The organism is Caldicellulosiruptor hydrothermalis 108 (assembly GCF_000166355.1).
Taxonomy (GTDB): Bacteria; Bacillota; Thermoanaerobacteria; order Caldicellulosiruptorales; family Caldicellulosiruptoraceae; genus Caldicellulosiruptor; species Caldicellulosiruptor hydrothermalis.
Genome location: NC_014652.1, coordinates 1 through 115,343 on the forward strand (window position 1 = coordinate 1; position 115,343 = coordinate 115,343).

General features: G+C 35.5%; 83 protein-coding genes, 2 tRNA genes and 4 pseudogenes (1 of these 89 running past the window's edge). 73 read left to right on the top strand and 16 right to left on the bottom strand.

Features of this window, described 5'->3' with window-relative positions:
- Positions 1-110 precede the first annotated feature (110 nt).
- The 10 genes from dnaA to CALHY_RS00055 all read left to right on the top strand — a co-directional run bounded on the left by dnaA (position 111) and on the right by CALHY_RS00055 (position 13,204).
- Positions 111-1,475: a chromosomal replication initiator protein DnaA gene (dnaA, locus tag CALHY_RS00010; protein WP_013401981.1), complete on the top strand. Its 1,365-nt coding sequence runs from the start codon at positions 111-113 to the stop codon at positions 1,473-1,475.
- A 217-nt stretch (positions 1,476-1,692) separates the two neighbouring features.
- Positions 1,693-2,799 (top strand): DNA polymerase III subunit beta, encoded by a 1,107-nt coding sequence (gene dnaN / locus CALHY_RS00015; protein WP_013401982.1) that lies wholly within the window; start codon positions 1,693-1,695, stop codon positions 2,797-2,799.
- Positions 2,800-2,824: 25 nt separating this feature from the next.
- The gene (gene recF, locus CALHY_RS00020) at positions 2,825-3,886 is read left to right on the top strand and encodes a DNA replication/repair protein RecF (RefSeq protein ID WP_013401983.1); all 1,062 of its coding nucleotides are present in this window, start codon (positions 2,825-2,827) and stop codon (positions 3,884-3,886) included.
- A gap of 26 nt (positions 3,887-3,912) precedes the next feature.
- Positions 3,913-4,197: an extracellular matrix/biofilm biosynthesis regulator RemA family protein gene (locus CALHY_RS00025; protein WP_013401984.1), complete on the top strand. Its 285-nt coding sequence runs from the start codon at positions 3,913-3,915 to the stop codon at positions 4,195-4,197.
- Between the two features lie 36 nt (positions 4,198-4,233).
- Complete coding sequence (gene gyrB / locus CALHY_RS00030; RefSeq protein ID WP_013401985.1) at positions 4,234-6,147, top strand: DNA topoisomerase (ATP-hydrolyzing) subunit B; 1,914 nt, start codon at positions 4,234-4,236, stop codon at positions 6,145-6,147.
- Between the two features lie 17 nt (positions 6,148-6,164).
- Complete coding sequence (locus CALHY_RS13685; protein WP_013401986.1) at positions 6,165-6,341, top strand: hypothetical protein; 177 nt, start codon at positions 6,165-6,167, stop codon at positions 6,339-6,341.
- A complete protein-coding gene (locus CALHY_RS13800) occupies positions 6,338-6,556 on the top strand; it encodes a type II toxin-antitoxin system death-on-curing family toxin (protein ID WP_238524548.1) in 219 nt (72 codons plus the stop codon). Before CALHY_RS13685 ends, CALHY_RS13800 begins: the two co-directional genes overlap by 4 nt.
- A 393-nt stretch (positions 6,557-6,949) precedes the next feature.
- Complete coding sequence (locus tag CALHY_RS00045) at positions 6,950-8,413, top strand: IS200/IS605 family accessory protein TnpB-related protein (protein ID WP_013401987.1); 1,464 nt, start codon at positions 6,950-6,952, stop codon at positions 8,411-8,413.
- A gap of 157 nt (positions 8,414-8,570) precedes the next feature.
- Positions 8,571-11,000: a DNA gyrase subunit A gene (gyrA, locus tag CALHY_RS00050; protein ID WP_013401988.1), complete on the top strand. Its 2,430-nt coding sequence runs from the start codon at positions 8,571-8,573 to the stop codon at positions 10,998-11,000.
- Between the two features lie 293 nt (positions 11,001-11,293).
- On the top strand, positions 11,294-13,204 hold the full coding sequence (locus CALHY_RS00055; protein ID WP_013401989.1) for a beta-propeller domain-containing protein: 1,911 nt from the start codon (positions 11,294-11,296) through the stop codon (positions 13,202-13,204).
- Between the two features lie 135 nt (positions 13,205-13,339).
- On the opposite strand, the gene CALHY_RS00060 is transcribed toward CALHY_RS00055, so the two are convergent.
- Positions 13,340-14,284: an ISNCY family transposase gene (locus CALHY_RS00060; RefSeq protein WP_013401990.1), complete on the bottom strand. Its 945-nt coding sequence runs from the start codon at positions 14,282-14,284 to the stop codon at positions 13,340-13,342.
- Between the two features lie 219 nt (positions 14,285-14,503).
- Here CALHY_RS00060 and CALHY_RS00065 point away from each other — a divergent pair, with 219 nt between their 5' ends.
- The 4 genes from CALHY_RS00065 to CALHY_RS00080 all read left to right on the top strand — a co-directional run bounded on the left by CALHY_RS00065 (position 14,504) and on the right by CALHY_RS00080 (position 16,940).
- Positions 14,504-15,166: a peroxiredoxin gene (locus tag CALHY_RS00065; RefSeq protein ID WP_013401991.1), complete on the top strand. Its 663-nt coding sequence runs from the start codon at positions 14,504-14,506 to the stop codon at positions 15,164-15,166.
- Between the two features lie 241 nt (positions 15,167-15,407).
- Positions 15,408-15,989 (top strand): Uma2 family endonuclease, encoded by a 582-nt coding sequence (locus CALHY_RS00070; RefSeq protein WP_013401992.1) that lies wholly within the window; start codon positions 15,408-15,410, stop codon positions 15,987-15,989.
- A 305-nt stretch (positions 15,990-16,294) separates the two neighbouring features.
- Positions 16,295-16,534: a type II toxin-antitoxin system Phd/YefM family antitoxin gene (locus CALHY_RS00075; RefSeq protein ID WP_013401993.1), complete on the top strand. Its 240-nt coding sequence runs from the start codon at positions 16,295-16,297 to the stop codon at positions 16,532-16,534.
- Positions 16,518-16,940 (top strand): type II toxin-antitoxin system VapC family toxin, encoded by a 423-nt coding sequence (locus CALHY_RS00080; RefSeq protein ID WP_013401994.1) that lies wholly within the window; start codon positions 16,518-16,520, stop codon positions 16,938-16,940. The genes CALHY_RS00075 and CALHY_RS00080 overlap by 17 nt, the downstream gene beginning before the upstream one ends.
- A gap of 70 nt (positions 16,941-17,010) precedes the next feature.
- Here CALHY_RS00080 and CALHY_RS00085 read toward each other — a convergent pair whose 3' ends face one another.
- The 3 genes from CALHY_RS00085 to CALHY_RS00095 form a co-directional block, all read right to left on the bottom strand.
- Positions 17,011-17,598 (bottom strand): class I SAM-dependent methyltransferase, encoded by a 588-nt coding sequence (locus CALHY_RS00085; protein ID WP_013401995.1) that lies wholly within the window; start codon positions 17,596-17,598, stop codon positions 17,011-17,013.
- On the bottom strand, positions 17,582-20,239 hold the full coding sequence (locus CALHY_RS00090) for a DEAD/DEAH box helicase family protein (protein WP_013401996.1): 2,658 nt from the start codon (positions 20,237-20,239) through the stop codon (positions 17,582-17,584). The genes CALHY_RS00085 and CALHY_RS00090 overlap by 17 nt, the downstream gene beginning before the upstream one ends.
- A 114-nt stretch (positions 20,240-20,353) precedes the next feature.
- Positions 20,354-21,829: a WG repeat-containing protein gene (locus tag CALHY_RS00095; RefSeq protein ID WP_013401997.1), complete on the bottom strand. Its 1,476-nt coding sequence runs from the start codon at positions 21,827-21,829 to the stop codon at positions 20,354-20,356.
- A 246-nt stretch (positions 21,830-22,075) separates the two neighbouring features.
- Here CALHY_RS00095 and CALHY_RS00100 point away from each other — a divergent pair.
- From CALHY_RS00100 to CALHY_RS00115, 5 genes and pseudogenes are all read left to right on the top strand, one after another.
- A pseudogene (locus CALHY_RS00100) lies at positions 22,076-22,519 on the top strand (LemA family protein); the annotation flags it as partial.
- Between the two features lie 100 nt (positions 22,520-22,619).
- Positions 22,620-23,031 (top strand): annotated as a pseudogene (gene tnpA / locus CALHY_RS00105) (IS200/IS605 family transposase).
- Positions 23,024-24,274 carry an RNA-guided endonuclease InsQ/TnpB family protein gene (locus tag CALHY_RS00110; protein WP_013401998.1) on the top strand — a complete coding sequence of 417 codons (1,251 nt, stop codon included), beginning with the start codon at positions 23,024-23,026 and terminating at the stop codon, positions 24,272-24,274. The pseudogene tnpA and the gene CALHY_RS00110 overlap by 8 nt, the downstream one beginning before the upstream one ends.
- Before the next feature lie 82 nt (positions 24,275-24,356).
- Positions 24,357-24,503, top strand: coding sequence for a hypothetical protein (locus CALHY_RS13515; RefSeq protein ID WP_174299043.1), 147 nt, complete (start codon positions 24,357-24,359; stop codon positions 24,501-24,503).
- A 151-nt stretch (positions 24,504-24,654) separates the two neighbouring features.
- Positions 24,655-25,230 (top strand): Uma2 family endonuclease, encoded by a 576-nt coding sequence (locus CALHY_RS00115; protein WP_013401999.1) that lies wholly within the window; start codon positions 24,655-24,657, stop codon positions 25,228-25,230.
- A 66-nt stretch (positions 25,231-25,296) separates the two neighbouring features.
- Here the strand turns inward: CALHY_RS00115 and thiT are convergent, their stop codons facing one another.
- Positions 25,297-25,929, bottom strand: a complete 633-nt coding sequence (gene thiT, locus CALHY_RS00120; protein ID WP_013402000.1) for an energy-coupled thiamine transporter ThiT — start codon at positions 25,927-25,929, stop codon at positions 25,297-25,299.
- Positions 25,930-26,083: 154 nt separating this feature from the next.
- On the opposite strand from thiT, the gene CALHY_RS00125 reads away from it, so the two are divergent.
- From CALHY_RS00125 to CALHY_RS00145, 5 genes are all read left to right on the top strand, one after another.
- Positions 26,084-27,364 (top strand): adenylosuccinate synthase, encoded by a 1,281-nt coding sequence (locus tag CALHY_RS00125; RefSeq protein ID WP_013402001.1) that lies wholly within the window; start codon positions 26,084-26,086, stop codon positions 27,362-27,364.
- A gap of 164 nt (positions 27,365-27,528) precedes the next feature.
- A complete protein-coding gene (locus tag CALHY_RS00130) occupies positions 27,529-29,271 on the top strand; it encodes an ABC transporter ATP-binding protein (protein ID WP_013402002.1) in 1,743 nt (580 codons plus the stop codon).
- 29 nt (positions 29,272-29,300) lie between these two features.
- A complete protein-coding gene (locus CALHY_RS00135) occupies positions 29,301-31,097 on the top strand; it encodes an ABC transporter ATP-binding protein (protein WP_013402003.1) in 1,797 nt (598 codons plus the stop codon).
- Positions 31,098-31,188: 91 nt separating this feature from the next.
- Positions 31,189-31,264, top strand: a tRNA-Lys gene (locus tag CALHY_RS00140).
- A 23-nt stretch (positions 31,265-31,287) separates the two neighbouring features.
- Positions 31,288-31,362 (top strand) — tRNA-Glu (locus CALHY_RS00145).
- A gap of 180 nt (positions 31,363-31,542) precedes the next feature.
- Here the strand turns inward: CALHY_RS00145 and CALHY_RS00150 are convergent.
- The gene (locus tag CALHY_RS00150) at positions 31,543-32,118 is read right to left on the bottom strand and encodes a stage II sporulation protein M (protein ID WP_013402004.1); all 576 of its coding nucleotides are present in this window, start codon (positions 32,116-32,118) and stop codon (positions 31,543-31,545) included.
- 173 nt (positions 32,119-32,291) lie between these two features.
- Here CALHY_RS00150 and CALHY_RS00155 point away from each other — a divergent pair, with 173 nt between their 5' ends.
- The 10 genes from CALHY_RS00155 (at position 32,292) to CALHY_RS13265 (ending at position 44,253) form a co-directional block, all read left to right on the top strand.
- Entirely contained in the window at positions 32,292-32,924 is a 633-nt protein-coding gene (locus tag CALHY_RS00155; protein WP_013402005.1) for an MBL fold metallo-hydrolase, read from the top strand.
- A gap of 15 nt (positions 32,925-32,939) precedes the next feature.
- Positions 32,940-35,147 (top strand): O-antigen ligase family protein, encoded by a 2,208-nt coding sequence (locus CALHY_RS00160; RefSeq protein WP_013402006.1) that lies wholly within the window; start codon positions 32,940-32,942, stop codon positions 35,145-35,147.
- Positions 35,148-35,209: 62 nt separating this feature from the next.
- A complete protein-coding gene (locus CALHY_RS00165) occupies positions 35,210-36,286 on the top strand; it encodes a glycosyltransferase family 4 protein (protein ID WP_013402007.1) in 1,077 nt (358 codons plus the stop codon).
- 45 nt (positions 36,287-36,331) lie between these two features.
- Positions 36,332-37,660, top strand: a complete 1,329-nt coding sequence (locus CALHY_RS00170; RefSeq protein ID WP_013402008.1) for a hypothetical protein — start codon at positions 36,332-36,334, stop codon at positions 37,658-37,660.
- 2 nt (positions 37,661-37,662) lie between these two features.
- Entirely contained in the window at positions 37,663-38,700 is a 1,038-nt protein-coding gene (locus tag CALHY_RS00175) for a glycosyltransferase family 4 protein (protein ID WP_013402009.1), read from the top strand.
- An 81-nt stretch (positions 38,701-38,781) separates the two neighbouring features.
- Positions 38,782-39,873, top strand: a complete 1,092-nt coding sequence (locus tag CALHY_RS00180; protein ID WP_013402010.1) for a glycosyltransferase family 4 protein — start codon at positions 38,782-38,784, stop codon at positions 39,871-39,873.
- Positions 39,870-40,994, top strand: a complete 1,125-nt coding sequence (locus CALHY_RS00185; RefSeq protein WP_013402011.1) for a glycosyltransferase — start codon at positions 39,870-39,872, stop codon at positions 40,992-40,994. The genes CALHY_RS00180 and CALHY_RS00185 overlap by 4 nt, the downstream gene beginning before the upstream one ends.
- Entirely contained in the window at positions 40,991-41,764 is a 774-nt protein-coding gene (locus tag CALHY_RS00190; protein WP_013402012.1) for a glycosyltransferase family 2 protein, read from the top strand. Before CALHY_RS00185 ends, CALHY_RS00190 begins: the two co-directional genes overlap by 4 nt.
- 49 nt (positions 41,765-41,813) lie before the next feature.
- Positions 41,814-43,190, top strand: coding sequence for an undecaprenyl-phosphate glucose phosphotransferase (locus CALHY_RS00195; RefSeq protein WP_013402013.1), 1,377 nt, complete (start codon positions 41,814-41,816; stop codon positions 43,188-43,190).
- Between the two features lie 37 nt (positions 43,191-43,227).
- Positions 43,228-44,253, top strand: a complete 1,026-nt coding sequence (locus CALHY_RS13265) for an NUDIX hydrolase (RefSeq protein ID WP_238524617.1) — start codon at positions 43,228-43,230, stop codon at positions 44,251-44,253.
- Positions 44,254-44,284: 31 nt separating this feature from the next.
- Here CALHY_RS13265 and CALHY_RS00205 read toward each other — a convergent pair whose 3' ends face one another.
- Entirely contained in the window at positions 44,285-45,232 is a 948-nt protein-coding gene (locus CALHY_RS00205) for an ISNCY family transposase (protein ID WP_013402015.1), read from the bottom strand.
- 239 nt (positions 45,233-45,471) lie between these two features.
- Here CALHY_RS00205 and CALHY_RS14055 point away from each other — a divergent pair.
- Together CALHY_RS14055 and CALHY_RS00210 are read left to right on the top strand one after the other, a co-directional pair.
- Positions 45,472-45,687: pseudogene (locus tag CALHY_RS14055) on the top strand (sugar transferase); the annotation flags it as partial.
- Between the two features lie 93 nt (positions 45,688-45,780).
- Positions 45,781-46,320 carry a coiled-coil domain-containing protein gene (locus tag CALHY_RS00210; RefSeq protein WP_013402016.1) on the top strand — a complete coding sequence of 180 codons (540 nt, stop codon included), beginning with the start codon at positions 45,781-45,783 and terminating at the stop codon, positions 46,318-46,320.
- Between the two features lie 71 nt (positions 46,321-46,391).
- Here the strand turns inward: CALHY_RS00210 and CALHY_RS00215 are convergent, their stop codons facing one another.
- Together CALHY_RS00215 and CALHY_RS00220 are read right to left on the bottom strand one after the other, a co-directional pair.
- The gene (locus CALHY_RS00215; protein WP_013402017.1) at positions 46,392-46,937 is read right to left on the bottom strand and encodes a macro domain-containing protein; all 546 of its coding nucleotides are present in this window, start codon (positions 46,935-46,937) and stop codon (positions 46,392-46,394) included.
- Positions 46,938-46,957: 20 nt separating this feature from the next.
- Positions 46,958-47,332 (bottom strand): hypothetical protein, encoded by a 375-nt coding sequence (locus CALHY_RS00220; protein WP_013402018.1) that lies wholly within the window; start codon positions 47,330-47,332, stop codon positions 46,958-46,960.
- A 247-nt stretch (positions 47,333-47,579) separates the two neighbouring features.
- Here CALHY_RS00220 and CALHY_RS00225 point away from each other — a divergent pair, with 247 nt between their 5' ends.
- On the top strand, positions 47,580-49,010 hold the full coding sequence (locus CALHY_RS00225; RefSeq protein ID WP_013402019.1) for an ISNCY-like element ISCahy1 family transposase: 1,431 nt from the start codon (positions 47,580-47,582) through the stop codon (positions 49,008-49,010).
- A 297-nt stretch (positions 49,011-49,307) separates the two neighbouring features.
- Here CALHY_RS00225 and CALHY_RS00230 read toward each other — a convergent pair whose 3' ends face one another.
- Positions 49,308-49,601, bottom strand: a complete 294-nt coding sequence (locus CALHY_RS00230; RefSeq protein ID WP_013402020.1) for a hypothetical protein — start codon at positions 49,599-49,601, stop codon at positions 49,308-49,310.
- A gap of 262 nt (positions 49,602-49,863) precedes the next feature.
- Between CALHY_RS00230 and CALHY_RS13810 the strand changes: the two genes are divergently transcribed.
- The 4 genes and pseudogenes from CALHY_RS13810 (at position 49,864) to CALHY_RS00240 (ending at position 57,020) form a co-directional block, all read left to right on the top strand.
- Positions 49,864-50,040, top strand: coding sequence for a hypothetical protein (locus CALHY_RS13810; protein WP_013402021.1), 177 nt, complete (start codon positions 49,864-49,866; stop codon positions 50,038-50,040).
- A pseudogene (locus CALHY_RS13815) lies at positions 49,994-50,200 on the top strand (S-layer homology domain-containing protein); the annotation flags it as partial. The gene CALHY_RS13810 and the pseudogene CALHY_RS13815, both read left to right, overlap by 47 nt.
- Positions 50,201-50,308: 108 nt before the next feature.
- A complete protein-coding gene (locus tag CALHY_RS00235) occupies positions 50,309-55,189 on the top strand; it encodes an S-layer homology domain-containing protein (RefSeq protein ID WP_013402022.1) in 4,881 nt (1,626 codons plus the stop codon).
- A gap of 205 nt (positions 55,190-55,394) precedes the next feature.
- A complete protein-coding gene (locus CALHY_RS00240; protein WP_013402023.1) occupies positions 55,395-57,020 on the top strand; it encodes a CTP synthase in 1,626 nt (541 codons plus the stop codon).
- 49 nt (positions 57,021-57,069) lie between these two features.
- Here the strand turns inward: CALHY_RS00240 and CALHY_RS00245 are convergent, their stop codons facing one another.
- Complete coding sequence (locus CALHY_RS00245) at positions 57,070-57,558, bottom strand: hypothetical protein (protein WP_013402024.1); 489 nt, start codon at positions 57,556-57,558, stop codon at positions 57,070-57,072.
- 193 nt (positions 57,559-57,751) lie between these two features.
- Between CALHY_RS00245 and CALHY_RS00250 the strand changes: the two genes are divergently transcribed.
- From CALHY_RS00250 to CALHY_RS00375, 26 genes are all read left to right on the top strand, one after another.
- On the top strand, positions 57,752-58,444 hold the full coding sequence (locus CALHY_RS00250) for a response regulator (protein ID WP_013402025.1): 693 nt from the start codon (positions 57,752-57,754) through the stop codon (positions 58,442-58,444).
- 23 nt (positions 58,445-58,467) lie between these two features.
- Positions 58,468-60,168 (top strand): ATP-binding protein, encoded by a 1,701-nt coding sequence (locus CALHY_RS00255; RefSeq protein WP_013402026.1) that lies wholly within the window; start codon positions 58,468-58,470, stop codon positions 60,166-60,168.
- 99 nt (positions 60,169-60,267) lie between these two features.
- Positions 60,268-60,756: a hypothetical protein gene (locus tag CALHY_RS00260; protein ID WP_013402027.1), complete on the top strand. Its 489-nt coding sequence runs from the start codon at positions 60,268-60,270 to the stop codon at positions 60,754-60,756.
- Between the two features lie 18 nt (positions 60,757-60,774).
- Positions 60,775-62,073, top strand: a complete 1,299-nt coding sequence (gene yycH / locus CALHY_RS00265) for a two-component system activity regulator YycH (protein WP_013402028.1) — start codon at positions 60,775-60,777, stop codon at positions 62,071-62,073.
- Positions 62,074-62,096: 23 nt separating this feature from the next.
- Positions 62,097-62,825 carry a two-component system regulatory protein YycI gene (locus tag CALHY_RS00270; protein WP_013402029.1) on the top strand — a complete coding sequence of 243 codons (729 nt, stop codon included), beginning with the start codon at positions 62,097-62,099 and terminating at the stop codon, positions 62,823-62,825.
- A 219-nt stretch (positions 62,826-63,044) separates the two neighbouring features.
- A complete protein-coding gene (locus tag CALHY_RS00275; RefSeq protein ID WP_013402030.1) occupies positions 63,045-64,001 on the top strand; it encodes an ABC transporter permease in 957 nt (318 codons plus the stop codon).
- A gap of 48 nt (positions 64,002-64,049) precedes the next feature.
- Complete coding sequence (locus tag CALHY_RS00280) at positions 64,050-64,934, top strand: carbohydrate ABC transporter permease (protein ID WP_013402031.1); 885 nt, start codon at positions 64,050-64,052, stop codon at positions 64,932-64,934.
- 95 nt (positions 64,935-65,029) lie between these two features.
- On the top strand, positions 65,030-66,643 hold the full coding sequence (locus CALHY_RS00285) for an extracellular solute-binding protein (RefSeq protein WP_013402032.1): 1,614 nt from the start codon (positions 65,030-65,032) through the stop codon (positions 66,641-66,643).
- A 165-nt stretch (positions 66,644-66,808) separates the two neighbouring features.
- Entirely contained in the window at positions 66,809-68,635 is a 1,827-nt protein-coding gene (locus CALHY_RS00290) for a sensor histidine kinase (protein ID WP_013402033.1), read from the top strand.
- A gap of 34 nt (positions 68,636-68,669) precedes the next feature.
- Positions 68,670-70,217, top strand: coding sequence for a response regulator transcription factor (locus CALHY_RS00295; RefSeq protein WP_013402034.1), 1,548 nt, complete (start codon positions 68,670-68,672; stop codon positions 70,215-70,217).
- 164 nt (positions 70,218-70,381) lie between these two features.
- Positions 70,382-75,580, top strand: a complete 5,199-nt coding sequence (locus CALHY_RS00300) for a carbohydrate binding domain-containing protein (RefSeq protein ID WP_013402035.1) — start codon at positions 70,382-70,384, stop codon at positions 75,578-75,580.
- Positions 75,581-75,686: 106 nt separating this feature from the next.
- The gene (locus CALHY_RS00305) at positions 75,687-78,920 is read left to right on the top strand and encodes a hypothetical protein (protein ID WP_013402036.1); all 3,234 of its coding nucleotides are present in this window, start codon (positions 75,687-75,689) and stop codon (positions 78,918-78,920) included.
- An 82-nt stretch (positions 78,921-79,002) separates the two neighbouring features.
- Positions 79,003-80,772 carry a sensor histidine kinase gene (locus CALHY_RS00310; protein ID WP_013402037.1) on the top strand — a complete coding sequence of 590 codons (1,770 nt, stop codon included), beginning with the start codon at positions 79,003-79,005 and terminating at the stop codon, positions 80,770-80,772.
- Positions 80,744-81,487: a response regulator transcription factor gene (locus CALHY_RS00315; protein ID WP_013402038.1), complete on the top strand. Its 744-nt coding sequence runs from the start codon at positions 80,744-80,746 to the stop codon at positions 81,485-81,487. Before CALHY_RS00310 ends, CALHY_RS00315 begins: the two co-directional genes overlap by 29 nt.
- Positions 81,488-81,578: 91 nt before the next feature.
- Positions 81,579-82,883, top strand: a complete 1,305-nt coding sequence (locus tag CALHY_RS00320; RefSeq protein ID WP_013402039.1) for an extracellular solute-binding protein — start codon at positions 81,579-81,581, stop codon at positions 82,881-82,883.
- A gap of 90 nt (positions 82,884-82,973) precedes the next feature.
- Complete coding sequence (locus CALHY_RS00325) at positions 82,974-83,861, top strand: carbohydrate ABC transporter permease (RefSeq protein ID WP_238524549.1); 888 nt, start codon at positions 82,974-82,976, stop codon at positions 83,859-83,861.
- A 21-nt stretch (positions 83,862-83,882) separates the two neighbouring features.
- Positions 83,883-84,731: a carbohydrate ABC transporter permease gene (locus CALHY_RS00330; RefSeq protein WP_013402041.1), complete on the top strand. Its 849-nt coding sequence runs from the start codon at positions 83,883-83,885 to the stop codon at positions 84,729-84,731.
- Between the two features lie 212 nt (positions 84,732-84,943).
- Positions 84,944-86,365, top strand: a complete 1,422-nt coding sequence (locus tag CALHY_RS00335; protein ID WP_013402042.1) for an ABC transporter substrate-binding protein — start codon at positions 84,944-84,946, stop codon at positions 86,363-86,365.
- A gap of 120 nt (positions 86,366-86,485) precedes the next feature.
- On the top strand, positions 86,486-87,385 hold the full coding sequence (locus tag CALHY_RS00340) for a carbohydrate ABC transporter permease (protein WP_013402043.1): 900 nt from the start codon (positions 86,486-86,488) through the stop codon (positions 87,383-87,385).
- Between the two features lie 25 nt (positions 87,386-87,410).
- Positions 87,411-88,289 (top strand): carbohydrate ABC transporter permease, encoded by an 879-nt coding sequence (locus CALHY_RS00345; RefSeq protein ID WP_013402044.1) that lies wholly within the window; start codon positions 87,411-87,413, stop codon positions 88,287-88,289.
- A 56-nt stretch (positions 88,290-88,345) separates the two neighbouring features.
- Positions 88,346-90,643: a glycoside hydrolase family 65 protein gene (locus CALHY_RS00350; protein ID WP_013402045.1), complete on the top strand. Its 2,298-nt coding sequence runs from the start codon at positions 88,346-88,348 to the stop codon at positions 90,641-90,643.
- Between the two features lie 8 nt (positions 90,644-90,651).
- Positions 90,652-92,931 (top strand): glycosyl hydrolase family 65 protein, encoded by a 2,280-nt coding sequence (locus CALHY_RS00355; protein ID WP_041723252.1) that lies wholly within the window; start codon positions 90,652-90,654, stop codon positions 92,929-92,931.
- Between the two features lie 4 nt (positions 92,932-92,935).
- Positions 92,936-93,604, top strand: a complete 669-nt coding sequence (gene pgmB, locus CALHY_RS00360) for a beta-phosphoglucomutase (protein WP_013402047.1) — start codon at positions 92,936-92,938, stop codon at positions 93,602-93,604.
- Positions 93,605-93,655: 51 nt separating this feature from the next.
- Positions 93,656-95,650, top strand: a complete 1,995-nt coding sequence (locus CALHY_RS00365; protein ID WP_013402048.1) for an S-layer homology domain-containing protein — start codon at positions 93,656-93,658, stop codon at positions 95,648-95,650.
- Between the two features lie 32 nt (positions 95,651-95,682).
- Positions 95,683-99,768, top strand: coding sequence for a sugar-binding protein (locus CALHY_RS00370; protein WP_013402049.1), 4,086 nt, complete (start codon positions 95,683-95,685; stop codon positions 99,766-99,768).
- A 130-nt stretch (positions 99,769-99,898) separates the two neighbouring features.
- Positions 99,899-100,906, top strand: coding sequence for a cache domain-containing protein (locus tag CALHY_RS00375; protein ID WP_013402050.1), 1,008 nt, complete (start codon positions 99,899-99,901; stop codon positions 100,904-100,906).
- 2 nt (positions 100,907-100,908) lie between these two features.
- Here the strand turns inward: CALHY_RS00375 and CALHY_RS00380 are convergent, their stop codons facing one another.
- Together CALHY_RS00380 and CALHY_RS00385 are read right to left on the bottom strand one after the other, a co-directional pair.
- Positions 100,909-102,642 (bottom strand): sensor histidine kinase, encoded by a 1,734-nt coding sequence (locus tag CALHY_RS00380; RefSeq protein ID WP_013402051.1) that lies wholly within the window; start codon positions 102,640-102,642, stop codon positions 100,909-100,911.
- Entirely contained in the window at positions 102,632-103,921 is a 1,290-nt protein-coding gene (locus CALHY_RS00385) for a response regulator transcription factor (protein ID WP_238524550.1), read from the bottom strand. The genes CALHY_RS00380 and CALHY_RS00385 overlap by 11 nt, the downstream gene beginning before the upstream one ends.
- Before the next feature lie 184 nt (positions 103,922-104,105).
- On the opposite strand from CALHY_RS00385, the gene CALHY_RS00390 reads away from it, so the two are divergent.
- The 5 genes from CALHY_RS00390 (at position 104,106) to CALHY_RS00410 (ending at position 109,207) form a co-directional block, all read left to right on the top strand.
- On the top strand, positions 104,106-105,386 hold the full coding sequence (locus tag CALHY_RS00390; protein WP_013402053.1) for an ABC transporter substrate-binding protein: 1,281 nt from the start codon (positions 104,106-104,108) through the stop codon (positions 105,384-105,386).
- 104 nt (positions 105,387-105,490) lie between these two features.
- Positions 105,491-106,363, top strand: coding sequence for a carbohydrate ABC transporter permease (locus CALHY_RS00395; RefSeq protein WP_013402054.1), 873 nt, complete (start codon positions 105,491-105,493; stop codon positions 106,361-106,363).
- Between the two features lie 20 nt (positions 106,364-106,383).
- Positions 106,384-107,229, top strand: coding sequence for a carbohydrate ABC transporter permease (locus CALHY_RS00400; RefSeq protein WP_013402055.1), 846 nt, complete (start codon positions 106,384-106,386; stop codon positions 107,227-107,229).
- 64 nt (positions 107,230-107,293) lie between these two features.
- Positions 107,294-108,331, top strand: a complete 1,038-nt coding sequence (locus CALHY_RS00405; RefSeq protein WP_013402056.1) for an SIS domain-containing protein — start codon at positions 107,294-107,296, stop codon at positions 108,329-108,331.
- An 87-nt stretch (positions 108,332-108,418) separates the two neighbouring features.
- Positions 108,419-109,207, top strand: coding sequence for a response regulator transcription factor (locus CALHY_RS00410; protein ID WP_013402057.1), 789 nt, complete (start codon positions 108,419-108,421; stop codon positions 109,205-109,207).
- Positions 109,208-109,242: 35 nt separating this feature from the next.
- On the opposite strand, the gene CALHY_RS00415 is transcribed toward CALHY_RS00410, so the two are convergent.
- From CALHY_RS00415 to CALHY_RS00425, 3 genes are all read right to left on the bottom strand, one after another.
- Positions 109,243-111,018 (bottom strand): sensor histidine kinase, encoded by a 1,776-nt coding sequence (locus CALHY_RS00415; protein WP_013402058.1) that lies wholly within the window; start codon positions 111,016-111,018, stop codon positions 109,243-109,245.
- 131 nt (positions 111,019-111,149) lie between these two features.
- Complete coding sequence (locus CALHY_RS00420) at positions 111,150-112,565, bottom strand: phosphoglucomutase/phosphomannomutase family protein (RefSeq protein ID WP_013402059.1); 1,416 nt, start codon at positions 112,563-112,565, stop codon at positions 111,150-111,152.
- 39 nt (positions 112,566-112,604) lie between these two features.
- Positions 112,605-115,004 carry a GH36-type glycosyl hydrolase domain-containing protein gene (locus CALHY_RS00425; RefSeq protein ID WP_013402060.1) on the bottom strand — a complete coding sequence of 800 codons (2,400 nt, stop codon included), beginning with the start codon at positions 115,002-115,004 and terminating at the stop codon, positions 112,605-112,607.
- A 250-nt stretch (positions 115,005-115,254) separates the two neighbouring features.
- On the opposite strand from CALHY_RS00425, the gene CALHY_RS00430 reads away from it, so the two are divergent.
- Positions 115,255-115,343, top strand: the beginning of a protein-coding gene (locus tag CALHY_RS00430; RefSeq protein WP_013402061.1) for a GNAT family N-acetyltransferase. 880 nt of this gene lie beyond the right edge of the window; 89 of the gene's 969 nt are visible here — the first part of the coding sequence; its start codon is at positions 115,255-115,257; the stop codon falls past the right edge of the window.

Sequence of the window (115,343 nt, forward strand, 5' to 3'; positions counted from 1 at the left end):
TAAAACATATTTTCGGTTGTGGAAATTAGTTTTCCACAGTTGTTGATAACATTGTGGATAACACTTAAAAAATGAGAATTTCAAACTACATAAAAAGGGTGGATATTCACATGGTAGAATATGATGTGAACGAAGTGTGGGAAAAGATAAAGGAGGCTGTGAAAAAAGAGATAAATCCAAGTCCGACAGATATATCGTACAATACATGGTTTGAATCGCTTGTACCTCTTTGTTTTGATGACAATGACACTCTAATTTTGAAGGCATTTGCTGATTTTCACAGGGATATAGTGATAAACAGGTACTCTCTTGTCATTTTAAACGCTTTAAGACAGCTATTTTCACCGCATCTCAGCATAAAAGTAATTCTTCCAGAAGAGGTTGAAAAGTACAAAAAGTTTCTAAAACCCAAGCAAGATGAAAAACCAGAGATAGTAACACAACTAAATCCCAAATATACTTTTGAAACGTTTGTTGTGGGGAACAACAACAGGCTTGCACATGCCGCAGCTTTGGCCGTTGCAGAAACACCACCGGGAGAGAGAACCTACAACCCACTTTTTATTTATGGCGGTGTTGGGCTTGGAAAGACGCATCTTATGCACGCAATAGGCCATCATGTGCTAAAGCTTTACCCCGGAACAAAGGTGATGTATGTTACCTCAGAGATATTTACAAACGAGCTTATAGCCGCAATAAGAGATGAAAAGACAGACGAGTTTAGGCTCAAGTACAGAAACGTCGATGTCCTTTTAATTGACGACATTCAGTTTTTAGGCGGAAAGGAAAGAACCCAAGAAGAGTTTTTCCACACATTCAATACACTGTATGAGGCAAACAAGAAGATAATACTTTCATCAGACAGGCCACCAAAAGAGATAAATACGTTAGAAGATAGGCTCCGCTCCCGCTTTGAGTGGGGGCTTATAACAGACATTCAGCCGCCAGACTTTGAGACGCGAATAGCGATCTTGAGCAAAAAATGCCAGCTTGAAGGAACACCTGTGCCACAGCATATTTTAGAGTTTATAGCATCAAAGATTGAGACAAACATAAGAGAGCTTGAAGGTGCACTCAACAAAATTCTTGCATATTCAAAACTCATGGCACCTGACAAAGAGATAACCTTGGAGCTTGCTGAAAAGGCTTTGAAAGAGTTTATCGACACAAACACAAAAAAAGAGCTCACAATAGAGGATATCCAGGCAGAGGTTGCAAGCTATTTTGGCATCCGGCTTGAAGATTTTAAATCCTCAAGAAGGTCAAGAAATGTTGCTTACCCACGCCAGATAGCTATGTATTTAGCAAGGGAACTCACAAACGTGTCGCTTCCTAAAATAGGCGAGGCGTTTGGCGGAAAAGATCATACAACAGTGCTTCATGCCTGTGAAAAAATTAAGGAACTTATCAACACAGATTCAAACACAAGAAATGCTGTGGAAACCATCAAAAAAAGACTTATCCACAGAGAATAATAACATGTGGATAACACTGTGTGAATTTTAATTTTCACATGTGAATTTGGTTAAAAACTTTAAACTTTATCAACAGGAATATATACACCCAAGAGTTCAAATCTCACAAGCTTTTGAACATGTTATTAACTTATCCACAGCTATTATTGTGAGTACTACTAGTAAGTTTGATTGATGGTATGCTTTTAAAACCCCCACAAAAAAAGGAGGGAAAAAGATGAGGTTTGTTGTGGATAAAGAAGTTTTGCAAGATAATATTTCCAAGGTAATACCTGCTGCAGCGTCAACAAAGGTAACGTCAATTTTAGAGTGTGTACTGATTGAAGCTGAAGATAGCATAGTATTTACCACAAACGACATGAAAATGCAGATGCAAACAGAGTTTGAAGCAGAGATTTTAGAAAGAGGAGCTGCACTGGTTAAAGCAAAACTATTTTCTGACATAGTCAAAAAACTACCAAGCGGTGAGGTCGAGGTTATACGGGAAGACAGTGAGGTTAAAATAAGAAGCCAGAAGATAGAGTTCAGGCTTCCTACACTTGACCCGCTCGACTTTCCAAAGATGGACAAAAAGCCCTCTGAGAGCTTTTGCGAGTTTGTTGCAAGCGATTTTGTTGATGGCGTTGACAAGGTGATATTTGCAACGTCAAAGGACGAGACAAGACCAACGTTTACAGGCGTGCTCTTTGAAAAAGAAGAAGATGATTTTGTTAATCTTGTTGGAATGGACGGGCACAGGCTTGCAATATGCAAGATAAAACCAATTGCAGTTGAAGGAAACTTTTCAAAGATTGTGCCTGCAGAGAACTTGGATGACATTACAAAGGTAGTTGACATTGAAGAGGCAGAAAAGGTAAGAGTATCATTTTTTGAGAACCAGGCAACATTTGAGATAGGCTCAACAACCGTGATACTTACACTCATTGCCGGAAAATTTTTCGACTACAAAGGTGCAATCCCGACAGAGTATTCAACCAAAATTTCAATTTCATCTGATGTTTTAGAAAGCACGCTTGAAAGAGCTTCTATCGTGTCAAAAGACGAAAAAACTAACATCCAGGCTGTCATATTTGAGACAAACGGGATGATGTTCACAGTAAAGTCTATGTCTGCCGATGGAAGATATGAAGAGGATGTGCTTTGCTCAGTTGAGGGTAAAGACATCAGAGTTGGCTTTAATGTTAAGTATTTCTTAGATGTTTTGAAAGAGCTGGATGGAGAGATAAACCTGTTTATAACATCGCAGACAAGCCCTTCAATTGTACAAAAGCCAGACGACCCTAACTACATCTACCTTGTTCTTCCTATAAAGATGCCAGAGTAAAGCATTTTTTAGAGGTTGTAAGAGTATGAAGATAAAAAACATTTACATTGAAAATTTCAGAGGTTACAAACAAAGATTTTTTGAGTTCAAAGATAAAATGAATTTAATTGTCGGTAATAATGCCTCAGGAAAGACTTCTCTTCTTGAGGCTCTATATTTTTGTATATGTGGAAAATCTTTTAAAAGCCGAGATGTAGATGCAATAAACTTTGATTCATACTATTTCAAGCTTGAGATGTCAGCTGAGGTTGGCAATATTGAATATAATGTTTTCTGTTATGTAGATAAAGCTTTAGATAAGAGAATAATGATAAATGATAAGAAGATAAATAGACTGTCTGAGCTAATTAGTCTTTTCAAATTTGTTTTTTTTGAGCCAGACACAACAAGACTTATAAAACATCAGCCAAAACTAAGGCGCCGATTTTTGGATATGGAAGTTGCAAAGCTTTACCCTTACATGACGAAGGTGTATTCAGAGTACCAAAGAGCACTTCATTCTAGAAACGCATTTTTGAAAAGTTATGATAAAAAGGATATAATAGATGTGTACGATGTGCAGATAAGCCAGCTTGGATTTTTGATTTTCCAAAAACGACAGGAGGTTATAGATAGATTATCTATTGAAGCGCAGAAGATATTCAGCTATGTGTTTGAAAACAAATCCTTGCTTGAACTTAAATACATGCCATCAATTAACGCTTCAAGCGAGGAAGAGTATTACAAAGAGATGAAAAAGCATCTGGTTAAAGATTTGAGTCTTGGATACACAACAAAAGGGATTCACAGAGATGACTTTGAGATTCTGATAGATGGAAAACCAGCGATTGATTTTGCATCTGAAGGGCAGATAAAACTTGCGGCTGTGTCGGTTGTGCTCTCATCTGCTCTTCTTTATACAGAGCCTGTTCTCATTTTAGACGATGTGTTTTCTGAGTTAGATAAGTTTAAAAGAAGAAATCTTATAAAGTTTTTAAGTCAGTACCAGTCGTTTGTGACATCTGCAGAAGACCTAAGTACCCTTCAAAGTGAGGGAATACTGGAGTTTGACAGTGCAAATGTGATTTTTCTTGAAAGGAGTATATAAAAAATTTTTGGGGATGTGCATTGAAGATGTTTGCTCACATTGGTGAGGATTATGTAATCAACAGCGCAGAACTTCTTGTGATACTGAGCTGGGATTCTTTTGTGCGCTCAAAAGACAATCTCAAAATCCTTGAAAATCTAAAGCTTCACGACAGGATTGTTGTTATAAATGATGATATAAAAAAGTCTATAATAATCCTTGAAGTTGATGGAAGAATGTATGGAATAATATCTCCTGTGTCGCCGGGTACCATCGCAAAAAGGCTTTTGAACTTTAACCACTATTTTGACAACTATTTGGACCAGGATTGATTTTAAAAAATTATTTAGTTGGCAGGTGAGATTAAATTGGATAGGATACAAAACGGTTCTCAGCAATATTCAGCAAGCGAGATACAGGTTTTAGAAGGGCTTGAGGCTGTAAGAAAACGTCCCGGAATGTATATAGGCTCAACCTCCCAGCGAGGTCTTCACCACTTGGTGTATGAGATTGTCGACAATGCAATTGACGAAGCAATGGCAGGGTTTTGTAAAAACATTGAAGTGGTGATTCACAAAGACAACTCTGTTACTGTCATTGACGATGGAAGAGGAATTCCGGTTGATATTCACCCAAAGCTTCAAAAAAGCGGTGTTGAGGTTGTATTTACCGTTCTTCATGCAGGTGGAAAGTTCAACGAGAGAGTATACAAGGTATCTGGTGGTCTTCACGGTGTTGGTGCATCTGTTGTGAATGCTCTTTCGCGCTATTTGGAAGTTGAGGTTTACAGAGACGGCAAGGTATACTATCAAAGGTATGAAAGAGGAAAACCAACCTGTGAGCTAAAAGTTATTGGTACTACCGACAGGACAGGTACAAAAGTTACATTTTTGCCCGACGATGAGATTTTTGAAACAATAGAGTTTGACGGCGATGTGATTTTGCAGCGCCTGCGTGAACTTGCGTTTTTGAACAAAGGGATAAGGATAGTCTTTGTTGATGAGAGGGAAAAGAATGTAAAACCCATTGAGCTAAAATATAATGGTGGTATTGCTGAGTTTGTGAAGTTTTTGAACAGGAACAAGGAAGTTTTGCACCAGGAGCCAATATACATTGAGGGTGAGAAAAACGACATCCTCATTGAGGTTGCAGTGCAGTACACAGAGGATTTTGGTGAGAACATCTATTCATTTGCAAACAACATAGCAACCATAGACGGTGGCACTCACCTTATAGGCTTTAAAACTGCTGTCACAAAAGCTGTAAATGAATATGCAAAAAAATATAACTTCATAAAAGGTGATACACAGCTTCTTGGTGAGGACATAAGAGACGGCATGACAGCCATTGTGTCTGTCAAGATTCACGAGCCGCAGTTTGAAGGTCAGACAAAAACAAAGCTTGGGAATAGCGAGGCGCGCTGGGCTGTTGAGAATTTGGTTTCTGAAAAATTAGCAGCTTTTTTAGAAGAAAATCCTGATGTGTCAAAAAAGATTATAGACAAGGCCATTTTGGCGGCAAAAGCGCGCGAAGAGGCAAAAAAGGCAAGAGAGCTTGTGATAAAGAGAAAGTCTGCCTTAGATAGCTCAAACTTACCTGGCAAGCTTGCAGACTGTTCAGAAAAAGACCCTGCAAAATGCGAGATATTCATAGTTGAGGGCGATTCTGCAGGCGGGTCTGCAAAACAGGGTCGTGACAGGCGGTATCAGGCAATCTTGCCTCTTTGGGGTAAAATGTTAAATGTCGAAAAGGCAAGCCAGGACAAGATTTATTCAAACGACAAGCTTCTTCCTTTGATTCAAGCACTTGGTGTTGGAATTGGAAATGACATAGACTTAAAAAAACTCAGATACCACAAGATAATCATAATGGCCGATGCTGACGTTGACGGGTCTCACATAAGAACGCTTCTTCTTACTTTCTTTTATAGGTATATGCGACCTTTAATAGAAAACGGCCACATTTACATTGCCCAGCCACCGCTTTACAAAATAACAAAAGGGAAGCAGGTAAGATATGCTTATAACGATAAAGAACTTCAAAAGATATTGCAGGAAATGAAAGATGCTCAGGTTCAGCGTTTCAAAGGTCTTGGTGAGATGAATGCACAAGAGCTTTGGGAGACCACTATGGACCCTGCAAGAAGAATACTTCTTAGAGTTGAGCTTGAAGATGCTGTGATGGCAGAGGAGATCTTCACAATTCTGATGGGCGACAAGGTAGAGCCAAGAAGAGAGTTTATAGAGAAGAATGCTAAGTATGTGAGGAATTTGGATATATAAAAAAGAGGTGTTTCAAAGTGGAAGTTGCGAAAAAAATTTATGAAGAAGTTATAAAACTGCCTGAAGAGACTCAGAGAGAAGTTTTGGATTTTATTGAATTTAAAAAAATGAAATGGAAAAAAAATATAGAAGAAATAATTGATAAAGTTATTGAAGAAAATTACGAGATATTAAAGGAGTTAGCTGATAAATGATAATGTTGAGTATTGAGGATGTATTGTTGATTGCTAAAAAATTAATAGAAAGATTTGGAGGTACGTTTGGGATAAGAGACAAAGGTTTGCTTGAAAGCTCATTGAACAATGCATTTCAAACATTTAATGGAGAGGAGCTATATAAAACTGATGTAGAAAAAATTGCAGTTATATCTTACTCAATAATAAGGAATCACCCTCTAAATAGATGGTAATAAAAGATTAGGTATAAGTGTTTTACTAATATTTATGTAAACTCAACAATATTATCTTAGAATATACAAGAGAAGAGGCAGTAGATTTAGCTATAAGAATTGCAGAAGGCAGTATTGATATTGAAGATGTTGTTGAATGGATAAAAAAGCATGAGAAAAAGTGAACACTATAAAGGGAGGTCACAACAGTTGAAAACAACAATGCAAGAAGGTATAATTTTGACCAAGTAATATTGAATGTTGCTAACTGTGCAAAGGTTAAAGAGATATATGCTATCTGTCAAAGAACACTAATAAACTGGGAAAAAGAAGGGTTTATAACACTCTCTCAGGACACCTCTACTATGCATCTTTTTAAAGCAAGGATTTATGGGCAAAGAGGTGCCAAAAAGCATGGTAACAGTTCAAGCCAAGCTAACTTTTGATAGCAGCGAAGATAAGCAAAAGGTATTAGACCTAATGAGAAGATGGTCGTCTTGTATGAGGTATGCATACAACAGACTTTTAGAAGGCTGGGATAGAAATACCCTCAAAAGAGAACTGCAAGGAATTTTTAATCTGAATTCCCGATACGTCGATGATGCATTAATTAAAGCAAAAAGCATTTTAAACTCATGCAAAGAAAAAGGAGAAAATCCTGAAAAGGTCATTTTTGGTGGCAGACAGCTTTTTAAAAAACTCCAAAAGAGGCACATAAATGGAGAAGCGTACAAGGAACTTCAACGAAAGTGGCGGGAGAAGAGGAAAGGTAATCTTTATTCAAGAGGAGACAGGAGCAAGAAGGGGAATCTTAACACAAGGATTGAGACAGATGGGGTTTTTACCATGATCAGAATTAACGTGGGAGAAAGGAAGTACGTATATGCGACGATACAATCTGGATGGAAGACAAAAGGTAAAACGTACACAGACAGGAATCAACTTCTGCAGGCAATAAGCAGCTCAGGAGAGCCTTATTCTGTAGAGTTGAAACTAAAAAATGGTGTAGTATATGCCTATTTTACTGTTGAAGAGGTTTTTCCAAAGCCCGGGATAACGAGAGCAAATGGAGTTATAGGTATAGACACTAACGCATATCCAAGACACATAGCATGGGTAGAAACGGATGAGAGGGGACAGTTTTTAAGTTACGGTAGGATACCGATGCCAAAGCTTGAGAGCGGAAGCTTAAGCAAAAAAGAGTATTACAGGTGGCAGTATGCTCACATGATAGTACAGATGGCAAAAGGAAAGCAAAAAGCCATAGTGATAGAGAACCTTAGCATACAGGACAGGGGCAGAAGAGGAGATTTTTCAGGGAGAAAATCGAGGCGGATAAGGCACTATTTTGGATACAGGTTGCTTTTGGAGAAGGTAAAACTTCTGGCAAAGCGTGAAGGAATAGAGGTTATAGAAGTGGACCCTGCATACACTTCAGTGATAGGGATGTTGAAGTATGCCCCGCAGTATATGGTGAGCAAAGACGTTGGGGCAGCGTATGTGATAGCGAGAAGAGGGCTTGGGTTGAGAGAAAGGATACCGCACAATTATATGCAACTTCTTGGCAGGCTTGATGAAAATGAACTGGATAAGCTGAAGGAATACGTACAGAAGGTAGTTAAGAACACATGCTTAAGGAAAAAGCAACTCAAAGAGATAGAAAGAGTAAAAAAGTTTTTACAAAGCCCTGAGAGTGAACCAGAGAGGGCATCAGAACCTCTGGACGGAACAAGTTCTGATGTCTGCGGTAAAGTCTGCAATCTCTGGCGAGTTCTCAGGGTAGCGGTGGTAACACCACTCTCCCCTGGCAGAGTCCTGAGGGACATGTCTGTCCTGAAGTCATTTTTGGTTTCAGGGCAAGTGGGGAGACCCGGCTAAAAAGGGCGCAAGTTCCTGCTTCTTGGGGCAGGGGCTATGGCTTTCCCAAATACCGCCTGCTGGGGATGGGGAAGCCTTGATTTGGCGGACTACAAATACCCCAGCCGTCAAACTTGTGCTAATGTGCACAGTTTGATTGACCAGGAAAAATTAAAGCATGGAGGAGCTCGATTTTAGGATAATTCCTGTTGAGATACAGGAAGAGATGAAACGAAGCTATATAGACTATGCAATGAGCGTCATTGTATCTCGTGCACTCCCAGATGTGAGAGATGGCTTAAAGCCTGTTCACAGAAGAATACTTTATGCAATGAACGAGATAGGTCTTACACCTGACAAGCCTTACAGAAAATCTGCAACAGTTGTAGGGCATGTTCTTGCCAAATACCATCCGCACGGCGATGCTGCTGTGTACGAAAGCCTTGTTCGAATGGCACAGGACTTTTCCATGCGCCATCCTCTTGTTGATGGGCATGGAAACTTTGGGTCGGTTGATGGTGACCCGCCTGCTGCTATGCGTTACACTGAAGCGCGTATGAGCAAAATTGCTATCGAGATGCTTCGCGACATTGAAAAAGAGACAGTTGATTTCATGCCGAACTTTGACGAATCGGCAAAAGAACCAAAGGTTTTGCCATCAAGGTTTCCTAATCTTTTGGTAAATGGCAGCCAGGGAATTGCGGTTGGTATGGCAACAAACATACCGCCTCACAACCTTGCAGAAGTGATAGACGCAATTGTGTACCTACTTGACAATGAGAATGCAGGCTTAGATGACATAATGAAAATAATCAAAGGTCCTGATTTTCCAACAGGCGGGTATATCATAGGCAAAAAGGGTATAAGGGATGCTTATGCAACCGGAAAAGGAAAGATAATCGTCAGGGCAAAAGCAACAATTGAGCAGACCTCCAAGGGAAGACAGAGAATAGTTGTTACAGAACTTCCTTACATGGTCAATAAGGCAAGGCTTATTGAAAAGATTGCCGAGCTTGTTCACGAGAAAAGGATAGATGGAATTTCTGATATAAGAGATGAGTCTGACAAAGAAGGTCTTAGGATTGTAATTGAAATAAAAAAAGATGCAGATGCAAATGTAGTTTTAAAACAGCTATACAAAAACACTCAGCTTCAGGACAGCTTTGGAATAATCATGCTTGCGCTTGTTGACAACCAGCCAAAGGTTTTGACGCTTATGGATATGCTAAATCTTTACATTGAACATCAAAAAGAGGTAATTGTTAGAAGAACAAAGTATGACCTCAAGAAAGCAGAAGAAAGAGCTCACATTTTAGAAGGGCTTAAAAAAGCTCTTGACCACATAGATGAGATAATCTCAATCATTAGGTCATCAAAGACGGTAAATGAGGCAAAAGAGAGGCTCATTAGCAAATTTCAGTTTACAGAGGTCCAAGCTCAAGCAATTCTTGACATGAGACTTCAGCGCTTAACTGGCCTTGAGCGGCAAAAGATTGAAGAAGAGCTTGCAGAGCTTATCAAGATGATAGAATATTACAAAAACGTGCTTGCAAGTGATGCGATGGTAAAGGAAATTATAAAAAAAGAGATTTTGGAGATAAAAGAAAAGTACAAGGATGAAAGAAGGACAAAAATAGTTCAGGACGAACATGAAGACTTTGAGGAAGAAGAGCTGATTCAAGAGCAGGAAACTGTAATCACACTTACCCATTTTGGGTATATAAAACGGCTTCCTCTTGACACGTACAAGAGCCAGAAACGAGGTGGCAGAGGCATCACAGGAATATCAACAAGAGAAGAGGATTTTGTAGAAGATGTCTTTGTCACAACAACACACCACTACATTCTCTTTTTCACAGACAAAGGAAGGGTATTTCGCTTGAGAGCATATGAAGTGCCAGAAGGTTCGCGCCAGGCAAAAGGCACTGCAATTGTCAACCTCATTCAGATTGGTAAGGACGAAAAGATTACAGCAACCATGGCTGTAAAGGACTTTAAAGAAGGTTATCTTATGATGTGTACTAAAAACGGCACGATAAAGAAGGTGCTTTTGAGCGAGTTTGAAAACACAACAAAAGCAGGTAAAAAAGCAATAACCCTTGCAGATGATGATAGCCTTGTTGATGTAAAACTCACATCTGGAAACGATGAGATTGTGCTTGTATCGAGCAATGGATACTGTGTTGTGTTCAATGAAAACGATGTAAGAAGTATGGGAAGGACTGCACAGGGTGTAAAAGGTATGACGCTGGAAGATGGCGATTTTATTGTTGGAATGGAAAAGGCAAGCGATGGAAAGTATCTTCTTTGCGTCACAGAAAACGGGTTTGGCAAAAGAAGCGAGATTGAAGAGTATAGAAAAACAAAGCGCGGCGCAAAAGGTGTTTTGACATATAAAGTTACAGATAAGACAGGCAGTATTGTTGATATAAAGATGGTAAACGATGATGATGAGATAATGATATGTTCTACGGAAGGGATATTTATAAGGCTTGAGGTCTCTCAAGTTCCAGTTCAGGGAAGAAATACACAGGGTGTGAAACTTATGCGAATTGATAGCGATAATATAAAAGTTTCGTCAATTGCAAGGATAAAGGTAGATGAATAGAAAAATTGAATAATATACAAAGTAAAAAAGCCACAGATAGTTACACAAAAAAGTTATCTGTGGCTTTTTTAAATTCCAATAATATCAACTTATTATCATTTGTATCATCATTTGAGTAGATAGGATATTGTACTAAAAGTAATTTTTTTGTCTATAAAAAAGGCAAAATATTTCAACAAATCTTTTTTAGGTTTCTGATATAATATTTGTAGTTATGTAATTGACTTGTAAGAATAACAATCTGATATTTCATACGTTTTAATATTAAAGAGAATTAAAGGGAAGTGCTGGGGATGTTAAGAAAATATCTTTTAGGAGTGCTGGTGGTTTTATTTATTGTATCCTTCTCTGACATCAATTTTGTCATGTCAGACCAGTCAAAACCAAAAAGTTTTTTGCAAAAGGTTGGGACTTTCAGCAATTTCAAAAAGCTTATTGACGATGCGATAAGGAAAAATCCATACATGGGGTCAAGTGAAAATTTTTTGTCTGAATCTATACCACAAAATAGTGTTAAAGGTGAAAATAAAACAGGTTCTGAGTATTCTTATTCACAGACCAATGTGCAGGTTATGGGTGTGGATGAAGCTGATATTGCAAAAACAGATGGGCAGTATATATATATTGCTAAACCATATCCAAAAATCAAAGATAATGGAATTGTAATTGTAAAGGCTTATCCACCTGAGGAAATGAAGATTTTTTCAAAAATTAAATTAAGCGATGAGCTCTATCCAGAAGAGTTTTATGTTGATAGCAGGTATCTTGTGGTTATTTGTGAAAAAGCCAAGATTGTAGATAAAAAACCTATTATTCAAAAGAATGTTTTTCCAGATATCGATTCAAATAAAGTCAGGGTTTTTGTGCCATATCAGTTATTGATAGAAACGTATTGTATTGTTTATGACATTTCTGACAAATCAAATCCTAAGGAAATAAGAAGAGTTTCAATTGCAGGAAAGTATCTGATATCAAGGAAAATAAGCACAAATCTTTACATCGTGACAGAAAAGCAATTCCCATATGAAATTTATGTTAAAAAGGCTTACTCAGAACAAGATTTCAAACCATATTTTACAGATAGTATTACAGGTGACTCGAAAAAGATATATATTGGTTTTGACAAAATAAAATATATCCCCGATTTTATAAACTGCAGTATTACTATTGTTGGAAGTTTCAATATTGAATCAAAAGATGAAATTTGTGTTGAGTGTGTACTTGGTGGAGGGGACATAGTTTACTGTTCGCAAGAAAATCTTTATTTATGTTCTGAGGTGATAAAAAAGGTTTACTTGACTGAAAAATTAGAAGATAATACAAGACTATGGCGATATTTTATAAGAAAGACAATGGTTTGTAGATTTGAACTTTCAAAAGGAAAAGCTACTCTCATGGCAGCAGGGGTTGTCAATGGAAAAGTGCTGAATCAATTTTCAATGGATGAGCAAGATAGTTATTTCAGGATTGCAACAACAGGCGAAAGACCTTATTTTCCTGAAGAAGGTTATGATTATTTTAATGCTGTATATGTTCTTGATAAAAACTTAAGAGTAGTTGGGAAGATAGATAATATTGCAAAAGGAGAGAGAATATATTCAGCAAGATTTATTGGAAAAAGACTATATCTTGTTACCTTCAAAGCGCTTGACCCGTTTTTTGTAATTGACCTTGAAGACCCTCACAATCCAAAAGTGCTTGGATATCTCAAAATCCCAGGATACTCAACATATCTTCATCCATATGATGAAATCCACATAATAGGATTTGGCATGGATGCAGAGGATTTAAATGAAAGATATGCAATTCCTCTGGGACTAAAAATTGCAATGTTCAATGTTGAGGATGTAAAAAATCCAAAAGAGCTTTTTAAGGTAATAATAGGAGAAAAAGGGAGTTATTCTGAGCTTCTTAATAATCACAAGGCACTTTTGTTTGATAAGAATAAAAACATTTTTGCATTTCCTGTAGAGGTTTACGACAAAAAAGGGCATAACTTCACAGGTGCTTATGTCTACAGCATAGATTTGAAAGAAGGTTTTGTTTTAAGGGGCAAGATTTCTCATGAAATTGATGGTAGATATTGTGAGAAGATAGACAGGCTTTTGTATATTGGGGATGTGCTCTACTCAGTTTCAAACTCAATGATAAAAGCAAGCTCTCTTGAGAACTTAAAGGAAATAGCAAAGGTGAGGTTGGATTGAAAAAGTTTTAATCTTAAAAAATGTCTGAGACTGAAAAAGAAATAAATTCAATTTTGCAATTTATACAATTTTAAAAATAATAATATAGGTTGTTGAATAAAAAATATTACCAACAATACATAAAATAAACAAAAGTTATTGATTCCATTCATAAGCGAAAGAAAACTTCTTACCTTCTAACTTTCTAAGAAGTTGCTCAAATAGAAAAGTAATTAGTATCCAATCAATATACCTTTTATAATTTCTAAATCCCTTGAGCCTCACATTCTCAAGATTATATTCACCTTTTAATTTGCTAAATAGTCTTTCAATCTTTGTTCTCTGTTTGTATAGCTTTTTACCCTCTTCAGTTTCTAAAAATCTTATGTTCTTGCTTCTAAAAACATTCTTAACATTGTTTTTATCTTTCATGTTTCTTTTGTTTATCCCAGCAACAAATTTAACTTTAAGCTCATTTGCTATATTAAACCATCTGCTACAATCGTATCCCGCATCTGCTAATACAATCTCACAGTTATAACCCCATGCCCTATACAAAAGCTCTTCTTGTCTTGAGTCATGTTCATTTGCCCCTGTTAAAATCCAGAAAAGTGGTATTACTTCTTCTTTACCTGTACACAAAAGATGTAATTTGTATCCCCTGAAAAATCCTATTGTAATATGTATACCTATTTTTGCTTCTGAATCATTTTTGGCACTTCTCAGCGGCGTAGAGTCTACTATCGCTATACTCATATCAGGTTCTATCTTAGCTATTAATATGTCTTTTATATCTTGCATGTATTCTTTTTCTATTTTTCTTGACAACTTTGCAAAATATGAATAGTCCGGACTTTCTTCTATACCTACTACTTGCTTAAACTCTGTGTCTTGATTTATTCGATATTCTAATTCTCTGAAACTCTTTATCCCCTTTTTAACTTTATAAACCAAACAAGCTATTATCTGAAACAGATTAAATTTCCTCGGTCGTCCCCTTCTATTTTGCTTTATCTTCCTCGATAAAACTTCAGTAACCTTTTTTATTACAAAAAGCAGCTTTAAAAATTTCTTATTTTGTGCTTTAATATTCTTAGTCATCTTTTTCCCCCTTGTGTTTTGTTGTGGTTTTCTCTTAAATTAAAATTATAACACAAGGGGGCTTTTTTCTTTTGTTACTATGTTTACTCTATATGGTTATATCTTTTATTCAACAACCTCATAATAATAAATAAAAATTCGTTTATTAATTTGTGTTTATAAGTCTTTTCACGATGGTATTAATAAATTGGACAAAAAAGTTTTAAAGGAGTGGTTATAATGGAAAATACAAGCAGAATTCCATTGCTGGGTGAGAAGTTCCCGAGCATGACGGTAAAAACAACTCACGGTATGAAAAAGCTTCCTGATGACTATGCGGGCAAATGGTTTGTGCTCTTTTCGCATCCAGGAGACTTTACACCTGTTTGCACGACAGAGTTTGTGGCATTTGCAAAAAGGGCAGAGGAGTTTAAAAAACTTAACGCTGAGCTGATTGGACTTTCGGTTGACCAGGTTTTTGCTCACATAAAGTGGATTGAGTGGATTGAAGAAAAGCTTGGTGTAAAAATTCCGTTCCCTGTTATTGCAGATGAGCTTGGCAAAGTGGCAACCACTTTGGGAATGCTTCATGAGGCAAAAGGGACAAACACAGTGAGAGCTGTTTTCATAGTAGATGACAAGGGAATTTTAAGGCTTATGATGTACTATCCTCAAGAGGTTGGAAGAAACATTGATGAGATATTAAGAGCGCTAAAGGCACTGCAAACATCAGACCAAAACGGTGTTGCTACTCCTGAGAACTGGCCAAACAACGGGTTGATTGGCGATAAAGTAATAATTCCACCTGCAGCAACAGAAGATTTGGCGAAAGAAAGGCTTCAAAAAGCCAAAGATGGCGAGATTGAGTGTTTTGATTGGTGGTTTTGTTATAAGAAGCTGTAAAATAAATAGCTTTGAGAGAGGCTATCCAAAAGGAGAGTGGATGGTCTCTCTAATTTTGTGTTTTTGGAATGTGAATTTTTCACTAAAAGTCAGGATTAGATTACTAACCAAGTATTTAAAATTTTAAAAGGAAAAAATATTTATAGAATTTAAGATAAATCCTTACTCTTGGTAAAAGTAAAAAAATGATATAAAATAATAAGTAAAAAATAAAAAGAAGAAAATTTGAGGAGTGTTTTTTATGTTTTTACCTAAAAAAGAAGAGATTTACACTTATGAAGATTATTTAAACTGGCCAAATGATCAAAGGATAGAATTAATTGACGGCAAGGTTTATTTAATGGCTCCTCCATCCACAATTCATCAAAGAATATTAAGAGAACTATTTATAAACTTTGCAATGTATCTTAAGGGCAAGCAGTGCGAAGTATTTAGTGCGCCTTTTGGAGTAAGGTTTCCTTCTGCAAATGAAAAAAACAATAAAGAAATAAAAACAGTTGTAGAACCTGATATTGTAGTAGTCTGCGACAAATCAAAAATTGACAATGAAGGATTAAAAGGTGCTCCTGATTTGATTGTTGAAATTACCTCACCTTCAACTGCAAGTAAAGATAAAATAGAGAAATTTAATTTATATGAAAAGCATGGAGTAAAAGAATACTGGATAGTTGAACCTGAAAATAAAATTATAAGTGTATTTACTCTACAAGAAAATGGTCGATATGGTAGACCTGATGTATACACTGTAGGCAATAAAATCAAAGTTTCTATCTTTGAAGATTTAATAATAAATTTAGATGAAATTTTTGGAGTTGTAGAATAATTTGTATATCCATCTCTTTATCCTTTCGAATATTGTTTATTATCAATTGATGTTTATTTTTGAAGTCTTATTTGATTTTTGGGATTTAGTTTTCGAAATAAGGAAGATTTAAGTTTTTCAAAGTTTGAACGAGGAATCGCTCAAGAATAACCATTGTTGGCTAAAGACATAAGGAGGTGTTTCAGAAGTTGTTGCTAAAAATTCATCTACAGTATCTTGACACTAACATAGGCAAATATAATGTTGAAACTGATAGCTAATCTTGTTATAATCAAAATAGCTATATTTAAAAAAAGGTGATAATCATGATAGTAAATGCTACCGAATTTAAAATGAGAGTTGGAAAATATTTGAAGATGGCAGAAAAAGAAGAAATAATTATAACAAAGAATGGTAAGGAAGTAGCAAAGATTGTTCCTATAAAAAAACAAGGCACACCAAATGCGGATTTTCTATATGGGTTTATGGAGAATTATCCAAATAAAGAGGTGACAATAAAACAAATAAGAGGGGAAAGGATAAGAAAATATGAAAGTTCTTATTGATACAAATATTATTCTGGATGTTATTTTAAAAAGGTCACCTTTTGAAAAAGATTCATACAAAGTTTTAAAGTATGCTGAAGAAGGACTTATTGAAGGCTACATTGCTTCATTTGTTGTCACTGACCTTTATTATTTTATTGCAAAGGAATTGGGAAATGACAAAGCGACAAAAGCAATAAAAGCACTTTTAAACATTGTTAAATTGGTTTCAGTAACAAAAAAAGACATTGAAAAAGCCATGGAAAATTCCACTATAAATAATCTTGAAGATGCTTTGCAGATTCAATGTGCTAAAAAAATAAAAGCGGACTTTGTTATCACGAGAGATAATAAACTTAAAAAGTTGATAATAAAAGCTATTTCACCTTCTGAATTTGTTGAAAAATTCCAAAGTGATAACTTTTAAAATTTTTATTTACCTCAAATTTGTTTGCTTCTTTCATTATACATTATAATTTAGAATATCTCAAATTTTCTTATTTTTTCAAAATCACATTTAACCACTTTTCATTTTCTTTACCCTTTCGAACATCATTTGTTATCAAAATTTCCAATATATCAAAATACCCGAGTTTTTTTATTAATTCAGAAAAAGACTTTTCATCATAATAGTTAAAAAACCTACCGTCATCCCTATATTCTTCTTTATCTCCATATTTAAATGATGCATACAAAACACCATTTGGTTTCAAAGCACGGTGGATTTTATATAATATACTACTGATTTCATCTCTTCTGACATGTAACAAAGAGGCACAAGCCCAAATGCCGTCAAATTCTTCATCAAAATCAATTTCTTGAAATGTCATATGCAGAGTTTTTTTTCCTGTGTATTCAGTTGATAATTTCACCATTTCAATTGAACCGTCTACTGCCACGACATCATAGCCTTTTCCCAGAAAATATTTCGTGTCTCTTCCTGAACCACAACCCAAATCAAGAATTTTACCACCTTCAGGAATGTATTTTAAAAATAGCTTGTATAAATTTTCCATATTTGCATCCTTTGTATTCATGAAAAACTCAATGGCATTCTCATCGTAGTACTTAATCGTCTGATCCATTTTCTATTCTCTCCTTGTAGTAACGTTTTACTCTATAATCAATGACGTCTTTGAAATGTCGAGTAAAATCTTGGTTTTTGATAAATGGTTCAAGGTCTTTGGAAAGATACAAAAATTGGTCATCTCTTTTGAGAAATTTTGAAAATTCATTATCGTTTAATAGAGCTTCTTCTGGATTTCTTCTTGAAAGATCCAACCAATCCTCTTTTGTCCACTCTTTGTATCCCTGTGTGCTTTTGTGCCTTGCCAAGTCAACTGCGTTTGAAGGATTAGAATAAAATTCTTTAAAGCTTCTGTAGATATCATCAGGTGTTGCGACAAGCTTTAGTTCTCCATTGTTATAAAATGCAAGAAGCAAAGGCATTTTATAACTTTTTGTCATACGAGTATTTTCAATACATCTAATAAATTCATGTGCGACGGTAGCGTACAAGGTTTTTTCGCTTTCAGTAAGTTCATTGTTTTTATAGAGAAAAGAAATATAATCTCTGAGTATATTGATGTTTGGGTCGCTATATCTCTTCATATTATCATATATAGCATCATCAACATACTTGAAAAAATCTTGACGCATTGGTCTATATCCCAAAAAATTCTTTATCCTTAAATATTCTTCGTATATTAACTCTTCGATTCTTTTTACAGCTTCAGCTTGTTTTCTAAAAATATCAATTATTCTGAAATCAAAGTCCACGATACAATCATCAGGAAAATCAAATTCATCATGAACAAACCGTGTCTTTTTAATCTTTTCGATGTCATATCTTTTGCCGCTCAATAAAAATGGTATCAAGTTTGCCTTTTTATAGTTTCCTATAAAATCCAATACAGTTAGATAGTATTTATCTTTGGCTTTTCTTAAACCTCTTCCAAGCTGCTGCAAAAATACTGTAGGTGATTCGGTTGGCCTTAAAAACATTACCATATCAATTTCTGGGATGTCTACTCCTTCGTTGAACATATCAACTGTGAAGATAACATTGATTTCACCTTTTCTAAGTTTTTCTATTGCTTGACCTCTAAAAGCTGCATTTTTGCCCTGTTCGCCACTGTAAACGGCACAGGATTTTACCCCATTTTGGTTAAAATACTCAGCCATAAATTCAGCGTGATTGCGTGAAGTACAAAACGCAAGAGTTCTTTTTTTGTTAAATTTTAGATAATTTTTGAGTATTAAGTCGGCTCTTTTGTGGATCATCAGTACTCTCTCAAGTTCATCTTCTTTATATTTTCCATTAATAATTGGAATATTTGAAAAATCAGTTTCATCGTAAATACCATAATAGTGAAATGGAACAAGAAAACCCTTATTTATAGCATCTTTTAGCCTCAGTTCATAAACAACGTTATAATCGCAGAGTTCAAAAACATCTTTGTTATCTAATCTTTCGGGTGTAGCGGTAAGTCCCAGTAAGAATTTGGGCTTAAAATAACTGATGATGTTTGAATAGCTTTTTGCAACAGCATGATGAAATTCGTCTATGACAATATAATCAAAGTAATCAGGTGGGAAATAACTTTCATTGAGATATTCTCCTTTTCCCAAGGTTTGAACAGAAGCAAATATTATATCTTTGTTTGTATCCTTAATTTCAGCATTAAAAAATCCCATACTGCTATTTGGTCGAACTTTTTCAAAAGTTTTTTTGGCTTGATTTAATATCTCTTCTCTATGAGCAACAAAAAGAACCTTTTGAAATTCCATTGAGTCAAATGCTGCCAGAAAAGTTTTTCCCACACCTGTTGCCAACACAACCAAGCCTTTGTTAAAGCCTTCTTCTCTGCTTTTTTTGAGTTCATACAATGCTTCAATTTGAGCACCGCGTGGATAATAGAATGGAATAACTTTTCCATTATTTACTTTTGATTTTATAAAACTTTGTACAGAGTATTCTGCAACCTCTTGAGCCACTTTCAATAGGTCAGAAGAAATATTTTGGTCTTTTTCTTCATGTTCTGATATATCACCATCTGCTTCATTAAATATTTCTTTTTCAAGTTGGATTTTTGGTTTTTTCCATTTGCGGCTGTATTCTTTTAATACTTTGTCAGTTATCTCTATACTTTGGTTATGAAAAATATTCAGAAATTCGTTTTTAAAAAAGAGAAAATCATCACAATTGGTCTTTTTTTCTATTTTGTAATTCCATTCTATTCCGCCGCACAGGGCTTGTTCTGAAAGATTAGATGAGCCAATAAAAACCTCTCCGTTGTCATTTTCATACTCAAATATGTATGCCTTGGGATGAAAAGACTTTTCCTCAAATTTATAAAATCTCAAATCAACATAATTTCCGAGTGTTTGTCTTATGAGGTAAAGAGCAGAGGGTTGAGTTATATTGAGGTACCTTCCAGTTACAATCCTTATTTTCGATCCTCTTTTTTTGGCTTCTATTAAGTCTTCTATGATTAACCTTACACCAGATTCCAATAGAAATGAAACAATGAAATTTATTTCAACTGCTCTTTTGATCGCCCTTCTGAGCTCTGTTAAAAAGTCTTCATTGTCACCAGTAAAGCATTTAACATTTTGTATACCTGCTTGCTGGCTCAAGGCTTTGTATCTCTGTTCAATCTTTCTATAAACATCTTTTATTTCATGAAATTCTACTTGATTGAGGTACTCTTCTATCTTATGCATCTTTTCAAACCTCATAATGGTCATTCCTTTTTAATTAGATTACAAAAAATCTAAGATTGCTTATAAAAATTATATTACTTTTCCTTAAATTGGTCAATGAAACAAAGGGCAAGGTTATTTTCCTTGCCCTCTTAACACAAGCCCTACCTTGTTTGTTTTCTTATCAATCACAGCATAGCCGAATTTGGGGAAGATAAGTGTATATTTATAGATCGAATAACCAGAAGAATTTAATATGGAATCGGGTGCATATCTAAACCTGTAGGTTTCAGTATCAACAAACATGTATTGGGAGTTCTTTGTTGAAAATTTTATTACAAAACTGCCTTTTGTATCTATAAGCCCTACATAATCCTTTGTAGCAACAGCAGCCATCTGAGCAAAAAATGGACCTGCTTTGGTATATTGAGGTTTTATAACAAACTTTCCAGAAGGATTAATATATCCCCATAAATTTGACTTCATTACAGCAGCATATCCTTCAGAGAAATTTTCTGCTTTGTCAAATTGAGGTTTTATAGCAACTTTAAAGTTTTTGTCCATAAATCCCCATTTTCCATTTTGTTTAAAAGCTATAAATCCTTCGCTGAGTTCTTTTATATCATCAAATTGGGGTTTAACCACAAAATTGCCATTTATATCAACAATACCCCACTTTTTATTTTTATAAACTGCTACTAATTTATTCGCTTCAACAACTTTGGCATTTTCATATCCTTCTTTACTTTTTGTATATACATAACCTCTATTAGTATGTCTTCCAAATATAAGGTAGTATTTGTTATTTTCAATTTCGTATGAAACATAATTAGGCGATAATTCAGCTAATTTATTTTTATCTGAAGATGGCGCAGAATTTGATTCATTTGCTAACATAGCCTGCACTGCCTCTGCAAATTTACTGTCTGCCAAAGCTTCTTTAAAAGAATTATATTTAAACTCTACAACCACATTTCCATTTGTATCAATAGCACCACACTTTCCATCTTTAGAAACAAGAATATATTCCAAATAAGAATCTGGCCATACTGCATCTTTCAAGTCAACAGTATTAAGAGAAAATTCTTTTTTGTTATCTGGGTTACGCATATAATGAACAAAGCACATTTTTTCAAACTGAGGAGTGACATAGATTTTTTTATCCAGATTCAGAAAACCATATTTATTATCTTTTTTACAAACATATATATTTATCCATGGATTTATAACATCAAGTGAGTCTAACTCTGGTTTTACAATAATTTTTGCGTTTGTATCTATAAATCCTGCTTTCCAGTTTTGCCAGATAACAAATATATCTTTATAGAATTTATCTTCAATGCCCATTATTGAGGCACCATCATAAACTATAGGCTCTATTTTATCAAACTGCGGTTTTAAAAGGATATTTCCAGATGAACTTAAAATTCCCCATTTTCCACCCTGAAGATAAGAAATCCAACCATTTTCCCAGAACATTACATTTTCAAACTGCGGTTTAATATATACAAAATTTCGAGAAGAGGCTTGCTGAGCATTTGTTAAAGTCAGAATGCTGATTGAAAGAATAAGTACCAGTAAAAAGCAAATAAAGATTTTGACTTTTTTCATAAAATTTTCCTCCTTTTTTGAAAGGTTTCATTAAAAATATTTTTTAATTTACATTTAAATCTGCTTATACCAGAAAATCAATATAAAATAAATCACTATATAAGGTATTATAATCATTTTTTAAAATAAATTCAACCATGTACAAAAAATACATAGTTAATATTTAGCATGAGATTTAGTACAATTAAATAGTGGGTATATATATTCTTGTAGCCAAAAAATATATTAGGAAGGAGAAGTGAAAAATTGAAGAAAAGCACAAAGATCCTTTTAGCTATTTTGGTTTTGATTGTAGTAGCTGTTATGTATACCTTTTCGACGTATAATAGCCTTGTTCGTTTGGCAGAAAATGTTGACAACAAATAGAGCCAGGTTGAAAATCAGCTGCAAAGAAGGTCAGACTTGATTCCCAACTTGGTCAATACTGTAAAAGGCTACGCAAAACACGAAAAAGAGATTTTTGAAACCCTTGCCCAGGCACGTTCAAAGCTCTTGAATGCAAATACAGTAGAAGATAAAGCAAAAGCAAACGATGAACTATCATCTGCAATTTCGAGGCTTTTAATGATAGTTGAAAACTATCCAAATCTCAAAGCAGACAGAACATTTGTGCAGCTTATGGATGAACTTGCTGGTACAGAAAATAGAATTGCTGTTGCAAGAAAGGATTACACAAAATTTTGCAGAAAGCCTCGTCCTTTTAGGACGGGGAGCAATAGCAAAGATTGAAAATGAAAACCGAATATGATATAATTGGATCAAATCTTTAAAAATAGCAGGATAGATTATAATGAATACCTACAAATCAACACGACATGCCAAATTTTTAATCAACTACCACTTTATTTGGATACCAAAATATCGTAAGGACTTTTTAAAAGACCATGAGGTGAAAAAGACAGTCGAAGAAACAATACAAGAACTGTCCAAGGCATACAAGTTTGATATTTTAGCACTTGAGATAATGCCTGACCATATTCATTTATTTATTTCAGCACTTCCAAGGTATTCACCGAGCGAACTAATTAACGTGATAAAAGGTGCTACTGGCAGGAAGATAGCTCAAAAGTTTCCCCAGTATAAGCAGAAGGATTCAGTGTGGACGAGGGCATATTTTGTTGTAACAGCTGGCAATGTGTCTTCTGAAACAATCAAAAAAATACATAGAAAGTCAGTGGAAGAAGGCAGAAAAAGATGGATAAGACATATATTCTACCTATCCCAGAAGAGTATCAGGTTTTGGCAAGAGAACTTTCAAAACAATCAGGAAAAATCTACTCTAAAGCTGTAAGTTTTCTAAAGCGAATGAATAAAAAAGGAATAAAGATATCACAAAAAACATTTGACAGGTACATGGAATGGTGGATACACCAGAAGGATTTTGTTCTTCACAGTCAGAGCAAACAGGCAGCATATCAGCAGGTATGGATAAATTATATTGCAACTTTTAGAAAAATACAGAAAGCAAAAAAGAAGGGGAAAGATACATCCAGAATAAGATTGCCATACAAGAACAAGAAATATAACAAAGTGGTGTTCAAAGAAAGTGCACTTCGTCTGAAAAACAATATTTTGATTCTCTCTAATGGGAAAGAACATGAAGCAATAGTTTTAAGAGATGTTGTGATAAAAACTGCTCCAAAATATGCAGAGCTAATCTATCATCACAGCAAGAAAAAGTACTATCTCCATGTAGTTATCGAAGTTGATGAAATGAAAAGTGAAAAAGGTAAGGGCGTTTTAGCAGTAGACCTTGGAGTAATACATCCAATGGTTTGTTTTGATGGGCAAAATGTTTTAATCTACAATGGTGGGGTTTTAAATTCTAAGCTGAGATATCGCAATAAAAAGATAGCAGAGTTTCAACAAAAACTTTCTTTGTGTCAGAAAGGGTCTAAAAGATTTAGAAAGCTTGAAAATGCGAAGAGAAAAGTTTTGAGAAAGCTAAACAACCAGATAAGAGATGTGTTGGAAAAATACACATCTCATTTGATAGGGTACTGTGTTAAAAATAACATAGGAACAATTGTGTTAGGTGATTTGAAAGGGATAAGAAATAGAGCAAAGCATGGGAAGGTATCAAATCAGAAAATTCATCAGTGGATGTTTAGAAAAGTGGCAAGAAGAATAGAAGAGAAAGCAGGGTTTGCAGGGATAGATATTGTGTATGTAAAGGAGAATGGCACATCCCAAGTTTGTCCTGTATGTGGAAGTAAAAATAAACCACGAAACAGGAACTATGAATGCAGCAAGTGTGGATTTAGATATCACAGGGATGGTGTTGGAGCTATAAACATCTACAAAAAGTATACAGGGACAAAATCCCTGGTAGTAGGGCGATTGGCTTGCCCCGCAGGTGTGAGGTTCAAATCGCACCTGTGTTGCCCGGTAGAATGGAATACCCATCTATGGGAAAAAGACCATTCTACCGAGAAGACAGCCTGAAATAAAGAGCTGTCAAGAATCCTCGTCCTTTTAAGGGCGGGGAGAAGTCAATGGTGGGGACAGGATCCGTGGGACAGAGACGATGACCACCACCATTTTGGCGGATTTGGCGGATTTGGTGGGTTTGGCAGAGGCGGTGGAGGTTCCGGTGGATTTGGCGGATTTGGAGGAGGCTCCTCAGGCGGTGGTGGGGCAAGCAGGTAAAAAAGCCCACTTTTTAATTTTGTGATATACTAAAATTAATACTACTTTTCTTTCAAAGCTATGAGAACTTTTTTGACAGCATAGTTCTATCGGCCCAGACATTCCTCACAGAACTTTCAGAAGATGAGCTCATGCAGCTTCTTGAAGAGTAATAGGTATTTCAAAGGGTGATTGTTATGGAAGAAATGCAAAAAAGTGATGTTAACACTTATTCGGATTTAAAAAGAATTTCTGAAAATCAAGTATATAGCTTGATTGATGGAACTTTGTTTTTGCATGCTGCACCAAGCTGGCAGCATCAGAAGGTTTTAAAAGAGCTGATGCTCATATTTGGTAACTATTTGAAAGATAAAGATTGCGAAATATTCTCAGCACCATTTGATGTGTTTTTAGAGGCAAAAGATGAGCATGAGATTGAAAGTGCCACAACCGTTGTTCAGCCAGACTTGACTATAATCTGTGACAAATCAAAACTTGCAAAAACAGGGTATATAGGTGCCCCGCAAATGATAATAGAGATAACCTCGCCTTCTACAGTTAGGTTGGATAGAGTTTTGAAGTTCAACAAATATGAAGCAGCAGGCGTAAAAGAATACTGGATTGTAGAACCGGAAAATAAAATAATCACTTGCTTTGTTTTGGAGCCAGATGGTCGCTATGGAAGACCAAAGATGTTTTCAGAAGGAGATATAATAAAAGTTGCTATTTTTCCTGATTTAGAAATAAATGTTGATGAGATTTTTAAAATATAACAGCGGGGCAAGCAGGTGAAAAGCCTGCCTGCCCAAAATTTTTGTTTTAAAAAGTTCACTTCTTCTCTAAGCCTGGGACTTTAATCTATCAATAGCACTTCTCAAGCCCGGGATAAAGGCTATTATCAAACACACGGCAAGATCAGGACCAAGATAAGTTGCATTGTAGATGGCAGAATACACAACCGGGCTTGTACCTTTTGGCGCGTATGATGCAAAAAATACAACTCCAGATATAAAATGAAATACAAACCTTCCAAAGCCACCTGCTAAAATTCCCAAAGGCAGATTTTTTCTAAAAAATCCTGCAAATCCGAGAGCACCAAAGGCCAGTGGATAGTCTAAAAGTAGCTGTGCCCAGTGAACAACATATGGGTCTTGTATTAGCTGCAGTATTCCATAAGCCATTCCTGCAACTATTCCCGCAAATGGTCCAAACATATAAGCATATGCAAAAAGTGGCAGCATGCTTGCAGGTGTAATTGAACCACCCTGTGGCATTCTGTAAAGCTTTATAAATGAAAGTATAAACGATAGTGCAATGACAACTCCACCGTACACAAGAGCTTTTGTTGAAAATTTTTGACGCTTTTGAGCGAGGTATAAAAAGATACTAATAAATATTAAAACGATGACTATCGTAAGCGAATACCATTTTATCTTTTCAAAATCTTTGAATATACTTGCAAAATAGCTCATTTTATTTCATCTCCCAAGCATATTTTTCAATTAATTATATCACAAAATGTATACTTAAAAAACAGACTTCATTCTGATATAATATTAAAGGGTTTTTAATATCTTATTTAAGGTAAAATATTTTAGCATATAAAAAAAGGAGAATGATACAAAAATGCAGCAAATCCGCGCGATAGTTGGCACCCAGTGGGGTGACGAAGGAAAAGGCAAAATTGTAGACTTTTTGGCCAAGGAAGCTGACGTTGTTGTCCGTGCTCAGGGCGGCAACAACGCAGGTCACACAGTTGAAGCTTTCGGCAAGGTTTTCAAGCTACACCTTATACCGTCAGGAATACTTTACAAGGATAAGCTCAACATCATAGGAAACGGAGTTGTTATTGACCCGGAATCTTTGATACAGGAAATAGAAAGCTTAGAAAAAGAGGGAATATCAACAGAGAACTTAAAAATTAGCGACAGAGCGCATCTTGTCATGCCATACCACAAGATACTGGATGAAGAGCAGGAAAGACAGAGAGGCGATGAGAGTCTTGGCACAACAAAAAGGGGAATAGGTCCTGCATACACTGACAAGACAGAAAGAACAAACCTCAGAGTTTGTGACATGCTTGATGAAGAGGAGTTTGTGCAAAAACTGAGAAATGTGTATGAGAGAAAGAACCAGATACTTACCCATGTTTACCACAAAACACCAATGAAGTTTGGAGAGCTTTTAGAACAGTTTATGAAGTATGGAGAAATTTTAAAGCCGTATATCACAGATACAATAAAACTTCTGAATGATTCAATAAAAGCTGGCAAAAAGGTTCTTTTAGAAGGTGCACAGGCAACAATGCTTGACTTAGATTATGGAACATATCCTTATGTTACATCATCGCACCCAACAGTTGGTGGATTTTGTATTGGAGCAGGGATTGCACCAAAGTACATTCAAGAGGTAATAGGTGTTGTTAAAGCGTACACCACAAGGGTTGGGAAAGGTCCATTTCCCACAGAGCTTTTGGATGAAATAGGAGATAGCATACGTGAAAAGGGAAGAGAGTACGGAACAACCACCGGAAGACCAAGAAGGTGCGGCTGGCTTGATCTTGTTGTTGTGAGGTATGCGGTTTTAATAAATGGAATTGATAAGATTGCCCTTACAAAGCTTGATACGTTATCCGGCCTTCCAAAAATAAAGGTTTGTGTTGGATACAAGTATGAAGGAAAAGTCTTAGATCTTTTCCCTGCGTCTTTGAGGGTTGCAATGGAGTGTGAGCCTGTATATGAGGAGTTTGAAGGCTGGAGCGAAGAGGAGATAAAAGGTGCAAAAGAGTATGAAGCTTTGCCAAAAAGTGCAAGAAGATATATAGAGTTTATAGAAAAAGAGACAGGTGCAAAGGTTTTTCTCATTGGCACAGGCCCTGCAAGAGAGGATATAATAATAAAAGACTAAAAGTTATTGCCAATAAAAAGCCATCCGAAAATTTAGTTGATTCGGGTGGCTTTTTGTGTTACTTTGGTGGTAGAGGAAGTGTTTTTTTGTGGGAATAACTTAACTTTTTTTGAGATTGGGTGTATAATAAAATTAAATTTTTGAGGAAAAGAGGATGGGAAAAGTTGGACTATCTTAAAAGACTCATGAAGTATTTGGACGACTGTAAATTATTGGTAGCAGTTGGCCTAATTTTGGCGCTGGCAGGGATATTTTGCAGTATGGCAGTGCCAAAAGTGTCAAAGCACATCATTGACGATGTTCTTGTTGCAAGGCACTTTGAAAAGCTTTACTATTTTGCTCTAATTTTGGCAGGACTTGTGCTTTCAAAGGCAATTTTGAATTATTTTCAGAGCTACATATTCGAATACACATCTCAAAAAGCCATCTATAAGCTCAGAGAGCAGCTCTACACAAAGCTTCAATACCAATCTTTTGAATATTTTGACAAAGCATCAACAGGAGCTATTATGAACAGAATGGTAGGTGACCTGGAGGCTATTCGAAACTTTCTCAACCAGGGCTTTGTTCAGGTAATTAGCATAGTCATTACATTAATATTGGCACTTTCTATAATGCTTTCAATGAACGTTTTACTTTCATTTTTGAGCTTAGCAACAACACCTCTTATATACTTTAACGTCAAAAGCCTTGCCAAAAAACTTCAGCCAACCTTCAGGGCGATAAGAGTGGCATTTGAAAAGCTCACATCAAAGGTGCAGGAGAACATCACAGGTATAAGAGTTGTCAAAGCGTTTGGAAATGAAGAGCTTGAAAAGAAAAGTTTTGAAAAAGTTGCATTTGAGTTTACAAGCAAAAATATACAGGCTGCTGATATAAGGTCGGTACACAATCCTCTTGCCAATTTTTTAAATGGACTAAACTCAGTCATAATTCTTGTTGTTGGAGGATATTTGGCTATAAATGGGAAGATTACCATAGGCACGCTTTTTGCTTTTGTGAGTTATGTGAACTTGTTCTCTGCACCCATTGGTAACATTCAAAACCTTGTGAACCAGTGGCAAAACGCCTTTGCATCCTTGGAAAAGGTGTTCGAGGTGCTTGACAGTGAGGTTTTAATCAAAAGTCCAAAAAATGCTATTCATCTTAAAAACATCAAAGGTGATATAAAGTTTGAGAATGTGTATTTCAAGTACAAAGATAAGTTTGTGTTAAAGGGAATAAACATTCATATTGAACCTGGTGAGGTTGTTGCCATTTTAGGTCAGGCAGGTTCTGGAAAGTCATCTTTAATAAATCTTCTTGCCAGATTTTACGACCCGACATCTGGCAGGGTACTCATTGATGATGTTGATGTGAAAAATGTAAAGCTTTGTTCTTTGAGAAGAAACATTGGAATAATAATGCAGGAGACATTTATTTTTTCTGACACCATCGCTGCAAACATAGCGTTTGGAAAGCCAGATGCGAAAGAAGAAGAGATAAAATGGGCTGCAAAGCTTGCCCGGGCAGATGAGTTCATTGAAAGACTTCCAGAAGGGTACTCTACCGTTGTTGGTGAGAGAGGGATAGGACTTTCGGGCGGTCAGAAACAGAGAATTGCAATTGCCAGAGCGCTCATATACAACCCAAAAATTTTAGTGCTTGATGATGCAACGTCAAGTCTTGATTTTGAAACAGAGGCTGAGATTCAGAATACTTTGAAAGAGGTGATAAAAGGAAGAACTACAATCATCATAACCCATAGAATTTCACAGCTTGTGGTTAGTGCTAATAAAATTTATTACATGCAAGATGGCAGAATTGTTGAACAAGGAACACATGAAGAGTTGATGAGACTCAAAGGTAGATATTACACAACATTCAAAAAACAACTGCTCGAGCGCGCAAACTCACTTCCTGCCTAAAAAGTTTGATAAAGGGGGAATTTTTCAAAATGGCAGACCCGGTGGCCAAAAAGCCAATGTTTTCTCAAGAAGAGACAAATTACGAATTAAAGATACCATATTTGAAGAGGCTTTTTAAGTTTCTTCTTCCTTACAAAAAATGGCTGGTATTGACTTTAGTATTCATGTTTGTAGCAACAGTTGCCGATTTGGTTTCTCCTTACCTTTTAAAACAGGCAGTTGACCACTATATCCCCAAAAAAGATTTCAAGGGAATTTTGATAATTGGAGCTTTGCTTGTTTTGATGCTTTTTATAAACAAAGAGTGCTCAAAAAATAAGATAAGGCTTGCAAACAGAACAGGGCAGATGGTTTTGTTTGATATCAGAAAAGCTCTTTTTGACCATGTGCAAGGTCTTTCTTTCAGCTTTTTTGACAAAAACTCGACAGGAAGAATTATTGTTAGAATTGTCAATGACGTCAATACCTTGAACAACCTATTTACAAACGGCATTGTGAATGTGATAACAGATATGTCAAGCTTAGTTTTGGCAGCAATAATAATGTTTTCTATAAATCCCAGGCTTGCAATGGTGACATTTGCAGTTGTTCCAATTTTTTTAGTAGTTCTTTTTACAACCAGAAACGCCATAAAGAGAAACTGGAGGGCTGTGCGAAGGAAAATTGCGAACCTAAATGCGTATATACACGAAAACATAAGTGGAATCAGGGTGATTCAGGCATATGTCAGGCAAAAGGTCAACAGGGCTATTTTCAAAGATGTCATAGACGATGTGTTTTTGTCATGGATGAGGGCTGTCAGGATAAACGGTATATTCTCACCTGCGGTTGAGGTATGTTCAATGATAGGAACGCTCATCATCTACTTTTACGGTGTAAAGCTTCTTAAGATAAATGGTGTTACAGTTGGAACTTTAATTGCTTTTGTGAGCTATTTAGACAGGTTTTGGCGACCGGTTGTTACACTTTCTAACTTTTACAATCAGCTTCTTGTTGCAAGCGCATCGTCAGAAAGGATCTTTGAGGTGCTGTCTGTTCAGCCCGAAATAAAAGAGGATAAAAACCCGGTAGAGATATCTACTTTTAGAAATTCGATCGAATTTAAAAATGTGTGGTTTGCGTACAAAGATGAAGAATATGTTTTAAAAGATGTGTCGTTTGAAATCAAAAAAGGAATGATGGTTGCGCTTGTGGGTGCAACAGGCTCTGGCAAAACCACAATTGTAAATCTTCTTTCAAGGTTTTACGACCCGCAAAAAGGCAGTATCCTCATTGATGGCATTGATCTTAAGAAAATTAGCTTTAAAAGTTTAAGGAAACTTATAGGTATTGTCCAGCAGGAACCATTTTTGTTCTCAGGTAGCATCCTTGACAATATTCTGTATGGAAAGCCAGATGCCAAGTTTGAAGAGGTTATAGAGGTTTGCAAGTTCTTAGGCGCGCATGATTTTATATCGCAGTTTGAGGATGGTTACTTTACACAGGTAAATGAAAGAGGAACGCGCCTTTCAACAGGGCAAAAACAGCTAATTTGCCTCTCGAGGCTTTTGCTTCAAAACCCCCAGATTCTTATTTTGGATGAGGCAACGGCTTCGCTTGATACACATAGCGAGCTTATGGTGCAAAACGCTCTAAATAGAATAATGAAAGACCGCACTTCAATTGTGATCGCTCACAGGTTATCTACCATAAAGGATGCAGATTTAATAATTGTAATGGACAAGGGCAGGATAGCTGAAATGGGTACGCACGAGAGCCTGATAAGGAAAAAAGGCATCTATTATGAACTTTGTGCAAGCCAGATAAGATTTGTAAAGGCAGGGTGATAAGAGGAAAGAAAAGATACTGCGAATATATTTTTGGTATTTACAAATAACAAGAAAGGTCTTATAATATTAAACCGTGTTTAATTTGTGTGGGCCATTAGCTCAGTAGGCAGAGCACCAGCCTTTTAAGCTGGGTGTCCCGCGTTCGAGTCGCGGATGGCTCACCATTTTAATTTAAAAGCTTACAGGTGGCCCCGTGGTCAAGTGGTTAAGACACAGGCCTTTCACGCCTGTAACAGGGGTTCGAATCCCCTCGGGGTCACCATTTTGTTTATGAGGAGCTGAGTATCTTCCAGATAGGGAGATGAAAGGCTCCAGGCATGTCCTGCTTGCCAGATGGCAACTGGGATATGCTGAATTTGAAAATATGATATTGAATGGATAGGCAGGAAGTTAATTCTTCCTGCCTATTTTGTTTTTATCTTCTAATTTCCAACTGGCACTTTTATTTTGCAAAGCTTGAAGTGACAAAAGCTTCTAAAAAGGCTGCAAATACTACCAGGAAAGCTCCACATACAGCCAGGGTTAAAAATCTTTTAAATGCAATATTTGGCTTTGGTCTTTCCTTTGAAGAAACTGCGGCTTCAAGGAAGATTGCCGAGGCTGCGCTGCCTATTATGAATGCTGCAATTTCAAATATCCCATGGGGCAAAATCAAAAGCAGTGTCTTTGCCAAAGATGTCTGTTTTGCTGAGATTGTAGCAACAGCTCCAACTATGAAACCATTTGAAAGCAACACAAACACAGATACAAGCCCAAATGTCAAGGTTCCAGCTGTGATGATTATAAGATAAACTTTCATGTTGTTCTTGAGGATTGCAAGAAAGAGAAGGTAAGGGCTTTTTGCGTTTTTCAAGATGCTTTCAAACAGTTTCCTGATATACTGGTTGATGAATTTTTGCATTTCATCACCAAAATAAAGACCTGCAACAATGCCAAGGATACAAGAAAGTGTAAAAATCAAAAATGATATTAGAATTAGTCTTTTTTCAGCTTTAAAGGTCTGAACAACAAATTTCAACTTGTTACTTCCCTCCTCAAATGCTTTGAAACTCTTTCAACAAAATGATAACAAAACTTGCAACTTAAGTGCAATTCCGAGCAGAAGAAATTTTTTCACAAAATTTTAATTAACTTATTTGAATATTTGGTATATAATTATTTCTGATATAAATTTACAGGAGGTATGTAAACATGAAGATAACATACCTTGCACATGCAAGCTTTTTGATAGAGACAAAATCGGGGGTAAAAATTTTAACAGACCCATACGACAGTTCTGTTGGCTACACGGTGTTTGAGCTATCACCGGATGTAGTTTTGACATCGCACAAACATTTTGACCATGGTTACACAGGCAGCCTAAAAGGAGATTATGTTCTTGTCGACAAGGAAGGCGAATTTAACGTCAAGGGTGTTAAAATAAAAGGCATAAAGACCTTCCACGACAAAGAAAAAGGGCAAAAACGAGGAGAAAACATTGTGTTTGTCATAGAGGATGAGTTTTGTGTTGCACATCTTGGCGATTTGGGCCATGAGCTTGCAGCACCTGAGCTTGAAAAGATGGGGAAAGTTGATATTCTGCTCATTCCTGTTGGCGGCGTATATACAATTGATGCAAAAGAGGCTTTCAATGTTGCAAAGGCTGTAAATCCAAGAGTTATAATTCCTATGCATTATAAGACAGAAAAGCTTAAATTTGACCTTGGGAAGGCAGAGGAGTTTACAAAGCATTTTGAAGATGTTGAAGTATTAAATTCATGTGAGATTGAGATAAATAACCTTCCAGAAAAGCAAAAGGTTATGCTGCTTAAATACAAAGGATAAAGGAGAATTTGCAAGATGCCAAAAAAAAGTGAGAAGAAAAGTATATCTCAAAGAGCAAATAAGTTTGGTGAAAGTGAAATCTCAATTTTTCCCGGCAAAACACTTGCGATATACAAAGCATTTGTGCTTTTTGCCTTTTGTGTGCTTGTTTTGATGAGTCCATATTATAGAGGGCTTTATTTTGACTATGAGCTGAGTGTATTTCAAGCAATTATGGCTGGAATATTTATCCTTTTTGCAATATATCTTTATCTTTCAAAAGAGGGTTTTTTAGTAAATTCAAAACTTGAACTAATGCTGCTTCTTTTTATGGTTGCATATATTGTTCCCTACTTTTTTGCAGCAAACAGAAGGCTTGCTCTTGGAGAATTTTTCAAGTATGCATTTTACTTTGCAGTTTTTTATGTTGCATCGAGAATTTCAAAAGGCAAAGCAGAAAAGCTTGCAATTTTAAATAGCCTTTCTCTCTCAACAGTAGGTGTTGCGTTCTTTGGGTATCAAGCAGCGGTAAAGTTAATACCAGAGACTGCCCGCCCTCTTGGTATGGCAATGAACGGGCTTTGGGTTGGGAATATGATAAACTCAACACTGCAGTATCACAACACGGCAGGAACTGTTTTGGCGTTCGGATTTATAATCTCTTTGATGCTGGCAATATACAGTGAAAATAAGCTGCTTAAAAGCTTCTATTTTGCCTTTTCAAGCTTTATATTTACAGCGTTTTTCTTTACATACTCAAGAGGCTCATATATTACCCTCTTGCTTGCTCTTTTAGTGTTTTTCTTGCTTTTGCCGAGAGAAAAAAGAATTTCGCTCATTTTTAACATAGCGATTGTTGGCGCTTTTGTTATTGCTTTTTTGAATAAGGTTGGGGCAAACCTAAACGAACATGGGAAAGTAAAACTTTGGCTTGTCTTGCTCTTCCAGATGCTTCTGGTTTTTGTCCTGACATATGCTTTTGGATTTGTGGAGAGAAGACTGTATAGTCTTAGCAATAATATTTACATAGCTGGGGCAATTGCTGTTGGTATTTTAGCTATCATAGGTTTTGCTGTTGCTCTTAAGATGCATTTGATTCCTTCAGACATGGTTGCAAAAATCAAATCTATAGCTATGTTCTGGAAAGAAAGAAACTTTGTTGAAAGAATGGTGTTTTACAAAGATGGATTAAAGATATTCTTGAAAAGCCCTGTATTTGGCTATGGCGGTGGGGCATGGGTATCGCTTTATTTTATGTACCAGTCTTATTTATATTTTACAACCCAGTCTCACAACTACTTTTTACAGGTGCTTCTTGACACGGGGCTCTTAGGATTTTCTATCCTGATAGTATTTTTGTGGTTGTTGTTTTCATCTTCATTGAAGGCTTGGTTTAAAAAAGATGGCAAAAACAATATATTAATAGCAGGAATTGTGGCAGCGGCTGTGCAGCTTTATCTTCATTCAATCCTGGATTTTGACTTTTCACTTGCTTCTGTGCAAGTTTTGTTATTTGCAGCTTTAGGGGTATTAGTTTCAACCTCTTTACAAATTCTTCAGAAGCATAAGCAAGAAAAGGTGATTTACACGAGCAGAAAGACAAATTTTGTGCCTGCTTTGCTGGCAATATTTTATCTATTTGTGATAGTAATTTCACTGAATTTCAGACTTGGAAATTACTATGCAAATATTGGTCAGCAGGCACTACAGACAGGGAATTTGTCTGCTGCATATTCGTTTTTGTCAAAAGCTGTCACATACGACCCACTCAGCTCCAATGCGCTTTCAGACTATGCGGTTGCTCTATACAGAATAGGTGACCAGAACAAAGACGCAAATTTAATTGCAAAGGCAGATGGTTATTTCAAACAGGCAATTGTAAATGACAGGTTCAATGCAAAGATAAGGTTCAAATATGCCATATATCTTCTTGCTCATGGGGCAGTGGATAGCGGACTTTCACAGATAGAAGAGGGGATAAAGCTTCAGCCTCTTCAGCCAGCAAACTATGAACTCAAAGCTGATGCATATGCAAAGGTTGGAGATTATTACCTGGGGAAAGGTGATAAAGAAAAAGCGAAGAAGTACTATGAGGTTGTGTTAAAGATTCCTGAGGAAATTGAGAGAGTAAAGAAAGAGAAAGAAAAAATGCCTGAAGTAGTAAAACAAGATCCAAACTCTCATAAGTTTGGAATAACAGATAGAACTTTGCAAATAGTAAATGAAGTCAAAAAGAAAATATAATTTTGAGGGACCCTAAGTGCGCATGAAGAACGATAAATTTATCATTTGGAGGAAACTAATTAATGTTATGTGTCGTTGACTGTCGATGTATCAATTTAGAAAGAAATCACGGTATAAGTAGATATACCTATGAGATTATTAGAAATGCTCCGAAGAACATCAAGCAACATTTGATACTTCTTAGTGACAAAGAAAATTTTGATGTATTGGCTAAGGCATTTGATCAGGAAGTAAGAGAAATTGTGCAAATTAAATCGCCTTTTTTGTCTTCATTTGAGAATATAGAAATTCCAAGTATTTTAATAAAAATCCAAAAAAGGACAAAAGAACAGATAGCTTATTTTTCACCTTCATTTTCGTCGCCGCCAATAGTAGATAAAAGGATTAAAAAGTATATAACTATCCATGACTTGATGCACTTGGACTTTTACTCAAGTTTAAAGAACAAAGTATATTATTCAACATTGGTAAAGTATTATATTAACACAGCTGTTTACGTATTTACTGTTTCGAACTATTCTAAAGAGAAAATAATTAAATACTATGGCAATTCAGAGAAGATAAAGGTAATATATCCTGGAATTGATGTGAATACTTTTAGGAAACTGAAAGATGAAGAAATTGAACGTCTTAAAGATGTGTACTCTTATCTACCTGAGAAATTTTTCTTGTTTATAGGAAATAACAAAAAACACAAGAATTTTTCATATGCTTATGAGCTTTACAAGTGTTTAAAGAGATTTTATCCAGCACATAAATTTGTATCGAATGTATGGGATAATGAAAGTGACAAAGACATTATTAGATTAGAAAAGATTGATGACAATTTACTCTGTTTTTTGTATAACAGATGCGAAGCCTTTTTATATCCTTCCTTATATGAGGGCTTTGGGTTGCCACCTTTAGAAGCTATAGCATGTGGTGCAAAAGTTATAGCTTCGAAATGTGCGTCTTTACCAGAGGTTTTGGGTGAACATGCAATTTATATAGATGTGTTTAAATCTCCTGAAGAGAATATTTTTGAAGTGATTGAAAAGCTCAACCAACCAAAGCCTGAGTTTGAAGTTATCAGTCGATATATTTCCAAATATAATTGGCAGGACTTGAGCAGAAAAATATTCGATTTTATATTTTCATAAATTATTGGAAATTATTCTTGTTTAATAAAAATACAGAGGGTGATAATGTTGCAACAATTAACAAAAGAATTATGGCAAGAAGGCAAAATAAAAACCATGTTTAGTACAGCAGGTATTATATTATATGTGTTTTATATATTAACAGGCAATTTTTCAAGAATAATAAAATTATCCTTTTTCCCCCGGTCAATATCTTTGATAGAGGTTAGTATATTGGCATTTGTTGGAATATTTTTTATCTATGAATTGACTCTTCTTAGAGAAGATAAAAATTTACTCAAAAAAGTGAGCTTGAACGATTTGGATACAGTCGAGGTATTGCTAAGTTTAATGTTACTTTCTATATTGGTGAATTACATAATTTACAAGTTCAATATTTTACCACTACTGTACTATTTGAGATTTTTTTCTTTGGTATATTTTGCATTCATAATTTATTTGTTCTTAAATTTTAAAAGAAATATTAGCAAAATAGAATGGTTTTATACTCAGATTGGGTTACTACTCTGTATAATTGGATGGATTATCTACTTTATTGAGCCAGATACAGAAAGATTGAATAAATTTTTTGAACAACAGGGAATTTATCTTAATCTTGATCCTCATAAATTTAGATTAATTGGTAATATTTTCGATCCTAATTTTTTTGGGAATATATTAGTTATGTTTATTAGCATCACAATGATAAGTTTTCTCAGTGAGAGTTTGCAAGACAAAAAAAGTTTAATCCAAAAAGTCATTTTATTAATTTTTTTTAACGTTACGTTGTTAAAGACTGTATCTCGGAGTTCGATTTTAGGCTTATTTCTGGTGGTATTTTTTAATACTGCTTTGATAGGGAGTTGGAGTTTTGCTAAGAAGAAGATTGAAATTTTTAAAAAGCTTATATTAGTAGATAGCATTTTGCTATTTACGACGTTATTGGATAAAGATTTTTACAAGATTTTTGAACGAATAAAAAGTATTCCGGTAGATAATTCTGCTCATGCACGTATACAAAGCTGGAATAGTGCGCTGGATTATATTGAAAAAACTCCAATTAAACTATTGATAGGGGATGGGTATGGTTTTCTGAATATAAAATATGGCTTGCAATTTATTGGCTTTGACTCTTCTTTTTTAAATTTAATTTTATATTGTGGTCTGTTAGGAACTGTTTTTTTCTTAGTATGGTTGTTTAAAAAGATATATAAAGTGTATCAGAATATAAGATATGAAGAATTGGATGTTAAATTACACTTTGTGAATTTATTCTCTCTACTACTTACGTACTTTGTAATAAGCTGGTTTAATAATCTTTTGTTCTACCAGTTTTGGTTGGTGTTGTTTTTACCATATTATTATTTTTTAACAGATTACGGGAGAAAGGGATAGAAATGAATATTGGTGTAGATGCTAGACCCTTGGGGAAGATTAAAACGGGAATAGGGTTTTACCTTTATAACTTGCTTAAAGTATTACCTGAAAAATGTAGTGATATCAACTTTTTTCTTTTTTCTGATAGAGAAATATCTTTAGACTTTAATTACCCGAACGTGAAGACTGTTGTAGAGAGTGATTATAAACTTCTCAAGGGAACTCTGTGGTATATGCGAAGAACAGATTATTTGATAAAAAAGTATAATATCAATGTATTTTGGGGAACCCAAAATATTTTGCCGTTTATAAGAAACAAAAATGTAAAAAAAATCTTGACAGTACATGATTTAGTATGTTATAAATATCCACAGACCATGGAAAAGTTAAACTATTTTATCAATAAAGCATTTATACCTCATTCAATTAAAAGCGCTGATAAGATTGTTGCTGTTTCCAATTCAACAAAGGAGGATATATTAAGTTATTTTAATGTTGATCCAAAAAAGATATGTGTTATTTATAATCCAGTGATTGTTACTGATATGGGTAATATTAATGAGGAAGAATACTTATCAAAATATAATCTTGCTAAAAATAAATACATCTTGTATGTAGGTACTATAGAGCCTCGAAAAAATACAGAAATTTTGTTTAAAGTATGCAAAGAGATTTATAATAAAACAGGTATGCCAACTGTTTTAGCAGGAAAAATAGGTTGGAAAAGTAATGAGATTATTCAATGTATTAAAGAATATTCTAAGGTTGGATGCCTCAAATATTTAGAGTATGTAAGTGATATAGAAAAAAACCTACTTATGAGAAACTGTTTTATTTTCGTATTTCCTTCTTTTTATGAAGGATTTGGAATGCCAGTGGTTGAAGCGCTTAAAAATGGAGCACTTGTACTTGTGTCTGATACATCTTCTTTAAAGGAACTAATAACCATAGATGAACTTAAGTTTGATCCATTAGATTGCAAGCAACTAAGTGAAAAGATAATAAATTTTTATGTTGACAACGAGGCTTATACGAAATATAGAAAAAAAATGCAATGAGTTATCTTCAAAATTTGAGAATAATCAAGTAATAGAGAAATATGTTAAATTATTCTACAATTTAAAGGATGGTGCAAAGTAGTGAAAGTATTATTTGTTCCTCCACCTTTAGCTTTTCAAAATATAGGTGGAGGAGAAATTCAGATGTTGAAAACAAAAAAGTATCTTGAAAAGTTATTCAAGTTGGAAATAGCAATATTTGATGTTGTAAACACAAAACTTGCTGATTATGACATAATTCATTTTTTTGGCTCAGAATACATTCTTTTTCCTCTTGTGAATGCAGCTAAGAATTTGAAAAAGAAGGTAGTAATATCGCCTATTTTCTTTGATAATAAGCATTATCTTTCCTATAAAATAGCTACTTTTATTGGAAAAATATTACCATTTAGAAGTTCTGTACTGGATAGGTTAGAACTTCTAAAGCTTGCTGATTGTTTATTGCCCAATTCCTTTTTGGAAGCTGGTTATTTGAGAAAGGCTTTTAATGTTCTTCCTGAAAAAATTCATGTGATACCAAATGGAATAGATGTTGAAGAAATAACTGGTTATTTAGATACCATAACGCCAGAAGATGAGGAGGATTTCAAGAAAGAATATAATATTAATACGCCTTACTTTCTTTATGTTGCAAGATTTGATAAAAGAAAAAATCAATTAAATCTTATAAAAGCATTTAATAAATTGATAGCTCGGGAAAATAATATAAAACTTATTTTGATAGGATCACCAAATCTTGATGAGATAGAATATTATGACCAATGCAAAAGAGAAGCTTTAAAAAGTAAGGGAAAGATAATTTTTCTACCTGCTTTAAAACATAGTGATAAGAAATTATGGATTGCTTATAAATGTGCTACTGCTCACATAATGCCAAGTTTATTTGAAACACCAGGTTTGGCTTCGTTAGAAGCTGCTTTTTGTGGCTGTAGACTGATTGTTACAACTGGTGGTGCTACACGAGAATATTTTAAAGATAATGCGCTATATGTAAATCCGAATGATATTGATGATATTAGAGAAAAAATGTTGGCAATTTTAAAAGATACAAAAACTAGGGAATTGCACAGAAAGTCGGAAATGTTAAAACAAGAGATTTTGAAAATTTACAATTGGAAGCAAATTGCTGAAAGTACATACAAAATATATGAAATGATTGGAGGAGTTCAATGAAGGTTGCAATAGTGCATGAATGGCTGACTACTATGGGAGGTTCTGAAAAGGTTATATTAGAGTTGAAGAAATTATTTCCTGAAGCCCCCATATATACTCTCGTATATAACAGAAGAAAATTAGGAAAGTATTTTGATAAGTATTTAATAATTACGTCGAATTTGCAAAAAAATCCATTAGCTCACATTAAGCATCAACTGTTTTTCAAATACATGCCAAGAGCTTTTGAAAGTTTCGATTTGAGTGATTTTGATTTAGTAATAAGCTCTTCATCAGCCTTTGCTAAAGGGGTTATAACATCACCCAATAGTGTACATATATGTTATTGTCACACACCACCAAGATATCTTTGGGATTTGACACATGAGTATTTGAAAGACTATAACCTCATAATCAGAAGATATTTAGAGCGGAACTTTCATTATCTTAGAATATGGGATACCATTGCAGCAAACAGGGTTGATTATTTTGTTGCAAATTCAAATTATGTGGCAAACAGAATAAAAAAGTTTTATAAAAGAGATTGCAAAGTAATTTACCCACCTGTGGATACAGAATATTTTACACCAGCAAAAGACAAAAATATAGAGGATTATTATCTAATTGTATCCAGGCTTGTCCCATACAAAAGGGTTGATTTAGCAGTTGAGGCTTTTAACCAAATATCTAAAAAATTAGTAATTGTAGGAGATGGACCAGAATACAAAAAACTAAAATCAATTGCTAAGCCTAATATTGAATTTTTGGGTTATCAGCCAGATGAAACTGTAAGAGATTTATATCAAAGGTGTAAAGCTTTAATTTTCCCAGGCGTAGAAGACTTCGGGATAGTTCCAGTTGAAGTGCAAGCATGTGGCAGACCGGTGATTGCTCTCAAGAAAGGAGGAGCTGTTGAAACGGTCGAGGAAGGTAAAACGGGGGTTTTTTTCGAAAGGCAGGATGTTGAGAGTTTGAAAGAAGCAGTTTATAAATTCGAACAAGATATTGAGAGATTCGACAAGGACTATATTAGATCTCATGCTGAAAAGTTTAGCGCCGAAAGATTTAGAGTGGAATTCAAGGATTTTATACTCAAAGTTACTGAGTATGAGAGAGGGGAAGGGATGGGAGGAAAGGTATGATAAAAAACATAACATGTGTAATATTGACAAAAAACAGTGCGAGAAATATTGAGAATATAAGAAATGTCTATCATTTATTTGAAAAAATCGTTATAGTAGATGATTACAGTGAGGATGATACGGTCAAAAAGATAGAAGAGATAGATACAGAGAAACGGGTAAAGATATGTAGAAGAAAATTAGATAATTTTTCATCCCAGCGAAATTATGCATCAAGTTTAGCTGAAACAGATTGGGTATTCCACTTAGATAGTGATGAAAGAATAGATGATATGTTAATTCGTGAACTACATATGATTGATGGAAATATCAATAATACTTATTTTATTGCGTTTAAGGTTAAAAGAAAAAATTACTTTATTGATATGCATATTGGAACTGAGGATAAAATCAGATTGTTTAATAAGAAAAAGTTGTACTTTAGAGGTGAAGTTCATGAAGATTTAGATATTAAAAGTGAGGATAAAATTGGTATAATAAAAGGTGCTATTTTACATAAATCATATCAATCGATTCAAGATTATTTTAGAAAATTGGATCTATATATGAAATTAGAAGAAGAAAGATTAAAGCAAAGTGAAAAAGGCTGGTTTTACATTTTAGGACGTCTTGTTAAGAGAACGTTTGAACATTTTAAGACATTGATTAAAAATGTTATAGCTAATAAGAGTTTTTTAAAACCATTATTGTGGTTTTGTTTATGTGAGGCATATGATCTCTTGTATTTTTCAATTTTTTTATATGTAAAGTATTTCAAAATATCGAAATAATACAGGGATAAATAGTGTAAAAAATACATGGATAAAAAGGATGATAGAGATGCATAACTTGGGACGACTTTATATAAAGATAGCAAAGATTATTGATATTCCAGCAATTTTATTATCATTTATTTTATCGTGGTTTATAAAGTTTAATAGTGGCTTGTTTAATAAGCCAGCCTCATTGGATATCCAGACATATCTGTTAATTGTAGCTTTACATGTACCTTTGTATTTATTTTTTCTTACAGTGTCCGGGAAAGAAGGCAAGAGGAGTAATTTTGAATTATTTTCTGATTTTATAAGAATTTTACGATCAAATATATTTGCTCTGCTGATTATAGTGATGATTTTCTATACCCTAAAACTTATTGATTTTTCAAGAATTTTTCTTTTTATCTTTGTTATTTTAAACTTTCTTATGTCAATACTTCAAAGACTTATTTTAAGAAGGATCTTGTTCTCACCAAACTCAAAGATAATTTCAAAAGAAAGAGTGCTTTTTGTTGGGCAAAATGAGATTTCAGAAAGATTAAGCAATATCTTCGAAAGGAATAACTATCAAATCATTGGTTTTGTTGTAAATGAAAGCGATCCTATGAATGAGAGAGTTGTAGGGAAAATTAAGGACATAGAAAGCATTGTAAGTAACAACCATGTTGATGAAATAATTATAGTTCTTCCTCTTAATCAAGAAAAAGAAATAAATTACATCGTCGACATTTGCGAAAAGTATGGTATAAGAACATATTTAGTACCAGATTACTTTAAATTTATACCATCAAAAGCAGAAATAGAAAAGATCGAAGAAATACCTTTAATAAACATACGCTATTCCCCGCTTGATGAATGGCCAAATAGATTTCTAAAAAGGACGTTTGACATTGTTGTCTCTCTACTTGGTTTAATCCTCTGTCTTCCTTTATTCATAATCATAGCAATTTTAATAAAATTGACCTCAGAAGGACCAATTTTCTTTACCCAAGAAAGAGTAGGCTACAACAGACGCATTTTCAAAATGCACAAGTTCAGAACCATGTTTGTTCAAGATCCTGATGAAGAGAAAATAAGATGGACAACAAAAGACGATCCAAGAAGAACCCCAATTGGTAAGATATTAAGAAGACTTTCTTTAGATGAGCTTCCGCAGCTTTGGGATGTTCTTGTTGGTAACATGAGTTTAGTTGGCCCAAGGCCAGAAAGACCGTATTTCGTGGAAAAGTTTAAAGAAGAAATTCCAAAATATATGATAAAACACAGAGTCCGACCTGGAATTACCGGATGGGCTCAGATTCATGGACTCAGGGGAGATACTTCAATTGAAGAGAGAATAAAATATGATATCTGGTACATAGAAAATTGGTCTTTCTGGCTTGATATTAAAATTATTCTAGCAACCATTTTTGGTGGCAAGTTTATGGAAAATGCATATTAAATAATCAAAAAAAGTTAGGAGACGATAAGAATTGAGCATGCATGTACCTGTTATACATAACGATTTAAAGTGTGGTGATAATTTATTAGAATTACTTTATGCAGAGGCTAATGAGCACTTGAGAGAAAACGACAAAAAAAGAGACCAAATTTTGATTGTAATTGCAACTTTGAGTGGAGCTATATTTGGCTTTTATGAAAAACTAAAAGGGCTCCCATTGGGATATAAGATAACTATGATGTTATTAGTTTTAATGTTATCTATTTTTGAACCTTTTATTTTGATTACATACAGAAAATGGCATATAGTTTACCATTTAGGCGCCAAAGTTTTACAGCAGATTATGTATATTGGTGTGGAAAGGGTTTCTGTACAGCTTATAAAAAGGCTATTAGAAGATAATATAAAAAAGCCTACTCTAACACGATTTATAACTACTACTGAAACCATGATTTATAATCTATCCCTTTTTATGAATATTTCCAACATGTATATATTGTTTTATTCATATGGCAAATTTCATCCTGGTTTCATAGTAAGCATGTTTATGGGATACTTAATTTTATATAACTATATTCATTTTCGTAATATAAAGGAACTTTTAAGCAAAATTTTGACCGAAAAAGGCTACCAGGAGATATGGCTTTTAGATTTTATAAAAGACCTCTCAGCAGATATTTATGAGAATAAATATTTAAAGATAATTGTTGATGACAAAAATGTAGTAAAAGTAATTAACAAAAATAATGGATGTGTTGTTGTGCCAATTACTTCTGCAAATAAGATTATATTGATTGAAATATTTCGTGATACAGTAAATAGAAATGTTTTAGAATTACCGCGTGGCTTTGCAGAGGAGTCGGAAAGTACAGAAAAAGCAGCCCTAAGAGAACTGGAAGAAGAAATTGGAGGTCAATGCAGCAGAATAATTAAAATAGGAAGCTTCTATCCTGATACTGGATTATATAAAGCTGAAATAGACGTATTTTTAGCTTTGGATACTAAATACGCCATTAGAAAACATTCCCTTGCAGAAAATATAAGAGATCAAGTTGTTGAATAAATAATTATACCATTAATGTTATTATATAGAACTATAAATTATTCCACGTGTATTTAAAAGAAAATTTACAGTTTTCAATTTTTTGAATATAGACCTCTATCAAATAAGTAATCATTATCCAGTCCACATGCCTCTTATATGTTCTAAAACCTCTTAACCTTATTTGTTCTAAATTGTATTCTCCTTTTAACTTCCCAAATAATCTTTCAATTTTTGTCCTTTGCTTATATAACCTTTGTCCTTCCTCACTTCTTAAAAATTCCATATTTTTTACCCTCAAAATATTTTTTACATTACTAAAATCCTTACTATTTCTCTTATTTACCGCCGCTACAAACTTTATCTCAAGTCTATCTGCCACCTCAAACCACTTCGCACAATCATAACCTGCATCCGCTAATATTACTTCAGGTCCAAATATCTTAGCTTCATACAAAAGTTCTACTACTTTACTGTCATGGATATTTGCACGTGTCAACCACCATACTATAGGTATAACCTCATCTTCAACTGTTGCCAACACATGTAATTTATACCCATTGTAAAAACCTAAACTAACACATACTCCTACTTCTGCCTCTTTGTCACCCCTCGAGCTTCTCAAAGGTGTGGAATCTATAGCACAAACTTTTGTCTGCGGAACTATTTCTCTCACTAAAATTCTTGCTATCCCTTCTATATACCCTTCTTCAATTACCTTTGCCCATTTCGAAAAATATGAATGATCAGGGCTCTTCTCTATCCCTATAGCCTTTTTAAATTCTTCATCTTCATTTATCTTGTATTCTAATTCCCTGAAGCTGTTTATCTTGTTTTTGACTTTGTAAACAAAACAAGCTATTATATGGCTTAGCTTAAATTTCTTCGGTCTTCCTCTCCTGCTGCTCTTTATCTTTAATCCCAGGGCTTTTATTACTTTCTCAATTGTCATAAGTATCTTTAAAAATTTTTGTTTTTGTGTTTTAATAAAATTAGACATTGCCATCCTCCTTTGTTAGGTGTTTTTAGTCTTCTCTTATCGTAATTTTACCTCAAGGAGGATGGCTTTTTATATATCTATTTATTGTCTTTTCTGTTAATCCCTTTTATTCAACAAGCTAATAAGAGATATTAAAGAATTTGATATAACAGAAATTTACTTAAAACTACTAAATGGAGAAATATTTGATAGTTACACTGTTACAGCATTAGTATTTGCCCTTAGGCATATTTTAAATAAAATTTAAGGAAGAAATTCCAAAATACATGATAAAACATCGTGTTCGACCGGGAATTACTGGTTAGGCACAGATTCATGGACTGAGGGGTGACACCTCAATTGAAGAAAGAATAAAATATGATATTTGGTACATAGAGAACTGGTCTTTTTGGTTGGATATAAAGATCATATTGGCAACTATCTTTGGCGGAAAGTTTATGGAGAATGCATATTAGAACCTGTGCTTTTTGAAGGAATCAAAAGCAGTTGAATATATAATTCCAATCTGATACAATATAAAAAAACAGATCCTCTTTGGAGGCACTGAAATGTCAGAGATGGAAATGTTAGAGAAAATAGTTTTAGGGATAGAAGAGTTAAAAACAGATATGAAAGAGGTAAAAATTAGACTTGACAGGGTTGAAGAAAGGCTTGACAGAGTTGAAGAAAGGCTGGACAGGGTTGAAGAAAGACTTGATAGAGTTGAGGAACGGCTTGATAAGCTTGAAGTGAGGCTTGACAGGCTTGAGGAAAGAGTTGGTGAGCTTGAAGAAAAGGTTGATGCTTTGGAAAGAGAAGTTTCTATTGTTAAAAATGACATCAGAAATATGCAGGCAGAAATGCAAAGTTTAAAACAAGCCATATTAGAAAATACAGGATGTATAGATACACTTTTCAATGCTTTTGGAGGGGTTATGCAATTTAAAGCAGATATAGAGAATTTTAAAGCTGAGATAAATAGATTTAAAGAGGAAGCTTCAACTAAAGTAGAAAATCTTGTTGAAGTTACTAACAAAATAAAAGAAGAATATGGTAGACATGACATTGATCTTAGGATTATGAAAGAAAAAATAGGAATTTTAATATAAACTACATAAATAAATTGTTTTTGTATATTACAAGAAAAAAGGGGCAGTTCAAGATTAAAAGCCCCTTTTAATTATTCTTTTAATAAATTTTTGTAATACTCTTCAAAATGCCCATAGGTTTCATCATCAAATAGGCAAAACACAACCTTTTCAATGCTTGTTTTTATGCTGCTCAAAAAATCAATAGCAGTGTCAATCAAAATCTTTGCGCACCTGTCCTTTGGAAATCCAAATATGCCACTTGATACAGCCGGAAATGCTATACTTTTTAAATTATAAAGGTGAGCAAGATACAGGCTATTGTATATTGCCCTGGAAAGCTTTTCATCCTCATTGCCTTCACCATAGATTGGACCGACTGTATGTATTACAAACTTGCATGGAAGATTATAAGCATTTGTTATAACAGCATTTCCTGTTGGCAGAAAGCCAATCTTATTTATAATCTCATCTGATTCTTTTTGTATCTCCTGCCCACCTGCTTTTACAATTGCAAGAGCAACTCCACCACCGTGGCGCAGGTGGCTGTTTGCCGCATTTACAATTGCATCAACATTTTCTTTTGTGATATCGCCTTTTTTGATGGTGATTTTTTGGAAAATTTCTTTCGTGGACAATTTATTTTCACCCCCAGACTTCAAAAATTTTTTTGCTGAGTTGGCTGCTGGGCTTTGTTTTTGCTTATAATTTCGTCAAACACAGCTTTTGTGTCAATGCCAAATTTTTCTAAAGAGGAAAGAATGCTCAGGCATACAGTAACTTGAGTAAAAAGGCTTGCAGCAAGTATTTTTCCGCAATCTGTGGTTGGGAAGGAGGAATATTCGTCCAAATTTCTTTTTATATCTTGAGATACGCTATTGTAAACTTGAACAAGCTCGTCAAACGATTTTTTTTCGGGAGAAATCTTTATAAGAGGTTTTTTCTTTCTAAAAAGAAATAACAATTTATTGTAAATTATTATAAGGCCTATGCCAAACAAAAGTCCAAGTACGAAAATCAAACTGACCTTCAAGTAATCACACCCTTTCAAAAATTATTATACATCAAATTTATAAAACGTATCAAAAGCTTTAAATGTTACATTTAATTGGCTTCACCTCCTTTCTCCCTTGATATTTCACTTTAGCCTTTTGCAAAAACGCTCAAGATGAGCGTTATCAAGCTTTACATAGAATCAAAAAAGACTGGTCACCCTCCTCATAATTGTAGTAAAATATGATTATATAAAACAAATTTTCTACTATGAGGAGGGTTCCAAAATGTTCAACACCAAACCTAAACAACTTTCTTTCATAGACCTATTCTCCCACCTAAAGGCTTCGGCTCTCTACAAGCCTGAAAGCCTCTTGGGCTTGTTCAATAAATTCATTGACTTGTCACATTATATACCTTCTTCTTTCTACAATGCCTACTACAAATATTTCGGTAAGCATAGATACTTCTCTTTAGAATCTATGCTTTGTTGCTTCCTCGTCCAAAAATTGCTCAAACTCAATACTTTAACTCAGCTTCGTGCTGTCTTACTCAACTCATTCGAACTTCGCTCATTTTGTAATCTTCATGGCAATGTCCCTTCTATCTCTACTCTCTCTCGCTTTAGAAAAATATTTGCAAGTGAAATCCATAAACTTTTTCAAAATATCTCTATCCATGCACATAATATTTCCATCCAACAATGCCCTCAAGATTCTTCAATCTTAATCTTCGACACAACAGGTATTGTCCCAAAGGTTCGTGAAAACAATCCTAAATTCATTCATCTACTGCTGAAAAATACCTCAAAAGCTAACCCTGAACTTCCCTCTGAAAAAGTCTACTCTCTCGTTTATTCTTCTTTGCCTAAAACTGCTAACGCTAATTCTAACATCCGTCTTATGTTTGTAAATGGCCATTTCTGCTGGGCTTTAAAATTTGCAGTCATTACCAACGCTCTCGGTATCCCTTTAGCTTTAGTACCTCTGTTTAACTATGATTCCCCTTCCTCTGACCCACAAGAAGCAAAAGCTATCTCCGACTCTAAAGGTTTAATTCCTTCGCTCGAAACTTTATTCTCTTATATCCCCAAAAATTTCTCCACTTTCATCGCCGACAGTGCTTTGGATTCCCACAACATATACTCCACTTTAAAAAATACCTTTAACTTCTCCAAAATCGTTATTCCACTAAATACAAGAGCTTCTAAAAATACTACACCTACATCAGACCCCAATATCGTTATTTCTGAAGATGGTATCCCTATCTGCAAAAAGTTCAACAAACCTTTTAAACCCGAAGGCAAATGTCAGGGTAAAAATCGCTCTTTGCGCCTTAAATGGACTTGCCCTATGTCACAATACAAAGATGGCAAACGCATCTGCTCTTGCCCTCAGCCTTGTACTACCTCTAAATCGGGTAGAATGTTCTATACATACCCAGATAACTTTCGCTCTTTCCCAGGTATCAACAGAAATTCACAAGAGTTTTTTGACCTCTACAAAAAACGTGTCGCTGTAGAGCAGACTATTTACCACCTGAAATCCTACATGGGCTCTGATACTATCTCTACTTATGACCATATTTCTATTTTCTCTGATTTCTTGCTATCTGCCATTACTTTCTCGCTCTTGTTTATTCTCGCTCACAATATCAAACTCTATTGCTCTAAATTGACTATCAAAAAACTTAACAAGCTCAAAAAACTTATCGCTTAATACTACTATTTTTTAAATCTATTTCTTACAAAAAATTTCTGGTTTTGTTTTTACTTAACCTTCTAAAACAAGGAGTTAAGAAGGCTTAGGATATTATTGTCTTTTTTGAAGTTGTTAATTTTTGTCATATGTTTGTTGCTGATTATTTTTGTTGGTATTGATAATATTTGGTTTTCACTTCTCTTTTCTTTTTGTATCTTGATTGTATTTCATGTTAGTATTGGTGCCTTTTACCTTCAATCACCACCTATTTTGCAAACGCCTACCCTTGATATTTCACTTACCAACTTGCAGTTTTTATGCACTGATTTTCTTTATAGGGACTGTTGTTCTACCGTTTAGGACAAATCTGTCGTGCTGAAAAAGCGACTTGAACAAGAAGGGAAGGTCATAGAACTTTCTTTGAAGATGAGGCTTGTCTTTGTAATGATGAAGGTAAAACGGTTTTTTGGAACTCTGGACGTATTCAATAAGCCACTCATCGCAAATGGTTCTTACTCTAACAAGATTTGAATGTATCTCATAACACTTAAAGCCATATTCTTGAGCCAGCTTTGTTGCCTCTTCAAAGAGCCAATTGTTCTGGCTCAAAGCTATTATCACACTCCTTTAAAATCAGTTTTTAGATTTTCTCCACTTTCCTTGTTACCATTTTCCTCTTTTCGATAGCCACAAAAAATAATTATATTTCTCAATAAAAATTTTCAAAGTTCAATTTTTATGCGAAGTTGTGAAAATAGACTTTTGTCACACAAAAAATACATATTGACAAATTTTAATAGAATAACTAAAATGTAAATTGTATTTTTCATCTTGATAGCAATAAAAACATTTAATGGGAGGTAAACAAAAGATGTATTCTTTCCGCAGAGGAGTTGCAGTAATAGCGATTTTTGCTTTTATATTTAGCTTTATCTTCCCGGTTACATTTGTTCAAGCTGCATTTAAAGATGTAAATTCAAACTATTTGGGCAAAAGACCTTATCGAAAAGTGGAGCAATACATATCAGGTTGTAAAAGGATATTCTGACGGCACTTTCAAACCTTCCCAGTATATAAGCAGAGCTGAGTTTGCTAAGCTTTTAGCCAATGTCATAGGAGAAATTTCTGTAGATACTGGGTTAAATTTTAAAGATGTAAAAAAGACAGATTGGTATTATTCAGCTTTTAATTCACTGTCAAGATATATAACTGGATACAACGACCAAACATTAAGACCTAACAAAAATATAACAAGAGAAGAGGCAGCTGTCATATGTGCCAGAGTATTTGGGATCGAACAGGTCAATGACAACAATGTGCTTTCTGCTTTTAAAGATGCAGATGAGATCTCTTCATGGTCAAGAAATTATGTAGCTGCGCTTGTGCAAAAAAATTATATAAAAGGATACCCAGATAGCACATTTAAACCCAAAAAGTTTATAACTCGGGCAGAGGCATTGAGTATCTTAGACAATATCATAGGTTTACTTTTACATAAAGAGGGATATTACACTTCAAAAGAAGTAAAAGGCAATCTTGTTATCAACAAGTCTGGTGTAAGAATAAATGGCTTTTCAGTAAACGGAAATGTAATTATTGCGGAAGGTGTGGCTAAGGGAAGTGTAAGAATTGAGAATTCCAATATTAATGGCAGCATTATAATTCGCGGTGGCGGTGAACACAGTATAACTTTAGAAAATGTAAAAGCACAAAAGGTAAGAGTTGACAATATTCAGGCGGCTACAAGAGTTGTAGTTTCAGGAAATTCTAATATTGAAAAAGTAGAAGTAAAAGAAAATGCAATAATAGAGAATTTGTCCAAGTTACCAATAAAAAGCATTGTGATTAGTTCAAATGAATCTTCAAGTATTTCTGTTTCTGTAAAGGGAAATGCAGAGAGCGTTGAAATTATTTCGGCAAAGGCAGAAGTTAATATAACTCAAGGGAATATAAATAAGGTTATAATTCAAAACCAAGCAAATTTAAAAGTTGAAACAAACTCGAAAATACAGGAGCTGACTGTAAATTCGCAGAACGTTAAAATATTGTCACAGGGCATGATCGAAAAAATACAAGTAAATGAAGAAAAGGTATATGTGAATAATAATGAGGTCACAAAAGGGCAAATAGTTACAGTTATAGATGGCAAAATGGAAAAAATCCGAAATCAGCAGCAAACTTCAAGTCAGAGTAATACAAGCAGTACTAGTTCCCCAACAACATCAAATAGCACTGCTTCACTTTCAGAAGAAGGCAGCCAGACTTCTGTTGGAAGTATAGAAAGCACAACTCTATCTGGCTCTGGACAAACAGGTGGGACACCTTCTGGTCCAACAGGCAGTTTGCCATCAGGTTCAACAGGTGTGTCAAGCTCAGGAAATGTTGCTTCGGTTTCTGTTGACAAGGAAACAATCTTAGTTGCTCAGGACAATACTGTCAGTGTTACAGTGAAAGATGCTCAGGGCAATCCTCTTTCTGGCAAATTAGTAACAATTGATGGCAAAAGTAGCTATACAAATTCAAACGGTGTTGCAACAATTTCACTGAATGTTTCTGAGAGCAAAGAATTAATTATAAATGTGGATGGTAAAAACTATGCTGGCCTTTTGTATGCAATCAAACCAACAGAAGGTGTTATAAAACTTAAGTTAAAAACAGGTGCTGATATTTATGAAAACCAGTTTAATGTAAAAATTGTGGGGCAGTCTTCACAGTTTAGCCAAATATTTCAGGCAAATACAACTGAATTAGGTGTAATTGTGCCAGTAGGAAATGATTACAAAATTTTAGCATGGAAGTATGCCACTGAGAAGGGGCTTATTTATGCGTTGATTAGCAGTGTAAATGTGGTAAACGGAATGAACAGAATTGTTGTTGACACAACAACATCTGAGTTTGTAAATGCGACTATAAGCTTCTCTTACGAAAACAAAATGTTGACAGATTATGAGTTTTCAGTGGCAAATAGTACTTACAGTGATGTTTTTACAACCGATGATGTAAAAGTAAATCTCCAGAACAACCAGATAAATATAATTGCAAACAAAGGCACGTATACAATTAAGATTGCAAAAGAGATAAATGGCGAAAAATTGTATTTTGTTAGAACATGCCAGCTAAATACCTCAGGTGCTACTTTAAAGTTTGCTTTTACCTCACTTAAAAAATTAACATTTACATTTAATGGATTGTCGAACTTAACTTCTGTTGCAGAGAGCGTGTATGTAAAGCTAAATAACCAAAGATATCAATTGTCTGATGATTTGAGTGTATATTTGCCCAAAGGAACATATACCTTAGATGCGGTTGAGGTAGAAACTTTTGATACTAATAATTCTCATTTAAAGTACACTTTTGCTGTGGATGAAAATAGATTACCTTTGTCAATTGATCTTACTTTACCTGATGAAGAAGTTACCAAACAGGTAGATTTTAACATAAACGAAAATGAAAGTGACTTGGTTGTTTGTAATATAAATGATGAAAGAATAACCGGCTTAAAATCAGGATCTGTTGCTGTTTTGTACGAAAATATAAAAACACACAGTGGTTACAGCTTAGATGTTGTAATAGATGGTGCATATCCTAATTTCCTTGGACTTGAGATACCTTACGGTACAAACATAACATTACAGGATGGTATACAGCTTCAATCTCTTAGCGTATTGGCAACAAAAATATTAGAAAATAAAGTTTGCGCGACCTTATTCTATGTACCCAGTGATACAGCAGATGGCAACTATAATTTAATGATTCAAAAAGATTTAGGACCACTTTATGAAAATCTTGTCTTAGAAAAGAGTTATTCTTTTGAAATTAGTTCAAATGGTGATGCTTCAGGGTATGCGGAGAAGACTTCTAATGTATCAGAAATAGTTGAAAAGGTTTCATACAAAATCGACTCAACTGCTGATGATGTAATATTTATAAGTTTGCCTGCAAACCTACAAATAGCTGACTATAACCAGTTGTGTCAGAATATTTTCATGAATTTAATGAGAAATTACCCGCTGGCATTGGATTATGGAGTAAATGACGTTATAGGTATCAGATTTTTCACAGGCAGTGCTGAAGACGTTATGATGTTTATAATTCCTTATATTTATGAAAAACAAGAAAGAATTGCAAGAAGACAAGCAGTTTTACAAAAGGCTCAAGAAATAGTTCAAACAGTAATAGACCAGACATATAATGACTATGACAAAGTTTTGGCATTACATGACTATTTGATACTTCATACAAGGTATGATATTGAAAGCTACCTTAACCATAGTGGACCATTTGACATTCACACCGCATATGGAGCGCTTATAAATGGACTTGCGGTGTGCGATGGTTATGCAAAAGCAATGTATGTACTTTTGAACACTGCAGGGATAGAAACAATTGTTGTATACGGTGAAGCAGGGGATGTGGCAAGCAAAGTCGGGCATGCATGGAATATGGTAAAGCTTGATGGAGATTGGTACCAGCTTGATGTAACGTGGGATGATAGGGATAGTCTTGGAGGAGTGGAAATTGATTATAGCTACTTCAATGTAACAGATGATGATATTAGCTCTGACCACTGGTGGGACAGAAACTTATATCCAACATGTACAGCAACTAACTATAAATATGGAAATTACTACAAAGCAGAAATAGTACCGGAAGTTGTTTACTATAATTTGCCGAACATTGTGCAGATTGTTGTTAAAGACTACAAAGGAAATCCACAACCAGAAAGGCTTGTTACAGTAACTTACTATGACTTTACTACGCAAACTGATGAAGTTGCATTTGTCGGATATACTGACCAAGACGGAAAAGTTGCATTTAACGTTACACCTACTGAGTTTACAGCCTACAAAATCTATGTAACACCAAGAATGGAACTAAAAGGCTATATTGATGTTATTGAGAAATTAAAACCGGTCACGATAAAATTTAATTTAAATGGCACAGAAGTAACTCAATTTGGTTTAGTTAGAAATGGAATGGAACTTTTCTATACTAATGATGGACAAATTTCTGTTGATATGAGCGTATATTTTGATAACGATGTAACACTATTTGGAGAAGGTTTTGTAGTAAAAAGAAGCTTGAGCTTTGATGGTTATGACTCAGAAGAAGTTACTGTTTTCAACGATATATATTACGATGCATCTGTACAGCTACATGTATATGATGGCACGGCTGACATTGTAGGTGCAAGTATTTACATTATCGACAAAGATACTTACAAGGAGTTATTTGTTGGAACCACAGATGCAGCTGGCAGGTTGCCTCTAATTATTACTAAAGGAGAATATGTTGCAAAGATTGTGTATGGAGACGGAGATGAAGACGTCAAAAACTATGCATATGCAAAATTAAATATCTTCGAAGATTCCCAAATAGATCTTGATTTGGCTAAGTTCAGCACTGTCCAATTTATACCTCACTTTACTGAGGGTGGATTGGGCTTAAATGATAGACTCTACATTGGATTTGAAACATCTGCATCTTATGCCAAGATTGCAACTTTTATAGGCAAAAGACGTGAAGCCAAATTTGCCCCTGGTGATTATGGGTATGTTTGGGTTTTTGCACACAATCCTTACTATGATGACCCAAGGTCATTGGGATACAAGCCAACAGAAAAGCTTGTTATTTCACCTTATCCGCAGATTATAACTTATGACCTTGGCATTGATGCAAGAAAAATTGCAATAAAAAGTGTGTATAAGTTCAATAAGGATACTTGGGAGTTTGAGCCAACCACATTAGATAGTATTTACCAGGGCGATGTGTTGAAATTGGACATTTATATTCCAACTTACAGTCACTACATCATAGGAGAAACCGGCGTATGCATGGAGATGGTGCAAGAGAATCAAAGAAGTATATACTTTGTAGCTTCTGCTATACCGTATCCAGTAACTGCTGTAATAAAAGCACAGGATTTGAATGAATATAATCTTGAAGAATTCTTCCTGGGTTTTGATGATAAAGCAGATACATGGAGCATCATCTTGGCAGGTGTGAATGGTGATTTGAATTCCACTCTGATTATAAATCTTCCATTTGCACCGTACGATGGAAATTACACATTGCAATCTCCGATTAAAGTATATCAGGCTCAAAATTCTTCGAGCGGTGGTTCACCAAGAAGAATATTTATAAAGATGCTTCAGCTAAAAAATAATTTCAAGCAGATAAATTCCATAAAAAAGTAAGGAGAAATGAGGGAGAGACAAATCTCTCCCTCATTATTTGTTTGCAATATTACAAGGCTGTACATAATATTCAAAAAACAGTAAACAAATTTTAACTTGATAAGAGAAAATAGATGCATTAAAATATAAAAGTTATAGTGAAATAAAGGTTGACAATAGAAAAACAAATTTTTAAATATATCTCTTTCCATGGAGGTTTTTAACTATGGAAAAGCAAGTAAAATACATTTTTGTCACAGGCGGGGTAGTGTCCGGGCTTGGCAAAGGGATCACAGCAGCGTCAATTGGCAGACTTTTAAAAGCGCGCGGCTTAAAAGTTACAATGCAGAAGTTTGACCCGTATATAAACGTTGACCCTGGAACTATGAGTCCATATCAGCACGGAGAGGTCTTTGTCACAGACGATGGGGCTGAGACCGACTTAGATCTTGGTCACTATGAAAGGTTCATTGATGAAAACCTTACAAAAAACAGCAATGTCACAACAGGGAAAATTTACTGGTCTGTAATTCAAAGAGAGAGGCGTGGCGATTTTCTTGGTGGCACGGTTCAGGTAATACCCCACATTACAAATGAAATTAAAGAGAGAATCTACAGGCTTGGCAAAAGCAACTCAACAGATGTTGTGATAACAGAGATTGGTGGGACTGTTGGTGATATTGAAAGCCTTCCATTTTTGGAGGCAATAAGGCAGGTTGCAACAGATATTGGAAAAGAAAATGTTCTGTATGTTCATGTAACCCTTGTTCCTTACCTGTCAAAGTCTGGAGAGTTGAAGACAAAACCCACACAGCACAGTGTAAAAGAGCTTAGATCAATTGGCATTCAGCCTGATATTATTGTTTGCAGAACAGAAAAGCCACTTTCACAAGACCTCAAAGCTAAAATTGCACTGTTTTGCAATTTAAAACCTGAATATGTCATTCAGAACTTGGATGCAGAAAGCCTGTATGAGGTGCCTCTCATGCTTGAAAAAGAGGGTCTTGGTGAGATTATATGTGAAAAACTTGGTTTTGCCTGCACAAAGCCAGACCTTTCTGACTGGATTGAGATAGTTGAAAAAGAGAAAAACCTTAAAAAGAATGTAACAATTGCCCTTGTTGGCAAGTATGTTGAGCTTCATGATGCATATTTGTCTGTTGCAGAGGCACTAAAACATGCAGGGATTGCAAACGACAGCCATGTTGAGATTCTGTGGATAAACGCAGAGGAAGTTACTTATGAAAATGCCAGCGAAAAACTCAAAAGAGCAGATGGGATTTTGGTGCCGGGCGGATTTGGTGACAGGGGTATTGAAGGCAAGATTGCAGCTATAAGATATGCAAGAGAAAATAAAATTCCGTTTTTTGGAATATGCTTGGGAATGCAGTGTGCTGTGATTGAGTTTGCAAGGAATGTGCTTGGGTTAAATAGAGCAAACTCAACAGAGTTTGATGAAGAAACACCATATCCTGTGATTGACATCATGCCAGAGCAAAAGGACATATTCACAAAAGGCGGTACTATGAGGCTTGGACTTTACCCGTGCAAGCTTGAGGAAGGCACTCTTGCCCACCGAATTTACAATGATGAGCTTGTATATGAAAGGCACAGACACAGGTATGAGTTCAATAATGAATTCAAGGAAAGATTCAAGCAAGCCGGCATGGTATTTTCAGGAATATCGCCAGACAGAAGGCTTGTAGAGATAATAGAGCTGAAAGACCATCCATGGTTTTTGGGCGTGCAGTTTCATCCCGAGTTCAAGTCGCGCCCGCAAAGACCTCATCCAATCTTTACAGATTTTATAAGAGCATCTCTTGAGCACAAGGCGAAAAAAGAGGGGGTATGAAGACTTTTAGACCCCCCTCTTTTTGTTTCGATAGCTTCCCAGAATAGCTTTATCTTCGCCTTCGTCTGGTGTATGTGAGGTCCAAAGTTTTTGGCCTTTGCTGCCTTGGCAGCTCTGAAATAAGGTATATAACAAAAAGATGAATTAGAAATAGCACAAGGTTTAGTCCCACGTGTATGTAAATGTAAAGAGGTCTTTGAAGAATTACCATTTTGGAAGATTCTCTTGCAAATTCTACAAATCCCATCAGGTGTATTGAAAAAACCTGCAAAAGCAGTATCAAAAAGTTTGGGAAGCGGACATTGAACATAAATAAAATGGCAAGGATGCATGATATAATAAAGCCTGGCAGAAGCAGCAGGGTTGATGTTGTGTAAAGTCTTAAAACAATTGTTATTAAGAATATAACAAGCAGGCATATTGATGACCAGGCAAGAAGAAGCATGCTGCTGCTTGAAAACAGGTTTGTGCCTGCAAAAAAGCAAAGGTATATCAAAAGCCAAAGGAATATTTCAAATGCCACGTTTCTATTTTCCATAGTATTATAGCTCTTAAAAGTATATTTTAAGAGCTCTTTCCCTCCTTTTTTAGCAGCGTGAGAGGTTTTAATTTTAGAAACTACTCCAAAATCAATTATACATTAAAATATCGAATTAGTGTATAATTAAATTATCGAGGTGGTAAGATTAAAAACCTTCATCTAAAAAGAAAAGGGAGGATATAGGAATCTCATGTCGAAAGCACATATCCTTGTTGTTGACGATGAAAAACCAATTGTTGATATTATAAAGTTCAATTTGGAAAAGGAAGGCTACAAAGTGACAGCATCGTATGACGGTGAGGATGCGTTAAATAGAATAAAAAGTGAAAACTTCGACATGGTTCTTTTGGATGTAATGCTTCCCAAGATTGACGGGTTTTCTGTGTGTAAGAAGGTTCGTGAGTTTTCGGATGTTCCCATTATAATGATAACAGCAAAGGCTGATGAAGTCGACAAAGTTTTGGGTTTGGAGCTTGGAGCAGACGATTACATAACAAAACCGTTTGGCATAAGAGAGCTTATTGCAAGGATTAGGGCAAACTTGAGAAGGACAGCCCAGAGTTCCACGCAAGATGGCAAGGTGTTAAAAGCAGGGGCTTTGACCTTGAACCCTGAGACGTTTGAGGTGAAGAAAAACGGCAAAGTTATTGAGCTTACCGTAAGAGAATATGAGCTTTTGAAGTTTTTGATGTCGCAAAAAGGTCAGGTGTTTTCAAGAGAAGAGCTTTTGGAAAAGGTTTGGGACTATGAATACTATGGAGATGTCAGAACTGTGGATGTTACTGTAAGAAGACTGAGAGAAAAGATAGAAGACAACCCGTCTGAGCCGACTTTTATTTTGACAAAGAGGGGAATTGGCTACTACTTTAATCCGAACATATAAAGGTAAGGGGAATAAAATACACGATGACAAGAAGCATAGAAAGCAGGCTCATACTTGTTTTTGGGCTTTTAATTTTGATGGTCATGTTCATATCAAGTTTTTTTATCATAGACAGGACAAAAAACTACTTTTATGAAGATGTCCAGAAAAAGATTGAGTTTATGGTAAGCTCATCACTCATCAGGCTTTTAGAGGATAAAAACCTGACACAGGAAAGAATTCAAACTATCGTCGACCAGTCGATGAAAGAAAGTCAGTACGGGTTCATGATTCAAAAACTCATTGTGACAGATAGTAGAGGGAAGGTTCTTGCATCTTTCCCGAGGATGGATATTAGTTTTTTCCCGTCAGATGAGATTTTGACAAGCCTTGCGGGCTACAAGGTTGTAAAGCGGGAAGTAGAGGACCAGGCGATGGTTTTTGCATTCCCGATAAAAAGTGGCAGGTCGGTAGAAAGGGCACTGTATTTGGAGGTGTCTGTTCAGAATATTCTTGCCACGGTCACTGACATCAAAAACATACTTCTGATGGCTTATATTGTTGCCATGATATTTTCACTCTTTATTGGTTTTCTATTTGCAAAGACTCTTTCTAACCCGCTCAGAAAACTTACCAAGCAGGCACTTGAGATGGCAGAAGGAAATCTTGATGTGAAGATTGAAATTTCCAGCCAGGATGAGATTGGTAAGCTTGCAAGCGCTTTTAAGGTCATGGCGACAAACGTAAAAAAATATATATCAGAGCTTGAGTTTGAAAAGCAAAAGCTTGAAAGAATACTTCAGAACATGTCGGATGGAGTTTTGGCTGTAAACTCTAAAAATGAAATCATTCATATAAACGAGAGTGCCAAGAAGTTTTTGAAAGGTGATGTTGAAAGGTTCTTAGAACATGTTCAAAGTGATAAAGATTGGGGCGTCACACAGCACATATATGAAGTCGATGGGTGGACGCTGGAAATCAGCACAGCAGCTTTTATAGACTCTTACCAGGGCACTGGTACAATATTTATCCTTCACGATATAACCCAGCAGGCAAAGCTTGACCAGATGCGAAAACAGTTTGTTGCAGACGTGTCTCATGAGCTTAGAACTCCAATCACAACCATCAAGACATATTCTGAAACTCTTTTGGATGTTGATGATGAGGCTGTGAAAAGAGAGTTTTTGGGTGTGATCATAAAAGAGTGTGATAGGATGACAAGGCTGATTTCTGATCTTTTGTATCTTTCGCGACTTGACAGTGGTGAGAATATTTTGAAAATTGAAGAGGTAAATGTTAGTGAACTTGTAAGGTTTGTGTGTGAAAAGATGAGGATTCATGCAAAGAAGAAAAACCAAAAACTTTTATGTAGTGCAGAGGAAAACGTGGTGATTGAGGCTGACAGAGACAGGCTTGAACAGGTGCTGATAAATCTTATAAACAACGCTGTTGTCTATGTCCAGGAAGGCGGGCAAATAGAGGTTGGGCTTGAAAAGGATGAGGAGCATGTGAAGATAACTGTAAAGGACAACGGGCCAGGAATTCCTGAAGATGATCTTCCGCGCATATTTGAAAGGTTTTACAGGGTTGACAAGGCAAGGTCGCGAAGCCTTGGTGGTAGCGGGCTTGGTCTTTCGATTGCTGATGAGATTGTAAAGGCACACGGCGGGAGGATTTTGGTTGAGAGCAAAGAAGGGGTTGGTACAACCTTTACTGTTGTGCTTCCCGTGAAAAGGGGTGTGTAACATCTTTTGTAATGCGCTCTTAACACGGTTGTAACAAATTTGTAATAATAAAATTGTATAATGTAAGTAGGATGATTGTAACTTGACGGTGAGGCTGAAATGAAAAAGCTTGGGCTGGTACTGGCGATGATACTTATTTTGTCAATAGGTACGGTGGCTTTTGCAGATAGCAGCAAAACATCTGCCAAGGCAAAGAATATAAATTCAGTTGAGATAGATGGGAACAAGGTGACAGCAACTGCATCTTCTCTTGTTGAGATAGCAGAGTATGATGTTGAGCTGAGCACTCCAGTATTTGTTTTATCTGGTAAAGGATCGGAGGGCGTGGAAATTTGCATATATACAAAAAAGGACAAGAAAGAGGCATTTTCGCAGAGCAATCTTGTTGAAAAGTTTACGGTGGGCAAGTCGGGTTATTTTGCTAAGAAGATCAGTGTAAATGAAGGTACCACATATATTCTGGTTGTTGCAACAAAAGATAGTGACACTCAGCTGAGCCTTCTAAAAGTCTCATACGAAAAGAAAGAGAGTTTTCTTGCGAAGGTTGAAAAGGCAATATCAAATTTTATAAGTTCGCTTGGCAAATAAAAAAAGAGGGTAAGGTGGATGAGAAAAAGTAAGGTAGAAGTTATAAAAAGCATAGTGCTGAGTATACTTGTTATACTCAGCATTTATTTGTATTACAAGGTTTATTTTGACTACAAGGTTGAAGACATTGTAAAAGCAGTTGACATTTATCAGAATTCTCAGTCAGATCAGGAACTTTTGAAAAAGGCAAGGAAAATTCTGGCGTCCCCAAAGGAGATGTACTTGAACATTTCCAAAAATGTAGCTGTCAGAATACTGAGCAATCAAGCTCAATATTCGCAGGTGGTTTTAAAATTCATAGAAGGAATTGAAAAATCGCTTGTAAAAAAAGAGTTTGAAATAAGCTTAAGAAACATTTCTGCCAACTTTTTTAAACAAAAAAGGGTTTTAATTTTAAGCTACGGATATCAAATAGACTTCAATACTTTTGTGTATGAGCTGACAAAAAGAAATATTGGTAATGCTGCGCAAGGCTTTGAGTTTAACAGGATTTTCATTGAAGAAAATGGCACGGGTACAGTACTGTACTTTTTCAACTCTCAAAAGCAAAGAGCAGTTGTGATGAGGTTTTCTCAATTTGGCTTTATGCCTTTGGAAGATTCGATTGAGAAGGATCTAAAGCTTGTATATTCATGGTCAGATAGTCTTGGATTTACTGAGATTGCCAATAAAGACATTTTGATACCGGTTGAGTTTTCAGATGTCCAATTTTCTGAGATAAAGACAAGGGAGAGTAGCTACAAAAAAGAGCTGATTGTGCGACGACTTTTTCCAGATACAATCTTGACAAGGAAAAATATCTTGAAAAATGGTGATGTGGTAATAACAGATGAAAGAAGAACTCTTCAGCTAAAGAATGACGGAAGATTTGTTTTTGAATACTCGGAAAGTGTCTTTGGCGAAAAGGTTGACTCTATTTCTGATGCGCTGATGTTCTACCTGAAAACATTTTACACAGAAGAGGACTTGAGAATTTGTAAAGTTGAGCTCCAAAAAGAAGGTGACTTTAAGGTATATCTTACGACAAGAGCAAATGGCATTGATGTGGTTGCAGGAGATGAAGAATTTTGTGCTAAGATTGAAGTGCAAGGCGGAAGGCTACAAGAAATTTCGGGGCATCTTTTTGACATCCTCAAGGTGAGGACCTCTCAGATAAAGGTTGACGGTATTGCAGCAATTGACACTATAAAGGAAAGAAAAGGAGATATTTTTATAGAAGAGATAGACCTTGAATATATTTCGGGTGGGGCAAGCTCATACCCTTACTGGAAAATAAAAACCCAGAGCGGGGTTGTATATGTTGAGACAATAAAGTAGTAAAAGGAGACTTGCTCGTGAAGATGAACTGGGCAAAAGCAAAAACAACTGCAATTGTGGTGTTCTTCTTGATATCTGTTTTTCTTGTCATAAAATATCTCAACCTTTTTCCAAAAGAAGAAACTTTGACAGATCAGCAAATAAACATGGCAAAAAGTATACTTTCACAAAATTCTATAAAACTCTCTTGCAGTATTGATAGGAAGATTTATTATGTGTCGAAGCTTGGCGTTGCCATTGAGAGCAAGTATGATAATATTGTGACAAAGCTTTTTGGGAAAAGGGTTGACAGATATCAAAATGAGTTTGAAAGTAGCATCTACCACCTCAAAATCGTAAACCAGACACTTTTTTTGGAGTCCAAATATTATCAAGACCCGTTTGAGCTTTTTGACATAAAAAGGGGCGATTATATAAAAGACTACGATGGAAGCTTTGTGCAGGTGTACAAGGGCTATCCCATTTTTGATGGAAGGCTAACAGTAAAAGAACAGGGAAGTTCTACCTTGTACATCTTTACAAGAGTCAATCCCAGAAGGTTTGAGATTAAACGAAGCAGAGCAATCTCAGCCTTGGAGGCAATTTTTAACCTTTTGAACCAGCAAAGAGGCATAAAAGAAATTCAAAATATAAAGTTTGGATTTTATTTGAAAGATTTCAACATCATCCAAGGCCAGGCAATTCCTGTTTGGCGGATTGTTGCAGACGGCAATGTTTATTATATAAACGGGTTTACGGGGATGTTGGAGTAAGTAGCTGAGAAGTAGAGAAAATGAGCAGGGCAGGGGCTTTATAAACTTTTGAGCCTCTGCCTTTTTGTTTTTGCTCAAAAATCTTAAATTTAGATACCACTTCTTAAAAAAGCCCTCTTTTTTATAGACTTTGCCCCATTTTATAATAAAATCAGAAAAATAAATTGTAGCTTATGTAATATAAAAAATATTACCTTTGCAGAAGGAAGGCGATATGTCATGGAATCAGCTATTTCAGCAAATAAGCAGCGTAGCCGCCAAAGTGGTTTTAGAAGATTTTTGCACAAATTAAATGAACAAAAATACCTTCAGGCAATGGCAATACCTGGTGTAATTTGGATGATTATTTTTAACTATATACCAATGTATGGAATAATAATTGCATTTAAAGAATACGACATAACTTTGGGGTTTAATAAATCTCCATGGGTAGGTCTAGCTAATTTTAGGGAATTTTTTGCTGATGAAAGATTCTGGCTGATAATAAAGAATACAGTGGGAATAAGCTTTTTTAAACTTCTTGTTGGATTTCCTCTTCCCATATTGTTTGCAGTGCTTCTAAATGAGCTTGTGTCAGTTAGGTTCAAAAGAACTGTTCAAACAATATCTTACCTGCCTCATTTTATATCTTGGGTTGTGCTTGGCGGAATACTTATGAACTGGCTATCAGAAACAGGTCTTATAAATATAATTTTAACAAAAATAGGAATATTAAAGCAGCCTATAGCTTTCTTAGCAGAACCAAAATATTTTTGGGGAATAACAGTTGTATCTGAAGTTTGGAAGGAACTTGGCTGGAACGCGATAATATACTTAGCTGCAATTGCTGGAATTGACCCCGAACTTTATGAAGCAGCAACTGTCGATGGTGCAGGAAGGTTTACAAAGATGTTCAAGATAACCATACCGTGTATCTCTGGTACAATTGCTATTATGTTTATTTTAGCAGTAAGTGGGCTTATGAACTCTAACTTTGACCAGATATTTGTTCTCAGAAATCCGCTTAATGCAGATGCTTCAGATGTAATTGATATTTACGTTTACCGAATGGGAATAGAAGCATTCAGATTTTCGTATGCAACTGCAATAGGACTTTTTAAATCGATAATTGCGTTGATATTACTTCTTACTGCAAATGGAGTAACAAAGAAACTTACTGATAAATCATTATTCTAAATTTCTGTATACTGCAAACTTGATTTGTGAAAAGAGGTGTAAAAAGATATGAAAATCAAATCTTCAGTTGGGGATAAGATATTTAACATATTTAATGTAACATTAATGCTTATAATATGTTTCTTAACATTATATCCAATTTGGTACATCATAGTATATTCATTTAACGAAGGAAAAGATGCAATGCTTGGCGGTATTTACTTTTGGCCGCGCAAGTTTACGCTGGATAACTATAAAACAGTGTTTAGCAATAGCGACATAACAACGGCGTTCATGGTAACAGTGGCACGAACAGTTATAACAACCACGCTGCATGTATTTTTCACTGCAATGGTTGCATACGCCTTTTTGAGAAAAGAGCTCATGGGAAGAAAGATTTACATGGCAATGGGAACAATAACCCTCTTTTTTGGAGGAGGTCTTATACCATATTTCCTGCTTATTAAAAGTTTGGGACTATACAATACCTTTTGGGTGTATGTAATACCTGGAATGTTCAACTTTTATAATCTCATTATATTTCAAGCCTTTTTCAGAGAACTTCCCATTGAACTTGAAGAGTCTGCAAAAATTGATGGTGCAAACGACTTTATAATATTTACAAGGATAATACTTCCACTATCAACACCAGTTTTAGCAACAATAGCTCTTTTTGTAGGCGTTTATAACTGGAATGACTATTTTATGGGGGTTATATTCATTAACAATCCGAAGCTTCAGCCGATACAAACATTTTTGTACAAGGTCATAGCCCAGACAACATCTAATCAGATGCTCGCATACGCACCAGGTGGGATTGCAACCAGAAATGTAACTTCTCAATCTCTCAAAATGGCTACAATGGTTATTACCACCTTGCCAATTGTGTGTGTCTATCCATTTTTGCAGAAGTATTTCGTTAAAGGTCTTTTAATTGGTGCTATAAAAGGATAAGAAGGTGCAAATAAAACTTATCAGAGGCGTTGACTGCACGTTATGTGCAGTTAATGAAAAATAAAAAAAATATACAAAAAGGAGGTATTTTTAGCATGAAAAAGCTCAAATTCAAAAGACTTTTTGCTGTGCTTGTAGTCATTGCGTTTGTTGCAAGCTTAATTCCATTTGCGATTGGCAGTGCAGCAAGCTCTGTCAAGCCTGGCTGGAAAGAAGATAGCAAAAAACCAATCACATTTGATTGGTACATCAACTTTTCATGGTTTGGGACAAAATGGGGTGGAAATGCAGTTTCTGACTACATCACTAAAAAGACGGGCGTGAAGATTAACTTTATAGTCCCTGCAGGAAATGAAAATGAAAAGCTCAATGTTATGATTGCTTCAAACACACTGCCAGACTTTATAACTCTTGGCTGGTGGGAAGAAGCAGTAAGAAAAATGATATCAGGAAAACTTGTATATGCTTTGGATGAGCTTGCAAAGAAGTATGACCCGTACTTCTTCACAGTTGCAAACAAACAAAGACTTGGCTGGTATACTCAGCCGGACGGTCATGTTTATGGCTATCCAAACGCATCTTACACACCAGATGACTTCAAAAATCCAAAGCTCAAAATATATTCAAACCAGACATTCCTTGTAAGAAAAGATATGTACGAGGCTCTTGGCAAGCCTGACATGAGAAAGCCAGATACATTCTTGAAAGCTTTAGCTGATGCAAAGAAGAAATTCCCAACAGTAAACGGTCAGCCACTTATTCCGATTGGATTCCACGAATTTACAGACACAGGCTGCTACTCACTTGAAAGCTATCTGTGGAACTTCTTAGCACTGCCTCGTGAAAAGAATGGAAAACTTTACGATATTGTTACAAATCCAGAATACATCAGATGGCTCAAGACATTTAATGAAGCTTACAGAAGAGGGCTCATTGCAAAGGATGTGTTCATTGACAAGAGAGCGCAAATGGAAGAAAAGATTGCTCAGGGAAGATACTTTAGCATGATTTATCAGAGAACAGACTTTGTTGCTCAGCAGCAAGAACTCTACAAGAAAAATCCCAATATGGTCTATATAGCAGTTGACGGTCCTGCAAACTCAAAACTTGAAAAACCAAAGCTTGCAGGTCCTGGCATCGCGGGATGGACTCTCACCATGATTTCAAAGAATAACAAAGATCCAAAAAGAGCCATAAGATTTATGAGCTACTGGCTCAGCCCAGAAGGTCAGAAAGATTTCTATCTTGGACCAAAAGGTGTAACATGGGATGTAATCAAAGGCAAAGAGCAGTTCAAGCCAGAAGTAGTAAAACTTATGCAGACAGACAGACCAACATTTGACAAGAAATATGGTGCAGAGCTTACCTATTGGATGCTTGGCGACTGGCCATATGTATCTCAATGGGACCCTGGCATGCCACCATACCTGCAACAGATGGCTGACTGGACAATTGGCAAAACAGTTAGCTATGCTCAGTATGATGGACTTGAACCACCAGCTGACAGCCCAGAAGGTATTATTGCAAGAAAGGTTGCTCTCAAGTGGGGGCAGACTCTGCCAAAACTTATAATGGCTAAATCAAGCGCAGAGTTTGATAAGATCTTCAATGAATTCCAGAACTACAAGAAACAAGTTGGTTATGACAAGGTACTTGCTTATCAGCAGAAGAAGTTAGAAGAGAACAAGAAGAAGCTGGGAATTAAATAAAGTCTGTTGCTTTGTTACAAAAGAGGAATTTTTCAAGACTCAAAAGGCTGATGGTTTTTCATGCCATCAGCCTTTTTTAAAAGCAGGAAGGTATTGTTGTTTTGAATGGTCTTATAGGTGCTGGTATAATGAGAGTATATATTAAAAAGATGAGGATGAAATGTAATGGATAGTTCAAAAATAAAACAGCTTGTAAGGAGCATATTTAAATTGAACATTCGTCAAAAGCTCATTTTAACTTATGTTCTCATAGTTGCACTGCCGCTTTCAATCCTTCAGGTAAATGCTTTTTACAGGGTAAGGATTATGACAGAAAAAGAGTATATAAACAATGTCAATTTTGAGGTCAGCAAACTCAAAAATGATATTGTGAAAAATGTAGAGCAGTTCATCAAAGCGACACAGTTTATTTTAAACAACCAGGAATTTATTGAGTTTGTATCCACGTACCAGGAAAGAAGTATCGACGAGATTTTTTCTTTTAAAGTGAATGTTCTTGACAAGATAGAATATCTTCAGTATGTGAATTTCAATATAAACAGGATAAGATTTTTTACAAACAACTATTTTATTCCTGAAATGTGGCCCACATTGTACCAGATAGAGAGGTTAAAAAGTTTTAAATTTACAGATAGATTCTTGTCTGATACAAAACAGACATCGCTTTGGAAACTCAACAACACTGATATACTTGGTCCGCCGCTTAACAATGAGGAAAAGGTGGTGTCGCTGTATACAAAGGTTACAGATTCAGTAGGGAACTTGATTGGCATAATTGAAGTTAACATGAAAGTTGATGAATTTTTTGCGAGCGAACTTTCGCGGGAAAGTGACAATTCGGTTACAATTGTTATTTCTGACGATGGAGATGTAATTTTCAGTAAACAGACACCTGCTTTTTTAAAAAGACTCAATATTAGTAGTAAAAAGCTTGTTGAAATATTAGAAAAAAAGAGCACAGCTAAAAAAGATGAGGGAATTGTTCATTTAAAGATTAACAGAAATTCAGCAGCATTTGTGTACACTCATATTCCTGTCCTGGTTATAAAACTTTACAAGCTCATTTTATTTGACGAACTTGCACAAAAAATAAATGGAATAACACTTCAGATGCTTGGGCAAGTATTGATTTTAATTATTGCTTCATCGATCCTGATTTTTATTTTAATCACTCTGATTCTTAAGAAGCTAAGACAGGTAATTCTCAGCATGAGAGCTGTTGAGAACGGGAACTTTGACGTCTCAATTGACATAAAGGGTGATGACGAGATTGACGAGCTTGCCCAGCATTTTTTGAACATGGTGGAAAGGCTCAAGATATTGATTGGAGAGATGGTCAGAAGAGAGGTTGCCCAGAAAGACGCTCAAATAAAGGCTTTGCAGTCCCAAATCAATGCTCATTTTATCTACAATGTACTTGAAAATATCAAGATGATGGCAGAATACAGTGAGAATTATGATGTTTCAGACGCGATAACAAAACTTGGCAAGATGATGAGATACAATATGAGCTGGAAGAAGAAATTTGTTACTCTAAAAGAAGAAATAGAGAATATTCAAAATTATATTTCGCTCATGAACATAAGATATGACAAGGAAATAAAGCTCCTTGTAAATGTAGATAATGAAATTTTAAATATTGAGGTGCCAAAGCTTATTTTGCAGCCGATAGTTGAAAATGCAATAAATTATGGAATTGAACCAAAAGGCGAGGGTGGAAGCATTTTTATAGACGGAAGCATAATTGGCAATTACATAGTCATTTCAATAATAGATGATGGGCTTGGGATTGAAGAGGAAAAGCTTGTTGCAATTCAAACAGCCCTGGAGAATGATACAGAAGCGGAATGTTATCATGGACAAGGAATAGCTCTCAAGAATGTAAACGAAAGGATAAAACTTGCTTATGGAAAGGAATTCGGAATTAAGATAGATAGCAAGTTTGGCGAGTTCACAAAGGTGACAATAACTTTGCCATACACCAGATTTTAACATTTATTCTTATTTTAAAAGAGGCGGGAAGAATATGAGAAAGGTGTTAATTGTCGATGATGAAAAGCTTATTCGAAAAGGCATCAGAACAATTTTAGAGAGAAATGTTGCCGATTTAGATGAAATAAAAGAAGCATCAAATGGAAAAGAGGCTCTGGATCTTCTCTTTTCAGAAAAATTTGACATTTTGATAATAGATATAAGACTTCCCCAGATAGATGGAATATCTGTTTTAAAGAAAATCCAAAATTTGTCTCATAAACCCAAAATTATCGTAATAAGTGGATATGATGAGTTCAGTTATGCTAAGGAATGCATGCAATATGGAGCAAGGGGATATATTTTAAAACCTGTAGATAAAAAAGAGCTCATTGAAATTGTAGAAAAGGTCAAAAATGAACTTCAAGAAGAAGAGAATAACTTAAGGCTTATATCCTTGCAAAAAATTATGAGAGCAAAGATGTTTGAGTCAGAGATAAACAATATCATCTTTTCAGGAATGGATATAGACAGGTTTAAAGAAAGGTTGAAGGATATGGAAATACCAGCAGATGAAAAAGTGATGGCTGTGTATTTTCTTCTACCCGGAAGTAACCCTGACCAAAACGATTTTTCAGCAGAAGAGGACAAGTTAAAGCTCAGCAAAATATTGCCGGAAGGAAGCCATGTCTCTACCATATATAACCAGAGAAAAGACATTTTGATATTTACAAGAACAGCTTTTTGCTATGAGGATATAAAGAAAAGCTATGAGTCTTTGACGGGCAGGAAAGTTTACATGGGCATTTGTGACTTGCAGGAAAGTTTTGAGAATGTGAAATTACTTTATGAGAGGGCTTATAAAGCAGCATTCTACAGCTTCATTTTGAGCAAAGATATTGAATTTTGGTCACAGATTTCTTGGCGTGAAAAAGAAAAGCTTTGTCAATCTGACAGGATTGAAAAGTTGAAAGAACTTATCCTTGCTGGCAAGCAAAAAGATGCAATTAGGTTTTTGGAAAGCATTTTTGATCACCACTTTTTTAACAAATATTCGGCAGATAGCATCTTGGCACTTTCCGAAAAACTTTACACACAAATTGTAGACTGGTTTTGTCACCACGTGCCTAAAAAAGTGCTTGACATCCATGAATACCAAGTGCTTGTCAGCATGTTCAATTTTACAACCATATCTGACTATGTAAACCACTTCAAAAAGTTTGTTGTTGAGGCAACAGAAATGGTCAGTGCATTGAAGGGAATTTTGAATGTGAAGGACGAAATTGATGAGGCTATTAAATTTATAAATCAGAACTATCACAAGGATATAAACATGGCAATGGTGGCAAATCATGTATCGCTAAATTATTATTACTTTTCAAGCATCTTTAAAGAAAAGATAGGGATGAGTTTTTTGGACTATTTAAACAAAGTGAGGATTGAAAAAGCCAAGGAACTTCTTGTGAACACCGATTTAAAAGTTTGGGAGATAGCCGAGAAGGTAGGTTATAAAAATCCCAAACACTTTGCAAGAATATTCAAAGACATTACAGGGCTTACCCCGAATGAATACAGAGATGCTCAAAAAAGATTGCAAGAATAGGAAGCTTATTGTAAAACAATGATAATAACATATGCACGCATCCGATTTTAAAAAAAGACTTAAAAATAGTAACTATAACTAAAAAATGATGCCTTTTTTTGTTTGTATGATTTTGATAAATCTAAGGTATGAGAATATCAAATTTTTGAGAGGTACGAAGGCGGATGCGAGCAAAAAAGTTTGTTGCTAATATTTTGTTGTTTGCATTTTTAATTATGAGCATTTTCCCGGGAGGAATAGCAAAAGCCAGCTCAGGTCAAATCTTCAAGGACATTTCCACTAATTTTGCAAAGGATGATATAACAAGATTTTATCAGCTTGACCTGATAAACGGGTATCCTGACGGAACTTTTAAACCAGCTAAGAATATCTCTGTTGCAGAATTTTGTAAAATCTTGAACAGTTACATGGGATTTGTGCAGGAAGCTCCGCTTGATGTGAGCCTAAGAATTAACCCTCTTACATGGTATTACAGAGAACTTAAAAAAGCTCAGGCTGCTGGTTACTTGACATTGTTTGTGAAAGAAGGGAAGCTTGATCCAAGCAGGTTTGTAACAAGACAGGAAGTTTTTGCTGCTGTGGCAGCTGCTTTGAATCTTGATAACCAGAAAGCCGATATTTTAAACAGCTTTTCAGATGCTCAAAAGATTGAACCAAGGTATCTATCGGGTGTGGCAGCACTTATCAGTTTTGGATTTGTTAAAGGCTATCCAGATGGGACATTAAAGCCAGAAAAGGGGATAACCAGGGCTGAGATTGTCAAGCTTTTGAGTGGCATAGGAGCATTAATAGTTACAAAACCGGGGGAATATAGTTTGTCGAAAAATGAAGGATTCATAATAGTAAATAGTAGCGATGTGGAGATAAAAGATGTTTCAATAAAGGGCAATATATATATAAATCAGAGTGTAAAAGATGGCTCTGTGACTTTGGACAACGTGACTGTTGATGGTGGAAAATTGTTTGTATTTGGCGGTGGCGAAAACTCTGTCAAGCTTGTGAACACAAAAGTTAAAGAAGTAGTTGTTGATAGTAAGCTTTCAAAGACAAATATTGAACTTTATAAAAACAGCCAAGCTGAGAACATAATTGTGTTGTCATCAGCAAAGGTTACACAGGTGTCTGATGAAAGTTCAATCAAGTTTATTACATTAAAACAGAGTGGAAATCAACCTGCAGATGTTGAAATTAAAGCAAACTGTGAAGCACTTTATGTTTATTCTCCAAACAGCAAGGTAAATATCAAAAATTCTAAAGTAAAAAAACTGGTTGCAACCGACCTTGCTCAGAACTTTGCACTTTCAATGGTCAGCTCGAAGATTGACAGTGTTGAGTTAAATAGCAATGGGAGCTTAAATATCGATAAAGAGTCAGGTATAGAAAAACTTGTTGTCAAGGCACTTGCAAAGGATGTGAAGATTAGTTCAAATGGCAAGATAAACGAAGCATCTGTGTATTCAGAAAGTGTTGTGTTAAACGGAAAGACTTTGTCCAAAGGCGAAAAGGTTGACATAAGTACTGTAGAAAGCAAACAACCTTCATCCTCAACGGCTTTACAGAGCACATTGTTAGCTCAATCTTCAGGCAGCACTTCTTCCACTACAGGCAGCAGCAGTCAAGGTTCAACAGGTGGAGGGACAAACCAGACAGGAAACAATAACCAGAACCAGCAGGGTGGCAATCAAACACAGCCGACATGGCAGCTTGTCTGGGAAGATGATTTTAATGGAAACTCAATTGACACGACAAAGTGGAACTTTACAATTGGTGCTGGCGGATATGGTAACAATGAGCTGCAGTATTACTCTTCAAGACCAGAAAACGCAAGAGTGGAAAACGAAAATCTAATAATTGAAGCAAGAAAAGAAAACTTTGAGGGAAGCCCATATACATCTGCAAAACTGACAACCCAGGGCAAATTCTCATTCACATATGGCAAAGTTGAGGTCAGAGCAAAACTTCCAGAAGGCCAGGGTGTGTGGCCGGCTATCTGGATGATGCCGGAGGATATGAATATATATGGTGGGTGGCCTGTTTGCGGTGAAATTGATATAATGGAACTTTTAGGTCATGAGCCAAACAAGGTTTATGGAACAATTCATTATGGTAATCCTCACACATACCATGGCGGCAATTACACCTTGCCGAACGGTCAAAAGTTTTCTGACGACTTTCATATATTTGGTCTTGAGTGGGAACCAGGGAAAATCAAATGGTATGTAGATGGGCAGCTTTACTATGAAACAAGCGACTGGTTTTCAAGGTCTTCAAACGAGGCTTTTGATTATACCTATCCTGCACCGTTTGACAGAGAATTCTACCTCATACTAAACGTTGCAGTTGGTGGTAACTGGCCAGGGTACCCGCCACAGGATGCAAATTACTTCCCGCAGAAAATGGTTGTTGACTGGGTAAGAGTATACAAACCAGCAGGAGTTACCTACTCTGACAATGTAGCAAAGCCACAGGAAAGCATAACCTATCCTCAGGATGCAAGACCACCGCTTAGCGATGGGAACCTTATTTATAACGGTAGCTTTGACATCGACAGCCCAGATGTTGATGGCATAGAAGGTGTTGCTAACACAGATTACTGGCAGTTTTTGCACCTGCCTGACTTTGGCGGAGACGGCACAATTGAAAATATTGGTGGATCTGTGAAGATAAATATAACAAAGCCAGGTTCACAAACATATTCTGTCCAGCTAATTCAAAGGCCAATTTGTTTGATAAAAGGCAAGACATACAAATTGACATTTAGAGCAAAGAGCGAAGGTTCAAGGACAATTGAGGTCAAGTTTTCAAGTGGCGGTGGAGATAACGGCTCTACCTGGATTGACTATGCTGTAAAGACCTTCAATTTATCTTCTGACTGGCAGGATTATTCTTACATCTTCACAATGCAAAGCAGCACATACGCAAAAGCAAGGATTGAATTTAATGTTGGACTAAATAACCTTCCTGTTTATATAGATGATGTGAAACTTGTTGAGTACGATGTAAATGACCCAAGCGCAATCAAAGAACCTCTGCCAAACGGCAACCTCATTTACAACGGCACGTTTGACCAGGGCGATGGCAGGTTTACAGCATGGGAATTTGTAAAGGAAACTGCAGCAGATGCAACGTATACCATTGGTTCAAAGCCAGAAGAGAGGTATTTCAAGGCTGTTATAGCAAACGGTGGACAAAACTTTTCGGATATCAAACTTGTTCAGTCTAACATAAAAGTTGGCGCTGGTGAGAATCTCTTGCTTGCATTCTCAGCAAAAGCTTTTGAAAGTCCAAGACAAATAAAGGTTTATATATCTGACCAGAACTTCAATCCAATTACAGAGGTAAAAGTAGTTTCACTTTCGCTTGACTGGAATGCATACAAATTTAACTTAAAATCAATTGATAATTTGCCAAGCGACACAAGAGCTAAACTTGTGTTCGAAATTGGATCAAGCAATTCAGACGTTGCAATAGACAATGTCTCACTCAAAAAGGTTCTTCCATCAAGCTTTATAGTTGTTCAAGCTGAAGACTTTGGTTCACTTACAAACGCAACAAATAATGGACAGTATGTAGCGTTTTCTCAAGGTGGAGTAGCAAGCTTTAGCGTCAATATTCCAAAGAGTGGAGAGTACCTTGTATCCTACAAATTGAAAGCTGGGCAAGGGTCAAGCCTCAAGCTTATAGTAGGAAGCACAGTTTACGATGCAGAAGTTGCTCCAACATCAGGAAACTGGGCAGTTGTATCAGATACAGTTTATCTTGATTCAGGTGAAAATAATATGCAGCTTTTGGCAGACAATGTTGATTTGGATTACATCGAATTTTCACCGAACTTTATCAAAAACGGAGACTTTTCAAAAGACCTTGACAGCTGGACGTACTGGATTGGCAATGGTGGATCTGGCGCTGCTGAAGTATCAAGAGGACAGCTGAAAGTTTCAATTACAAACATAGGTCTTGCCTTCTGGAGTATTCAAGTAATTCAAGGGCCAATGACTCTGGAGAGTGGCAAAACATACAGAATTTCGTTTGACGCAAAGTCAACATCTGCAAGAGATATGTTTATAAAAATAGACGACTCTACTTACTATGGTCATCTTGAAAAATACGTGCCACTTACAGATAAGATGAAGAACTATACATTTGACTTTGTAATGGATGCAACAAGAAGCGATATAAGGCTTGTAATTGGACTTGGAACAATGTCACCTGGTGGCGCAAATCCGCAAACTCAAGCTCATACAGTCACAATTGACAACGTTGCAATAGCCGAAGTTTCAGAAAACTGCGGATATTTTGAAAGAGAAGTAGCAGAAATCTTGACGGGTGAAGTTCCATCAGAACCACAGCAGTTTGTTGGGGATAAGCTTTTACCTGATGGAAGCTTTGACACACCAGATACGATAAACAACTGGCACTGGTGGTCAAGTGCGGGTAACAATGTTTCGATGTCCATTGAAAATGGAGAGCTAAAACTTAGCATCAGCTCAATTGGCTCAGACCCATGGGACCCGCAGCTTTACAGGGAAGGAATATCTCTTGTAAATGGCAAGAACTATAAGATTTCGTTCAAGGCAAGGGCAACTTATCCGCGCAAGATAAATGTTGCAATAGGAAAACCGCTGACATCTGACCCATGGTTCATAGAATACATGCCCAAAAAGACAATAGATATTACAAGTGAGATGGCACAGTATGAAATCTACTTTGCCATGAACAATCCTACAGACCTTGGGGCAAAACTTGCGATAGAAATTGGAAATGTAGCAGGGTATTCGCAGGTGCCGTTTGACATCTACTTTGATGATATCCAGATCGAAGTTGTAGATTCAATCCCGCAGGAAACTGCTCCACCCGTGCAGCATACACAGAAGGTTGGAGACCAGATCATTCCAGATGGCACATTTGACACAGGTGTAGGTGAGTGGGTATACTGGAGCGGCGACCAGTGGTCAGGTGTATCGGATATGCAGGTGACAGCGGAAAATGGTAAATTGAAGGTTCATCTGAATTCTGTAGGATGGCAGCCGTACAGTGCTCAGGTTGCAAGAAAGAACCTCACACTTGAAAACGGACTTACCTATGAGCTTAAATTCAAAATGAGTGCATCACAGGCTACTAAAATTCAGGTAAACATTGGAAAAGAGCTGTCAACTGACCCGTGGTTCATAGCTTATGCACCAACAACTGTATTTGATATCGGAACCCAAGATCAAGAGTATACTCTCAGATTTAAAGTTACACAGCCAACAGATGTAACAAAGGTTGTGTTTGAGTTTGGACCTATAAACGGTCAGTACCCTCCTCTTCCACTTGACATATATCTTGATGATGTGACATTGACTGTTGTGAGTGACCAGTAAAAGAATTAAAACCAATGTGAAACTGTTATTTTGCCAGAGGGTTGCAGGGCAAGGTATGGTCTTGCAACCCTGTATTTTAAATTAAAAAAAGAAGGGGGCAAAGAAATTGCAGGCAAATCCAAAGTACTATTATGATGAGAAAACAAACTCATTTTGCATAGAGAATTATCAGCTTTCAAAACCATTTTCAAGTTTTTTGCCCGGGATTGCCGGTATATTTGGAATTCCTCTTTGGTGCTTTTATGTAAACAGGGGACAGTGCATAGTATCGTTTGGGACAAAGAACAAAGACGGTAGCATTTTAGAATTTTTGCCGGCAGACAGGGCTTACAGGCTTGCATCAACACATGGGTTTAGGACTTTTTTGAAACTGAACAAAAACCTCTTTTATGAGCCTTTTCAAACAGAGAATTTACTCAATTTTGCAAAAAGCAAGATGTCCATTTTTGCTGACCATCTTGAGATTTGCGAAGAAAATCCAAATATTGGTATCAAGACAGAAGTGAGGTATTACACACTTCCAAACAAGAATGTGGCTGGGCTTGTGAGAGAGCTGAAGATAATAAATGTATCAGAAAAGCCTATAGATATTGAAGCTTTAGACGGACTTGCATTGATTGTCCCATATGGAAAGAACGACTTTGCGCTAAAGAATATGAGCAGAACAAGTGAAGCATGGAACTTTGTAGAGAATTTAGACAAAAAAGCTCCGTACTTTAGATTTCATTCATCTGCTGAGGACACAACAGAAGTTGTTGAGATAAAAGAGGGCAATTTCTTTGTAAGCTTTGACAATACGCACGGCAGCTTTGAAAGATGCGATGTAGTAATTGACCCCGAAATTGTTTTTGGAATAAGCTCAGAAATAGTAAAGCCTTATGAGTTTATCTTTTCAGATAGGCTTGGCATATCAAATCAAGTTTTTGCAAACAAGACATGCTGTGCTTTTGCATATGCAAAGAGGACTTTAAAGCCGCACGAGGCTTTGAAACTCTGCAGTATCATAGGACATGCCAAAAGTGTTGATGAAGTAAACCACTTTGTTGACAGTATTGACTCAGCTGAGTTTTTTGACAGAGCGTTTGAAGAAAACAAAGGTGTAATCGATGCTATTCTGGCAAACAATACAATTGTGACCTCAGACAAAAAATTAGATGAGTATGCCAAAATGTGCTATCTTGACAATATCTTGCGCGGCGGTGTGCCTTTCACAATTGAGCTTGATGACAAAAAGGATGTCATATATCTGTTCTCACGAAAACATGGAGACCTTGAGAGAGATTATAACTTTTTTGAAATTCAAGACACATATTATTCACAGGGGAATGGCAACTTCAGAGATATCAACCAGAACAGGCGAAATGATATCTTTTTTAATCCAGACGTTTTTGATTTTAATGTATGGTACTTCATGAGTCTCATTCAGCTTGACAGCTATAATCCTCTGGTTGTAAAAGGTATAAAGTACAGGCTAAATAGCCTTGATCCTCTGGATAAATATGTGAAAAGCGGGAAAGAAGAGCTAAAAAAATTTTTCAAAAAGGACTTTTTGCCATATGAGCTTATAAAGTTTTTAGAGAAACAAAATATAGAAATCAATATCTCAAAGGAAGACTTTGTAAATTGCTGTCTTGTAAATTCGGAGAAGGTAATTGAAGCAGACCCTGGTGAAGGTTATTGGATAGACCATTTTACTTACAACTTTGATTTAATCGAAAACTTTGAAAGCATATATCCTGATAAAATGAGGCAGCTGCTTTTGCAAAGGAAGTATTATTACTATGACAATGAACATTATGTAAAACCAAGAAGAGAAAGAATAAAGATTATAGATGGGCAAATAAAACAGCACGGTGCATATGCACTTGACAAGGAAAAACAGGAGCTTATAAATTCCCGTGCTGACAAGAAAAGATATGTAAGAACCTACAGTGGCCTTGGCGATATTTACACAGGCAACCTTATTGAAAAGCTTTTGGTGATACTTCTAAATAGAATGGCAACCTTGGACCCATTTGGTGTTGGGGTGGAGATGGAGGCATCAAAGCCTGGCTGGAACGATGCACTAAACGGGCTTCCAGGAATTTTTGGTTCGTCTGTGTGCGAGACATCTGAACTTTTGCGGCTTGTGAGAATGCTGAAAAAGTATTTTGAGGTTTATCTTGAAGATGTCAAGGAAATTGAAGTTTTTGAAGAGCTCTACAGCTTTTTTGTAAAGCTAAAAAAACTTCTATCTCAGATGCAAGATAGAGAAGATACTCTTTTCTACTGGGATGAAAGTAATAACATAAAAGAAGAGTACAGAGAAAAAACAAGATTTGGCGTAAGTGGCAATATGGCTTGCATAAGCAGGGAAGAGATGTTGGAGTTTTTAGAGCTGTGCAATGAAAAACTTTCAAAGGCAAAAGAGAAAGCTTTTGATGCAGAAAAAGGGTTATTTTACACTTACTTTATAAACCAGCCTGTTGAATATGAGTATGATGCTCAAAAGCAGGAGATTAAGATTAAAAAGTTTTCACAAAAGAAGGTTGCATTTTTCTTAGAGTCGCAGGTAAGGGCAATGAAGGTGATAGATGATAAAGAACTGAAAAGAAAAATTTACCAAAGCGTAAGAGAAAGTAGCCTCTTTGATAGAAAACTAAAAATGTACAAAACAAACGAAAGCCTTGCAAATGAGACAAATCAGCTTGGCAGGATAAAAGCATTCACCCCTGGCTGGCTTGAAAATGAATCCATATTTATGCACATGGAGTATAAATACTTACTGGAGCTTTTAAAAGGTGGACTTTACACAGAGTTTTTTGAGGATTTCAAAATGGTTTTGCCACCGTATATGGACCCAGCGGTTTATGGAAGATCAATATTTGAAAATTCCTCGTTTATTGCAAGTTCAAGCAACCCTGACAAAAGCGTTCACGGGACAGGTTTTGTTGCAAGGCTTTCTGGCACAACAACAGAGTTTTTAAATATGGAGCTAATTATGCTATTTGGTGAAAAAACATTTGAATACAAAAATGGAGAGCTAATTTTTAAACTGTCTCCAAAACTGCCGGGCTGGATGTTTACGGAAGAAGAAAGAGAAGTTGAGATTGTGGTAAATGGGAATAAACAAACCATAGTTATAGGTAAAAACCAGTTGGCAGCAGTTCTTTTTGGCAGAACACTGGTTGTTTATCACAATCCGCAAAAGACTAACACTTATGCCCAAGATGCAAAGGTTTTAAAGTATATTCTGCATTTTGACGATAAAGTGGTTGAAATTGAGGGTGAAAAAGTGCCAGAGCCATATTCTTATGAAGTCAGAAAAGGAATGTGCAAGAAAATAGAAGTTCTTTTATAGCTTCAAAGAAGGCTACACTGCCGTCTATTTTTTCAGCGGTAGTGTAGTCTTTTTGACATTTTATATCAGGAGAGAAAGTAAAATGATTAAAAAGCTTTTAGAAAAGTGGAACGACATAAAGCTTAAAAACAAGCTTTTAATAGCTTTTGTGATTTTAATGCTTCTTCCCATGTCTTTGATATTTCTTCTATCTTATACTTCTCTGAAAAACTCCACATTGGAAAAATTTACCCTTTACAACCAGGTCCTCTTTGAAAATGCTACTGAAGAGGTTCAAAATTTCCTTGATGAGCTAAACAGCATAAAATACGACTTTATCATGGACGATAACCTCATATCAGACATTGGAAAGACTTTTGCAAGATACACTAATCACCAGGATTCTTTTCTGTACACCAACATCCTGACAAAGATGAGCCAGTTTATTTCGACAAAAGAAATTATTCAGTCAGTTCAAATTATAAACAAGAGCAAAGAAGTATATTTCTTCTCAAAACTCCAGGGTGATGTGCCGTATGAAAGTGATAAGCAAATCAAAGAAGGTTTTTTCAATGAAATAGTAAAGCAAGAAGGAAAGTATGTAAATAGTGGTTATGACAAGAGTCGAGATGTGTATGTAGTTGGCTGTGAGCTTTTCTCAAGAGATAAAATCCAGCCGGTTGCTGAGATGATTGTAAGTTTCAGCTTGGACTTTTTGAAAGATGTAATAGAAAAGTATCATCTGACAGAGGGTGGATTTTATGTTGCCGATAGAAGTTCTAATAAGGTCATATTCAAAACAACAGACAAATTTGAAAGTATCATTGAAAAATTGATTTTAAAAGATGAGACTAAGCTTGTTCCAAAGACCATTTTTTTTGAAGAAACTATACCAGATCTTAATTGGAAAATAATTTACATAGTTTCAGAAAGTTCTCTTCTGAATAACTTTTCGTACACAAAACGGCTTTTGATATTGAGTTTTTCTTTTCTTGCCATTTTTGCAATTTTGTTTTTAATTTTTATTTCCGAAAATATTACAGCTCCTATAACAAGGCTCATTTACCAGATGAGAAATTTAGAACAGTCAAAGCTTAAAAATAACATCAAAATTGCCCGCAAGGATGAAATAGGAGATTTGCTAAACTCATTTTATCAAATGCTAAAGAGAATAGATGAGCTTGTCATAAGGGTGTACGAAGAAGAGATAGCAAGGAAAAATGCAGAGATAAACCTTTTGTACATGCAGCTAAATCCACACTTTCTGTACAACACATTAGATACCATAAATGCCTTAGCTGAGCTTGGAAGATGCAAAGACGTTTCAGTGGTTGCTGTGTCACTTGCAAAGTTCTTGAGATCAAATATGGCAATAAATAACTCAACAATTTCTTTGGCAGATGAAATCAAGCAGATAGACCACTATCTTACCATTATGAAAATAAGATTTTCTGGAAAGCTCAGCTACAGGATAGTATATAGCCAGGAAGAAGTTTTGAAGGCAGAAGTTCCTCGGCATTTACTTTTACCGCTTGTAGAAAATTCAGTTGTCCATGGATTTAAAAACAAAAATGGGGATGCAAAAATTTTGATAAGAGCAAAGAAAATAGAAAACAGGCTCAAGCTTGAGGTGGTTGACAATGGCTGTGGAATAGAACTTGCAAAGATTGAAAAGATAAAAAATGCCTCGAACGATGGTATTGGAATTCCAAATATCATAAAGAGACTAAAACTTCTATATAAGGAAGACTTTGATTTTGAAATTAAAAGTAAAGTGGGGGTTTGGACAAAGATTATTATACAGCTTCCTTGGGATAAAGTTGTGAAGAAGGAGGAGAAGGAAAATGTGCACTCTTTTGATAGTGGAAGATGAAGAAATCTTGCTTGAAAGGCTTGTAAAAACTATAGACTGGGAGAGCATTGGGATTAATAAAGTCATCGGTATTGCTCGTAGCGAAGAGGCTTTAAATGTCCTGATAACAGAAAACGTGGATATAATTCTGACGGATATCAGGATGCCAATTATGGATGGACTTGATTTAGCAGAGTTTGTACACAGTAGACTAAAACATCCATTGAGTGGTTATAAAGAATTTGAGTATGCCCACAGAGCAATTAAACTTGGTGTTGTGGATTATATCTTAAAACCATTTACCAAGGAAGAGGTTTTAGAAACTGTAAAAAAAGCGGTTGAAAAAGTAGCAGCTGAACAAAGTAGGCAGCAACGTTTAGATTCCTGTGAGAACAAAAACATAATTGATATGGTCTTTGATTTTATTTTTGCAAATTGTTCAAAACAAATAAGCCTGAATGATGTAGCGGAGTATGTCCATCTTCACCCTGTGTATCTTAGCAGGCTTTTGAAAAACAAAACTGGAAAAACTTTTAAAGAGATACTCACTGAAGTGAGGCTCAAAAAAGCAGAAAAGCTTTTGAAAACTTCCAGCTTAAAGCATTACGAAATTGCTGAGGCAGTTGGATTTTCAGATGCCCAGTATTTCAGCCAAGTATTCAAAAAAGTATATGGTATGACACCTATTGAGTGGAAGAAGCAAGTTTTGGAAAATAAAGCGAGGTTAAAAATTTAAACAAAAAAGTTGTGTTTGTCTATATAGGCTATTGGGCATTTCACACTAAAATTAAAAGTGAAAAACAAAAATAAAGGGAGGTAAATTTTAAATGAAAAAGTGGTTAAAAGTTGTGGCTTTAGCTATTTTAGTGGTCTTTTCAATTTCAGTTGTTTTAGTCGGTCAAATGGGTGAAAAAAAGGTACAAGGTGCAACAAATGAGCTTACATTCTGGAGCTGGGTTTCTGACTCTGACACCATAAAACAGGTGTATGAGCAGGCTATCAAAGAGTTTAACTCTACTAACAAGTACGGTGTGAAAATCAAGGCTGTTTACACTCCAGGTGAGCAGTACAAAACAAAACTTCAAACAGCAATGGCAGCAAACAATCCACCAGATATTCTCAACATGTGGGCAGCTGGTAAGATGAAACCATATGTAGATGCAAAAAGGCTTTTCCCAATTAGCGACATCATGAACAAAGACCCACAATGGAAAAACAGGTATGTCAATGGCGTTTTTGACCTGACAACTTTTGGCGGCAAAATCTATGGTATTCCTCAGATAAGAGTTGCAACAGTTATATACTACAACAAACAAATCTTCGCAAAATACAAACTCACACCTCCAAAGACATGGTCAGAGCTTGTAAATGTTATAAAGGTTTTGACAAAGAACAATGTAATCCCATTCGCACTTGATGCAAGAGACCCGTGGATCTTGGCAATGTATGCAGAGTATATTGCAAACAGAATAGACCCGGACGCTTACAGAAAAGTTCAAAAAGATCCAAACGCATGGACAGACAAAGCGTTTATTGAGACAGGCAAGAAGATACAGGAGCTTGTCAAACTTGGTGCTTTCCCAAAAGGTGCAACAAGCTTAGATTATGTTGCAGCAAGAAATCTATTTGACCAAGGAAAAGCTGCGATGTATGTCATGGGAATATGGGATGTTGGGTATCTGTCAACTCAATCACCAGTCAAGAAATATGTAGGTGCATTCAAATGGCCAGCAATAGAAGGTGGAAAAGGCAATATAAACAACTTCCTCGCAGGAATTGAACAGGTCATTGCAGTAAGTTCAAACTGCAAGAACAAACAGGCTGCTGCTGCATGGCTAAAACTTTTATCTGAACAGAGATATGCAAAGGACCTGTTGGCCGAAAAAGCAGGGTATTTCCCGACAGTAAAAGTAAATCCCGACCCAAAGAAAGTTACAGGTCTGTATCTTGAGGTTTTGAATTTATTAAAGGACCAGAACACAAAAGATTCATTCACATACTATGATGTTATGTTTGGACCGATAATTGGCGATGGATTTAACAACACAATACAGTCCATTTATCTTGGAAAAGACCCTGTTGAAGCATTCAAAAAGCTTGCAGAGATTGCTAAAAAAGAAATGAAAAAATAAAAACTTTTGAGCCGAAGGGTAGTATGTGCTCTTCGGCTCAATCTAAATATAGCAAGATAAGACAAAAAGCCTAAATAGAAGAATAGAGAGGTGAAAAAATTGGAAAGAGCATTTGGAAATAAACTTGCTATTGCTATATTCATTGCACCAGCGCTAATACTTTTTACACTGGTTATTCCTCTTCCTATTTTGCATTCATTTTATATGAGCCTTTTTAAATGGGATATGCTATCTACAATGACTTATGTGGGCTTTGAAAATTATAAAGAGCTGTTTTCTGATGGAATATTTTTATCCTCAATTTGGCACACAATTGAAATAACAGTACTTTCATTAATTTTTCAGGTCACCTTAGGGCTTTTCCTGGCTCTGTGCATAGTTAACATAATAAAAGGAAGGAAATACTTTCAGAATGCTTTTTTTATACCTAATATCTTATCAAGTGCTGTAATAGGAATATTGTGGTTTTTTGTGTATAACTATGACTTTGGGCTTATAAATTCAATTTTAAAGAGCATTGGCCTTGATTCTTTGCAGCAAGAGTGGCTTTCGCAAAAATATGTTATCCTTGCACTGTCCATCACAACATGCTGGCAGTGGGTAGGATATCATATGATTTTGTATATCGCAGCTATTTCAGGAATATCACAGGATATCATTGAAGCAGCTATTGTTGATGGTGCGCAAGGGCTGAAAATGGTCACTAAAATAATAATTCCTCAAATTCGTCCTGTCTTGAGAGTTTCAATAGTTTTGATTATCACAGGTTCACTGAAGTACTTTGACATGGCATGGATAATGACTGAAGGCGGTCCAGATTTTGCTTCTGAGACAATCGCTACATATATCTACAGAACAGCATTTAACAAACTTCAGTATGGTCTTGGCAGTGCAGCGTCAACCTTTTTGTTTGTTGTAAGTATTTTAGTTACTGTTCTTATAAATAGGTTTGCTGCTAAAAGAGAAGAGGTGTACTAAGTTTTGTGAGGTGGTATGAAAATGTTTGCAAAATACATTAAACTTTCTCCTGTGGCAAAAGCAATAATATTCGCATTTTTGACCTTTTATTCAATATTGACATTATTTCCATTAATATGGCTTGTGTACAACTCGGTAAAGACCAACAATGATTTTCTGGCAAATCCTTTCGGTTTGCCGCAATTGTCCAAACTTCAACTTAAAAATTACTATGATGCATGGGTGACTATGGGAATTCAGAGGTTTACGATAAACAGTCTCATAATCTCTTCTGTAAGTGTAATTTTTTCACTTATTATAAGCTCAATGGCAGCATATGCAATTGAGAGGATGATATGGAGGTCAAGCCAAAAAGTTTTGAATTACTTTTTAGCCGGCATCATGGTTCCAATACAGATAATATTGATTCCACTTTTTATAAACTTTAAAAAGCTAAACCTTTTGGACTCACGCATAGGACTTTTGATTCCAACAGTTGCATTTGCCCTGCCAACTTCGATTTTTATTTTAACTGGATTTTACAAAACAATCCCACACGAATTAGAAGAAGCAGCTTTGATTGACGGCTGCTCTGTCTACAAGATATTTTACAAGATAATTCTTCCGTTGACGATGCCGGCTTTTGTAACAATTGCAGTCTTCAATTTCCTTGGCGCATGGAATGACCTTTTGATACCCCTGGTTTTGATACAGACACCAGAACTTATGACACTGCCTGTTGGACTTTTGAATTTTAGGGGGATGTATGGAGCTGAGCTTACCAAAATGTTTGCTGCAGTTGTAATCTCTGCAATACCAAGCATAATAATTTACTTTGTTTTGCAAGACAAACTTCTAAAAGGTATGATAGCCGGGGCTGTGAAGGGGTAAAAAGTGGAAATAAGGAGAAACCAAAATTAAGGGACTGGCAAATAAAGCAACGACCAGTCCTTTTTTGTTTGCCATAAAAAACTTTTTGTATCCAATAAATAACAATAATTTTACAAACCTTTTTGCATTTTTACCCACTTTAAAAGAAAGCAGGGGGTACTTATTATATAAATTGTCAAATAAAAATAAACCAATTTGAAGGGGGATTTGTGATGAACAGGTTGTTTTACTTAAGGAATTGGCGAATTGTGGGTATTGTGACAGCATTGATTTTCTTGGCTGGAATTGTTTTGGGAATTGCCTTGATTTCTTCAAAGCCGGCAAAAGCAGTTGCCTCTCAGACTGTTTCCATCAGAGTTGGTATTTGGCCACTTGACAATGATGAAGCAGGCAAAAAAGCATGGCAAAAGTATGAGCAAAACTTCAAAAAGAAATATCCAAACATTAAGTTGATTCCTGATCCATATTCATATTCGCCAGAAACATTTCTTCCAAAAGCAGAAAGTGGAGACTTGCCGAACATATTTTATACATGGTTTACAGAACCAAGAAAAATAATACCAGCTGGATATGCAGCAGATATTACAACATATGCGAAAAAATATGGGTATGACAAAGCAATAAATCCAGATGTTTTAAAGCTTTTGACTTATAATGGGAAAATTTATGGTATTCCACGTGATGGTTATGCTTTAGGGCTTTACCTCAACATGAACCTTTTCAAAAAGGCTGGCTTAGTTGACAAAAATGGCCTTCCAAAATATCCAAAAACATGGGATGAACTTAGAAAAACAGCACAAATCATAAAGCAAAAGACAGGAAAAGCAGGCTTTTTCATGCCGAGCAAGGACAATGTAGGTGGCTGGCACTTCACAGCTATCGCATGGTCATTTGGCGCAGAATTTGAAAAGAAAGTGGGTAACAAATGGGTACAGGGACTTGATAGCCCAGGTGCGGTTGCAGCATTGCAGTTCATCAAAGATTTGAAATGGAAATACAATGTACTTTTGCCAAACACACTGCTCAGCTGGGGCGATTGGATCAAGTACTATGGTACAGACCAGGTTGGAATGGTTTTGGCAGCACCAGACGTTATTAACCTGCCTGTTCAAGATTACAAGATGAGCAAAGATGCGATAGCAATTGTCCCAATTCCAAAGGGACCAAAAGGACAGTACACATTGATGGGCGGAACAGCAATAATGTTCTCATCAAACAGCACACCTGCACAGATTGATGCATGCTTTAAACTCCTTGAGGTTATAGGCATGTCACCTAAGGTTAATAAAGAAACACTTAATGCTATTGAAATAAGCCTCAAAGAAAAAGCAGCTCAAGGCTTACCAGTTGGTCCAAGAGCGCTTCCTGTTTGGATAAATAAAGAAAGAGTTCAGGCAGAGGACGCTATCTACAAGAAATATACAAATGTCAATATGGCACTTTTCAAACCATACTATGATGAAGCGTTCAAACACTTGAAACCTGAAGAACCTTACTATACTCAAGATCTTTACAGAATATTAGATGGGTGTATCCAACAAGTTTTGACAAATAAGAATGCTGACCCCAAGAAGATATTACAAGCAGCAGGCAGAGAATTTCAGACTAAGTTCTTAGATAAAGTAAAAGAATAAACCTACAAAGTAGCTTGAGGTTGGGGAGGAAGTGGTGAAAAACTACTTCCTCCCATAATTAAATTCTTTGTTAGGGTAGCAAATGTATGTATAAAGCTTTTAAAAAGGTGGGATTGGATTGTGAATAAGAAAATGAGTGGGAAACTATCAAACAGGTTATCCGAAAATATTTCTGGTTGGTTGATTTTAGCACCAAGCATAATTCTTTTTACTTTCTACATTTGGGAGCCAATGATCTATAGCTTGGTATTATCTGTACATGAAACAAAGGGATTTAGGATGGAGAGATTTGTTGGTCTCCAAAATTATATTGATGTTTTGAAAGACAACGTTTTTCATCAAGCTCTAATAAATACATTCTTTTACGTAATCTGGTCACTTATAATAGGGTTTTTAGTACCCATTGTTGTGGCTCTAATAATTAACGAAATGGTACATTTGAATTCATTTTTTAGGTTTTCCATATACTTTCCCAATATGGTTCCTGGGGTTGCCGCGCTTGTTCTGTGGGGATTTTTGTTTGACCCGAGCGAAGGTGGACTTTTGAATGCTATTAGGATAAAGCTAGGTCTTCAGCCTTCTGACTGGCTACAAAATCCCAAACTTACAATTCCTCTTTTAATATTCATCATGACGTGGAAAGCCGCAGGTTCAACAGCCCTAATTTATATTGCAAGGCTTCAGGGGATAAATCAGGAGCTGTATGAGGCTGCTTGCATTGATGGGGCAGGGATTTTTAGAAGAATTGTTCATATTACACTTCCTGAGCTATATTCCACAGCAAGAATGCTTTTAATAATGCAGATAATATTTGTCTTCCAGGTATTGTACGAACCACTTGTTTTAACCGGTGGTGGACCAAACAACGCATCGCTGTCGTTGATGCTTTTGAGCTACAACTATGCTTTTGTTGATTTTGTTGCTGGAAAGTCTGCAACTGTAAGTGTACTGGTTACTTTGATTCTAATGTGTCTCACCTTCATATATATGAAAGCTACAAAAGAAAATAATAATGTTTAAAAACCTTGCAAGGGGGCTCAGAAACTTGAGTAGATTAGATTCAAAAACAAGTGGTATTATAAATTTTTTAGACCTCAGAAAACCAAGTGTAAAAGCACTTTATTATATACTTTTGTTTATTAGCTGTTGCATTGCATTTGTGTGTTTAGCACCGCCTTTGTGGGTATTTCTATCAAGCTTGAAGAATATAAAAGAATTTGCTCAGGTGCCGCCCACAATAATTCCACATACATTTGAACCTCAAAAGATAATAACCACCTGGAAAACTCTCAATTTTACAAAGTACTATATAAACTCCTTCATTTTAGTAGCAGGAAGTGTGGTGTGTGCAATAGTTTTCAATGGCTTGGCAGGATATGTTATCTCAATCATCAAGCCGCGAGGGTATAGATTTGTATTCAATCTAATTTTATGGAGTTTGATGATTCCTGCAACCATCAATCTTGTACCTATTTTTAAGAATATAGTTGCGCTTAAACTAAACAACTCATACATTCCACTGTGGCTCAGCTATGGTGCAAATGCTTTTTATGTGCTGCTATTTAAAAATTTCTTTGATGAGATTCCAAGAGAGATCATTGAAGCTGCTAAAATTGATGGATGCCCTAACTTGAGACTGTTTTACAAGATTGTTATGCCACTTAGCGTTCCAATAATAATGGTGGTGACAATATTTTCCATAAATGCTTCATGGTCGGATTTTCTCCTGCCTTATATTGTTCTAAAAAACCGTGAAAGTTATACAGTTATGATAAAGATATATGAAATGTCTTTCGGGAACACATGGATGTCTGCTGATATGAAGATGTTAGCAGTGCTTTATGCAATATTGCCACCAGTGGTATTGGTAATATTCTTCCAGAAATATCTCACTCAGGGCGTTGTAATTGGAGGATTAAAGTAATTGATATTTAGAAATATTTGGACACAAAAATAAAAAATGAATGAGGTGTTGACAGAGTGATAAATAAAAAGGGTAGCAGATATGTAAAAGTAGATCCATGGTGCATCATAGAAGAAAATTTTGACAAATCAAACATGAGGGTTTTAGAATCTCTGTTTACTGTGAGTAACGGTTACATTGGTACAAGAGGCTACTTTGATGAGTTTTACACAGGGGATACTCACATCGGCACTTACGTTGCAGGTGTGTTTGAAGAAATATATGAAAAACCTTCGTACAAAGGAGTGCCAAACAGAACCCAGTTTGTTGTCAACAATGCAAACTGGCTGTACACAAGAATTATTGCAGATGGTGAGGAGCTTGACCTGAACCATTCTAATTTTTCGGAGTACAAAAGAGTGCTTGATCTTAAAAAAGGTATTTTGACAAGAGAATTTATTTGGCACACCGAAAAAGGGTCAAGTTTTAAGCTCAAGTTTGAAAGATTTATTAGCATGACTAAAAGCAATGTATGCTGTCAGAAGATAGAAATCACATCGTTGAATAAAAGTGGTAAGGTAAAAATCATCAGTGGGGTTGATTTTTCTCACAAGCACAGGATATATGACACAAACTACTGGGAGGGCTTATTTAAATCAAATGAAAATGATTACATCTCTATTGGATGTAAAACAATAAAGACCAACAAAATAAGCATTGCAAACTTTAAAATAGAGGCAAACAAGGCATGTGAGCAAGGAATTGTTGAAGGAGAGAAGATCATAGCAAAAGAGATGGTTTTTGATATAGAAGAAAATGAAACCATAGAGATTGAAAAGGTTGTTGTTATAAATTCGTTTGATAGATTAAATGAAAATTTGCAGAGCAAAAATGGAAAGCTTTGTCAGTCCGTATTTGGTCAATATAGCTATTCAAAGCTGAAACAAGAGCACGAAAGATTCTGGGAGAGGATGTGGGAAGAAGTTGATATTGAAATAGGGCAAGATAGCGAAAATCAGCAGGGTATAAGGTTCTGCATATTCCAGATGCTGCAAGCATACTCAGGCATGCAACAGGTTGTTGCTGGGATTGGTGCAAAAGGTTTAAGCGGTGAAGTATACAATGGCAATTCGTTCTGGGACAGTGAAGTTTACTGTCTTCCATTCTACCTATTTACAAACATTGATGCAGCAAAAAAGCTTTTAGAGTTTAGATACTATACCCTGCCCCAGGCACAACAAAGAGCTAAAGAGCTTGATTTGAAAGGAGCATTTTATCCAATCGCCACAATTGATGGCACAGAGTCATGTACGCTGTGGCAGCATGCGAATTTGCAGCTTCAGGTAAGTACAGCCGTTGCATATGGACTTTATCACTATTATATTGTCACAAAAGATGAAAAGTTTTTGTTTGAAAAAGGGACAGAGATATTAATTGAAGTTTGTAGGATGCTGGAGAGTAGGTGTCAACTTGGGCAAAAAGATGGCAAGTATGGCTTTTTTGGAGTAATGGGACCTGATGAGTTTCACATGATGGTAAACAACGATTTTTACACAAATTACATGGCAAAAAAGAGTTTAGAGTTTACAATAGAGGTCTTGAAACTACTAAAAGCCAAAGATGAAAAATTATATAATGAAATAACCAGAAAAACAAAACTTGAAAGAAATGAAGTTGAAAGATGGGCTGATATTGCAAAAAATATGAAAATAATTCAAGACCCTCAGAGCAAGGTGTTTGAACAGCATGAAGGCTATTTTAACCTGCCTCATATTGAACTTTCAACAATTCCCGAAGACCAAATTCCAATATACAAAAATTGGGCCTATGACAGGATATTCAGGTATGACATGATAAAACAGCCTGCAGTTTTGCTCTGCATGCTTCTTTATAGCTGTGACTTTTCTTTTGAAGAGAAAAAAGCAAATTATGACTATTATGATTTGAGGTGTATTCATGAATCGTCACTGTCTCCTTCAATTCATTCTATTCTGGCATGTGAACTTGGCTATTATGACAAGGCTTATGAGTACTTCAGGTATGCCACACGCCTGGACCTTGACAATTACAACAGAAACACTGAAGAAGGACTTCATATAACCTCGCTGGCTGCGGCATGGCTGAACATCGTCTACGGTTTTGGTGGTATGAGATCTGATACAGCGCCCATAAAGCTTGCTCCAATCATTCCAGATAACTGGAGTTATTATTCTTTCAGAATCAAATATAATGGAGCGGTATTAAAGATAGTTGTAGACCCACAGTATGTTACTATCAAAAAGCTCAAAGGTGCAGATGTTGAGCTGATGGTTTATGATAAAACCTACACCATAACAGAAGATGAGATTAAAATCCCGCTTCAGAAAAGGAGGTAAATTTGATTTTGAGCTGGAGAATTTCAAAAGAGGGGTTTAACCCCTCTTCAATAGAATTGGACGGTAGCAGATTTCTAATTGCAAATGGATACATGGGATACAGAGGAACCTTAGAAGAGTTTGGAAAAAATGAGCTTGTTGCGTGCACTGTTGCAGGTGTTTACGACAGGTATGATGATAAATGGCGAGAGTTAGTAAACGTGCCAAATGGACTTTTTGTAAAAGTGTATTATAACAATACCCTTCTTTCTCCAATGACTTTCCAAGATTGTGCTCACACTTATGGTCTTGATTTGAAAGATGCGTATTATTTCAGAAACACAAAGTTTTTTGTTGATAAAGAGAAGTGGATAAGAATAAAAACAAAAAGATTTGCAAGCAGCACAGATTACCATCTTTTGTGCTTAGAATATTCTATCACTGCAAATTTTGATTGTGAAATAGGAATAGAAACAGGAATTGATTGTGATATATGGGAGATAAACGGACCGCATTTTAAAGAGATGTCATTCCAAAATTTAGATGGAATTTATGTGACCCATCTAATAACCAATGAAGGTAAAAACCTCGTAGTGGCTGAAACAGCTGATCATTTAGATAATTTCATTAATGAGGAATACTTACGCTTATATGTAAGGAAAAGCAAGGTGAAATTGGCAAGTGATAAAGAGTTTAAGTTCTATAAATACATGTGCGTTACCCACTCACTTGAGTTCGAAAAACCGTTTGATGAAGCAATAAAAAGAATAAATGAGGCTAAAAACTTGGGTTTTGACTATTTTTTTGAAAAGCACAGAGAAAGATGGCAAGAAAGATGGAGCATATGCGATATCAGTATAGATGGTGATGAAAAGGCAGCGTTATCTCTTCGATTTTCCATGTATCATCTTCTAAGTATTGCTCCTTATCATTCTGAAAAACTTTCAATCCCTGCACGTGGACTTTCTGGGCAGATGTACAAAGGTGCAATATTCTGGGACACAGAAATTTTTATGCTTCCTTTTTTCTCATATACACTTCCAGATGTTGCACGGAATTTAGTAATGTATCGTGTACATACCTTGGATGGAGCAAGAAGAAAGGCAAAAGAGTACGGCTTTGAAGGTGCATTTTATGCATGGGAAAGCCAAGAGACTGGTGATGACGCATGTAGTCTTTTCAACGTCACAGATGTGATTACACAAAGATCCATAAGGACATATTTTCGGGACAAACAAATACACATAAGTGGCGATGTTGTTTATGGATTTTTTACCTATTACAATGCAACAGGCGATTTTTCAATCTTCTTAGAAGGTGCAGCAGAAGCTGTATTTGAGTGTGCAAAGTTCTATTACTCTTATGCGTATTATAAACCATTAAAAGACAGATTTGAAATTTTAGATGTTACAGGACCTGATGAATACCATGAAAGAGTAAATAACAATGCCTACACTAACAGAATAGCAAAGTTTACCTTTGAAAAGGCTATATGGTTATATGACATCCTAAAAGAGAAGTATCCAAATATCTTACAAGAAATTGACTCAAAAACATGTATTTCCCAGTATATTGAAAAAATTAAAGAAGCAGAGCAAAAGATGTTCCTACAAAAGCCAAATGAAGAAGGGATCATTGAGCAGTTTGACGGTTACTTTAAGTTAGAAGACATAGAAGTTGAAAAGCTAAAAGACAAGATGCTACATCCTTATGAGTACCTTGGCGGTGGAAATGGTTTGGCAACTCAAACTCAGGTGATAAAACAGGCTGATGTAGTTGTGCTTTTGAATTTATTTGAAAGTGAATATGAAAAAGAAATCTTAAAAGCAAACTGGGAGTACTATAACAGACGCACAGAACATGGCTCTACCCTCAGCTACAGCATGTACGGGCTTTTAGCTGCGAAACTTGGTAAGCTAAAAGATGCTTATGAATACTTTTTGAAAACGGCACTGATAGACTTAGAAGGAAATTACAAGCAGTATGTTGGGAACTTGTACATTGGAGGTACACATCCTGCCGCAAACGGTGGTGCATGGATGGCAGCAGTGTTTGGTTTTGGTGGAATTAGGGTAGAGGGGACTAAAGTTGAGATAGATCCACATCTTCCCGCACATTGGAAAAGCCTTAGATTTAATTTAATAATTCATGGAAACCTATTTGAGTTTGAGATTTCAAATAGCAAAATTCTGATAAAAAGCACCAGGTTAAAGGATTCAAAAAATAGAAGTTACAGAATTGTAGCAAATAAAAGTGAATTTATACATGAAATAGGCCAGTTGCTTGAAATAAATTTGAAAGGAGAATGAAGCATTGGTTCCTATCAAAGTTCTTCTAAAAAGGATAGAAGGTGCAATATTTGACTTGGATGGTGTCATCGTAGACACAGCAAAATATCACTATTCTGCGTGGAAAAAGCTTGCGAACATGTTGGGGTTTGAATTTACTGAAAAGGACAATGAAAAGCTCAAAGGTGTTAGCAGAAAAGAGTCGCTTGAAATACTTCTCAAAATAGGTGGCAAAGAAAATGAGTTTAGTGAAGCCCAAAAAGAAGAATTGATGGATATAAAAAACAGCTGGTATTTGGAGTATATCAACAAGCTGACAGAAGATGAGATTCTTCCGGGCGCAAAAGAGCTCATATTGACCTTAAAAGAACAAGGCATAAAAACGGGATTAGCAACAGCAAGCAAAAATGCAATGTTGATACTTGAAAGGCTCAACATAAAAGATTTGTTTGACGCAATTGTTGATGGTACGCAGATATCCCGGGCAAAACCTGACCCTGAAATATTCTTAAAGTGCGCTCAAAAACTCAAAATAGACCCACAAAAGTGCGTTGTGTTTGAAGATGCAGCAGCAGGCATAAAAGCAGCAAAACTGGCTGGAATGTTTGCAGTTGGAGTGGGTTCGTGTGATATGCTGGGAGAAGCTGATATAGTTATTTGCAGCTTAGACCAGTTAATAAAGGAACTCAAGTAACGGCAATAATTATATTAATATAAAAATATTGTAATAAAAGGAGGTTGCAAAATGATAAAAAAGCTATGTAGTTTAATTTTAATTATGGTTTTTCTTTTTAGTTCTTTTCCAGTTGCATTCGCAGACATCAGAGTAGAGACTCCTTACATGGAATACCAAGGAGATACTTTGAAGTTTTACTCTACAGTTGAAAGCGACATATATGGGGAACTTTCTATAGGGGATGAAGTATTAGTTTCGGTTTACGCAATAAAAGAGGATGGCAATAGCATTTTGTTAGGACAAGGGAAAATTGTTATACTTGATGTGTATCAAGACCAAACGGATGGTAAGGTCTACTACAATGGGTCGAACTACAACTTAATAGAAACCAGCATTCCAGTATCAAGTGCGCTGCTGACAAATTCCTCTAAAATCAAGTTTTATACAGCGACATTGAATAAAATCACTAATACATCTAATTCATCGTATTCTATTTTTGCACTTCCACCAATCATCCTGCCAAATCCTGCATCTGTTGATAAAACAGCTCTTGGAAATGCGGACTTGGAACTGAGCATGTATCTTCCTACATCTGTGCAAATATCAAAAATTGTTAAAGCAGCTACTCAGACCGAACTTAAAAAGGACATAGATTATGTTGTATCGAATAACAAACTCTATTTTAAAAATACCTATGTCAAAAATTTAAGCTTAGGTCAAAATGAATTTGAGATATATGACAACTTTGGGAATATAACAATTTTAAAAATAAATGTGACTGAGTCTGCTCACGTTCCATCAAACCAGCAAGGTTCAACTCCATCTCAGAGTTCTGGCTCAGCAGCAACAAATGCAGGTAGTAATCAACAGGGAAGTTTTCAACAACAGCCCGCAGAAGATAGGTCAAAATTAGAAAGTCCTATACAACTTTCAGTAGACGAGAATTTAAATACAGCAAATGCCACAGTAGACAAAGATACAATTTCTAAGTTGTTACTTTCACAAAAAGTGGAGGAGACGAAGAAATTAGTTTTAGATGTCAAAGCACAAGAAAATATAAGCACATATAATATGAACTTGCCAAAAGACACTTTGCAAGTTCTTTCTGACAAGGTGGAAAGTCTCAAGATTACAACACCAGTATGTAGCTTGGAACTAAATAAGACACTCCTACAAGATATAAAAGACAAAGAAGTTTCTGTCAAAGTGTCTAATAAAACAGAGAATATTGCCGAGAGCGTAAAACAAATTTTGGGTCAAAAACCAATAGTTTCAGTTCAAATCACTGCAGGGGATGCAAAATTAGAAAGCTTGGGCAAAAGTGCGGTCAAGCTTGAGATTCCGTACAAGCCATCGGCAATTGAAAAGGAAAATACTCACAAGCTTGTTGGTGTGAGGATTGATGGAGACAATATTGTAACTTTAAAGCAAAGCTTTTATTCTGCCCAGGATGGCCATTTCGTAATTTTTACAGATCATTTGAGCGATTTTTCTCTCCTTTACAGGGATGTTAGCTTTGACGATGCGTTCTATTCATATGCTAAAAAACAAATTGAGTTTTTAGCGACAAGAGATGTTATAAAGGGTGTTGGGAAGAACAAATTTATGCCTAAGAATAATATCACACGTGCAGATTTTGTTACATTAATTGTAAGAGCATTTGGACTTGAAGCTCGAGTGGACTCTAACTTTGATGATGTCCTTCCATCAGATTATTATTATCAAACGGTAGGTATCGCAAAGAAACTTGGCATTGTAAATGGTGTTGGCAACAACAAGTTTGAACCAAAGAAAAATATCACACGTGAAGATGTAATGTGCATATTGGCAAGAACACTAAAGGTTTTGGGTTTACTGATAACAAATGTTGAACCAGAAAAGGTTTTAGGCAAGTTTAATGATGCTGAGCAAATCTCAAGTTATGCAAAAGATGCAATCGCACAGCTTGTAAATGCTCAAATTGTAAGTGGTTACAATAACATGCTAAGTCCAAAGAGGAATCTCACAAGGGAAGAATCTGCTGTGCTTTTGTACAATATCTACCAGAATATTCTCTTGAGGTAAATTTATAAATAAACGGGGAGGGAAAAGATGCTATGAAAAGAAGGCTTGTTTCAATCATAACCATTCTTATTCAACTACTGAGTTTGATTGCATATGTGCCGGCAGTTCATGCCCAAGGCTTGCCTGATTTGATTGTTACAGATATTACGTGGCAGCCAGCAAATCCTCAGGCAGGCGACAAGGTACTCTTCAGTGTAACAATCAAAAATGTAGGTGATGCACCAACTCCAAGCGGAGTTGTCCATGGTGTTGGATTTCACATTGACAATGACTATACACGATTTTGGTGGACTGATAACTTCACAGGGCCCTTGCAACCTGGAGAAGAGAAAACACTGACAGTGACAGGTGGAATGGGTGGTCCTGATAGAAATCTGCCAACCTGGGATGCTATTGGTGGGCGTCATACCGTATGGGCGTTTGTTGATGATTACGACCCAAATCCAGGTGACGATATAACAGGTAGAATAAAAGAGAGCAATGAAGACAACAATGTGTTCGGGAAAGAAATACTTGTTACAGCTTCATCAAGTGGTCCACGAATTGTCAGAATAAAGAGTGCATGGACAGGCCAGTATGTTTATCAAGCAGGGGATAAACTTGAGTACAGCTATGACATACCTGCAGAAGATGCCCGTTCACAGTGGATAATTGAAGAGTTTGAAGGCAGTATCAGAATTAAAAATAGAGCAACGTACAATTATATTCACATTGAAAATTATGATTCAAAGAAATATGTTGAATGCGGCAATATAGATGATAGCTGGTACAGCGCACGCTGGGTACTGGAGGAAGCAGGAGGTTCATATAGAATAAAAAGTGCATACAAAAATACACAGTATTTGAATATAGAGGGAAATCCTGGTCATGTTGTTTTGAGTGAAGTCTACCCTGAATGGGATTCCGCGAAATGGATTTTGGAAGATGTTGATATTACTCAAGACTATACAGCACCACTACCTGACTTGGTTATTGAGGATGTATACTGGGAGCCGGCAAATCCTCAAGAAGGCGATGATGTTTTGTTCAAAGTAAAAGTTAAAAATATTGGCGAGGGTGCTGTCCAACAAGGAGAACAGATTGCAGCAGGTTTTAATGTAGATGGCAAAGCACCATGGTTTTGGACTGATCTTTACACAGGCGGTTTGGCGGTAGGACAGAGCATTGTCTTGCCAGTTATAGGCGGTACTGAAGGAAAGTATTGGAAAGCAAAGAGCGGAATTCACACTCTTTATTGCAATGTAGACGATTATGACCCTGACCCGAATGATGACAAAGTGGGTAGAGTAAAAGAGAGCAATGACAATAACAACTCATTCCACAAGCGACTGCCATATATTCCAAAAGCCCAACCAAAGGAAGAACCGCTGCCTCTTATATGTGGCGCAGTCTATGTTGGTGGAAAATTGAATGTTGCAAAAGATGTTTACCATAATGATACAAGAGCAGAAAATAAGGTAAAGCAAATAAGAGAGAAGTTTAATAATCTTAAGAACAACAATAATGTTGATGCTTCGTTATTTGATGAACTGGCTAAATATAAGATTGAAAAGGTGGTTGTTGGAACTCCAAATCCTGCTAACACCAAGCCAAGCAAATTTGCTATGTATTGGGATGAGAATTACTTATACGCAGTTGTTCGAGTTTATGACGCTGCAAAGAGAAAAGATGCACCAGATCCAGGGCAAATATGGAATAATGACAGTGTTGAGATTTATCTTGATATGGACAGAAACAAAGAAGATTCTTATACATCAGATGATTTCCAGTACTTCTTTGGCTGGAACTATGAACAGCCAATGGAATTTAAACACAATGCAATTCAAAATGTAAGATTTACTCAACATGATTTTGATGATGGTTATGGAATGTTAATCGAGATTCCGTGGACAACACTTGGCGTATCTGCTCAGAAGAACATGGTATTTGGTTTTGATATAGCAATAGATGATAACTACGCAAATCAAACCCGCGGGTGCCAATATATTTGGAATTCAAAAGATGACCAGGCATGGCAGTATCCAAATAGGTTTGGTGACTGTCAGCTTGTTTTGGGCCTGGGAACTCCAAAGCAGCTTCCACCACAACAAAAACAACAAGCTCAAAAACCAGAAGCACCACCATATCAAGTACCAGCTGGCATTGGAGCAAGCGTGCCATGGATAGAGCTTGAAGCAGAAAGTGCATCAACAAACGGTGATATCATAGGACCATCTTATGAGGTCAATGATGAAGCAAATGAAGCATCCAACAGAAGGTTTGTAAGACTTGATCAGGTTGGAGAATATGTAGAGTTTACTGTACCCAGTGAAGTAAATTCAATTGTTGTAAGGTACAGCATCCCTGATAGCGACGATGGTAAAGGAATTGATGCAACACTTTCGCTTTTTGTAAATGGTCAGTTTAGACAGAAATTGAACCTTACATCAAGATACAGCTGGGTATATGGAGCATACCCGTGGAGCAACGACCCATCTTTTGGTGCACCAAGGTATTACTTTGATGAAGTGAGAGCATTGATTGGGCAGGTTAACCCAGGAGATAAAATAAGGTTGCAGGTGGACAGTGGTGATGATTCGCCATACTATGACATTGACCTGATAGACATTGAAAATGTGCCACCACCACTTACAAAACCAGATAATTTCCTGGACATAAGAGATTTTGGTGCAATACCAAATGATGGAAAGGATGATACAAAAGCTATTTATGATGCAATTTTCGCTGCAAAACAGCAGGGCAAGGGTGTATGGATACCTGAGGGCGTGTTTGAAAAATTAGAAGGACCTGTTGTTGACAATGTATACAGTGGTTTTAGCGGCACAGGCTACGTAAAAGGCTTTGATGTAATTGGAGCAACAGAGAAACTACTCATAACAGGTATACCATCAGATGGAAATAATACAATGGAAATTCGATACTCAAATGCAACAAACACTAATCAGACACTATCGTTCATAGTAAATGGAAAGAGATATGAAGTTTCACTGCCGCCAACTGGTAGTTGGGATAGTTGGCAGACTGCAACAATTGATGTTGCGCTCAATACCGAAAGAAACCTGCTTCAGATAATTCATCAATATGAGGATACAGGGAATATTTACCTTGACTATGTAAAAGTGAACACTACCTTGTTCGAAGCAGAAGACGGGTGGCTGACATGTCCAATATATGTTGATAATGTGACAATTAGAGGAGCCGGCATGTGGTACTCAACAATAAGTGGTCCATACTCGCAATTTGTTCTGATGGGCAACAACTGCAAATTCTACGATTTTGCAATATTTGGTGAGACAAATTCAAGAATTGATGAGCTTGACGACAATGCATTCTCAGGCTGGGGAGGAACAGGATCTGTTCTTGAGAACATTTGGGTTGAACATAAAAAATGTGGATTTTGGGTTGGAAACTCTAAATACGGCAGAACTGATGGACTTGTTATCAGAAACTGCAGATTTAGAAACTTAATGGCTGATGGTGTAAATCTTTGTGATGGTACTATTAATTCAATAATTGAAAACTGCCATGCAAGAAATACCGGCGATGATGCTTTTGCAATTTGGTCTGCAACATACAACCAAAATGTTTGGGCATGTGAAAATAATATTATACGCAATAACACTGTACAACAACCATGGCTTGCACAAGGAATAGCAGTGTACGGAGGCAGTAACAATATTGTAGAGAATAACCTAATAATAGATGTCCCAACATCTGCAGGAATATTAATTAGCACTACATTCCCGTGCATACCATTTAGCGGAATAACAGAAATAAGAAGAAATAGTATCATAAGAGCTGGTGAGCCAAGTGGTAAATTGGGGGCAATAAGGATAATGTCTGACCAGCAAGATATATCTGGAATTGCAATAAAGGACCTTGACTTATATGATTGTACAGATGTGGGAATAAGGTTTATGGGCACAAAACAAGCAAATGGAATTGTATTTGAAAATGTTCGTATTAACTACACTGGTTCATATGGTATATACGCATCAGGTGAGACAAAAGGTACAGTTATATTTAAGAATGTAACAATTGACAATACCGCACTTGAGAAGGTAATGATAGAGACACCTAATATGAATGTTCAAAAACTTGAAGGTAACAACTGGTAATTTCTCTTTTCCCCCACTTTGCACATAACGCAAGGTGGGGGTTGTTTTTATAAGTTTAAACAACAACTAATAATTTGTAAATTTTTATATGATATAATTAGAAATATAAACTTATCAAGGAGTGTTTTAAGTGTATAAAAGCATAAAATATAGAATCACACTTGTAACATCTATCATATTCATCGGATTTATACTTTTAGTCGCAATGGCTTCGAACTTTATATTTAAAGATTTTTTAATGGATTATTACTACCAGCTATTGCAAAAAAATGACCAGAGCATAATCAATAATTATAAAATTTATGTAACGCTCATAGAAGAGTCTGCAAAACAGATTGGTACAAATAGTAAAGTGTTTGACCTGTTAAAAAACAATAATACAGAAGGCAATATAACGGAGATTTTAGATGGCATCAAATTATCTAATACAAGAATATTGGCAGTTATATTGTATGATACAAATGGAAGATATTACACTTCAAGCTATGTTGTAGACTATCCAACATTGAGTGAACTTTTAAAGGATAAAAGAATAAAAGAGTTTGTTGCCAATGATAAAAAGCAAAGCTTGTGGTTGATTAGAAATAGAGGGTTAGCCCCGTACTACAATAACACATATTATAAAAGCGCCTATGGCGTTGTAAGTTTTATTTCTAAAATATATGATGAAAATAAAAGACTCTGTGGATATCTTGTGATTGATATAGACCCTAAATATTTTTACCAGCGGCACTTTGGAGTTTCTGATCATGCTGACATTTCGGTTTATCTTTATGATAAGGATATTGGTCTGCTACCACGCCAGGATGAACAGACTCAAACCCTCTTAAAACTTTCCTCTGTTATAAAAAATAGAAAAATAGACACTAACACTTTAAAGAAAGAAAATTCGCTGATAAGAATTGACGATAACACATTACTTGATATAGTCAGAATTTTTGAGTCGGGATATATTGTCATTTTATATGACATAAGTGAATTTGGCAGGGATATTTTAACTTATACAATTCTGATAGTGATAGTAAGTAGCTTATTGATCGGAATGTCGTTTTTATCAAGTACCATTTTAACCCAAACAATATACAAACCATTAATAAATCTGGTTGACAAGATAAGAAAATACAATTATAGTAGCTGACATCATTCACTTTTAGCTTTTATTTTAATCAAAATGGTTGTGCCTTTGTTTTTTTCACTTGAAATAAACAAACCGTATTCTTTACCATATTCGATTTTAAGTCTTTCATCGACGTTTTTTAGCCCATAACCGCCTCTGCTGTTTTTGCTTAAATTATCTAATTCCGAAGGATCAAATCCTACTCCATTGTCTGAAACTTCAATATGTAAATCCTCATTAACTAACATACTTTTTACAACGATGAGTCCTTTTTCTTTCTTAGGCAAGATTCCATGTTTTATGGAGTTTTCCACAAGCGGCTGTACAGTAAATTTGAGAATCTTCATGTCCATTGTTTCAGGAGCAATTTCAAACTCAATGTCAAACTTATTAGGAAATCTAATCTTTTCGATAGCAACAAAATTTTTTACAAGCTCTATTTCATCAGATAATCGTATGTACTTTTCACCTCTATGCAAACTTATACGATAGAACTTGGCTAAAGCCATAACAATATTTTCAATTTCAGGCTGTTTTTTAATTTTTGCAATCCATGCTATGGCGTCAAGAGTATTATAAAGAAAATGTGGATTTATTTGTGACTGCAGTGCTGTCAGTTCAAGCTCTCTTTGTTTTTCCATATCATGATTGATTGTTTCAACTAAGTTACTTATTCGTTTGGTCATTTCTTCAAATGCAAGTTCTAACTCCCATATCTCATCATGTAAGTTTTTATATATGTAGGGCTTAACATTTTTTGTTTGACCTATAGAATTAATTCTATTTAATAAAAATCTGATGGGATTGGTCAAAGAAGAAGCCGCCTTGATTGCTATTATAACACACAATATCAATGTAATGAGTACAAGCCATATTATTACAACGTTGATTTTTGTAAGCTGTTCTTTTAAGTTGGATAATGGTAGAAGGCTTACAATAAACCATCTACAATTAAGACGTTCAAGATTTTCGCTGGGTCTGCTGATTGCAACAAGAAACTGCCCTTCGTTTATTGTTCTCAATGAGTAACTAAATTCTTTTTTGGCATCAGAAAGCCAATTTTCAAAGATGATGCTCCCCACATACTTACTTTCAGGATGGCTGATGATTTTGTTCTGCTGGTCTATAACTAAGGTGGAAACAATATCCGATGACTTGCTTTTGTTACATATCTTAGCAATACTGTTTTCATCAATCAGCATCAGAAGGTAGCCCAAATACTGACCGGTATAAAAATTATAATATCTTTTTCCAAGAACTATATAATTGTTTCCATTATCTTTTACTACAGGACCCCATACGAATAAGTTTCTTCTATCTTCTATATGAGAAAGTAACTCTTTTGTGATGAATAAAGAAGGGTTTACCTTGGTGTTAAAGTTAAATACCTCACCTTTCTTGGTTACAATTACAATGTCACCAATATAATCATTTATTCCCAAGGTGTTTAAATATGTTGTTAATTTTTTCTCTTTTTCATTGTACGATAAATTGGTATTAGATAAAAGATCATATATATCTTGATTTTGAAGTAGTCTTACCGAAGTAAGATTTATGTTGGTAAGAAGTAAATAGATACCTTCTTGGATATCACTGTGGATGTCCTTGAGGTGCTTGTAGTAGTATTTTTGGATTATGAACTCACTAAACATACGCGAAAAAGAGATTATAATGAATGTAAAAATCACTATACCCAGCACTAAAAAGAAGGTTATTCTACTTTTTAGTTTAAATATTCGCAGAAAGTTAATTTTCATCTTTCAATTCACCTGCAAAAGTATGATAATCTACAAATTCTTTTGGAGTATAACCCGTATATTTTTTGAATAGCTGACTAAAATATTTAGCGTCCTGATATCCCACTTTTTCAGCAACCTCGTAGACTTTCAGGTTTGTTGATAAAAGCAATTCCTTTGCCTTAGAAATTCTGTATTCAACGAGGCAATCATAAAATGTTTTTCCCAGTTCATCTTTGAACAAGTGCATCAAGTGGGAAGTGCTGATGTGAAGTTTATTTGCCACTTCGTCAATAGTGATATCCCTGTTATAGTTTTCAACAATCATTTTTAATGCATCTTTGACCTCTTTTCTGATGCCAATTAAGTCCTTATCCCGTGCACAGCCAATTATATTTAGCTCTGGCAAAGGAGAATAATTTGAAGCAAAGGTAGCTTCTCTATAAGCTTTAGATATATTATCCCATAGGTGTACATCACTAATTCCCACTGCCACAGTAAAATTATCATTTTGAAATTTTCTATTAATTTTTTTCATCAAATAACAAAATTCGTTTTTAAGCTGTTCATAGAGAGTATCTGTGTCACCATCAAGACCAATTATTATGACAAATTCATCTTCGTCTTTTTCCAGACAAATGCCACCATTTGAAATGCGTGCAAATACATTTTTTAATATTTGGCTATTTATGTACTCTTTTAGCATACGTAAATGTTCGTTTGCGGTTAAGGCACTCTTCTCATAATTTGTAATTCTAATAGTTATTACCATTATATTGTTTGAGTCAATCTTAAAATAAGAGAGAGTTTCTTTAATTAAACGGCTATCAGAAATCTTTCCATATACAATTTCTCTCAGTAAATTAACTTTTAAAGCTGAAATATTATTCTTAAAGCTATTGTAAGAGTCAATAAAATTTCTTTCGCTTTCTATCTTCTTTATTACCTTTTGGATTGTTTCAATAAGTTCATTGTTATCGATGGGCTTTAGTATATAATTTGTTGCACCATACTTTATTGCTGCTCTTGCGTACTCAAAATCGTCATATGCACTTATTACTATCAGGTGAGAATTAATTTCATTTTCTCTCAATTTTTTCATAAATTCTACACCATCTAATATGGGCATTCTAATATCAGTAATGATAATATCAGGATTGAGCGTTTTAGCAAGGTTTAGAGCATCTTCTCCATTATCGGCTTCTCCAACTATTTCTATTTGATATTTAGCCCAATCAATCGTTTGCTTGAGTCCTTCTTTGACATAGTACTCATCATCCACAATCATCATTTTGTACATCTTAAATCACCCAATTAATATTTTACCACAAACAATGTGCTGTTTTAATGAAAAGTTGTAAAACGTCCACGTGCCAAAAAAGTTAAACTCAAAACAAGATATTCAGATTTTAAAAGATGTTTTTTTGATTTATTATAATTACAAACAATATACAAAATCAAATTGATAAAAGGAGGTATTTTCAGTGAAAAATTTTAAAAAGATTTTAGCGCTTGTTGTTGTGATTGTGTTTATGGTAAGTCTAATAGGAATGCTTGACAGCACTGGAGTAGATGCAAAGACCGCAGAAAAGGTTAAAATCAGAGCAGTGACATATTTCACAGGTGCAGATCCATGGACAAACACATGGAAAGAAGTTATTAAAGACTTTATGAAGAAGAATCCAAATGTGGAAATTATCGATGAAGCAACTCCTACTACAAATGATGCTATACGAACCAAAATTAAAACAGACTTTGCATCAGGCAACGAACCGGATGTAACATTCTTCTTTGTAGGTGCAGACGCAGAACCACTACTAAAGTCTGGCAAAGTATTTATCTGGGATAACGAATTAAAGAAAGATACAAAATGGAGCAGCAACATTTACAAGAGCGCACTTGCATTTACAACTTACAATGGTCCCATCAAAGAATACAAAGGAAAAGTATATGCAATACCAACCATAGGCTTTTATGAAGGATTATATGTAAATGTCGACTTATTCAAAAAATACAATCTTCCACTTCCAACCGATTGGAATAAGTTTATAAAAGCGGTTAACACATTCAAATCAAAGGGTATAATTCCAATAGCAGGCTCCATACTTGAATCATATTACTTAATTGAAACATTTATCCTTTCTGCTGGTGGACCACAGGGACGCAATACTCCGTTCCATCCAAGCTGGGAAAAAGGATTAAATATAATAAAGGACCTGTATAAGATGGGGGCATTTCCAAAGGATGCACTGACTTTGCAAGATTCTCAGGCACAGGCACTGTTTGCAGACAAGAAAGCTGCAATGATGATAAATGGTTCGTGGTGTGTAGGTGGCTTGAAAGACAAGGTTAACACAAAGATAATGCCAGTACCAGTTGTGCCTGGTGGCAAGGCACATCCGACCGACATAATTGGCGGTTTTGGTTCGGGATGGTATGTGAGCAAAGATTTGAACGCAAAGAAGAATGGTTGGCCAGTAAAATTTGTAAAGTATATAACATCTCCTGAAGTTGAGGCTAAATTTATTGCAGTTGGCGGTGTTCCAGCAATTAAATGTAAGGTCCCAAATGTTACTCCAGTTGCGCAAAGCGGTTATGATATGATGGCAAAAGCTAACTCTGTTTCGATGCCAATTGATGCACAGATATTGCCAGAAGCATTTACAAAGATTAGAACGGATTTGGCATACGTTGTGACAGGGAAGAAAACCGCAAAGCAGCTTTTGGCTGAAGCTAAGAAGATTCAAGACAGAGTAAAGAAATAATTGTTAGCAGGCTTTGAGGTAGGGAGATTAGCCAAAGGCTAATCTCCCTAATCGTTAAAAATAACCAAAGAGTACATAAATTTAAATAAGGAGTAGGATAGAAAATGCAGATACTGAAAAACAAAAAATATGCAATTTTGCTGTTATTTCCGGCACTAATTTTAGTAGGTGTCTTTATCTACTATCCCTTGTTTGCAACATTTTATTATAGTTTTTTTGACTGGCGAGATTTTTCTAACTATAAAACCTTTGTGGGACTTGATAACTATAGGCAGATGATAGAGGATTATGCTGTAAGAAAGGCACTTGTAAACACTCTCATTATGATGGTATGTGTAATTGTGTTTCAGGTTGGTATTGCTCTTGTCTTGGCTTTGATAGTAGACAGCATAAAAGCGGGGTATAAGTTTTTCAGAACAGTTTTCTTTTTCCCTGTTGTAATTTCTGGTACTGCAATAGGACTTATGTTTTACTTGGCATATGGATATGACTATGGACTGCTTAATGCAATTGCGACTGCTTTTGGAGGGCAAAAAAGGGTTTGGGTTACTGAGAATTCTGCTTTAACAATGGTTTTAATACCAGTAATATGGCAATATGTGGGCTTTTACTTTGTTATCTTTCTTGCAGCACTTTCAAAAGTTCCACAAGATATATACGAGTCAGCCTTGATTGATGGAATAACAGGGATAAAAAAAGCTGTTTATATAACAATTCCGCTTATTTGGGATGTTATTGCGGTTTGTATATCACTTGCAATTGTTGGTACATTTAAGGTATTTGACATAGTGTATGTTATAACTGGTGGTGGTCCAATGGATGCAAGTCAGGTTTTGGGTACTTATTTATATAAGGTTGCATTTACAGGCCAAAATCAGGGTTATGCTTCTGCAATTGGTGTATTAATAATTGTTCTTGGTGTGATTTTATCGGCAATCTCTAACAAACTTACAGAAAGAGAAACAATAACCTATTAGGAATGAAAGGGGCTTATAAAATGAGTGGAATGACTAAAAAATTCAGCTTTGCTGACGTGATTAAATATCTCATTCTTGTCCTGTGGGCGTGTACAACTATTTTACCACTTTTATGGGTTTTAAATAATTCATTTAAGGAGAGCAATGAGATTCTTTTAAATCCAATGAAATTACCATCAAAGCTTTCATTTTTCAACTACAGTCAATTAATAAGCTATGGGAACATGAATATATTTAGAGGATTTCTTAACAGCCTAATTATTTCAGGTAGTGTAGTCTTATTGGTTTTACTTTTTGGCGGTTTTGCCGCATACGTCATTGCAAGATTTGATTTCAAGTTAACTGGAATTGTTAAGATTTTTTTCACAGGCGCTATGTTGGTGCCAGCATTTTCAATAGTAATCCCATCATTGGTAATATTAAGAAAATTAGGTTTAAATGGTAGTTACTTAGCACTGATACTGCCCCAGACAGCTGGGCTTTTACCTTTTGCAACTTTGACTTTAGCAGGATTTATGAAAACCTTGCCAGTTGAACTTGAAGAGGCAGCTATAATAGATGGTGCTGGTGTTCTTAGAATATTTTTCAGGATAATTGTTCCTTTATCTATTCCAGGTTTAGTGACAGCGGCAATTTTTGTTTTTCTGTGGTCATACAATGACTTATTTATGTCACTCATATTTATACCTATTCGAGAAAAGCAGCCTATATGTGTACTGCTTTCCCTCGTTTCGAGTATTTATGGAACTAACTATGGAGCAATGATGGCAGCATTAATTATTACAGTTTTGCCGGTTATAATCTTATATGTATTCTTGCAGGAATATGTAATCAAGGGTATGACAGCAGGTGCAATCAAAGGTTGATTTTTGGATTGATAGGGTATGATTAAAAAGTTTAAAATAATAGTGTAAGAGAGGGAACATTGCAATGCATAAGATGCTAAAAGAAATTTATGAACAACCTTCTGTGATGAAGAGATGTTTTGAGAGCAATGTGGAAATTATAAGGCTTATTGCAAGAAATGTTAAAGATAGAAACATAAACAACATCATATTTGTTGCACGGGGTTCGTCTGACAACGCAGCGACATTTGGAAAATATATAATTGAAATATTATCAGGAATTCCAGCAGGGCTTGCAGCACCATCAGTTGCATCACTTTATAAAAAGAATCTTCAATTGGAAAAAACCTGTGTGATAGGTGTATCTCAACCTGGGCAATCAGAAGATATTTGTAGTTTTTTGGATATGGCAAAAGCAAATGGAGCGATGACCATTGCTATAACAAACAATCCGAGTTCTAAATTATCGCTTATTGCAGAGTATAAATTAAATATGAATGTTGGGATAGAAGAAGCCGTTGCAGCCACCAAAAGTTTTACTGCAGAAATAGTACTTTTAGAGCTTTTTGCAGCTTTTTTGGCAGAAGACGATAAGTTGGTTTTTGACCTATCAAATATTGAAAACATATTTGAAGAAGTACTTGGCAAAGAAGAAATAATTAGGGAAAATATCGAAAGATTTAGATATATGAACGAATGCTTTATTCTCGGACGAGGTGTCAGCTTCCCTGTAGCACTTGAATTTGCGCTAAAAATTCAGGAAACAAGTTATGTAAGGGCAAAAGGCTTTTCAACTTCTGATTTTAGGCATGGCCCTTTGGCAATGATAGATAAAAACATACCTGTGTTTATAATAGCCCCAGTTGATGAGACTATTGAAGATAATATAGAGATTGCAGAAAGATTGACCAAAGAAGGGATTGATATAATAACATTTAGTGATTCGGATAAGCTAAATAAGAAAGCTTGTAAATACGTAGAAATAAAAAAGGATTTGAATAAATTTATAAAACCTTTGTTTGTAATACCTCTGATACAGCTTTTTTCATATTATTTGTGTGTGTTAAAAGGAAATAATCCGGATAAACCTCGACATTTAAGTAAGGTGACCATTACAAAATAAACGTCCGCCCTTTTCTATTCTCCAAGGGCGGATTTATTAAAACTTGTAAGTTCTAAATGTTTTGAAACATCAATAGGAGAGGTAAGCATGAAAAAGGTAGTAATAGTAGATGATGAGGAAATTATAAGAGAAGGTCTTAAGACTTTCGTTAATTGGAAAAAATTAAATTATGAGGTTGTAGCTTTAGCTGAGAATGGTACTGAGGGATTGTACATAGTGGAAAAATATAAGCCAGACATTATTATCACTGACATCAGGATGTTTGGCCTAAATGGACTTGAGATGATAAAAGAGATAAAAAAGAAAAATAAAAAGAGTAAAATTATAATTATCACCGCCTACCGTAACATTGAATATGCACAAGAAGCAATTAAACTTGGAGTTTTTAGATTGCTTTTTAAGCCAGCCAAAACTGATGAAATTGAAAAAGCTGTGCAAGAAGCAATTGAGGAGATGGAATATGAAAGAATTACTGATGACAAAGAAGCTTTAAGGCAGTGTGTACTGCAGGTTATTAAAAGACAAAAAAACGAGGGAGAAGAAAAACCTTTAAGCTTTATGGCGAGCAAAATATTAAGCTACCTTTTAGAAAATTACTACAAAGAAATTTCTCTGCAAGAGTTGGCTGAAGAATTTTATATCAGTCACTGGCACCTCAGCAAATTGATCAAAAAGGAACTAGGTTTGAACTATACTGATTTAATCAATATTATCAGAATTGAACAAGCGAAAAGACTTTTAGCAATTCCACGGTATCGCGTCAATGAAGTTGGCAGTATGGTTGGATATAACGATAACACTTATTTTTGTAGAGTGTTTAAGAAACTTACAGGAATGTCTCCACAAGAATATAGAAATAAATATTTTGTAAATTAAAATTAAACATGATGATTTTTATACCGAGAATATATCTACTTTGAAGCAGGAATTGTCAGTATAATTTCTGTGCCACTGCCAACTGTGCTATTTAATAAAAGCCTATATTGATTTCCAAACAAAAGTCTAAGACGCCTGTGAACATTTAAAAGACCAATTCCACAACTATCTTTTTCTGAAAAATCAGGTATTTTATTGAGCTTATTATTAATATGCGCAAGCTTCTCTGGCTCGATACCTTTGCCGTTATCTTTCACTTTTATGATCAGATTGTTATTGTACTCCTGAATTTCTATTAGAATTGTAGGGTCTTTTATACTAGAGTCAAAGGCATGCTTAATACAATTTTCTATTATTGGCTGCAACGTCATGAATGGGATTTTATAATTTAACAAATCATTGCCCTTTATATCTTTTATGAAATTTAGATTTCTGAGATGATTATTCCTCTTACAGACCAAAAATATATAACTATCAATATATTCCAATTCTCTTTGTAGTGACACTAAAGTTGAGTCTTCACGATTTATGCTGTACTCCAAAAGAGTAGCTAATGCTGTGATCATTTCAGAGATCTCTTCTGCTCCTAAGAATTTAGCTTTCCAATTGATAACATCCAGAGTATTGAACAAAAAGTGCGGGTTTATTTGTGCTTGAAGAGCTTTTATTTGTGCATCCTTTGCAATAAGCCGGGCTTTGTATACTTGGTTGATTAAATGGTTTATCTTTTCGGTCATTCTATTAAACGAAGAGATTAAATAACCAAACTCATCCTTTCTATTCGATTCAATTTTTATCTGAATTTCTCCATTTTCAACCTTTTTCATGTATTTAATTAGTTGATTGATTGGTGAAGTTATGTCCAAATAAATATAATTAATTAGTAGCAATGATAAAAACACAGTAATGATGAAGAGAATGAAAAGCGTTTTAGATACTAAATTTATTTCATTTAATAGGAACTTCTTTGAAAAAAACATATAACATGTCCAACCAGAAATAGGCACGTCAGACTTGACAAAATAGTAATTATTTTTGAACTTGCTGCTAAGCTCAAATTTGTGTTGTTTAACAATTAAATCTTCAAGGCCAGTTAAATTAGTTGAATTTGAAAAATTAACATAAATTAGCTTATCTCGGTATGCAAAAGCAATGGCATCATAGTTTTTTATTTTTAATGTTGTTATGGAGTCATACATTTTGTTTAAATTCATCTTAATAATAAGTAATCCAATTTCATCTAGGGTGTTTCTGTCGTATACTATTCTTCCTATGTAAACATCAGAGTAGAATTTATTAATTGGCTTTACATATATAATGGGCTTTCCTGCTGTTATTTTAGCTTTCTGGTAAATTGTACAAACATCTAGGCTTTCAAGCTTTTCATTCTCACGACTGACATAATAAAGACTATTGTTTACTGAAAAATTGAAAGCTATTAAATTTATATCATTTCTTGACAAAAGCAATGAGTTTAGATATCCTTCAAAATCTTTTTTAAATATATAATCAAAAAGTTCTGAATCATCATTCCTGTCAATCAATGCCTTATAAAAATTGTATATGGAGTTATCATATAAGACTTCTTGGGTAAAGTTATATATGTTTTGAGTATAATATTCTATGATACTTGAAATTTGAATTATATTTACTTCTTGAGATTTTAAAAATTTGTCTTTTAATATTTCAGTATATTTAAGATATCCTATATATCCCAGTATAAGAGTTGGTATACAAGTTATAACAACAAGTGCAAGAAGTAATTTAAACTTTATTGATGTCAGACGGAATAGAGACTTGATGTATTTCATCATTGCATATATCTCCTTTACTGAACTGATGTTTATATTTTAATTTTAACATGGAAGAAAAAAATGAGGTATTCTCGTTGAGAATTATTGATAACCCCAAAGAATACCTCATTTTTTATTTGTGATAAATCTTATCTGAGATTCAAAAACTCAGCAAATATCCTACACACTTCTTGTGCCTGTTCTTTATCATCCATTTCGCTATATATTCTAAGAAGGGGTTCTGTTCCAGAAAATCTTGCCAATACCCAACCACCATTTTTAAAGTATACTTTTACACCGTCAATATAGCTAACATTAGAGATTTCAAAAGGAAAATCAGGAAGATGCTTTTTGTCAAAAAGTATTTCCCAGATTTTTTCTTTTTCTTCAGGCTCAAGAGAAAAATCGTTTTCTTCCATATACAGTACCCCATATATTCGTTGTATTTCTTCAAGAATTTCAGACAGTTTCCTACCAGTTTTACAGATAAGTTCTACTAACAAAGTAGCGGCAAAGATACCATCTTTTCCTTTTATGTGGCCTTTGATTGTTAGACCTCCACTGCTCTCTCCACCTATTATCGCGCCGGTCTCTTCCATTTTAGCGCTTATATACTTAAAACCAACTGGTACTTCGTAGCATTTTTCCCCAAACGAACTTGCAATTCTGTCAAGCAAGTGTGTAGTAGCTAAGTTGCGCACAGCTGGACCTTTCCACCCTTTATACTTTAGGAAATAATAGTAAAGCAAGACTAAGATATCATTTGGGTGAATAAAATTGCCTTTTTCATCTACTATACCTACTCTGTCAGCATCGCCATCTGTTCCAATTCCTAAATCGTATCCTTTTTCAACAACTAAATGTTTTAAACGATAAAGTGTAGAAGTTGTGGGCGATGGCAGTCTTCCGCCAAATAGGGTGTCGTGCCTTTCGTGGATAGTATCTACATCACATCTTGCAGTAATTAATATTGTTTGCAGAGAAGTCCGTGATACTCCATACATTGGGTCAAGAAGTATCCGTAGTTTTCGCTTTTTTATTGCTTCAATATCAACCATACTAAGGATGGCGTCTATATAATCGTCAAATGGGTCAATTATCTCAATAAAGCCATTATCAATAGCCTTTTCAAATTTAAGACGTTTTATAGAATCACTTGGCAAACTATTTGCTATTGCTTCAATTTCAGAAGTTACCTCCAATGGCGCATCTCTTCCTTCTTCTATAAACAGTTTTATACCATTGTAATCTGCAGGATTATGACTTGCAGTTACTGTCGCACCAAATTTTGTATTGAGCTTTTTAACTGTGAACATTACAAGGGGTGTGGGAGCAACTTTGTTAATAAAGAAAATCTTTATACCATTTGCAGAGAGCACTTCAGAAAACCACCGAGCAGCTTTATCAGAAAGAAAACGGCGATCGTATCCAAGTACAATTCCATCTGAATCAATACCTTTTTCTTTCATATAAATGCTAACTGCCTGAGCTACCTTTTGAATGTTCTCCTTTGTAAAATCATCGCCTATGATGGCACGCCATCCGCCTGTCCCAAACTTAATCATGAAATTTTTCCTCCTCAAATCAGTATTGTAAATTAACTTTTACCCCATTACTACAATAACTTCATTGATACTACCCTTGGGCTGAACAGAAACAAAATTTTTTTCAAGATCTTTACCATTTAGCGTAATATTCTTTACTCCTTTTTCCACTCTATTTGGATTATGGACTGTAATCTTATATGTTGCTCCTCTGAATTTTCTAATTACCTCAAATTTGTCCCAATTGCTTGGTATACATGGGTCAATAACAAGACCGTCGAAGGTTGGTCTTATACCCAGAATCCAATGTGTGACTGCATGATAAGCCCATCCAGCTGTTCCAGTAAGCCAAGGATGTCTTGCTTTGCCAAAAGATTTGTGATATTTTCCATAAACGAATTGACAATAGCTGTATGGTTCTGATTCACGGATTTCAATGATGTCGTTTTGATTGTAAGGAAGGAGCGCATTATAAAGCTCCATTGCTCTTGAGCCCCGTCCAAGCTTGCATTCGGCAACCCATGCCCATGTATTTGCATGGCTAAAAATTGCCCCATTTTCTTTAATTCCTTTATAAACTCTTGTTACAAAACCAATCTCATCATTTGGTTTTGAGTATGGAGGATGTAAAAGGTGCAGACCATATTTAGAAAAAAGATATTCATATACAGCATCCATTGCTGATATTCCACGCTCATAGTCTGCAACACCAGATACTACTGCCCATGCATTTGATTCTAAATAAATTTTTCCTTCTTCACATTCATTGCTTCCAATTTTTAAGCCATTTGCTGTTATTCCGCGTAAATACCATCTACCATCCCATAGCACATCATTGCAAACTTTTTTAATATTTTCTGCTAAGGCCGAATATTTTTCAACATCTTCTCTTTTTCCAAGATATCTGGCAATTTCAATGAAAGATTGCAAAGCCCAGTAATGAAGCATAGAGACCATTGCACTTTCACCATCGCCAAGGTTTAGGCAGTCGTTCCAATCAGCTCTCAATCCCTTGGCTATTCCATGCGGGCCTACATGTTTTGCTGTAAAGTCAATAATTCGTTTCATGTGTTCATAAACCGAGGCTTGGCCTTTATCAGCAAAAGGAATTATCATATCAAGAAATTCAATTTCACCAGTTTCTTTTATATATTCACTTATTGTGGGAATAAGCCACAACGCATCGTCTGAGCAGGCATCTTCAATTCCATGGATTATACTATCTTTTTTGGGTTTGGGCACTATGGTGGGAGATTTGAATTTTGGTTTTGGCGTATCATCCTCTTCAAACCACTCAGGCTCAAATAGATGCAGTCCATACCCTTCACTTGTCTGAGCTTTTAATAGCTCAATAATTCTTTGTTTGCATTTTTGAGGATTAGTATGCGGAATTGACATTGCATCTTGAGCAGTGTCTCTATATCCAAGACCTGTCCTTCCACCAACTTCTATAAAAGATGCAAACCTTGACCATACAACACATGTTTCTGCTTGATATAAATTCCAAATGTTTATCATTGTATTCAAGCCCTCATGAGGTGTTGTGCACTGAAAAACAGAAAGTTTATCATCCCAGTATTTTTTGAGTTCATAAAAGCTATTGTCGACATTTTCAAACTTACTATATTTTTCTTTGATTTCTCTACCTTTATTTCTATCTCCCACGCCCAGCATGAAGATAAATCTTTTTTCTTCACCAGGTTCTAATATAAATCTCTTGTGCAGAGAAGCACAGTGGTTTCCAGTAAGATCCTCACTGTTTGAACACATACCTTTTTCAACAGCAATTGGGTTTGTTTCTGTTCTGTAATTGCCTATGAAAATATCTCTTACACAATCAAAACTATCTGGTTCAAAGTTAGAAGCGAAGAAGTGGTACATATCGGGTATATAGAAAAAGTCGTATTCTATAATACCGTCTTTGTAGCTTGAACCACTTGCATAAAGACTCATTTGAAGATTTTGATTGTCAATTTCTATATGATGATATGAAAACTCAGCATAAGTAAAAATACTCAGTTTTCTTCTGCTAATTCCTGTATTTTTTACTCTAACATCCCAAATCTCAACTGCATCATCAAGAGGTATAAAAAGCCACTGCTCAGCATGAATATTGTTGTAATCGCAGATGAACTTAGAATAGGAAAGACCATGTCGGCAAACATATTTAGCAATGCTCAAACTTTTTCCTACTGGTTGCCATGAAATACTCCAATAATCTCCTGTCTCATCATCTCTTAAGTAAACATAGTGACCAGGTCTGTCAAGAGGTACACCATTTTGTCTAAATCTTGTTATTCTGTGGTATTGAGGTGTTTTATAAAAGCTATAGCCACCTGCATTATGTGAGATTACTGTACACATATCTTTAACACCCAAATAGTTTGTCCAGGAAACAGGGATATCAGGACGCTCGATTACGTATTCTCTATTTTGGTTGTCAAAGTAACCGTATCTCATAAATTGTTTTCCCCCTTTAATTTTAAGGTTGACATTTTTATGTCTTCTATCAGAATAATAGCATTTAAACATATTTGAAATCAAACAGAAAAATCAAAAAATATCAATATAAAACAGTTAAATGCACTAAATAACAAGAAAATTAAATAAATAGCAATATAATTAAGTAAAATTAAAATTGTAAAAATTATATGCATAATTTAAAATATAATTTAGTGTTACTTTACTTTGTACAAGAAGGGAGATTTTTATGGAATTTAGAACCTTAAAAGAATCAGAACTTGAAAAATGGTTTTACCACTGTGCAAGTGTTTTTGGAGAAAATCGAAATTTAGATTT

Excerpts from the sequence above, each read along its gene's own strand:
- CALHY_RS00425 (WP_013402060.1), bottom strand. The coding sequence starts at position 115,004 with ATGAGATACGGTTACTTTGACAACCAAAATAGAGAATACGTAATCGAG.
- CALHY_RS00175 (WP_013402009.1), top strand. The coding sequence starts at position 37,663 with ATGAATATTGGTGTAGATGCTAGACCCTTGGGGAAGATTAAAACGGGA.
- CALHY_RS00125 (WP_013402001.1), top strand. The coding sequence starts at position 26,084 with ATGCAGCAAATCCGCGCGATAGTTGGCACCCAGTGGGGTGACGAAGGA.
- CALHY_RS00280 (WP_013402031.1), top strand. The coding sequence starts at position 64,050 with ATGAAAATCAAATCTTCAGTTGGGGATAAGATATTTAACATATTTAAT.
- CALHY_RS00275 (WP_013402030.1), top strand. The coding sequence starts at position 63,045 with ATGGAATCAGCTATTTCAGCAAATAAGCAGCGTAGCCGCCAAAGTGGT.
- recF (WP_013401983.1), top strand. The coding sequence starts at position 2,825 with ATGAAGATAAAAAACATTTACATTGAAAATTTCAGAGGTTACAAACAA.
- CALHY_RS00385 (WP_238524550.1), bottom strand. The coding sequence starts at position 103,921 with ATGTACAAAATGATGATTGTGGATGATGAGTACTATGTCAAAGAAGGA.
- CALHY_RS00070 (WP_013401992.1), top strand. The coding sequence starts at position 15,408 with ATGTTTTTACCTAAAAAAGAAGAGATTTACACTTATGAAGATTATTTA.
- CALHY_RS00290 (WP_013402033.1), top strand. The coding sequence starts at position 66,809 with ATGGATAGTTCAAAAATAAAACAGCTTGTAAGGAGCATATTTAAATTG.
- CALHY_RS00400 (WP_013402055.1), top strand. The coding sequence starts at position 106,384 with ATGAGTGGAATGACTAAAAAATTCAGCTTTGCTGACGTGATTAAATAT.
- CALHY_RS00115 (WP_013401999.1), top strand. The coding sequence starts at position 24,655 with ATGGAAGAAATGCAAAAAAGTGATGTTAACACTTATTCGGATTTAAAA.
- CALHY_RS00160 (WP_013402006.1), top strand. The coding sequence starts at position 32,940 with ATGCCAAAAAAAAGTGAGAAGAAAAGTATATCTCAAAGAGCAAATAAG.
- CALHY_RS00330 (WP_013402041.1), top strand. The coding sequence starts at position 83,883 with ATGTTTGCAAAATACATTAAACTTTCTCCTGTGGCAAAAGCAATAATA.
- CALHY_RS00365 (WP_013402048.1), top strand. The coding sequence starts at position 93,656 with ATGATAAAAAAGCTATGTAGTTTAATTTTAATTATGGTTTTTCTTTTT.
- CALHY_RS00300 (WP_013402035.1), top strand. The coding sequence starts at position 70,382 with ATGCGAGCAAAAAAGTTTGTTGCTAATATTTTGTTGTTTGCATTTTTA.
- CALHY_RS00295 (WP_013402034.1), top strand. The coding sequence starts at position 68,670 with ATGAGAAAGGTGTTAATTGTCGATGATGAAAAGCTTATTCGAAAAGGC.
- thiT (WP_013402000.1), bottom strand. The coding sequence starts at position 25,929 with ATGAGCTATTTTGCAAGTATATTCAAAGATTTTGAAAAGATAAAATGG.
- CALHY_RS13515 (WP_174299043.1), top strand. The coding sequence starts at position 24,357 with ATGACCACCACCATTTTGGCGGATTTGGCGGATTTGGTGGGTTTGGCA.
- CALHY_RS00315 (WP_013402038.1), top strand. The coding sequence starts at position 80,744 with ATGTGCACTCTTTTGATAGTGGAAGATGAAGAAATCTTGCTTGAAAGG.
- CALHY_RS00210 (WP_013402016.1), top strand. The coding sequence starts at position 45,781 with ATGTCAGAGATGGAAATGTTAGAGAAAATAGTTTTAGGGATAGAAGAG.
- CALHY_RS00320 (WP_013402039.1), top strand. The coding sequence starts at position 81,579 with ATGAAAAAGTGGTTAAAAGTTGTGGCTTTAGCTATTTTAGTGGTCTTT.
- CALHY_RS00205 (WP_013402015.1), bottom strand. The coding sequence starts at position 45,232 with ATGTCTAATTTTATTAAAACACAAAAACAAAAATTTTTAAAGATACTT.
- CALHY_RS00395 (WP_013402054.1), top strand. The coding sequence starts at position 105,491 with ATGCAGATACTGAAAAACAAAAAATATGCAATTTTGCTGTTATTTCCG.
- CALHY_RS00380 (WP_013402051.1), bottom strand. The coding sequence starts at position 102,642 with ATGAAAATTAACTTTCTGCGAATATTTAAACTAAAAAGTAGAATAACC.
- CALHY_RS00195 (WP_013402013.1), top strand. The coding sequence starts at position 41,814 with ATGCATAACTTGGGACGACTTTATATAAAGATAGCAAAGATTATTGAT.
- CALHY_RS00415 (WP_013402058.1), bottom strand. The coding sequence starts at position 111,018 with ATGAAATACATCAAGTCTCTATTCCGTCTGACATCAATAAAGTTTAAA.
- CALHY_RS00335 (WP_013402042.1), top strand. The coding sequence starts at position 84,944 with ATGAACAGGTTGTTTTACTTAAGGAATTGGCGAATTGTGGGTATTGTG.
- dnaN (WP_013401982.1), top strand. The coding sequence starts at position 1,693 with ATGAGGTTTGTTGTGGATAAAGAAGTTTTGCAAGATAATATTTCCAAG.
- CALHY_RS00165 (WP_013402007.1), top strand. The coding sequence starts at position 35,210 with ATGTTATGTGTCGTTGACTGTCGATGTATCAATTTAGAAAGAAATCAC.
- CALHY_RS00095 (WP_013401997.1), bottom strand. The coding sequence starts at position 21,829 with ATGAAAAAAGTCAAAATCTTTATTTGCTTTTTACTGGTACTTATTCTT.
- CALHY_RS00080 (WP_013401994.1), top strand. The coding sequence starts at position 16,518 with ATGAAAGTTCTTATTGATACAAATATTATTCTGGATGTTATTTTAAAA.
- CALHY_RS00155 (WP_013402005.1), top strand. The coding sequence starts at position 32,292 with ATGAAGATAACATACCTTGCACATGCAAGCTTTTTGATAGAGACAAAA.
- CALHY_RS00255 (WP_013402026.1), top strand. The coding sequence starts at position 58,468 with ATGACAAGAAGCATAGAAAGCAGGCTCATACTTGTTTTTGGGCTTTTA.
- CALHY_RS00245 (WP_013402024.1), bottom strand. The coding sequence starts at position 57,558 with ATGGAAAATAGAAACGTGGCATTTGAAATATTCCTTTGGCTTTTGATA.
- CALHY_RS13265 (WP_238524617.1), top strand. The coding sequence starts at position 43,228 with ATGCATGTACCTGTTATACATAACGATTTAAAGTGTGGTGATAATTTA.
- CALHY_RS00055 (WP_013401989.1), top strand. The coding sequence starts at position 11,294 with ATGTTAAGAAAATATCTTTTAGGAGTGCTGGTGGTTTTATTTATTGTA.
- CALHY_RS00170 (WP_013402008.1), top strand. The coding sequence starts at position 36,332 with ATGTTGCAACAATTAACAAAAGAATTATGGCAAGAAGGCAAAATAAAA.
- gyrA (WP_013401988.1), top strand. The coding sequence starts at position 8,571 with ATGGAGGAGCTCGATTTTAGGATAATTCCTGTTGAGATACAGGAAGAG.
- CALHY_RS00270 (WP_013402029.1), top strand. The coding sequence starts at position 62,097 with ATGAACTGGGCAAAAGCAAAAACAACTGCAATTGTGGTGTTCTTCTTG.
- CALHY_RS00065 (WP_013401991.1), top strand. The coding sequence starts at position 14,504 with ATGGAAAATACAAGCAGAATTCCATTGCTGGGTGAGAAGTTCCCGAGC.
- CALHY_RS00310 (WP_013402037.1), top strand. The coding sequence starts at position 79,003 with ATGATTAAAAAGCTTTTAGAAAAGTGGAACGACATAAAGCTTAAAAAC.
- yycH (WP_013402028.1), top strand. The coding sequence starts at position 60,775 with ATGAGAAAAAGTAAGGTAGAAGTTATAAAAAGCATAGTGCTGAGTATA.
- CALHY_RS00025 (WP_013401984.1), top strand. The coding sequence starts at position 3,913 with ATGTTTGCTCACATTGGTGAGGATTATGTAATCAACAGCGCAGAACTT.
- CALHY_RS00405 (WP_013402056.1), top strand. The coding sequence starts at position 107,294 with ATGCATAAGATGCTAAAAGAAATTTATGAACAACCTTCTGTGATGAAG.
- CALHY_RS00420 (WP_013402059.1), bottom strand. The coding sequence starts at position 112,565 with ATGATTAAGTTTGGGACAGGCGGATGGCGTGCCATCATAGGCGATGAT.
- CALHY_RS00090 (WP_013401996.1), bottom strand. The coding sequence starts at position 20,239 with ATGCATAAGATAGAAGAGTACCTCAATCAAGTAGAATTTCATGAAATA.
- CALHY_RS00060 (WP_013401990.1), bottom strand. The coding sequence starts at position 14,284 with ATGACTAAGAATATTAAAGCACAAAATAAGAAATTTTTAAAGCTGCTT.
- CALHY_RS00250 (WP_013402025.1), top strand. The coding sequence starts at position 57,752 with ATGTCGAAAGCACATATCCTTGTTGTTGACGATGAAAAACCAATTGTT.
- CALHY_RS00075 (WP_013401993.1), top strand. The coding sequence starts at position 16,295 with ATGATAGTAAATGCTACCGAATTTAAAATGAGAGTTGGAAAATATTTG.
- CALHY_RS00135 (WP_013402003.1), top strand. The coding sequence starts at position 29,301 with ATGGCAGACCCGGTGGCCAAAAAGCCAATGTTTTCTCAAGAAGAGACA.
- CALHY_RS00225 (WP_013402019.1), top strand. The coding sequence starts at position 47,580 with ATGTTCAACACCAAACCTAAACAACTTTCTTTCATAGACCTATTCTCC.
- CALHY_RS13800 (WP_238524548.1), top strand. The coding sequence starts at position 6,338 with ATGATAATGTTGAGTATTGAGGATGTATTGTTGATTGCTAAAAAATTA.
- CALHY_RS00190 (WP_013402012.1), top strand. The coding sequence starts at position 40,991 with ATGATAAAAAACATAACATGTGTAATATTGACAAAAAACAGTGCGAGA.
- CALHY_RS00085 (WP_013401995.1), bottom strand. The coding sequence starts at position 17,598 with ATGGATCAGACGATTAAGTACTACGATGAGAATGCCATTGAGTTTTTC.
- CALHY_RS00260 (WP_013402027.1), top strand. The coding sequence starts at position 60,268 with ATGAAAAAGCTTGGGCTGGTACTGGCGATGATACTTATTTTGTCAATA.
- dnaA (WP_013401981.1), top strand. The coding sequence starts at position 111 with ATGGTAGAATATGATGTGAACGAAGTGTGGGAAAAGATAAAGGAGGCT.
- CALHY_RS00185 (WP_013402011.1), top strand. The coding sequence starts at position 39,870 with ATGAAGGTTGCAATAGTGCATGAATGGCTGACTACTATGGGAGGTTCT.
- CALHY_RS00285 (WP_013402032.1), top strand. The coding sequence starts at position 65,030 with ATGAAAAAGCTCAAATTCAAAAGACTTTTTGCTGTGCTTGTAGTCATT.
- CALHY_RS13810 (WP_013402021.1), top strand. The coding sequence starts at position 49,864 with ATGTATTCTTTCCGCAGAGGAGTTGCAGTAATAGCGATTTTTGCTTTT.
- CALHY_RS00240 (WP_013402023.1), top strand. The coding sequence starts at position 55,395 with ATGGAAAAGCAAGTAAAATACATTTTTGTCACAGGCGGGGTAGTGTCC.
- CALHY_RS00370 (WP_013402049.1), top strand. The coding sequence starts at position 95,683 with ATGAAAAGAAGGCTTGTTTCAATCATAACCATTCTTATTCAACTACTG.
- CALHY_RS00110 (WP_013401998.1), top strand. The coding sequence starts at position 23,024 with ATGGATAAGACATATATTCTACCTATCCCAGAAGAGTATCAGGTTTTG.
- CALHY_RS00410 (WP_013402057.1), top strand. The coding sequence starts at position 108,419 with ATGAAAAAGGTAGTAATAGTAGATGATGAGGAAATTATAAGAGAAGGT.
- CALHY_RS00045 (WP_013401987.1), top strand. The coding sequence starts at position 6,950 with ATGGTAACAGTTCAAGCCAAGCTAACTTTTGATAGCAGCGAAGATAAG.